Consider the following 115,343-nt stretch of genomic DNA (forward strand, 5'->3'; position numbering starts at 1 on the left):
GGCCTTCCATTCCCGGCTATTCCGGCAAGCCCTGGTTCCTGCCGATGGTCGGCCTCTACTACAAGGCGCTCGACCGGATCCAGTGACCGTCGATCCGGCCCGGTCGGGCTTCAGCCAAACTGCCTCAGCTGAGCCCGCCCATGTGGAAGCTCTTCATCTCGAGATACTCCTCGATGCCGGCCTGCGCGCCCTCACGTCCGAGGCCGGACTGCTTGACGCCGCCGAAGGGGGCCACTTCCATCGAGACTGAGCCGGTGTTGAGCCCCACCATGCCGAATTCCAGCGCCTCGCCGACGCGCCAGGCGCGTTTCAGGTTCTCGGTGTAGAAATAGGAGGCAAGCCCGTAGGGCGTGCCGTTGGCCAGCGCGATCGCTTCCTCCTCCGTCTCGAAGCGGAAAAGTGGCGCGACCGGGCCGAACGTTTCCTCGCCGGCGAGCTGCATCTCGTTTGTGGCGCCGGTCAGAACCAGCGGCGCGACATACTGAGGACCGTCAGGCAACGCCGGCCTCTGTGTGACGATGGCGGCGCCTTTGGCGAGCGCGTCTTCGACGTGGCGGTTGATTTTCTCGACCGCCGCCATGTTGATCATCGGCCCGATGGCGACGCCGGGCTGTGTGCCGGGCCCCACCGTCATGGCGTTGACGCGAGCGCTGAGCTTCGCGGCGAAGGCTTCATAGACCCCGGCCTGGACGAGGATGCGATTGGCGCAGACGCAGGTCTGGCCGCCATTGCGGAACTTCGAGACGAGCGCGCCCTCGATGGCTAGGTCGAGGTCGGCATCGTCAAAGACGATGAAGGGCGCGTTGCCGCCGAGTTCGAGGCTGAGCCGTTTCACGCTGTCGGCCGCCCCGCGCATCAGCAGCGAACCGACCCGCGTCGAGCCGGTGAAGGAGATTTTGCGAACGGTCTCGTTCGCCATGATCTCGTTGCCGATCTCGGCCGGCATGCCGGTGACGATGTTGATGACGCCGGCGGGGATGCCCGCGCGTTCGGCAAGCACGCCGAGCGCCAGCGCCGAATAGGGCGTGAACTCGGATGGCTTGATCACCACTGTGCACCCGGCCGCCAACGCCGGCGCGACCTTGCGGGTGATCATCGCGGTGGGAAAGTTCCACGGCGTGATGATGCCGCACACCCCGACTGGTTCCTTCAGCACGATGATGCGCCGGTCTGGCGTCGGCGAGGGGATTGTGTGGCCATTGATGCGACGCGCCTCCTCCGCAAACCATTTGACGAAGGAAGCGCCGTAACGGATCTCGCCTTTGGCCTCGTCCAGCGGCTTGCCCTGTTCCGTCGTCAGGATCAGCGCCAGATCGTCAAGATGGGCGAGCATCAGGCCATGCCAGGCCTCCAGGAGGCTAGCGCGTTCGGCATTGGTCTTTTTCTTCCAGTCGCCATAGGCGGACGCTGCGGCCTCTATGGCCGCACGCGTTTCCGGGCCGGCCATGTCGGGCACCGTGCCGATCGCGGCCTGGGTCGCCGGATCGACGACATCGACTGTCTTTCCGGAAGCGGCCGCGACCCATTTGCCGCCGATCAGGCCGGCCTCGCGGAAGAGACTTTTGTCTTTCAGGTTCTTCATCGAAAACGACCTTGCAATCAGATAAGCGCCGCAACGACCGCGGCCGTGATGGCTTCCGTCCGGTCCTTGCCGGGAATGGTGCCTATGCCGCTGCCGGTTGCGGCCTCGACCGCCTTCATGACTCGGCCGGCCGCAACCTTTTCGCCGAGATGATCGAGCATCATGGCGCCTGACCAGATGGCGGCGATCGGATTGGCGATGCCCAGATGCGCGATGTCGGGCGCCGAGCCGTGCACAGGCTCGAACATGGAAGGCGCCGAGCGGTCGGGATTGATGTTGGCGGAGGCGGCATAGCCGAGCCCGCCCTGGATCGCGGCGCCGATGTCGGTCAGGATGTCGCCGAACAGGTTGGAGGCGACGACCACGTCAAGGCTCTCCGGCGCCATGATCATGCGCGCGGCGAGCGCGTCGACGTGATAGCTGGTCACTTCGACCTCCGGATAATCCGAAGCCAACTTTCGTGTGATCTCGTCCCAGAACACCATCGAGTATTTCTGCGCGTTGGACTTCGTCACGGAGGCAAGCTTGCCCTGCCGCGACCGCGCCTGCTCGAAGCCGAAGCGCAGGATGCGCTCGACGCCGGCACGGGTGAAGATCGAGGTCTCCACCGCAACCTCGTCCAGCGTGCCTTGATGCACGCGCCCGCCGGCGCCCGAATATTCGCCCTCGGTGTTCTCGCGGATGCACAGGATGTCGAAGCTCTCGGCCCGCAGTGGGCCCGTCACGCCCGGCAGCAGGCGGTGCGGCCGGATGTTGGCATATTGCACGAACGCCTTGCGGATCGGCAGCAGCAGACCGTGAAGCGAGACGGAATCCGGCACCTCCGCCGGCCAGCCGACCGCGCCGAGAAGGATGGCGTCAAAGCCGCGTAAGGTCTCGATGCCGTCCTCCGGCATCATGTGGCCGGTATCCTTGTAGAATTTGCAGGACCATGGGAATTCGGTGCCCGCCAGGGCAAAGCCGGATTGTCCGGCCACCGTTTCCAGCACCGTCCAGGCGGCCGTGGTCACATCGCGGCCGATGCCGTCACCGGGGATCAGGGCAATCGAGTAGGATTTCATCGGCATCTCTCTTCAAAGGCTGATCAGGACGCTCTTGGTCCTGCGGTTGGCGAGATAGGCCTCGCGGCCGAGATCCTTGCCGATGCCGGAGCGCTTGTAGCCGCCGGTCGGCAGGATATGGTCGCGCGAGCGGCTGTAGCGGTTGACCCAGACGGTGCCTGCTTCGAGCCTGCGCGCGAAGCGGATGGTGCGGGAGAGGTCGGTGGTGAACAGGCCGGAGGCCAGCCCGTAAGTCGGATGGCTGGACAGCGTCAGCGCCTCTTCCTCGGTCTCAAAGGTCTGGACGGTCAGGACCGGGCCGAAGATTTCCTCGATGATTGCAGGATTGGCCTGATCGACGTTGGTGATCAGCGTCGGCTCGTAGAAATAGCCGGGACTGTCCATGGCGGTGCCGCCGGTCAGGCATTCGCCGCCGGCCGCGACGGCGGCCCGCACGATGCCGTCGACACGCGCCCGCTGCCGTTCCGAGATGATCGGCGAATAGTGCGTAGCCTCTTCCCAGGTCGGACCTGCCCGCACCACCTTCATCCGTTGCAGGATGGCGGCTGTAAGCCTGTCGGCCACGCTCTTCTCGACGATCAGCCGCGTGCCGGCCACGCAGGCCTGGCCGGCATTGAAGGTGACGCTGCCGGCGATCGCTGTCGCCGTCTTGTCCAGATCGGCATCGGCAAAGACGATCTGCGGGCTCTTGCCGCCGAGTTCGAGCGTCATCGGCTTGACGCCGGTGCGGGCGACGTTCTCCATGATCGCCGAGCCGGCGCGGGTCGAGCCGGTGAAGCTAACCTTGGCGATCTCGGAATGGCCGGTCAGCGCCGTACCGGTCGTCGGACCATCGCCGAGCACCACATTTATGAGCCCTGCCGGCAGGCCAGCCCTGATCGCGAGCTCTGCCATGCAGACAGCCGAGAAGGGCGTCATTTCCGACGGCTTCAGCACGACAGCGTTGCCCGCGGCCAGCGCCGGGCCGAGCTTCCATCCGGCCATGGAGACAGGGAAGTTCCAGGGTGTGATCGCGCCGACCACGCCATAGGGCTCGCTCATGATCATGCCGAGGGTGGTGTCGTCGGTAGGCACGAGCTCGCTGCCTTCCTTGTCGGCGAACTCGGCGAAGAAGCGAATCTGCTCGGCGGTGACGGCGATGTCGCCGGCGACGAGCTGGCCGACGGGCCGGGTCGAGCACAGCGCCTCGATTTTTGCCAGCGTCTCGGCTTCCGCCTCGATCAGGTCGGCCCAGGCCTGGAGTGCCCTGGTGCGCTCGCGCGGCCGAACGCCGCCCCAGTTACTGGCCTTCAGCGCCGCCTTGGCGCTTTCCACCGCACGGTCGACCATATCGACGTCGGCCATGGGGCTGGCGGCGTATGCCTTGCCATCCGACGGTCGGCGCATCTCGATCGCACCCTCGGCCGCGATTAGTTCTCCGCCAATGAAATGGCCAATGGGGAGGGGAACCGCGTCCGGATCGAAGCTCAGGTTCATGGGCGACCACCTTGCAGTATTCTGGAGGAGCCTAGCGCGAGCAGGAGCGCAGCGTGCACCGTTCGGCGATCAGTCGCGGATGATTGTTGCGTGTTGGCGATGAGGGACGGCAAAATCTGTTGCGGGGGCACCTCAGGCGGACCCCATTACCCTACCGTCACGTAGATCTTGCGCACCGTTTCGATGGTCTTCCAAACACCGGTGAAGCCAGGTTTCATCACGAAGCTGTCACCGGCGCGGTAGGTCACCGCGTCGCCGCCATCGGGCGTGATTTCAATCACGCCGGTGAGGATATGGCAGAACTCGAAAGTCTCTCCCTTTATCGAGCGCGTCTCGCCGGGCGTCGCTTCCCAGACGCCGGTGTGGACGAGATCGCCCTTGGCGACGTCCTGCGCCCAGGTCTTGAAGGCGGGGTTGCCGGCAGTCAGCCGTTCGGGCAACGCCTTCGATTCGCGCGGCGGCGAGGCAGGGCTGGTATCGACGGTCTTGAGCAGGGACAAAGGATGGCCTTTCTGGTTGGACTTCAATAGCCGCGCGACCGGTCGACGAGCCCGATGGGATCGAGCCCGGCGCGGTGGCGTCGGATGTTTTCGATAACGGCCCGCGCGGCGGTCGCGGGCTGGGTGACGCTGGCGATATGCGGGGTCAGAATGATCTTCGGATGCGACCAGAACGGATGGCCCGCGGGCAGCGGTTCGGGATCGGTGACGTCGATCATCGCCGCCGAGAGTTGACCGCGGTCGAGCGCGGCGACAAGCGCTTCGTGGTCGAGCTGCGGCCCCCGGCCCGTGTGGACGAGCGCCGCGCCTTTTGGCAGTTTCGCTAACAGGTCGGCATCGAGGAAGCCGCGCGTGTCCTCGGTCAGCGGCAGCAGGCAGGCCAGTATGTCGCTGGCCGCGAGCATCTCCTCCAGCCCAAGCTCGCCATGATGACAGGTCACGCCCTCGATCCGCCGCGGCGAGCGGCTCCAGCCGGCGAGCGGGAAACCGAAGGGCTTCAGCCGATCGAGGACGGCCTGGCCGAGTTGCCCGAGGCCAAGCACGCCGAGCCGGCGCGACCCGACCTGCGCCTGCGGGATATCGCGCCATTCGCCAGCGCGCTGCTGCGCCAGATAGGCAGGCAGGTTGCGGTGGAGCGCGAGCACGGCCAGCGTCACATATTCCTGCATCATGCGCACGATCCCTTCCTCGATCATGCGCACGATCTTCACGTTCGGAGGCACCGCATCGAGGTGAAGCTGGTCGACGCCAGCGCCGATGGAAAACAGGATTTCCAGGTTGCTGTAGCGGGCGAGGTTGTCCGGCACGGTCCAGCTGATCAGATAGTGCACGGCGTCGGGATCGACCGTTGCGGCATCGATCGTGAAGGGGACGTCCGGTAGTTCCCTCGCGAAGGCATCGGCGAAGATCGCCCCGCGGCGCGCATCCGAATTGAACAGGAATGTCATTCCGATTCCCCTTCAAGCAGCGCAACGGGCGCCCAGCGCCTCGATCAGTCGCTGGCACGCGGCGAGTTCGCTGGTGAGAATGTACTCATCCGGCTTGTGGGCGCGGTCGATGTCGCCGGGGCCGCAGATGATCGCATCGAACCCGGCGGCCTGGTAAAGTCCGGCCTCGGTGCCGTAGCTGACCGCGGCAAGCGGCACCTCGCCTGTCAGTTCGCGCAGCAGTCCCGCCAGTGCCGCGTCTTGTGGCAACGACAGCGCCGGATAGGCACTCATCGGCGTCCACTCGATCCGAAAGCCATCGACCGCAAGGGTCTCGGCCCGTGCCTTGACGGGCGCGAGCAGGCTGGCCGGGTCGATGCCGGGTATGGCACGCGCCTCCAGGTCCAGCGTGCACGTATCGGGGATGATGTTGACCGACTGTCCGCCCGCGACCACGCCCGCTTGCAGTGAGGAATAGGGCGGCTCGAAGGCAGGGTCGAGCGGACCGCGCGTCAGCCGCTCGGCTTCGCTCACGGTCGCGCTCAGTGCGCTGGCCATGGCATGGATGGCGTTGAGGCCGAGATCGGGCCTCGAGGAATGGCCGGAGCGCCCGTTGATGATCACGCGGGCGGCCGCCTTGCCCTTGTGGCCGCGCACGGCGCGCATGCCGCTCGGCTCGCCGACGATGACGCCGAGCGGCTTCGCGCAAAGTTCGGGAAGGCGGGCGATCAGGTGCGGCACGCCGCGGCAGCCCACCTCCTCGTCGTAGGAGAAGGCGAGGTGGATTGGCCTGGCAAGGCGAAGTCCCGCCAGCACAGGCACGGCCGCGAGTGCCGCGGCAAGAAACCCCTTCATGTCCGTGGTGCCGCGTCCGTAGAGCCGTTCACCTTCCCGGCGCAGCGCGAAAGGAGCCGAACTCCATTGCGGCTCGCCGGCGGGAACGACGTCCATGTGGCCGGACAGGATGTAGCCCGGGACATCGGCGGGGCCGATCGTCGCGAAAAGATTGAAACGGTCGCCTTCCGGCCCTGGTAGAACGGAGACCTTCGTCCCGTGTTCTGCGAGCTGGGTCTCGATCCAGCCGGCAATGTCACCGTTCGGCTTGCCGGCGACCGATGGAAAGGCGACGAGACGGTCGAGGATATCGAAGACGTCCATTCCAGCCCTCAAAGCATTTCAGGTTCGCCGGGATCGGTGCCGTCGACTGTATGCTGCTAGATTTCCGGAGAGGATGTGCGCGTTCTTTCGCGATTGCGTGCCGAAAGCGGAAGTGTTTCAGTTGAATCTTGCGTTGGTAGGCGGCTTTCGAGCAAATCGTACGGGCCTGGTTGTTTAGCGTTGGCCGGCAGGGAGCGGCCCAGGTGTGTCGCCCTCTAATACGGGAATCTTTCAGGGGCATGGAATTGAAGCCTTCCGAAAGCTTGAAAATCGATACCTTCTCGATGCGCGTCGACAGCATCGAAGGCGTCGAACTGGACAGGTTGCACGCGCTATCTCTGTCCGTGGGATGGCCGCATCGGGCCGAAGACTGGCAATTCCTGCGCGAGTCAGGACAGGGGTTCGTGGCGCTCGATGACATCGGCCGGGTTCTCGGTTCAGCCATGTGGTTCGCGCATGGCGCCGGTTTCGCGACCGTGGGCATGGTCATCACCTCGCCGCGACTGCAGACGCTGGGAGCCGGTCAGTGGCTGATGAAGCGGGTCTTCGACAATGTGGTCGGGCGCGACTTGCGCCTCAATGCGACCCGGGCGGCAAAGCGGCTCTATCTTTCGCTCGACTTCAAGCCTGAGAAGACTGTCTATCAGTGCCAGGGGATTGCCCGCGCCACCACGGCGGCTGGAATAGACAAGCCGCGTGGCGAGCTCCGTCGGCTGCGGGCCGAGCACTTGCCGGCGATCATCGCACTCGATGCGGCTGGTTTCGGGGTGCACAGATCGGCACTTGTTGAAAAGTTGTTCGACCAGTCCGTTGGCTACGGGCTCTTCGACGAGGGCGCGCTCAAGGCCTTCGCCCTCTGCCGGCGCTTCGGCCGCGGCCACGTCATCGGTCCGGTCGTGGCAGAGGCAGATACCGATGCCATTGCGGTGGTCCGGCCGCACGTGGCTGACCATTCGGGCAGCTTCCTGCGGGTGGATACTCATATGGAAAGCGGCGAGTTCGCCGCATGTCTGTCGTACAGCCGAATGCCGGTCTTTGACACAGTGCTGACCATGTCACTGGGCAAACGCCTCGCTGACTTTTCCGTCGGCGGCGCGGCTACACCGAGGGCCTATGCCCTTGCCAGTCAAACTCTCGGCTAGTTCAGCCCAGGACGCGCTCCGATAGTTAGTCGACAAGAGAGCCGGTCCGACGTTCAACCCGATTGCCAGACGTCCGGCCGCAATGTTGCGTGCAAAGCCTTCAACTCCGCTTGCATCTCGGCAATCATCCAAGCGCAGATCTCGGAGACGACAGGCCGCAGCAGCCTCGAGCGCGGCGCAACTAGGTGATGAGTCCGGCCGGTGTTGATCTGCCGGTCCGAAGCCGGAACAAGTGCTCCCTGAAGCAAAGCCCTCGAAACATTGCTGAGCCAGCCGAGCGCGACACCTTCCCCGTTCATCGCGGCCTGAAGCACAACCGCGTAGTCCGAGAATTCGAGCCACTTTGCCCTGCTGGTCTTGCGGTCGGCGACCTGGCCCCAAGCGTCCAACCACTGCAATTTGGGATCGGTGAGATGGAGCAGGACATGACCTCCGCCGTCCGCGTCGTGCTTCAACGGGCCACGAGCCGACAGGTAGGACGGACTGCATACCGGAACGATGATTTCCGGCGAGAACGCCCAACGGTGATAGCTGGTGTCGTCATCGGCCAGGATTCTTGTGGCAAGGTCGACGTTTTCAGCCGGCCCGCGCAGAACGCCCGCGATCAATTCGAATCTCAGGTCAACGTCTGGGAATCTGGTATTGAAGGCGCTCAGCCTCGGAACGAACCAATGCGTCACCAGCGAACTCGAAAGGGAGAGCGTCACGACCGGCTTTGCGGCATTCTTCTCCTTGATCCTGTGGATGACCTCCTCGATTCCGTCAAATCCTTCGCGCACCGCCGCATAGAGCGCCCGGCCACCTGCGGTCGGGGTCAATCCCGTCGTACTCCGGGTGAAAAGCGAGACGCTGGCGCCACCCGAGACGGTTCCCGGTATCGTTCGCGAACTCGGGGACAAGGGCACGCGGGCAGCAGTCGTCATCACCGCTGGGCTGACGCGCGAGAACGGATTGCGCCAGGCGATGCTCGACGCCGCCAAGCCCACCCTTTTCCGCATCATCGGGCCGAACACGCTGGGTCTGATGATCCCGCCAGTGAAACTCAATGCCGGGTTCGCGCATATGGCAGCCAGGCCAGGCAATATCGCGTTGCTGTCGCAATCCGGCGCCATCGCGACTTCGCTGATCGACTGGGCGGCGCAGAACAATGTCGGCTTCTCGCAGATCGTCTCTCTCGGCGACATGGCGGATGTCGATGTCGGAGACTGTCTCGACATGCTGGCGGGCGATGCGCACACGCGCGCCATTGTGATGTACCTCGAAACCATTCCCGATCCGCGCAAGTTCATCTCGGCCGCACGTGCTGCGGCGCGCCTCAAGCCGGTGATCGCGATCAAGTCCGGCAGGCACGAGCAATCGGCGAAGGCTGCTGCGACCCACACCGGCGCGCTATCGGGTGCCGATCGCGTGGTCGATGCGGCATGCTGCGTGCCGGCATCCTGCGCGTCAAAGACCTGGCAGAGCTCTTCGATGCTGCCGAAACGACTGCTCGCTTCGCGCCGCTCGAACGAGCCCGCGTCGGCATCATCACCAATGGCGGCGGGGCAGGCGTGTTGGCCGTCGATCAACTCATCGACTGCAAGGGCGAACTGGCCGAGTTTTCACCGGTGACCATAAATCGCCTGAACGCTGTGCTGCCGCCCACCTGGTCGCATGCCAATCCGGTAGACATCATTGGTGATGCTCCGCCAGCGCGATACAAGGCCGCCGTTGAAGCGGTCGCGGCCGATCCGGGAACAGATGTCGTCCTGGTGATGAATTGCCCAACGGGGCTTGGCTCGCCACTTGATGCAGCAAGCGCGGTGGTTGAGCTCACCAGGGAAGGCAAGATAGGCCAAAAACCGGTCCTGACCTGCTGGCTCGGGGAGCATACGGCGCGGGCCGGACGGCTGATCCTGCAGGATGCCGGCATTGCCAGTTTCGAGACGCCTGCGGATGCTGCAAAGGCAGTCTCCTACCTGAGCGAATGGTCGCGAGCCCAACGGGCGCTGATGCGCACGCCGTCGAGCAGCAGCGAGGACACCACCAGTGACCGCGAAGCCGTGCGTGCCATATTCAGGCAGGTCGCGAAGGAAGGCCGGCGAATGCTGACCGAGCCGGAAGCCAAGGCGGCGATTTCCGCCTACGGCATTCCGGTGCCCGAGACGATCGTCGCAAAATCTCCTGCCGAAGCGGAGATTGCGGCCGGCCGGCTCCTCAAGACGTCCGAGCACGTCGTGGTCAAGCTGCTGTCCAAGACGATCTCGCACAAGTCGGACATTGGCGGGGTGGTACTCAACATTGCCACCGCCGCGGCCGTCGGGGAGGCCGCACGCTCGATCGAGGCGCGGGTGCGCAAGCACGCACCGAAAGCCGACATTGAAGGCTACGCCGTTCAGCCGATGGTGGTGCGAAAACAGGCGCAGGAACTCATCCTCGGCATGAACCGGGATCCGATCTTCGGCCCAGTGGTGCTGTTCGGTGCCGGCGGCGTGGCGGTCGAGGTGATGGACGATACGGCGATCGCGCTGCCGCCGCTCGACGACGTTCTCGCCAGTGACCTGATCGGGCAAACGCGGATCGGCCGCCTGCTCGCCGGGTTCCGCGACCGCCAGCCGGCCGATCGTGGTGCAATCACTGCTGCGCTCAACGGACTGTCGCAGCTGATCGTCGACTTTCCCTGCCTCGTCTCCATGGACATCAATCCACTGCTCGCCAACACCGATGGCGTGATCGCGCTCGATGCCCGCATCGAGATCGAGCCGGAACGCGTGGACGAGCCGGGGCCGAACCCGGCGCTCGCCATCAGGCCCTACCCGTCGGGCTGGACCAGGGACTTTGTTGCGGGCGGCGCGCACTGTCACATCCGGCCGATCAGACCGGCCGACATCGCGCTCTACCCGGAATTCCTCGCCAGGATTTCTCCGGACGATCTGCGCCTGCGGTTTCTCTCGCCGCGTAAAAGCTTCTCCGACCAGATGCTGAAGCGGCTCACCCAACTCGACTACGACCGCAGCATGGCTTTCGTCGCGTTGGAGACAGCAACTGGCGCGCTGGCAGGCATCAGTCGGCTTTCCTGCGATCCGGATCGCTTCGCTGCCGAATACGCCTTGCTGGTGCGCACGGATCTGCAGGGTCATGGCCTCGGTTGGGAATTGCTCAGGCAGATCGTCGATTATGCAAAGGCCGATGGGATCGGTCGGATCGAAGGCATCGTGCTCAGCGAGAACAGCAAGATGCTGACCATGTGCCGCGAATTCGGCTTCAAGGTAGCGCATCATCCGAGCGAACCCGGCCTTCTCGAGGCAAGGCTCGACCTCCGTTGAGGTCGATCACCCTGCCGCCGTCACGAGGCTGAGCGAAGGGGTAGCCCCGGTTCGGAAGCATCTCCTTCGGAGAACCTTCGCAATTCCGCGACGATGTCGGCAAGCTTCCGATCGGCGTTGACCTTGCGCCAGCTGGACTGCGTGGCATTTCGCTGCAATTGCCGCGAGAGGATATCGATGTTGGCGTCGGAAGGACCACCGATGCGCTCGCTGACCCGTTGCCAAAGGACAAGCGGATCCGCTTGCAGCCAGAATCCAGAGAATGAGACGTTCCTGTCGCTTGCCGTCTTCTCGATCCGGCTTCGATCAGCTGGCCTGTCGAACACGGCATCGGCGACCACCGACCCGCCTTCGGAAAGGATCAAACCGGCCCGCCATGCCATTTGGCGATAGACGCGTTCGGATACTCCCGGTCGATAGGCCTTGTCCGGCAGCCTCGTTTCTGCAGGAACGCCATGCATCGCTTTGCGAATGCGGTCGCTTTCGACAATGCGCGCGCCGGGCGGCGCACCGACGCGGGCGGCGAGGGCCTCTGCAACGGTCGTCTTGCCGGAACCACTCAAGCCGCCGATCGCAACGAGTCGCGGCGAGGTCTCCTGGAGAAACGTTCGGGCAAGCTCGAAATAGGATCTGGCCTCGACAATCAACTTGTCGGTATAGGCACTACCCTCTTCGACCTGCGTTGCCGTGACATGCGCGCGCACAGCTGCCCGGACCGCCATGAAGAAGGGCAGAAGGGCAAAGCCATCCTCATCGTCGGCTTCGTCGAGATAGCGATTCATCACAAGATTGGAGAGCTCCGGAAAACCGCGATGCCACAGGTCCATCAACAGGAAGGCAAGGTCGTAGAGCACGTCCACAGTCGCGATCTGGTCGTTGAATTCGATGCAGTCGAAAAGCCGGGGCTCGCCGTCAAAGAGACAGACATTGCGCAGATGCAGATCGCCATGGCACCGGCGGATCTTGCCAGCTGCTTCGCGACGGTCGAGCAATCCGGAATGCCGGGCAAGCGCGGTACGGAAGGCCTCGGCAAAGGTCGCGACCTCGGCCTTGCCGAAGACATGGCTGGTGGCAAATCCGGCCTCGTTGATGTCGAGCACGCCAGCAAGGTTAGAGGCGCCACTGCCATTGCGGATTTCCGGTACGCCGCGATGATAGTGCACGATCATGCGCGCAGTCGCCGTCATCAGCGCAGGCGTCAGTTCGCCGGCGATTGCCATCCGATCGAGGAGCTTCGATTGGTCGAAGCGAACCATTTTGATCGCTGCATCGACCAGTTCTCCCGAGCCATCGAGGGCAAGCTTGCCTGCGGCCTCTCGCGTAATGCGCCGCACGCCCAGATAAAGGCCAGGTGCCGTTTTCGAGTTGAGTTCAACCTCCTTCTCACAAGCGGCGAGCCTGAGTGCCGGTGTCGAGAAATCGACATAGGGCAACTTGACCGCTCGCTTCATCTTGTAGGCGTGTTCGCCAACCAGGAAGATACGCGAAATATGGGTCTCGATCGCCTCAACCGGTCCACTCTCGCCATACGTGGCGGGATCGAGCAGTAGCGCGACCACGGCTTCCTGGTTTTCAGCGATCATGGTTCTGCCTCCTTGAGCCCGCGATGCGAAAACCTTGCCGCGCCCAATGCCTACCGCTGCAGTGTCTGGACATAACCGGCCAGGTTATGGATGCGTTCCGTGGTGACGATTTCTCCGGCGTTTGGGCCGTACTTCTTCACGTCATCCGGAAGGAATTGCCGGCCCCAGACCGGCATGTCGCGCTCGCCGTGCTCCGGCACCATGGTGCGGCCGTCGATCATGGCAAAGACGCGCCAATACGGAAATTCGCCACCATTCCTTTTCGATAGACGCGTCAGGTCGGCTGGGCGCTTCACCAGCTCGTCGCCCAGGGGGCCATCACCTTTGCCGTCGACACCATGGCAGACCGCGCAGGAGTTCAGGTATTCCGCCTGGCCGTAGCTCATTTCCTGCGCCGTTGACGCATTGACAGCCAAGCTTGTGAAAACTGCAGCGATCAAAAACTTCATTTTCGTGTCCACCGATTGATTGGCTGAACCTTACTACCTCGGTGTGCACCCCTGTTGATCCGGATCAAATGGGCGCCGAACGTGATCTTTGATTCAGCGCAATGAGCGCCGCGACCCGTCTCGTTACGGTTGCAGGCACGATTGAAGCCAAACTCAGAGTCAGGAGCACTGCGATGTCATTCAAGACGATACTCACGGTCACGGAACCAGGCATGAGCGACGGCGATCTGCACCTCGCTGCCGGCCTTTGCGAGGAGGTCGGTGCGCACCTCGCTGCTCTCGTGGTGGTGCTCGCCGCGCCACCGCCTGTTGGAGAGTTTGCCGCGATCGTTTCAGAAGACTGGCTGAAGGAGCGCCAGGCAGATGAGAAGGCCCTGAAGAAGACAACGGCGGCCGTGTCGGCGTTCCTGGCTGGTCGCGCACTTTCGGCTGACACTGTCAGCGCATATCCGGAAGCCAGCTGGGCCGACGAAACCATCGGTCGCCGCGCCCGCTATGCCGATATCACCATCGTGGGACCGGAAGTGCTTGCCGGCGAGACGCTGAAAAGCAAAGTGATCGAGGGCGCATTATTTTCCTCTGGAAAGCCTTTGCTGCTTGTCCCCCAAGGTTCGCGGCCGACGCTGAAGCCGAAATGCGTGATGGTCGCATGGGATTCCCGTCTGGAGTCATCGCGCGCCCTTCGCGAGTCGCTCGACATGCTGATCCGCGCCGAAGAAGTGCATCTTGTCCTGGTCGATCCTGTCGAGGGTGAAACCCACCACGGGGCCGAACCGGGGGCCGATGCTGCAGCCTATCTTGCCCGGCATGGGGTGAACGTCACGGTCGACCGGTTGCCGAGTGCGAACCGTTCCGTTGCCGACGTGCTTCGCCAGCACGCAATTGATGTCGCCGCCGACCTGCTGGTCATGGGCGCCTACGGGCATTCGCGGCTGCGCGAGCGGATCTTCGGCGGCGTCACCACGTCGATGCTCGAGGATCCATCGCTGCCTGTCCTGATGGCGCGGTAGCAATTGAAAGCCAGAAAAGGGAACATCACAAAAAAGGGCCGGCGAGTTTGCGCCGGCCCGTTTTGTTTCTTGGCAGCGAATGGGCTGTACGACCTACTCGCTCGCTTCCCGGCCCGACACCTGCTCGATGAGGATCCGGAAGAAAACGTGGGGTTCGCTATCGGGCTTGGGAGGAGTGACTGGCTTGAGGGCGCCAGGCTCCCACCAGTCGGGGTGCTTGCTCAGCACTGACCACGCGTGATCGCGCTGAAGCTTGTGGCCGACCCGGTCAGGCAGTTCTTCATAGCGGCCGTCGACAACCACGCTCCTCCAACCTCGGCCTTGGCCGTGCTCATCGACCTGGACCGATACTAGAGGGTTGGCTCGCATCCAGTCGACCTTCTTGCCGGGCATGGAAAACGCATAGAGATGATTGTCTGCGTGCGCATAGTACAACGGCACGACGTAGGGCTGCCCGTCCTTCGCGCACGCCAGGCGGCCCACGCGGTTGGCCGTCAGCAATTTGGTGCATTCCAAAGTAGACAGTGTGCGGATCAGCATCGTTGCGTTCTCCTAACTCTTGGCAACTGTCTTGTGCCGTTGTCTCCTTTTGGCGTCCATGGCGGGGCGTTTCGAATTGCCAAGTCGGCCAGCGCTATGCGCGCGAGCAGCCTCAGCCACGACTGCCAGCACTTCGCTATCGGAGAGCTGCGGGAAATTGAGGTAGTGTTGACTGAGAGCGCGAAAATGCGCCGGTTGACTGAGGCAAACGGTGCAGTCCGCTTCCTGGGCAAGTTCAGTCAACGTGTCAGCAGGTGCCACGGGAAGCGCGACAACGATTTCCCGAGGCGAACGCCTCTTCAAGGCTCGGATCGCGATCTTCATTGTCGTTCCGGTTGCGGCTCCGTCATCGACGATGATTGCTGTTTTTCCGGACACCGACAGGGCCGAGTGCTTGCCGCGATAGGCCAGGCGTCGTCGTTCCAGCTCAGGGCGCTCTTTGGCGATCAATACGCGAAGTTCGTCATCGTCGAGTGAATAGGCTTCGACGATGTCCCGGTTGAGTACGACATCTGGAGGATCGCCGTCGACGATCGCGGCAACAGCCAGTTCGGGATTCCCCGGCGCCCCCACCTTGCGCACGATAATCAGGTCAAGCGGGGCCTTCAGCGCCTTGGCCACCTCAGCAGCGACGGGAACGCCGCCCCGCGGCAAGGCGAGAACGATTGGCTGATGCAGCCGGAGTTTCTCCAGCTCGATGCCAAGCTTTTGTCCGGCGTCCTGACGGTCACGAAACATCGATCAACCCGCCGGCCACAGATGACGAAGCGATTTCTTCATCGAGTTTCTTACCTGCACGATCTCGCCATGCGAAATATGACGGTCGAGAAGTTTGAACACCGCGTTGATCGCCACATCAAAATCGACGGCCTCATCATAGCCGAAACTGTTTCTGACGCTGAGGACAAAATCTCGCTTCTTGTGCTCAGACTCAGGCGCCGATGGATTCCAGCCTTCGAAGTAGATGCCCCTGATGAGCGTCGGCAGCTGGGCGGAAAGATCGGCCATTTCCGCAGGTGACAGCCAGTCCCGCAGTGTGTGCAGGACGGATCTCAGGAGCCGGTAGGCGCTCTGCTCGCTCCAGCCCAGGTCCCTGGCCAACTCACTCACCCATTGCTGGGCCTGCTCGGCCGCGTGAGCAAAACCAATTGCCGAGGTGTGAGCCATGCGAGTACTCCTTCACGTCCGTCGCGCCATCTTGGCCAACGGGAAGATCCTTGCATTGAGCCGCATCAAATTATTTGGCGCCTGCCGGAGGCTGCCGCCATCGTGATGCGGAGCCTGCTGTTAATCGCTCCGGCAGCAGGCTTCTCCTTCCCGATGTGAACGACCGAACCTGCTTGGATCCGATCGTCAGGCCGTCCATGCAAAGAATGAAATTGCTCGCTACAGAGCCCGACGGGGCGGTCAGGATCTTGTAGGTTCGCATTTCCGAATTCGGTTCGTCGCGGGAGAATCTCAATTCATAATCTCCGGCAAGCACGGCATTGATGAATGGAGCGGCGAGCTTGGCGTTGTCCGTCGTCGCCATTATTGTACCGTCATCAAAGGTTTCGGAGCTCAGCTGCCCCGGCGAATTGAAAGTCGCGGAATTGAAGGCTGCGTTTGAAATCGGCACGATCTTGGACTTTTCGATTGCAGCGACATCGATTGCCGCCATGAGAAAGCCGGCCAGAACCGTACCGTCGGACCTGTCGTATCCACCAAATGTGATGAATTTGACGAGTTCGCGCGATGGCGGGTTGCTGATATCGACGATGATTTCGCAGAACCGGGTCTCTTCGGTCTCTTCAGTCCAATTGCTGTAGGTCACGCCTGTTGGAAAGATCGTCGAGCCGGCCGCATGAGTCATGCCGAGCACAGACAGTGTCCCCAGAAATCCCAGAAGCCGAAACAGAACGAACACGCGCTCAGCTCCTCCGCAGGCTATCTGCATCAGTCCATGTCTCCTCAAGCGAAGGGAGACTACCTGAACATCATTCCAGGCCCGAAGCCGCCCGATCGCCCCATGCCCATCCCCATCATAGGCAGTACGATCTCGTCGGCCGCCTTCTTCTGCTCGTCGCTGAGTGTTGCGTATAGGTTTTCGGCGGCCGTCCTGACAGCCTTTACCTGTTCCAGACGGGCTTCGAGATGAGTCTGTTGGTAGGCCAGCCGCTCGGGCAGGGGCTTTTTCAGGAAGTCGCCTTCCTGGAACTCCTTCATCATGGCCTGCATCAGCGCGTTGTGCGTTTCGGCTGTGCTGCGAATGACGGCGGCCAGCTGATCCCAGGACGGCGCCTGCTCGTCGGTGATCTTCAGTTCCGCCTTGAGGAAAGCGAGGCGTCCGTCAATTCGATCGAGCATCTCGCCTGAGTCATAGCCACCCATCGGGCCGCTCATACCCCATTGACCCATCATCATTCGGCCCATGCCCCACCGGGGCCACCAGCCAGCATCGTCGTTTTCAGCGCCCGCCAGAGCAGGCATTCCTGTCACGACCATCATAAATCCTGCGGCTAAGGCAGAACGCCAAGTGAACATGGGATGCTCCATTCAGACGGTTTGCGTCGTCTGCCACAAATCACGCGATTGCGGGGCGCGCATTGATCTGCGTCAAAACAGCTGGGACTGCCCACGATGTTGGGAGTAACGTATATTCAGTGTTTTCCGTCCGGGCGTTGAGGATGTCGTGGACCGATTTATTGCGCGTGCCAATATCGCCCACTTCGAGGATCTGCTCGCTCGCGCATCCGTTGCCTCAATTCGAGATCAGCCGATGGAACGATCCGGTCTGGAGCAGTGAGCGCGTCACGCCGCCAAAGGTCATTTCCCGGACCCGGCTATGACCGTAGCCGCCCAGAACGATGAGGTCGGCCGCGATTTCTTGCCCGATCCGCAGGAGAATTTCCGCTGGCTCGGAGCGGCTGGCATCCAACACCTCGGATCGAGCCTTCACCCCGTGGCGTGTCAGGAAAAGCTCGACGTCCGCCGCATTTTCCCGGGACGAGAATTCTCCATCATTCACGGTGGCGATCACCACATCGCTCGCGCGGGTCAGGAAGGGCAGGGCGTCGATGACGGCACGTCGCGCCTCCCGCGTGTCATTCCATGCGATCAAAATACTTTCGGCCTTGATCGGGGCGGGGCTTTCAGAAGCCACGAGCACCGGCCGGCCCGCCGCGAGAATAAGACTGCCTGGATCCACGGTGCGGTGGCGGTCGATTACGAAATCCGGCGCCGGGGATCCGATGACGATCAGATCGGCAGCACGTGCATTGAGCGCAAGCTGGCGCGTTGGATTTCCGATCTCGCCGCGCCACGAGGCACGGTTGTTGCCGTTGACTATGTTCAGGAACTCCTCTCTCAGGCAATCAAGGCGGCCTTCTATCTCTTCCACCTGAGACCATATCGCCCTCGTGGCGGCCCTGTCGTCGGTGCCGGTGGGCATGACAAAATGTGGCTCGGCCGCACAGAAGCCGATCAGCTCCGCATCATGCCTCCGAGCAAGATCCCACGCGACTGAAATGCGTGGCGCGGCGAGGGCGTCCACGTCCAGCTGTACCATGATCGTCTTGAAAGCCATCGTTGCCGCCCTCTTGTGGTCGAGGCAAGCCAGCCACGAAAACGGGGCAAGGACCTTGATGCGCGTCAAACGGTGCACCAGGGGCACACCGGTTGCTCGCAGTGCCGGCAAAGGTCTTGGACCTGTTGATCCTGATCAACGACCCCACGGCAATTGGCGATAGCGTTGCATGCAGACAATTGTCTGCACCGCTCAAAAAGGAGTACCGACATGCAAGCCCATCTCGAGCCATTCCAATTCGGCATACTATCTTTGCCGACGGCGCAGAATGCACAGAATGCACAGAAGCTTATCCTCGCCGCGGCATTCCTTCAGGCTCACACGTTCAAGGCAATGATGCGTTATCAGATCGAGACCCTTTCGTTCTTAAAACATCGGTGCGAGCAGGATGTTCGGCTGGCCGAGGATCTCATCGACGGCAGCGACTTCAAAGACGCTTTCGATGTTTTCGCGAACTTCCTCCAGAACGCGACATCGCAATACGCCACGGAAGCCGGTAAGGTCGCAGCGCTAACCTCGAAGCTCGTTTCGGAAACGGCCCGGCGTGTGCGCAAGGAAGCCGAGACTGCGATCGAGGACATGGCGGCCAAGACGGTCGCGTAGAATTGACCATTGCAGAGGCTTGCAAGCATGAATGCCTATATCGGCAATGAAAGTCGTCGATCGCGAGTTTCCATCCTTGCGGCGGCGTTGCTTGGTGTTATGTCGCCAGCCCTGGCCGACAGCGTGACGGAACACGGCAAGGCCTTGGTGCAAGTCAATTGCGCACGCTGCCATGCTGTTGGAAAAACCGACGTGAGCAGCCATCCGGACGCTCCCGCCTTTCGCACCCTGTCGAAGCGCTATCCGCTCACCGATCTCGAAGAGGCGCTCGCCGAGGGCATTTCAACCGGCCACGCTGACATGCCCGAGTGGGTTGCCAGCCCCGATCAGATCGAGGCGATCATCGCTTATATCGCCAGCTTGCAGAAGCCGTGATCGGTGACAGGAACAAGGCAAGCAATGGGCAAGAGCGCGACGCAGATCTGATCTTGGTCCATGCGCAATCGGCCTCGCAGCCGATTGCGGGCCAGCCAAACCCGCCGCAACTGGGGCTAAGGCAACATACAGTCGGCGGCGCGGAAGAACGATCGAGCGTGCGCAAAGATCAGCGCTTCCGTGGGATGATCCGCCGCTTCGACGGCGACAATGCAATCCCTGTATTGTGGATGGTGGTGCACCCCACGAGGGTCCCCTCTGGCAACCGATCAGTCGCTGTCATCAACCGGGAAGAAATGGGTCGCCTTCAACGTGATCGGAAGATCATAGCCATCGATCAGCACCGTAGCCCACTGGTCCCCTAGATCATCCTGCCAGGTGTTGGTGACGCGGCACCTCACCGCCACATCCATGCCAATCTCTATCTTGTCCGATCTCTTAACCATGCTGAACTCCCTTAGCTCTCCCTCGGCGCTCTCTCAAACCGTGACGCGCTAAACGCCATCAGCCGGGTCGCAACGAGTCGTCCAATGTTGCTAGGACTGAACCAGGTTCGATGACAGCGTTCACTGTCGCGACAATCGTCGCTCGCCCGTTTGCCGGCGCGACAATCTCGTGCAGCGCATCTTCAATTCTAACTTCTGCTATTCGCTCGCCAGCCCTGACGGTTTCACCGCTGGCGATGAACCAGCGCTCCAAAATGCCCTCGGGCAGCATGCTGGACGCCCACAGCGCTTCATCGACCTTGATATCCTGCATCGCAATTCTCCTTTGAGCTGGCAGGATATCCCGATCGCTGCATCGGTCCTTGATCACGATCAAGGGGAAGGCTGCGGACGAAGAACCAGGATAATGGAACGACCGGACCGCTTACGGCCTTGCGACCAATTGCCTGCCTGGGAACATCGCAAGAAGTATCGGCACTAACCTGCCCTGCGGCTTGCGGTCGTACCGGCAACTTTTGAAAATGATGCAAATCAAGGCGCGGCTTGCCGATGCGAGTCGGCTCATTTGCCAGAACGAGATCGTGCGCATTCGCCATCCAGCAAGTGTGGCGGCAAGCCGAGTCGCACCGAGTTATCAACCACGGTTGCCTCCTCTGGTGACGTGGGTGTCCCAACCGGCCGGCTGACTGAAAAGGAAATTCATCGGCTTCTTCGTCCGATCACAGTGCTTGTGGCTTGCTACTAGCGACATATTTCTCGCGATCGTGGTAAGGCACCTCGACCCCGGCCTTCATCTTCGCCGACAGCCGTCGCATGTAGTTGTCCATGTGGTGGTCCTTCAATTCGGCGATGCGCATCGAGCGGGCCAGTTCGCCGATCGAAATGCGAGTGGCGTCGTGGGTTTGGAGAAACGCAAAGCGCGGTCCCTCGAGCAGAATGAGCTCGGGTCCGACATGCTCATACGTCCCGTACTCCCTGTTGCCGAGTGTGGTGGGCGGGAGCATGGGAACGATATCGTTCTCGTCGACCACCCTGGTGATGGGCAGCATGGCGAGTTTCGCCACCCCCGCTGCGGTGGTGAACTTCGGCTGGCCGAACGTGATGACCTTGACGACCTTGTGGCCGTCCTCGATCAGATAGACTGCAAGCAGCGCGGCGACGGCGCCGCCGAGCGAATGGCCGGTGATGTAGGTTTTGTAGCCCGGTCTCAGGTACGGCTTGACGTCGGCGTAGATGGCCAGGGTGGTGAGGTCGAAGCCGGTATGGACGGGAATTGCTATCTGCCGGTCCTCGCGAATCTTGACCTCGATATCGTCGTGGATATCTATCTTGCTAGCCGTGCCGCGGATTGTGATTGTCTGCGTATGCTTCTTTTGGTCCACCTCAAGGAAGTAGCGCCCGTCCGTTGTCCCGGGGTCGGCCACTCTCGTGGTTGCCGGGAACTTGGAGCGGATGACATCCTCGGCTTCATACGCGGTTTGGGAGCGGTCGGCGAAAGCGTAGAGCACCTCAAAGTCTATCTTCTCGTGCGTCGAGGTGGTCCCGATCGTGCTGAGTTCAGTCGCAGAAATGCCGACGCAGGCTGTCAAGGCCAAGACGCAGAGGGCAAGCAGGCAAGCGAAGCGCAATGTCAATTCAGACATCCCCCGCACCCGACGGGCACCAAACTGTGCGACTGGCCCCGCCGCCGAGGCCAGCGTAGTCGCAAACATGGTTCGGTTCACGCCCTATCCTCCACCAGTGGATCGCTTCATGTTACTGGCTTTCCCGCGTTGCCTGCCGCAACCCTAGGGGTAGAGGGGGCGACACGCCCGTAGCATCTGGTATGTTCTAGCGCATCGGTCCGGCGGCATCCATAGCGGTCGCCTTTGTCGCCACGCTCGCTGCGGGACTGCCACGGGGGAGGAGTGTGGCTCGCGGGTTACCTTTGGCGTTGAAGCTCTCAAGCCCAGCTATTGGTATTCATCAGCCTCATTGACACTGATGCGAGCTTCTTGGGCGAAGCGAAACAGTGCAAAACCCAGGAAACACGTAGCAGTCACAAAAAGCAGACCAGCGCCATACGAGTACTCCAGGCCGATGAATTCAGTTATGAATAGGATCGCCAGTAGCAGAGTTGCACAAAGGCCGCCGCGCAATGCCGCTAGTATGCCACTGTTTAAGAGATGCGCCCGGCGTCTCAACCGTTCAACGTCGGACTTGAGGTGGGCGCGAGCGTGGTCATCGTCGGCTATTGCGTTCAGAGTCCGTACACGCTCCATGACGCCTGACAGCCTCGAAGCCATGAGCGAAACAAACCCCGCCACCGCGCCGAGAAAAAAAGTTGGGGCGGTGGCTTGTGAAAAGATTTGAACTAATCGTGCCGTGTCGGGGATGAAATCGAACATTTGTAGCCCACCCTTTGACTGAGTAAGCGCGGTTACGCCTCACCGCCTCATCGCATTCCGGGCTGTGTGCGCAGTCGAACTGGTAACGCGACCGTGCTTTTCCGGCGGGGCAATCACTGACGCCTGAATAGACGCGGCGTTCAAAAACCCTCCAACCGGCATCGGTCATGATCGGTAGGACATGGGAAGGCCAACGGCGAAACCCGCTGACCTTTCGATACTTCATTCGCGGAATTGATGGACGCACGGCCTTAAGTCAGGCGCCAGCCCGGCGTTCGAACAGCATCTTCCAGAGCCTGCCTTCACCGAGGACGACGTCAAGCTCTTTGGATGCCAGATATGGGATGAGTATCAGAAGCATGATCAGGCTTGCTGCGAGTGTCTCGGGCAGTTTGCCACCTACGTGTTCAGCAAGCGAAGCGGCGATTTTTTGGCCGTGAATGATCGCCACCACGGCTTCCTCAACAACGGAGAGAACGATCAGCAGAGCAAGGTAGAGCAACCCCTTGTAGGCTATGAGGTAGACGATCCTGTTTCTCTCGTGCCGATCGCCCAATCGGACTGCCTGTCCGAGTAGTACAAACTTCCCCAGGATCAATGCCTTGATGGCCACCAACCCGAACGGCAGATAACCGACACCTTCCCCATTGAGTATCGCCATTTTGTAGAGAATGAGTGCACCGAAACAAACGTAGAGATACGCTGAGAGCAGTGCAAATTCCCACAGCTCGTGCTTCGCCCTCTGGGCAACGGTCATGGGAGTCGACCTATTGATAGCCATTAGCAATCTCCAACATTGCTGCCTTAGCACGCGCCAATTACGACGGTTCGAGTTTCGGCGAGCCTCCTGTGATCTGTTGGGCGCCTGCCTGCGTGAAGGCTGCTGTGGTTAAGTCCAAGGTCGAGATCAGCAGAGCGGTAATCTTCATTGTCGAACATCCTCCGAAAGGCACTCTTCATCGTTAGGCCCGTTCGCCCACGGCGATGCAGTGGTGCTGCCGCTACGATCGAGCTCGCATTACTGAAAGGGAAAGTAGTCAGTGCGCGTAGCATCTGGTATGTTCTGCTCGGCAATCATAACCCGACACAGGGCAGGCAAAGCCGGTCGATCAAATAATCCATCTTATTTCTTGTCCGGTAGTCGTCGGCCAGCGAGGGGAATGACATTGTTTGTCGCTTCCTCTGCACTGATTGACGCGAAGGTTAGCGGACGTGGCGCGTGCACGCGCGTAGCATCTGGTAACCTACTCCCTGAACACCCACACCATGCACGATGGTGCCTTGAGACCTGCCGGTGATCAGACGAGTTCCATCGACATGCTGTAAGACTTGTCTGCCAAAGGCCGAATAACAGCCTTTGTAAGTGCTGGCGTCAGGAGGCGAACACGATGCGCGCTCTTTTTCTTGCTGTCTTCATGCTGCTTGGGGTCATGCTCCCGGCTCGAGCGGATACCGCGCCGTCGAAGGAACAGCTGCCGCCGAATATCGATGCAATCCTGTCCCTGCTGGCCGATCCTGGAGTTCAACAATGGCTTGAGGGGCACCGAGCCACACCGGCGACGACGCAGGTTCCGGGCGCACCGACCCCGGTGCCGCCTCCGTCTCACCCGCTGGCCGACTACGTCAGCGCCATTCGGGCGCACATCTATGGCCTCGCCCGGGCACTGCCGACGCTGCCCGATCAGTTTGCAGCAGCCTGGTCCATTCTTGTAGCGGATGTTGACGATATTGGTCCGGCTGGCCTCGTTGGCCTTGTCGGGGCGCTCGGGGCCGCCGGCTTCGGGGCCGCGTGGCTGTATCGGCGAGCCACATCGGGGTTTGAAGCCCACATCGCACGCCTGCCGGTGAACACAAGACGCCGTCAGCTGGTCGCACACGGCAGCCGATCCGCCAATGAGCTAGGGCGCGTCGCCATCATCGCTGCGGCTGGCGTCGGCACCTTCCTTGTCCTGGACTATTGGCCCGACACCGTCGAGAAGATCGTGCTTGCCTATCTGCTCGCCTTCATCATCGTGCTCGTTGCACGCGTTTTGTTCCGATTTCTTCTACCGCCGCCTGGAAGCGACGCGAACGATTTTCGGATCGTTCCCATGGACGGGGACTCGGCCAAGTTTTGGAGCCAGCGGCTCGGTTTGCTCGTCGTCATCCTCGCCGTCGGGTATGCAACAACACTGTCGTTGAACCTCCTCGGCTTCTCGATCGAAGCCCGTGAGATCGTGGCCTATTCGTTCGGCTTAGGGGTGCTCGCCGTCGGCATCGATACGGTCAGGCGGGCCCAGCAGCCAACGATTGAGGACGCTGGAACGGATGAAGGGACGGTGGTGCGCTCGAAGACGTCGGCGGGTCTCCTGTCGGCCTATCTCGTCCTGCTGTGGTGCCTGTGGGCGTTCGGCGCAGTGCAGCTATTCTGGCTCGCGACAATTGCGGCAGGTCTCGTTTGGGCCAATGCTGTCGCGCAACGCAGCGTCGTCCACATCCTACGACGGCCCGGTGCTTCCAGTGTCGACGTGGAGACGTCTAGCGCTGGCGCAACTCTTCTCGGCCGGAGCATCCGGTTCATCCTGATCGTTTCCGCTCTCCTGCTCCTCGCCTGGGCATGGGATATAGATCTCATCACGCTCAGCGCGGGTGACACGCCGTCGCGCCGGGCCGCTCATGGCGTCATCAGCGCGGTCATCATCCTGCTCGTGGCCGACCTTGTCTGGAGCGTTACGCGGACCCTGATTGACAATCAGATTGCCAAAGTGCGCGATACGGCGGTCGATCAAACGGAGCAGTCGCAGAGGCGCAGTCGGCTCGGCACGCTTTTACCGATACTGCGGAATTTTCTTTGGGCCACGCTCGCTGTCGTTGCCATATTGATGGCATTGTCGGCGATGGGGGTTGCGATCGGGCCTCTGATTGCCGGCGCGGGCATTGCCGGCGTTGCGATCGGCTTCGGTGCGCAAACACTGGTAAAAGACGTTCTCAGCGGCGTCTTCTATCTGCTGGATGATGCTTTCCGTGTCGGTGAATATATCGAGAGCGGCAGCTACAAGGGCACAGTCGAATCCTTCAGCCTGCGCTCGGTGAAGCTACGTCACAACCGGGGACCCATATTCACCGTGCCGTTCGGGGTGCTCGGAGCCGTCCAGAACATGAGCCGCGATTGGGTGATCGAGAAGCTGTCGCTCACCATTACCTATGATTCCGACTTGGAAAAGGCGCGCAAGCTCATCAAGAAGATCGGGCTTGAATTGGCCGAAGACCCCGAGCTCAAGGCGATAACCATCGAGCCGCTCAAGATGCAGGGAGTCGAAGATTTCGCAGACCTTGGGATCAAGCTGACGCTGAGGTTCAAGACCAAGCCCGGACAGCAAACGACCGTCCGCCGTCGCGCCCTCCTCATGATCAAGACAGCGTTTGATGAAAACGGCATCAAACTCGCGAAATCCGTACTGGCTCAGAGCTCTGCCGGACCGCAACAGGAAGCAGTGGTCAGTGCGGCTGCGCAACAGAAGGAGGCGGCGGCGTGATACTTTGGCTCGCCGCGCGTTGTAGCATCTGGTATGTTCTGTGCGGCCAAGGGCTGCTCCGCTTTGCGAGGCCTGCGCCAGCCATTGAGCAGCTTTCGCTCACTACTGACTTTTCGGCCGCCGGGCCGGGAGCGGGATAATGGTGGCTGTATCCAATATTGCTTCGATCTCCTTGGCCAGGTCGTTGACAAGCGCTAGGTATTCGGCGCGACGCTCATCACGCTTTGGTGCGTCGGAATTCTCCCAACGCAGGGCCGCACTTTCGGCGTCAGCAAGGTCGATACACAGCGAGCGGAAATCCTCATCGCGGACGGCGAGTTCCTCGATCGCGCGCTTTCGCAAGGGAAAGCGCCGTTGGGCCGCCTCGATTTTTTGATCCATATCAATGACGCCCATTCCGCCGCCGGCGATGCTCCTGAGCAGCAATGGAGCATAGGCGTGTCGCAGCAGTTGCGGGCGTAGGTTACTGTAGCCAACGCTGGAATGTATGGAATCGTACTTAGTCGTGGACGGAACGGAATGCCGGGAGTACGCTGCTTAACCAGTTCCTACTTCAACTCCTAAGCCAATGCCCGACGGCAGGTCGGGACAGCCCTCAAGGTGGGGTACGAGGGGTTATGGAATGAACGCCTTTGATCCTGGGGTTGCAGCGCTAGCACTGACTTCGGGAGTCCGACTGCCACCCTCTCCGGAGGAGGTCCGCGCCGAGCTTGAGCGCATTCTCTCAAGTCCCGAGTTTTCGGTGCCGGCGCGCGCTTGTGCTTTCCTACGCTACATCGTGGAGGAAACGCTTTCTGGGCGCGCTACGCGGATCAAGGGTTATTCGATCGCCATCGAGGTTTTCGACCGGGACGAAAACTTCACGCAGGACGATCCGGTGGTGCGGATCGAGGCGGGTCGGTTGCGCCGCGCGCTTGAGCGGTATTTCTTGCTGTCGGGATACACCGATCCGATCCGCATCGAAATCCCCAAGGGCGGGTACGTGCCCGTTTTCAGCTGGAGCGTCTCGAACGCAGTCGAACTCACGCCAGTCGAACCTGCAGCGGCTCCCGAGATTTCGAAAGCGGCTTCGATTTCATGGGAACGAGTGCATTGGCTCGCCACGGCAGCGCTCGCAGTCGTCGTCTGCCTCCTCACCCTTGCATATTGGGCCTCCAGCCAGCTAGGGTCGCAGACCTCCTTGCCCTCGGCGCGGGCGGCCGGTCCCGAGGGACCAACGCTGGTGATCGCGCCATTCGCCGATCTCGGCGGAGGACCGGAAGCCAAGCTTTATGCGATGGGGCTCACCGAGGAATTGCTGAGCATCCTGCCGCGCTTCAAGGAACTCACCGTGTTCGGCCGCGAGACCTCAGAGGCCTTGCCATCGCAAGTCGCCCCTTCGCACATCCAGCAACTCGGAGCCGGTTACCTTCTGACCGGCGGGGTGCAGATCTCCGGCGCGCGCATCCGTGTCACAGCCCGTCTGATCGAAACCGAAAACGGCACGATCCTGTGGTCTCAGACCTACAACGACGATTTCCGTTCCCGCGATATCTTCGCCATTCAGTCCGATGTCGCTGCCCAGGTTGCAACAGTAGTAGCGCAGCCCTACGGCGTCATCTATCAGGCCGACACCGCGAACGGTCCGCCCGATGATCTCGATGCCTACCGTTGCACGCTTCAGTTTTACGCCTATCGCACCGAGCTGAGTGTCGAACGGCATGCTGCGGTCCGCGACTGCCTCGAGAGCGCCGTCGCGCGCTTTCCATCCTACGCTACCGCCTGGTCGATGCTGTCAATTGCTTACGTCGACGAGGACCGGTTTGGCTTCAATGGGCGAAAAGGCGCGCCCACGTCGGTTCAACGTGCACTCGCTGCAGCGCGTCGGGCGGTCGAGCTGAACTCGGACAATATGCGCGCACTTCAGGCCTTGATGACGGCCTTGTTCTTCAATCAGCAATTGGCTGAGTCGATGGAAATCGGGGAACGGGCACTGGCCCTCAATCCCAACGACACCGAGTTCCTCGGCGAATTCGGCACACGACTGGCACTCGGAGGGCAATGGCAGCGTGGGGCGGAGCTCGTGCAGCTAGCTCTTGACCGGAATCCGGGGGCCGGCGGGTACTACCACACGGTGCTCGCGCTCGCGGCCTATATGCAACATGAGGACCAAAAAGCCGTGGCCGAGATCCGGCAGGCCAATCTCCAGAAACTCCCAATCTACCATGTGGTAGCGACCGCCATCTATGCAAAGGCGGGGATGATGGCGGAAGCAACCCGGGAGGGAGAAATGTTTATGAAGATGAGCCCAGCGTTCATCCCCAACATTGAGGCCGAACTCGTGAAGCGCAACATTCAGGTGGGGGATCGGGCGCGCATTATCGCGAGCCTTCGCAAGGCAGGCTTGCCCGTGCCGCCGGACGCGCCGTCAGGCTCCTCAGTGCCTGCCATAACATCTGATATGTAGTCGCGCGGGTAAGTGCGGCTCTGAGCGTCGGTCTGCGCTGTCGCGCTGGCAGGCCGCCGCGCCATAAAAGTAGCGACCATACCAGAACCTACCCGATGTTACGGGTGCTCCTCCGCTTCCCCGACTATAGTGCCGAAGCAACCTTGAAGGAGGCACTCAGATGAAAAAAATACCACGAAAATCAAGGAGACTCGCCGCCGCATCTACAGCGGCGATGATCTTGGCGATCGGCTGGGGAGCGCCTGCGACAGCGGATGACGCAGAGGCCAAGAGCATGCTCAAGGCGATGTCCGACTACATGGCGGCCGAGAGCTCCATTTCCTTTGGATACGACACCAACTTCGAGGTCGTCACCAAGGATCACCAGAAACTTCTGTTTGCCAGTTCGGGGACGGTCGTCCTCAACCGGCCCGACAAGATCCGTGCCACGCGCAGTGGCGGTTTCGCCAATGTCGAGATGATCTTCGACGGCAAGACCCTCACGCTGCTAGGCAAAGACGCCAACCTCTACACGCAGGCCGAGGTGCCCGGCACCCTGGACCATCTGGTCGACGAATTGCGGGATAAGTTCCATCGGCCCGTCCCCGGTGCTGACCTGCTTATGTCGAACGTCTACGAGGAACTGATGCGTGACGTGAGCGACGTGAAGGACCTCGGCAGCGGCGTGATCGGCGGCACCGAATGCGACCACCTGGCGTTTCGGGCCAAGGAGGTCGATTGGCAGATCTGGATCGCCCAGGGCGAGCACCCCTATCCCTGCCGTTATGTCATTACCAGCAAGGACGTCGATCAGGGGCCGCAATACAGCGTCCAAGTTAGGGACTGGAAGACCGGGAGCGACGTTGCGGCCGATGATTTCGGCTTCAAGAACGGGACCGACGCCAAGAAGGTAGAGGCAAAGGAACTGACCGACACCGATGAACTGCCCGCACAGTTTTCACCAGAAGGTGCACAATGACCACGACAAGGAAACTGAGAATTATTCTGCTCGCCGGAACCATCGGGTTTATCGGACTCGGAGCCTCGGAAAGGCCAACGGTTCCCGGCGCCTATGATCTGATCTCGACCGCTGAGGCCAGGGTCGGACGTCCGCTAACGCCTGTCAGCGTCGCCGGGGTGGCACGCCGCACGGTACGACGCTGCGCGGTTGGCGTATACTACTGCTAAAAGTGCGCTCTGCCGCCATGTCGGTTGCGCGGTTGCTTGCGGTGGCCGCCATCATAGAGGCTGCCACCGGCATCGCCCTGATTGTCGTTCCGAGCACGGTCGGCTGGTTGCTGCTCGACGAAAGCCTGTCCGGCGCGGGGTTAGCCGTCGGCCGCGTCGCCGGCGTCGCACTGCTTGCGCTGGGCGTGGGTGGCTGGGTCGGCCGAAAGCAACATGGCAAGAACTCGGCACTGGCGGCTATGCTGACCTACAACGTCCTGACGGCCATTTACCTTGCCTATCTCGGGATCGAAGGTGCCCAAGCGGGAAAACTGCTGTGGCCAGCGGTTGCGATCCATGCCGCGCTGGGCCTGCTGCTCGCCCGCGCCTGGTTTTCGCGACAGATCTAACGACCATTGGAATGGCAGCATGGCGTGCCGGAAGGGAACGCCGATACTTGCGCTCTGCTGTGTGCCCGGCACCCAACTGCGAACGTTACACAAGACGCTCCTACTACAGAACATACCCGATGCTACGGGCCCAACGACAGGGCAATCCCCTAATGTTTCGGAAGCTAGTGAGGCGATTGCAAATGGGCATAGGCTGCCGGCCCGTTTCGGGCAGCCGGGAGGAACGTTCATCGTGAGTATGATCAGGAATATCTCGCTTGGGCTGCCGCTCGCCCTTGCTTCCTTTACGGCCGCAAGCATGCCGGCAACCGCGCAGGACCAGAAACCCAACATCGTCGTCATCATGGGCGACGACATCGGCATCTGGAACATCGGCGCCTACAACCGCGGCATGATGGCCGGGCGCACGCCGAACCTCGACAAGATCGCAGCCGAAGGCATGCTGTTCACTGACTATTACGCCGAGGCAAGTTGCACGGCCGGCCGTGCAAACTTCGTCACTGGCGAACTGCCGATCCGCACCGGCATGACCACGGTTGGCCAAGCTGGCTCGCCGGTCGGTATCCCGGCTGAAGCGGTAACCATCGCAACGGCGCTCAAGTCGATGGGCTACGCGACCGGGCAGTTCGGCAAGAACCACCTCGGCGACCTCAATGAGTTCCTGCCGACCGTGCACGGCTTCGACGAGTTCTTCGGCTACCTCTATCACCTCGACGCAATGGAGGACCCTGCGCACCCCGCTTACCCGCAGGAGCTGCTCGACACGGTCGGCCCGCGCAACATGGTCCATTCCTGGGCCACGGACGTGGATGATCCGACGGTGATGCCGCGCTGGGGCAAGGTCGGCAAGCAAAAGATCGAGGATGCCGGCACGCTCTATCCCAAGCGGATGGAGACCGTGGACGACGAAATCCAGGATCTCGCCTTCAAGTTCGTGGACAAGGCCAAGGCGGACGGCAAGCCGTTCTTCCTCTGGCTCAACCCGACGCGCATGCACATCGTGACACACCTGTCGCCGAAGTATGAGGCGCTGCGCAATTCGGAGAATGGCTGGACCATTCACGAAGCCGGCATGGCTCAGCTCGACGACATCGTCGGCGCCACCATGCAGAAGCTCAAGGACATGGGCGTGGACGACAACACCATCGTCGTGTTCACCACCGACAACGGCACCGAAGTCTTCACCTGGCCCGATGGCGGTCAGACTCCGTTCGCGCAATCCAAAGGCACAGTCATGGAGGGTGGCTTCCGGGCGCCGGCGCTGCTTCGCTGGCCTGGTCATGTCCCCTCGGGCGCAGTGTCGAACGGCATCATTTCGGGGCTCGACTGGTTCCCGACTTTCGTCGCCGCGGCGGGCGATCCCAACATCGGCTCGGAGCTGCTGACGGGCAAGGAACTCGCCGGGCGGACCTACAAGATCCATCTCGACGGCTATAACCAGATGGACATGATCACCGGCAAAGGGCCTTCAGCCCGCCACGAAATCTACTACTTTGGCGAGAGCTCGCTTGGCGCAGTGCGTGTCGACGACTTCAAGTATCGCTTCATCGACCAACCCGGCGGCTGGCTGGGTGAGAAGACCCGCCCTGACGTGCCATACCTGATCAATCTTCGTCTCGATCCTTTCGAGCGCACGGGCTGGCCGGACAGCGGGACGAAAACCGGCTCGCAAAACTACTTCTCCTGGTTCCAGTATGAGTTCTGGCGCTTCGTGTTCGTTCAACAGGTGGTGTCGAAGCTGGCCATGACGGCCATTGAGTATCCGCCGATGCAGAAGGGCGCCAGCTTCAACCTCGATGCGGTGAAAGCGCAGATCGAGGCAGCTATCAAGCAGCACGCGGGGCAGTAAGCCTTGGCGCAATCCGGCGGCCGGTCGCGATTGCGGTCGGCCGCCGGACGAATATCGATGTACAAATCTGAAATATCGTGACCACGCCTATAGAACAATTAAACCTGCAAACACGGGGAATTAAAATGCGATCCTTCATGACACTCGTCGCGGCAACATCAGTAGCACTTTCGTCTGCGACGGCAGCCTACGCACAAGATCAAAATCCCCTTCCCAAAGCCAGCGATGTGCTTGTCCGGTACGGGGACGACATCGAGGGCTGGACGGTCTATGCAAATCAAACCCGCGGAGATTGCTTGATCGTGCGCCAAGATGGGCCAAGTTCGGTGCAAATGGGCGTTACCGCAAATCAGGAGGTCGGGTATCTCGGCGTGTTCACGAAGGTGGATATCGGCCTCCAGGATGGGAACAAGTCGGAAATCTTCGTCTCCATCGCCGGCCATCTCTATGAGGGTGTGGCCACTAGCTTGAGCGGCGAACTCAAGGGCGGATATTCTGGCGGCTACATCTTGACAGAGGACCCGAATTTCAAGCGCGACGTGGCGAAGCAATATGAAATGATCGTGTTTCCGGAAACCAAGGGGACCTTTGTCGTCGATCTGAAGGGCACTTTCAAGGCAATGGCAATGGGCCTCAAGTGCCTCAAGCAATGACCCGCCCCGCTCGGCAGCGGCGCCGAGGACAATTGTAACCGTCGTGCGGCATATTCAGCTGATCTGTAGTGCGAAGGTGCCAAAATGCCCCGTACGACGAGCCCTGTGCAAGCTGGGAGCAGATATCCCGGCGGCGGCGTAGGCTCTCTATGGCAGTGACAGCGGAGCGCGCCTTCACCTCGCGCTCGACCTTCTCGACGCGAGGGCCTGCGCGCCGATGCCTACGGCGAGCGCATCCGCCTTGTTGCGGAGGCATCGCACGTAGCGCGTGCATTCGATCAATACGCCTGTCCCCTACTCACTCCGAGCCGGAGACGGCACACCAACCCGGATCAACCTCGAAAAATCGGCCGAAATGCCTGACTTTCGCGCACGGTCGTCGATGTGGGCCAACTCCCTAAGAGTCGACAATGGCAAGCGGGTGTCGAGTGCACCCCGTGCATAGGCATAGTCGGGAAGATAGCCGTTGACGATGAGGCGCCAGTCGAGAGGGACCACGTCACCAACCGCTCTCATCATCTTGACGATTGTGGTCGTGCAGTTGGTGGTAATGGAATTGTAGAATTCTGGAGTCGCGGAAAGCGCATTTGCGTCAGAGAGATATTCCAGAAGGAGCGTCCGGGCTGCGTCCGGCGACGCCCTTAGTCGATAGATCTGGACGTCCTCTCCCCGAACATTCGACCTGACGCCGATCACGTCTCGCTCGTCAGCCGCGATAATGACCAGAGGATTGCTCTTGAACAGGTCCGCTATGGGCGAAAACTTGCCACCGTTACTTCGCCGCACCTCGATGGACCAAGCAAGATAGTCACCTCCTGCAAAGCCGAAGCTGATGATGACATGAGCGATTTTGGTTCCAGACCAATAAGACATGAAGAGGTCGACGGTCTGGACGCTGGAGAGATCGTAGGTCCTGGTTGTCCAGAGCTCGGTGAAATCAGTGTCGCTACGCCATTCGAAGGCGCGCACATCTTTTAGCGTCAACAGATTTCCGTCGTGGGTGCCGGTTACCTGACGGGCGACATCTGGCGCCCAGTCGGCGTCGCCCACAGGCTTGATCGTGCTCCACCAAACCAGAACCGCGGCAAACACAGCGAGGAACAGTGCAAACGCCTTGATGCGAAAATGGCTGAAGAGCGCGACGACGATGCCGCAGCCGAACAGGACGAAAAGGGCACAGGCTACAGCCCGACCAAGCTGTTCCACAGGCAGGCGGTACCACATGGCAAGTCCGGCCCAGGCAGTCAAGATTGCAACGGCTAGTGAAAGGATGATGGCAAGTGAGATTCGCGCGACGCGACGCATTCATTCCCCTTTCAGCCGGACGGCAGCGTTCCTGCGGATGCGCATGGTCTACCTTTCATCGGCTTTAGTACTGCCGCTTTGGTTTCGACGAATGGTTATTTCTTGCAATCTTTCCCCGTCGGAGAGGAGACAACGCAATTCTTGCCAGCCTTCGCTTTCTGGCTGTTCTGAGAACCCGCGAGAGCGTTGACGTGGTTGCCGTAGTTGTCGCGCGTATTCTGATCGACCACCGCTACGGGTGCCGAAATCACCAACCCTGCTGCGCTGCCCGCCGCAGCTGCTGCTCCGGTCGTTGCCTGAATGATCGTGTCGCCCAGGCCAACCCTGCTGTCGGTGAGATTCTGGCCGCTGGCCATCCGCGCCCCTATCAATTGCACGATCTGCGGTGACTCGGCGAACTTGCCATGGTTTAACTTGTCTCCGGATTTGACTTTGGTCAGGTCGATGACGGTTACATTGTTTGTCGCGAATTCCTCTTTGTAGGGGGTCTGCTCCGGGTTGATCGATCCGAGCCGCGGGATATCGCCCCAGACCCGTTTTGAAATCGCCAGCGCGCGGTCATCCTGCGAAACAAAAAGGGTGAACTGGGGGTGCTGCTTGCCCATGTCGGCAATCTGCGTGCGAAACACGTCGACATCGACGTCTGGCGCAGCCAGCATGACGTTCTTGAATTTCGCCGGCAGCCCGCCGTTGCGGATGGCCATCTGGCGCAAGGCTTCCAACGCAAGCCAGTTGCCCATCGAATGAGCGAGTATCGAAACCTCTTTTACTTCGGGATCATGCGCCAGATACTGGAACAGCTTCTCAACCGCATCCCGGGTGTAATTGGTGCTTTCCCGGTCATAGCCGTAGGCCAGCGTACTGCCTCGGGACGGCCACGTTACCAAGATCGGAGCGCTGTCGGTGCCCGTATCGTGGGCTATCTGCGCAAAGCGATATAGGGAGTCTTCGAAGCGGTTGTTGAAGCCATGGATGAAGACCAGGACGCTGTGGTCCGGGCTCTTTCTGACTGAGGCTTGTAACCACGCCTTCGCGCCCTCCACCGATAATTCTTGGGCTTTCAGAACCGCGAAATCCTTAGCCGGGTTTGATGGCAGCTTCTTGGGCCACGCGACCTCGCCGACCTTGCGCGCCGATGTCGGAGGGATCGACACCGTAATATCCGCAAACGACGGGGCTAGTCCTCGCTCACCCGTATACATCTCGGCCGGATTGGAGGAACGACTGCGGGTCGTCGCCACCAACATCTCCACCCTACTGGACGAAGGCGACGTATCGGCCACTGGCAGCAGCACGTTGGTTGGTCGGGACGCACATCCGCACACCAGGCCAAACAACGCAGACGCCAACAAAACGTTGCTGATACGCCTGACTTTGGACAGACTCACGAAACAATTTCCCAAGCTCTCCTCCCGTTTCGAAGTCGTCCAAGGCGAATGCCCGCTTGAAAGCAGTCCGGCGTTGATCCATGACGCAACAGCAGGTCGCGTGTAGCTGGCTTTGTGTGCGCGAAGATAACACGACGGGGGGCAGTGGCGGTCCCGGCCCGACGGCACCAACACGAGACCAAGCCGAGGCGCGTGTCACGCCGGCATCCGCGCGCGCCCGCATCAACCATACATCGACAAGCTGCCGATCCACAAGTGTCGCCGCCGTGAGCTGCCTGAGAGGCGTCCCAGCGACAATGCGACCCGCCTGCAGCTCTTCGCTGCCATGATCGCCTTTGGCTGCAGCGCATCACCAGCCGCGCCTGCCGCACCGCCATTCCGACCCTGCTTCACCGACCTGGTCGCCCGATGCCTGTTTGGGCAACGAAACTTCTTCGTATCAACCGGCTTTCGCCTATGAACAACTTTCCCCGGACAGCCCTACTTGCGACGGGGAACTCCGCTTGCTGTCTCGACCTTACTAGTGCCGAAACAGCTGGATACGCATGCACCAAAGTACCTCTGTTGGCAAAGACGAGGTCCAGGAGATCATCGCAACGTTGGATGTAGCCGCGATCATCCTCGCCGAGGCCGAATCTATGCACATCAATGGTTGGTTCAGGCCTTGTCAGGGCGGACCAACCCTTGCCGCACCGAAGATACCAGATGCTACGCGATGCTACGCGATGCTACGCGCGTATATGGGCTGGATCGTTTACATTATTTATTCAAATCGCACGCTTGGGAAAAGCAGTCGCCGGTCAAGTCGGTATCGATCGACGCGATGGTTACGCCACTGAAACCTTGAGGTGCGTTCCGCAGGGAAGTCACTCACCGACGCGCTACTAATTGGTATTGCCCAGGGCGGCTCCAATTCGGGCAGGTATGGGAGAACGTGGCAATGACGAGAATTGGCTATCTGCTTCTCTTCACCTTGAGTTTGACTACAGCTCCTTTCACTCAAGCAAGTGCCCAACAGGTGACCGGCGAACCTGGTTCGCCGGGCGCGACGACCACGATCGACGGGAAACAACTTCCGCCGCCCCCGCCCAAATTCGGTGGCGTGATCAAGGAAAAAGCCTCCGAGTCGACGCCGTGGTGGCCGCCGCGCATCGTGCCGCCGAAGGGCGCGCCAAATGTGCGACACCCGCCATGGATCGCATCGCCAAGGAGGGCTTGCGCTACACCAATTTCCATTCGACCTCGCTGTGCTCGCCGACGCGGGCTGCGCTGATCACCGGCCGCAACCATCATTCCGTCGGCTTTGGCGTGGTCGGCGAGATTGTGACCGGGTTCCCGGGCTACGACTCGATCATCCCGCTGGAAAAGGGCACCATCGGCAAGATTCTCAAGGATAACGGCTACGCCACGTCCTGGTTCGGCAAGGACCATAACACGCCCGGCTATCAGTCGAGCCAGGCCGGGCCGTTCGATCAATGGCCGACCGGAATGGGCTTCGAGTACTTCTACGGCTTCGTCGGTGGCGACGCCAGCCAGTGGCAGCCGAACCTCTACCGCAACACCACTGCCATCTATCCGTTCGAGGGGAACCCCAGCTGGAACCTCGAGACCGCGATGGCCGACGATGCCATCCAGCATATCAAACAGCTCAAGGAGATCGCGCCCGGCAAGCCTTGGTTCGTCTACTACGTACCGGGCGCCACCCATTCGCCGCACCATCCGACGCCGGAGTGGATCAAGAAGATCGGCGACATGCACCTTTTCGACGACGGGTGGAACAAGCTGCGCGAGACGATCTTCGCCAACCAGAAGCGGCTGGGCATCATGCCCGAGAACGCCACCCTGACTGAATGGCCGAAGGGACTGCCCCAATGGGATTCCCTTAGCTTTGAGGAGAAGAAGCTCTTCACAAAGCAAGCTGACGTGTACGGGGCCTACCTTGCCTATGCCGACAATGAGATCGGACGGATCATCCAGGCGGTCGATGACCTCGGCGAACTCGACAACACCTTGATCATCTACATCGGCGGCGACAATGGCGCGAGCGCCGAAGGCATGATCAACGGAACACCGAACGAGTTCACGACTTTCAATGGCGTATCGGTGCCGGTCAAGGATCAGTATCTTTGGCACCCGTTCTGGGGATCGGAACGGACGTTCCCACATTTCGCCGCTGGCTGGGCATGGGCGATGGACACACCGTTCAAGTGGGTGAAGCAGGTGCCGTCGCACTTCGGCGGAACGTCGCAGGGCGTGGTCATGTCCTGGCCAGGCCACATCACGGATGTGGGCGGCATACGCCGGCAATTCTCGCACGTCATCGACATGGTGCCGACCATCCTCGACGCGACCGGCATACCGGCGCCCGATGCGATCGACGGCATCAAACAGAGCCCGATTGAAGGCACGAGCATGGCCTATACCTGGGACAAGGCGAACGCCGATGCCCCGACCAGGCACACGACCCAGTACTTCGAGATGCTCGGCAATCGCGCGATCTACAACGACGGTTGGGTGGCCGCGACGACGCCAGCGACTCTTCCGTGGGAACTGAGCACGGCCACGCCTCCGGACGTGATCACCGGCTACAAGTGGGAGCTCTACAACGTCAACGACGATCCGACCCAGAACGACGATCTGGCGGCCAAGATGCCCGATAAGCTCAAGGAGCTGCAGGATCTCTTCTATTCCGAGGCAGAGAAGTACAACGTGCTACCGCTTGACAATTCGACGTTGGCCCGCTGGAACTCGCCGCGACCCAACCTCACGGCGGGCCGGACCGAGTTCACCTATTCGGGCGAGCTGATCGGCACCCCGGCCAGCGCCGCGCCGAGCATCCTGAACAAGTCCTTTACCATCACCGCCGAGGTCGAAATTCCTGACACCCTGTTGGGTGCCGAAGGCATGATCGTCACCGAAGGTGGGCGCTTCGGCGGCTACGGACTGTTCCTGAGCAAGGGCGACTTCGGCGTCGGGCGAGGCAAGGTCGTGTTCATGTACAACCTGCTCGACCTCAAGCGCACAATGTGGGAGGGGCCAGAACTGGAGCCCGGCAAGCACACCATCGTCTTCGACTACAAGCTGAACGGTGACACCATCGGCAGCGGCGGCACGGGCGTACTTTCCGTGGATGGAAAGGAGGCTGCCACGAACACGATGGAGAATGGCATCCCAGTCACCTTCCCGGAAGACGAGACCTTCGACATCGGGGCGGACACGCGAACCGGGGTCGCTTTGCTGGAGTATCGCTACGATGCCCCGTTCAAGTTCACCGGCACGATCGACAAGCTCACCTTCAAGCTTGGGGCGGAGGCTACCAAGCCGCCCAAGTAGCCCTGAGCGGTCCCGATGCCTGGCACGGCGCTGAAATGGGTGCTCCCTGCCGCCGCCATTGCCGAGGCGGCGACAGGCGTTGCGCTGGTGATCGTTCCTGCGCTGGTTGGGCAGTTGCTACTCGGTGCGGAGCTTGCCGGCGCCCCCTGGATGCCGCTCAACGACAAGGAGCCAAACTGCAGCCTGTTCCGAAGGTTCGTTCAACATTACCATCCGCAACTACTGGCCGGAGGAAGCGGCGCTCGACGGTACCTACAAGAACGCGCCAATAAAAAAGGTGTCGCAGCAGCCTGACGGCAGCGCCGTCTTGCTGGCGGACGCCCGCTCGGCGCTGCACACTGGAAGCGGTCAAACGGGCGCTGGAAACTGATCGATCTGGGAGGAATGGTCCACCGATGTTTGCTTCGAACAGCACTTTGCTCCTCCGAGTGTCAGGGGTCGGCGAGGCCGCAACAGGCATCGCGTGCATTGCGGTGCCTGCTGTTGTGTCAGATCTCCTGCTCGGCTCGGCGGAGCCATCACCAGTGGCGCTTGTCTTCGCGCGCCTGGCAGGGGTCGCGCTTCTTTGCATCGGCGTCGCAAGCTGGTTGTCGAAAGATGCCGGTCGCGGCGCTGCCCAACGGGCGCAACTCGTCGGCTTGACGATCTATTACGCTCTTGGCGCGATCGTCCTCGCCTATGCCGGCGTGACCCTGAAGCTGACCGGCGTCCTGCTCTGGCCGGCAATCCTGATACATCTGTTGTTTGCCGCATGGTGCGTTGTCGGTTTACGCGAGTCCAGTACGTCCCCTGGTCCGGTCCGATGAGCCGGGGTCCGCAATGTGACCTGCGCCTACAGAAACTACATGCGCTCTCACCACGCCGCGCTAAGCAGCTCCTTGACATGTCCCAACGTGAAGTAGGGAACGATCGAAGCGCTCGAAGTGCGTCGCAGTGACCATGGGGAATCGCAAACCAATCAAACGGGAGGACGAAAATGAATGGTTTTGAAGACAACAAATGTGTGGACCAAACCCGCCGGAACCTAATTCCCGCCTTGGCGGCTATCGCCGGCATGGGATTGCCGCTTGCTTTCGCAGCGGAGGCGAACGCCGAGGAAGCCAAGGTCCAGCTGATGTTCGTTCAGGTGTCGGAGGGGCTCAAGGTGGACGAATCCGCGAAAACCATGCGTCTTGTGAATGCCAGCCCGCACACGCTTTACTTCTCCGACCGGCCGGAAAGGATTGCCGGGCACATTAAGATGGCCGCCTATCTTGAGGAATGGACTTCCAAGGCGGGAAAGGACAATTTCGGTAAGGATCCACCCAATGCCACGCTGTCCGTTTATGAGCCGGGCCAACCCAACAACACGGTTGCTGTGATTGAGATTACAGACCCAAAGGTCGACGGTCACGACCTCGTCTACGGCTACAAGATCATCGAGGGCAAATTGCCGGCAAGCGGCGAGGAAACGGTTCTCTTCATCGACTGGATCGGGGCCGGCGGTGGCGTGGGTGTAGGCTTCCACGGTGTCGGCGTGGGCTTGCGCGGGCCCGGGCGCCTGTGATCCCAGAGCCTGCCATGCCTGTAGCACCGCGACTTGGGATGCCCGTTCGCGATTGAGCATGCGGGGGCTGTTCCTCACCGCATTCGCGACAACGCCTCGAGTTGCGACGGGAGTGCCAGATGTGGATGGAGCTCCGATATCTTCCGGACAGTTTCGCGCGCGCCAAGGACATCGCCTGAGAGGAACTGCCGCAGCGCCTGGAGAACCAGCACTTCGGCGCGGTCGGGCGATAATGAGCGCAACACGTCGATTTCCGTTCCGGCGGCCGCGAGATCCCCGGTACGGAGCAGCGCTCCGGCAAGTGCGATCCGCACGTTCTGATCCTCCGGGTGCGCGGTTACCGCCTCGCGCAGGACCGCAGCGCCATCCTGACCCTGGTTGGCAAGCAGAGCCGCCAGATCGGTCGCGATCCGGGTGTCGCCAGCATTCCTGCCATAGGCCGATCTGAGGATGGCTGTAGCTTCGGCGGGATCACCCAACGCATCCGCGATGCGCGCTCGCATCAGCCAGGCATCGACAAGCTGCGGATCCATCAGCGTCGCCTCCGCGAATGCTGCCTGGGCGGCGTCCCAGTTGCGCGTCGCCAGGGCCAGCCCGCCGATAGCGAGCTGGCCTTCCGGAAAATCGGCGTTGGCGGCCATCGAGGACTTCAGTTCGCCGAGTGCTGCCTCCAGGGCCGCGCGCCGCTCGGCTGGCAGGTCTTGAGGCGCGACATTGGCAAGTTCCAAGGCGGCGGCTATGCGAACCGAAGCGACAGGATCGCCGAGAAGCGGCTGAAGCCTTCCGACGCGGTCTGCGGCTGGTGCGCTGCGCCACAGTCGGATCGCCGCTTCTCGCACCAGTTCACTCTTGTCGGAAAGCAAGGCGGCGAGCGACGCCGCAGTTGCGCCGTCTGCCACGTCAGCCATCTCGTGAAGTGCGGTGGCACGGGCGATGGCAGGCTGAGCGGAGTCGCGTGCGAGAGCCACCAATTGTTCCATAGTGCCGCGGTCCACGCCTGCGCGGCGCGCGCTGGCGAATACCTCGCCGTAAGTTGAGGCAGGCGACACGCGGTCCGGCGCCCATTGCCTGATCTCGCCGGCAGCCCATTCTGCCGTCTGACCGGAATGGCAGGAAATACATGCATCCGGCGAGCCAGTCTTTTGTGACAGCAATGGATCGGGTACCCGGAAGAAATGATCGCGCCGCCCATCGATCATCATGTAGTTGCGCTCGGGCATGTGGCAGCTGACGCACTGTGCTCCTTCGCTTCCTGGGGTGTGATGATAATGGGACGGTGCATCGAACACGCGAAGCTTGAGGGTCGGAAACTCCGCGCGACCGGTCTCGTTGTGACATTGCGTGCAGACCGCATTTCCGGTCGCGACCAAGCCACCCGAATGCGGGTCGTGGCAATTGGTGCAGGTGACGCCCTTCTCATGCATTTTCGACTGAAGGAAGGAGCCGAGAATATAGACTTCGTCATGCTGCTGTCCGTCGGGGAAATAGAGTCTGTCTTCCAGCAGCGACAGCGCGTAGTGATCACCAAATGAAGCTTGAGGCGGCGCACTGTCAGGCCCCAGCGCCTGACGCCGCGAATGGCACGGGCCGCACATGTCTGCTTCGATGGCCTGTTTGCCGATCCCGCTTGGGTGCTGCCAGCCATGAGGGTCGACACCGGCGAATTGCGAGGTGGTGGCGGCGGGAGCCCGTAGCGCCCAGGCGACGTGAGCCTCGCCCGGCCCGTGACACGCTTCGCAACCGACCGTCAGCTCGCTCCATTCGCTATGGTAGCTACGCGCCTGGGGGTCATAGTTCTTGCGAAAGTCGGTCTGGTGGCAGATCGCGCAGCGCGCCTGCCAGTTCTTGTAGGATCCCGACCAGTGCAGTCCGTTGCCGGCGCCGACCTCCTCATTTGGGTACAGGTGGAACCAGCGTTTGCCGATCGTATCCCAGGCGATATCGAGCGCCTGCAGTCGGCCGCGGTCGAGTTCGACCAGATACTGCTGCAGAGGCGCGACGCCGACGACATACTTGATCTCAAAGGTCTCGAGCTTTCCCTCTGCTGCGTCGGTCTCGACGAAATAGTGCCCGTCCTTCTGGAAGAACCGCGACGTCAGCCCTTTGTGCTCGAATCGTGCGTCCTTGAAATCACCGAGGACGCTTTCCGCGGTGGGCACCCTCAAGGCCCAGCTGTGATCGGACGCCGACCACGCTTTTGTCTCGGCCGCATGGCAGCCGTCGCAAGTGGCAGAGCCCACAAAGCCAGGCGACTCGGCGGAAGAGGCTACCGTCACCGAAACTAGCAGCAATACCGACAGGCAGATGGATCTGGTGGCGCGGGCCGCAATCGCGAGGAGCATCGGTGCTTTGGCTCTTTGGCGCCGCGACAACAAACAAACATCGCCGGCACATAGGCTGAAATGAATCTTCATCGCGAGCGAGTTAGTGGTGAGCTGGTGCCCGCACAGGCAGGGAGCTTCTGGCCACCAGCGGAACTATGCATCCTCGGTACGAAGGCCGCCCGCGCTACCAGGGGCGAATTGATCAGCACGGAACTGCCCGAGCGAACTTCGCGATGATCCTACCTCCTTCTCTCAAAGACGAGGCCGTGATCTATCTTTGAATCCCCGGCGCAGATCCGATCAGAACCGAAATCTGGCACCGATGATTGGTCCCTGCATTGCTATGTCAAACACAAATCCGTCGTTGTCGTAGTCTACGGCAAGATAGCGATAGCCCGCTTCCAGCGTGACCGAATCACTATACCGGTATTGAAGGGTGCCCTGCACTTGCCAATCGATGTCGGCGCCAACACCGAAGCCACCGACATCGGCCTCGCCGTGGAGGCCGAATCCGTTGCCGAGAGCAACATTGCCGGCCACACCAATCAGGGGATCGACCCAAGTCTTGCTGCCGCTGGCCTCCCTTACGGCGAGAGGGCCAGTAACAGTCAAATCCGTATCTAGGTACCAGAGCCGTCCTCCAGCCAGAACGTCCAAGGTCGCGGTGCCAGTGTCGACGACCCGATAGGAGCCGCCGAAGGTCCACACCACCGTGTTCATGTCCGCGTTGGCCGAAAGACCCAACGGGCCGGCTGACGTGCCATCAGCCTCAAGTCCCAGGTAGATGAAATCTGTGAAAAGAGCGTAGCGGCCATTGCGCGCCTCACCGGCAAGCATGACCGGCGGGGGAGACCAGTCAATGTGGTTGAAAATCTGGCTGAAATCGACATCGATATCCGCCGGCTCCAGGCCCCTGACGCCGACCCTGCCGTTCATGCCTGCCATCCAGAAATAGGGCTCTACGGTGAAAGTCCAGACCGGTGCGGGCGCAGCTTCAGCAGGCGCGGGTGCGGCTTCAGGAAGTTGCGTCCCAGCGTCCGCCGCGATCGCCGGCGCCGCAACCAGCACTGCCGCTATCCCCGCCAAAGCCGGCACGAAAGCTCGGAAGATTCCCATTTCGAAGTCCCCTCTAATACCGCTTTTAACTTCTTATCCGATGCGATCGTCTTGCGCGGCAGTCACAACATATACGTATTCGCAGCTTAGCCAATATGGCAGCAGCTTCCAAATAGATCTTCGTGCGGACGTCGCATGACGGCGCCTTCAGGGCAGCGGCCTTGAAGGGCTCCTCCCGAATCCGAACTATTTGACCAGCCCGATATTGAGCAATTGGACCCGACGATTGTCCGCCGCCTTCGGGTTGGCGGAATCGACCGGCATCTCTGATCCCACTCCGACCGAGAACAGGCGAGTCGGCTCCACCGAAAAAGTCGTGCTCAGCGCTTCCGCAATGGCTTCAGCGCGCCGTGCGCTGAGGTCAAGATTGTGTTTGGCATCGCCTGTGGCATTGGTGTGCCCAACGACAAGAAATTTGTATTGACGCAGCAGCGGATGGTGGAGTGCGTCGGCGATCAAGCCGATCGTCCTATAGGACTCGGGTTCGATCGCTACCGAGTTGTTCTCGAAGTTGATTTCGACAAAGAACTGCGGGAGGGTCGCCAACTGGCTCCAGTGGGGCAGACCGGCAATCCCCTTGCCCGGATTGGCAGCTAATTCTTGCGTAAGCATAGCCACATCGACGGCTGGTGCAACTGAGGCGACTTGTCCCAGGGTGTCGACAAGTTGATGTTCACTCAACTGCTGAGCCCCGGCGTCGCTGGCAGCGGCCAGCAGAGCGGCCAGCGCCAAGGTATTGCGAAATCGACGAATAGACATTTTTCTTTCTCCAGGTCTCAACATGGGGTCACCGCCATCCGGCATCGGTGATAGCCTGACTGCATTTCGCGCCGACGATACGCGTCGCCTTCAAGAGGCATCCAAGTATGTGCGCTTTGCCCGGCACTACCCCTCTACACGCCCGGGCCGCGTCACGCGCACAGATCTTGGTGACGCTTTCCTGCGCTGCCAGTCGTAGCTGGATCGAGGCGATCACGCCGGCCATGGTCGAGGTGCAGGTGGGTGAGACCTTCGCCTGATGCTGCGCGAGGCAGTTCTGGATTTGCCCGTTGCCGAGATTGAGGCCTTTGCAGAATTTCTTGACATCGGCGCCACAATCATGGGTAAGCAAAGTCATCGCATCGGCGTAGCTGATGGTTTGCGCGCGGGTGATGCCCGTTTGGGCGAGAACGCTGATCAGGATCGCCCCACCAAAAACACCAAGTTTCTTTGTCATGTTTCGCTCCCATGCGAAGGTTGGGTTTTTGCTCATGTGATGTTGCCCCTCATCGCGGTCGGGCCGAGCGTTTCATAGGCTAATCGACAAGACGCGAGACGGCCCGTAGCATCTGGTATGTTCTGTATTCCCGAAGCACTGGCTATCAGCCCGCCGCTTGGGCCGCCCTTCGGCTTGCCACTCTTCTCGAAGCCCGGGCCTCGATCAGCGTGCCGTCGACCGAGAAGTGACCGTGGACAGGAGCTTATTGACTTTGGGCTGCCGCCAGCACGGCCACCAGGAACTTCGCCGGGGTATCGCCCTCCAGCGGCCGGTCACGGTTTTTTGGAGCACACCGAATGGTCCCAGGCTGCGTCGCCGACGCCGATGCCGACGAACCAGCGGAACAGGAGGTCGTATTCCAGCCGCTCCATCAAAAGCCGCTCCGAACGGATCGAATAGAACGCGTGCAAAAACATCGCCGGCAGCAGCTTCTCCGGCGGGATCGATGGTCGTCCGATCGGCGAACACAGCGCCGCGAGCTCACGCGCCAGCGTCGACAGGGCTTCTGTCACGATCGTCCGGATTGCCCGTAATAAATGATTGCGCCGAACCCGGACTCAAGGCCCACGTAGCTGAACAGTTCGCTAGTTCGATCGTCACCGCCGCGCACTCAGCTCCGAATCCCTTCAAAGCCAGTGAATTATCGCTGCGGTCCGGTGGCGAGGGCCTTTTTCAACAGCCTGCTAGACCACAAAGCCGACAACTCGTGTGATGAGCCAGCCTGCAGCCATTGTGCCTATCAAATAGGCTGCAGCAGTCCGTGCAGGTACAACCGGCATAGTGATCAGGCTGGTAACGATCCTAAAGGCGATCAGCACCGCCGCTACAAAAAGCATCTGGCCCGCTTCGACGCCCAGATTGAAGGTGAGAAGGGCGAGCGGCACATCCACCTGCGGAAGGCCGATCTCCTTGAGCGCACCAGCAAAGCCAAAGCCATGAAGAAGACCGAAAGCGAAGGCCACCATCCAAGGATAGCTTTCGGACAGCCGCCTTTCTCCCGGCTTGATTTTGGTGAGCTCACTGGCCACGAAGACAATGCTAAGCGCAATGGTGGCTTCTACCGGTTTCTGCGGTAGGCTGAAGTAGCCCAATGCCGCCCCTGCAAGCGTGATACTGTGGGCAAACGTAAAGGCAGTGATTGTTTTCATGAGCGTCCATCGATTGTGGATCAGCAGCATGAGAGCCAGCACGAATAGAAGGTGGTCGATGCCGGACAGGATGTGATCGACACCCAACCGGAAATAGGTTTGCGCCACCTCGAAGCTGGTCTGAGCGCCCTTTACGACAGCGGTCGGCATATCTGGTTTGAGGCGGGCAATCTCCGTCGTCCCATCGCGGTAGGCAATATGGATCAGGGCGTCGGTCAGGGTTGAGCGCAAACCGTCGATGGTGATCTCATGGCCCTTGAGGCCGCCGTCGCAAGCGGCGGTCCATACCTCAGAATAGACGCCGCCGTCGATAGATCTCGTCGGCCCGTTCTTTGCCCTGCACGTTTCCGGCAAACGCGCATAGAGGCTAAGCCGCCTGTCGCCCAGGGCCGGCACTTTCCATACCACTACAAACACATCGGGTTCCGTCTCCCGAATGTCGAGATAAGCGGGTCGCACCTCATGCGCTGTTGCAGGTGCGGATTGGAACAGCTGCAAAAGAACCGTCAATAGCGCTGCGAAGCGAATCATGGGGTGGCGCCCGATTTTGCGGGGTACTCGATCGTTACCGCATACCGCTTCAGCAATTCCTCAAGTCGGTGCTCTTCGAATTCCTTGCGTTTGTCATTCGCCCACTCGCGCGCCACGTCATCGCGCACCTCGTCAAGCGCGGGCAGACGGCCCGGCCTGCGCTCCGACAGCTTGATCACGTGAAGTCCGAAACTTGATGTAATGGGACCCGTCCACTGGCCCGGCGTTGCCTTGTCGAGCGCTTCAGCGAAGTCCGTGCCAAAAGTCTGGCCTATAGATGATTTGGTTGTCAGCGGCAGCTCTGCGGGAAGCAACGACACGTCACCCAACATCGTCGGATCGGTCGCGGGATTTTCCGTCAATGTATTCAATATGGAGGCCGCGTCCTGACCGGTCTTGTCGCCATGCTGGTCTGGGTTAACGAAAACCTGTTCGAAGGCCAGCATCGGTTCGATCTCGAATTTGGTAGGGTGAGCCTTCAGATAGGCATCAAGCTCCCCGCTGGCCGGCGACTGTGCATCGACGAAGGAGGCGTTCATAAACCCCATCTTCAGGCTTAGGCGGCGGCGGATGACGGCGTCATCTTTGTCGAGCCCCAATGCCAGTGCCTCGCGGACGTTGATCTCTTCCTTGACGTAGTCGTCGACCAGTCCCTTGAATTCTTCGACGGTCGGCGGTCGCTGCCAGGTCTTGCCGAAGACTTCAGTCAATTGTTCGATCTTGGGGGCCGTGACGATGATCCGGTCCGGCGCTTGCGCTCCCCCGCGGTTGAGCAGGCCATACACCGCGAAGATGGCCAGAGCCAAAATGATGAAGTGCGCCAATGGCTCTCTCAGCAGACGTTTCAGCAAGATGATTGGCTCCGCTGGCCAAGGACAAGCAAAGGTGTTGCGGCCGTCAACAAGGCCGCCGCACCGAACATTCAGGTCAACTCGTGCATGACGATCAAGGCGTGTACCAAATAGGCGACGTGTAGGCGCGCTCCGTCACCGTCATCGGTGTCCCCTCCAGCGGCTTCGTGCCAAAGCGCTTGGCGTCATAGGCGGTCCAACGCGGCGTCGGGATCTCGATGACGCGACCGTAGTAGAAAGCCTTCTGTTTTGGATCAAATGCTGGGTCCTTCCAGACCGCAATCAGTTCCGAAGCGCCTATGGTGTTCTTCCACGTAGCATTTTCGACATCCACCGTGCTGCCGACCGATGGGAGCTTGCCATCTGCGCCGAACTTGCGGTCGCCACCCCAAGCTACGTCATAGACCTGCTCATGAGTTTGATCCTTGTCATCAAGCCACCCCTTGACGATCTGGTAGCGATCGAGATTGGCGCCGATCGGATCTTTGAGTGCAGCCACGAGGAACGTCGGTACCTTGCCTTCCGGTGCTGCCGTCAAGTCGCCGCCCATGGGCACGCCTTTGGCATAGCCGATAGCGCCCGGATTGCGGGTCTCGGCATCTGCCTGCTCGAAGTCCCAACCGCCGAAGAAGCGCACGGCCATGCGCGGTCCCGTGGTGGCATAGGTTTCCTTGCGCTGCATGGCATCCCAGAGGGCTTCACGGGTGTTTTCCGTCGCCCACACCGCGGCATAACCCGAGGCGCTGACCTGCCAGTCCATGACCTTTATGTTCGTTTTTGGATTGCTGAAGAATGTGTTCAACATGCGCTCCGGGCTCGGCTCTTGCGGCGTGGTCTTGCCGAAGAAGTTTTCCTCTTCCAGTGCGGAGAGGCCAGTGTGAGCATCGGAACTGCCCACCATGCCGAACTTGTAGGGGTTGGTGCCAAGCTCGGCCTCAAGCTTGAGACCATTCCGCAGTGCTGAGCGCGCATATTCGAACTCCAGCATATCGGGTGTCTTTGCCACGCTGCCATCAAGGTTGCCAAAATCCCATCGTTCGAAATTGGCAAATTCGTCATTGGGTGACAGGGTGGGGTGGGTTTCGCCGTCGCCCTTGGTCTGGGTGGCCTCGTAGAGCCGCTCCCACTTTGCGCGCTGCTCCACATATTCCTTGTCCACCGGCTTGTTGGTGAAGGACTCGATCAGCGGGAACATGCGGCCATTGGAAAGGTTGCCATTGTGAGCGATGGCCAGCACGCTGCCGCCCGTCTTGTTCTCATACGTCTGCATCCATTTCCACAGATCGCGCGGATTGTCGCTGCCGAGGGGCTTCAAAGTCGTGTAGGGCACGATCTGGTCGGCCTTGTCGCCGTTGTCACGGAAGATCACGTTGCGATGCAGATTGTTGCCCGCCGTGTTGGAGGTCCATTCGTAGCCTATGACAGCTGTGAAACGGCCCGGATCATTGTATTCCTCCGCCGCTTTTATCGTATCCTGCCATGCGTTTTTGTAGGGACGGGTTTCAGGTCCATAGATCATGCTCTTTGGAAGCGTTCCCGAGCTGAAGGCCCTGATGATCTGGATCGCGGCATCGCCGCCTTGTCCTGACTTGATCATATCGTACCAGGTCTTGGCCTGAGGGTCGGCAATAACGTCCGGCTTGCCGGCAAACAGGTCCGGGAACATGCCCATGTTGTCTGAGTGGTCGGTAACGACCAGGAAGTCTAGCGGCCGCGACAGCTTGGCCGGTTGACCGCTCGACGCCGTGATTTCCTCGCCTCGCGCAAAGCGATACGCATCGCGCGGTGTCAGCCGCGCGCCGAATGCGCCTGCATCGAAAGAAGCCGCGGTGTGAAGATGCGTGTCCCCGAAGAACGGCCGGGTAGGAAAATTTCGACCGGCATAGGGCGAATAGACAGGCTTCGCGGCAAAGACCTTTGCCGCCTTCTCTGGTGAAAGTGTACCAATGTCGTCATCAGCAAAGGCTTGCGCCGACAGGCCGAGGATGGTCGCACTCAGAAGAATGGACCTAAAAGCAGAACTGCGCATAGTCTTGTTTCCATTCGTTGAAAGTTTTGATTTGATTCATTTGGCTGCGAAACTGCGGGGCGTCGAATTTTGCGCGACTGCTTCGATGATAACCGTCTCCCTAGTGATGTTACCTGGCAGGCCAATAGACTATCCGAACGGTCGCCTTTTTTGTTTCTGCTCTCGTTTTTGTCGGCGTTGATGCAGATCAGCTCAGCCTCGAGTCGAGTTCTTGCGCGAAAGCGTCAACCGGATATCCATCGCGCATCACGGCCCACATTTCGATCGCTCCCATACGAAGGTTTGGGTCTTGCTTATGTGACGTTGTCCCTCATCGCGGTCGGGCAAAAAGCATCAGCCGAGCGTTTCACAGGCTAATCGACAAGGCGCGAGACCGCCCGTAACATCGGGTATGCTCTGTGCTCTGAACGGTCGTTTGTTACGGTCCCGGTTCGCCTAGAGCCGCCCAACCCCAACCCATGCGTGAGCGAGAAGCAGGCCGAGCACGGCGTGAATCGCAACCGCCGGCCACGACAGTTCCCCACTTGCGCGCCTCGGAGCGTATCGCGAGTCAGTGGCGTGCCGTGACGTTCAATTGGGTGAGCTTAGGTCGGGAAAGGCAAGGCCCGCCGGCGGTCAGTCCGCCACGTTGAAGCCGGCTTTCCTCAGTGAACGTATGAAAATTTCGACGTCTTGCGAACGGGCTAGGCGCATCGTAACCACTTGGCGCATGTTCTTCGCCCAAGCCGGTTGATTTTGCTCCAGCCAGGCGCGCTCGCGATCAGCCTCGATCTTGTAACCTCCTTCGCTCAGAACGGCGGCCGCAACGATATGATAGATCGGATTCGATCGAACCGGCGATTTCTTCATCCACATAACCGCTTGCGGATAATCGCCGCTGAAATAAGAGCAAAGAGCCAGATCCACCTCATAGTAGCCTAACGACCGCGGATTTTTTTGGCGCGCCTCCGTTATCAACGCGCAGCCGTCACGCCAATTTCCGGAGACTGCCAGGCGCTGTCCGTATTCACCCATGAACTCGGTGTCGTTGGGGTTGATGGCCAAACCCCGTTTGCCCACTCCCAATGCCAGATTGATTTCCTTGCTGAAATAGAGCGCAAGCATTTCTCCCTGAAGCCCTCTTACATTGAGAGGGTCGACTTCCACCGCCTGCCTTGCGGCTGCCAAGGCGCGATCGAGCGCGGCAGCGGACAATGTGGGGTCGCTTGGAAATTCGAACCGATAGTCATCGATGTAGACAAGCGAAAGAAGACCCCAGGCGGTGGCGTAGTTCGGGAAGCGCCCCACGGCCTTCTCGAGGCACGTACGTACGGATGCACGGGTTTCTGGGCTGAGGTTCACACGATATGCGTAGAAAGACAGCGTACAAGAATATGCCACCCAATCGTCGGGCGGATTGTCGACATGGAGATTGGCATCCGCCTGGAAGATGACGCCATAGGCTTGAGCCAAGCTCGTCGATACATTCCGCGCGATGTCCGCCTGAGCTTCGACAAGTTCCGCGACTTTCATCCGGCCATCATAGCTGTTTGCCCACAGAACCGAACCGTTGGCTCGGTTGATCAACCTGACCCGAAGCAGAAAGGTATCGACCGACAGGTTGACGCTTCCGGCAAGGACGAATCGCGGTGGCGAGGTCAACGTATCGCCGTCCTTAGGCGCCGATTCCATGACTACAATATCCCGGAACTTCGAAAGCTGACTGACAATTTCCTGCTTCAATCCGCTCGCAATGGCTGCCGCCGCGGCGTTGCCGGTCAGATCGTCAAACGACTCAACAAGCACACGGGGCGTTTCTGGCACGCTTGACCTGACAGACGTCCACGACCACGCCAACACCGACGCTCCAGCCGCGAGAATGGCTGCAAGCATCGCCGGCAGCAGGAACGCAATCCATCGGGCCGGAGAGTGGGTGATTGTTTGAGAAACAACGCCCACTTGCGGCTCAGCCAACGAAGGCTGCGAACGAAGCACGAAAACAGGAGCATACCCTCCCTTTGGAATCGTGATCAGGATTGGGTCTGTGTGTCCGGCCGTCAGATAATAGCGCTCGAGCGCGCGCCTGAGGTGGCCAGCCTCGATGCGAACGATCGGATCCGTTTGCGGGTCGAACGACTTGCCGCGACCAAACACTTCGACTGCGATCGAATAGGCCTTGATGCGGTCGCCTCGTCCCGACAATGCCTCTTCCACCACATGGCTGAGGAAGCGGCGCTCGCGGCCGGTGGCATCGAAGTCCGTACTGTCGAGGATAAGGGCAAGTTGGGCGCGACAAGCCTCGATGGGGAGCTCACGCTCCCCCGGTGCGGGCGTTTCCGCCTGGATCGCCATGTCTTCACTTGATCCCTTGCAACCGCGTTCTTGTTGTTGTGCGGTTACATGCTTACCCACGTAACTTACCTTCTGCTGCCCTCTCTTTGCAATATGATTCCGTCAGGTTGATGAACTGGCGTCATGAACACAAAAGGCGGATCGTCTGACAGACACCGAGCGGTCTCGGCGGCAGTACGCCGATACCCCCAGTTTGAATTGACGATCCATCGGCTGATGGACCGAAGTGAGACCTTTCGCGACATCTGCGAGGAACTCGCGGATGCAGAGTTTGCGCTTTCGAAGGTCGACGAGGCCCCGCTGGAATTGCGCGAAGCCAGACGAGCCGAATGGCAGGAACTCGTGGATCGCTTGGTTGGAGAGGTAGGAGCAGCAGTGCTGAACACCGACGCCGCCCGCAAATCGGGTATCAACCCATGGCCGCCACGGTGAACAGCCATGAGTGCCGGGCCGACAGCGCGGGAAACATGCCAACACTCCCGTTTCCCAGAGCAATAAAATCAAGCATATGGTGGTGGAACACAGGAGGGGACCCTGACATGATGACTTTCTATCGGACACAAGCCCTGCGTTGTGTCGTTCTTTCCCTCCTTTGGCTTACCCAGCCGCGGATGCGGTCTCACCAGTGACGCCGGACCTGAAGCCGGTGGTCACCGAACAAGGGTGGACGTTCTCCGTCGCGCCGTATTTCTGGGCGGCTGGAATGTCGGGGGAAGTGGCGCAGTTCGGTCTGCCCCCCATCGACGCTGATGCGAATTTCAGCGACATCCTGAAGGATCTCGACTTCGCCGCGATGGCCGTCGCCGAGGCCCGCTACGACCGCTACAGCATTTTCGGCGACCTCCAGTATGTGAAAATATCTGGAGAAAGCGGCACGCCGAGAGGCGTCGTCGCAACCAGTGTCGATCTCACCTCCGAAACATTTTCAGGGCTGGTCGGAGCTGGCTATTCAATCCTCCAGAGTGATGCCGGACGTCTCGATTTCGTCGGCGCGATGAGGGTCTGGTCCGTAAACACGGACCTCGACTTCCACGGTGGCATCCTCGACGGTGCCTCCGGCAGCGACGGAGCGACCTGGGTGGATGGCCTGGTTGGCGTTCGCGCGAATTACTCGCTTACGCCCGAAGTCTATCTGACGGGCTGGGGCATGGTTGGCGCAGGCGGTGCCAATGTCGACTGGGATGTCGCAGCCGCGCTGGGCTACCGCTTCAACGAACGGTTTTCGGCGGTCGCCGGCTACCGCGCGCTCGGCGTCAACTACCGCAATGACGGCTTCGTCTTCGATGTCGTCCAGCAAGGACCGATCATGGGACTGGTCCTTCCGGAAGGCTAGGCAGGAACATTTAGCGGAGGATTGACCCCTCGCTGGCGCCGGCGAAAACGTCGGAGTGGCGATGCCTGCCTGGAGGATAGCGCAGCATGACCAGCAACAACATCCGGTACGTCATGTTGATGGTCGTTGAGACTGCTGCGGCGATGTTCCTGTATTTGACGATTTTCCCGATCTTCCGGCAAGTGATCACGCAGTTGGGAGAGCCACAGGACATCAGTCCCTATCACCAGGTCGCGGTGGCTTGCGGTGCGCTCGTTCTGCAGGCCTGCTACTGGGTCAGGTTTCGTTGGGTTGCGGTCCCCGCACCATTCCGCAATGCCTTGGTGAGGCACCTGTTCCTGTTTGCCAGCCGGGTCAGCTTTTTCTTTGGCGGCGCTTTGTTTTCGGTCTTCTTTTTCCGCCATGTACCGGAACTCGATCAATTCCCTTCCTTCATACAGGGAGCAGTCAGGCTGTTGGAAGTCCTGCTGGTTCTGTTCAGTCTGTTTTGCTATTCGCTCGAAATAGAACGGTTGGGCAGGGCAAGGGAGGACCATTCCGCCGCATCCGGCCGCACCAGATAATTCAAGCTGGCCAAATCCAGTCCGTTACAAGCGTGCACGATGGTCGGCGGCCTTGCCTGCCTGTCAAACGTATGGAGCGGCTTCAGGCATTGGCAGGTCTCTGGAACAATTTCGGATCGACGACGTTTCCTTTAGTTAATGACGACGTTTCGCATACGGCAAATTGCCACCAGCGAGGACTCGATCATGAGGTTCCTGTCAGGCATAGCGACCTCCCTGGTCGCAACTTTTGCACTTACGAGCACTGTTCCAGTTGATGCCGCGCCGATCTTCGTGCCCAGGGCACCAGGCGCGCAGTCCGATGTCATCCAGGTTCGGGATGGCTGGTACAGGGGCTATCGCGGCCACCGCAACTACCACCGGCACAACGACTTCTGGGTCCCCGGCGGTGCATTTGTCGCCGGGGCGCTGCTCGGCAGCGTGATCGCCAACAACAACGGCTACTACGGCGGGTACTACGGAAGCGGCTTCTACGACGATCCGTATTATGGCGGACCCTACTACGGCGATCCCTATTACCGCGACCGGTACTATGTCGATCCGTATTACCGCGACCGGTATTATGGCGACCGCTATTACGGCAATAGGTATAGGTATCACTCAAACAGGTCCTATCGCCCATGCTCGCCCAGGGAAGCGGATTCCGGCAATTGCTATTAGCGATCGTCGTCGCGGGCAGCGGCGCCTTTTGGACCGATTTTGGTCGACACAGCTCGATATTGAGCCGCCGATGGCGTCCAGCCTTGCATGGCCATCCGCGACGAGATTCCACCCGCCGTCGAACGGCCTTGCAGTCAGAAAGTTACCCTGCCCTCCACGTAACTTACGTTCCGCTGCCGGTTCGGTCCGGTAGTCTCGGGGACAACAAGAACCAACCAACGGGACGGAACGCCGTCGGCTGGTACACAAAAGCGGCCTTGGCGGCGGTGCGCCAGTTCTGCAGTTTGTCGTCTTTGACGACGATTGGTTTTACAGGCTGGTGCTTGCCGCGGCAGATCGGGAGTTTTTCTCGTTGCCGCCGCGGTTGATTTCAGTCCCGACGCAAGGGGGAGAAAATGGACAGTCGATTTCGGCAGCATATGCTGAAAGTGTCGCTAGCGGCATTGACGATGCTCGCGGTACATGCCCCGGTCTTAGCGGCGGATCTCCTCATTGCCATGCCGAACTGGCCTTCGGGCCAAGCGGCGGCCAACATCATCAAATACGGCATCGAGCAGAAACTCCAACTCGACGCCGACGTGCGCGAGATGGGCTCCATGACCGCATTCGCCGGAATGGATACCGGTGAGGTCGACGTCTATCCGGAAGTCTGGCTTCCCAATCTCGATTCACTGGTCAAGAAATACGTCGACGGGCGCAAGTCCGTGGACCTCAGCCCCAAGGGTGTGTCGGCCACGCAGGGCATCTGCGTCACGCGCGAGACGGCGGACAAATACGGCATCAGGGACATCTCAGACCTGGCCGATCCGAAAAAGGCGACCGTGTTCGATACCGACGGCGATGGCATGGGGGAAATGTGGATCGGTGCACTAGGCTGGTCGTCGACGAGCATCGAGAAGATCCGGGCAAAAAGCTACGGCTACGAAAAAACGATGACGCTCCTTCAAATGCCGGAAGACATGGCAATGGCCGCTGTCGATGCGGCCGCGGCAACCGGGCAACCGATCGCATTCTACTGCTACAGTCCGCATCACATTTTCGAGCTCCATGATATCGTCCAGTTGACCGAGCCGAAATACGATCCCGCCAAGTGGCACATCGTGATGCCGAGCGACGACCCTGACTGGCTGTCGAAATCGGAGGCACCGGTCGCGTGGGACGCATCGCATTTCTACATCGGGTTCGCGTCATCGACGGCGAAGCGCCTGCCGAAAGTGGCGGCCTTCCTCTCCCATGTCGACTTCACACCAGAGGAGGTCACCGAGATGAGCTACGCATTGCAGGTTGATCGGCAGGATCCCGCCAAGTACGCGCAGGCCTGGGTTGCAAACCATCAAGACCGGCTGAACGCCTGGTCGAAATAGGGATAGGGACGAACATGACCCTTTCGCTCGCAAACCGGTCCATCACTCCGAAAAGCAATAATCGCAGAATGGCTGGTCGCCGCCTGGTTCTTGGCGCAGCGATCATCCTGACCGCGATCGGCGTGACACTGGCGTATGCCGCTCAAACGCAGGTATTCGATCCGCAGACCCACAAGTGGGTCGATTACGACAAGAAGAAAGCGCGAAAATACTACGCCGCCCACAAGGAGGTGCCCGAGGCATTTCGTCCGCAGATGGTCAAGTTCCGCACCGCGGAGGTCCCCGGCACGATCATCATCGATGGCAACAAGCATTTTCTCTACCTTGTGCAGTCAGGTCAGCAGGCCATGCGCTACGGCATCGGCGTCGGTCGGGAAGGGTTTGGATGGGCCGGTATCGTGCGCGTCGGCCGCATGGCGGAATGGCCGACCTGGACACCGCCTGCCGAAATGGTCGCCCGTGATCCGAACGCGGTCAAATATGCGGCGGGCATGCCGGGAGGCCCCGACAATCCGCTCGGCGCCAGGGCGCTCTACCTCTACGAGGGCGATCAGGACACGATCTACCGGATACACGGCACGCCGGAGCCCTGGACGATCGGACTCGACGTGTCATCAGGGTGTATCCGGATGCGGAACGACGACATCACCGACTTCGCTGCCCGCGTCAAGGTCGGCGCCAAGGTCATCGTTCTCATGCAGGGGGCGGCCCTCTACAAGGGCGTGTGAGGCGGCATTCGGAGAGGGACAAGCAATGTCGGCAAAACGTGCAGTGAGAAGATCGGTCCTGGTTGTAGCTCTTGGATTCATGGCACAGAGCTTGAGCGCTTGCGTCAGCACGCCGCCGCCTGCTCCGGAGCAGATGTCGAGGACGCAGGTTGAGACGGCTCCGGCGGATCTGCAGCTTCTTTGCGCCAGCGCGGTCGCCAAGGCGAGCGGCGTCGACAGCGCCAAGATCCTTCCGGTCTCCTCGAGCAAGATCGATTCCAAGACCTATCAGGTCGAGCTCGATGCCGGCGGCAAGAAGACAAGTTGCCTCGTGGATACGGACGGCGCTGTCAAATCGGTTGAGCCCATCTGATAGGCTCGGGTCGGATTCTCGTGTGATCGCTCCAGCGACGGGAATTGGTGACAATATACGACTAGGCAAGGAGGCATAGATAATGAACCCTAACTCCGATCACGCGCATCCGCGTTCGACCATGCTCGATGCTGCACTTCAAATCGGACTGTTGGCCTTGCTGGTTTACGCCTGCAGCCGGATCATATTGCCGTTTGCCGGCATCCTGTTGTGGTCGGTGATCCTGGCGGTAATGCTGAATCCGCTGCATCTCCGCCTGACCGTCCGGCTGGGCAATCGATGGTCGGCGCTGTTGATCGGACTGGTCAGCGTTGTGGTGATGCTGGTGCCGTTGGTCACGGTGGTGACGTCGCTTGGGTCTTCCATATTCTCGCTCGTCTCGGGCTTGCAGAACCACAGCCTGACGGTGCCGCCGCCGCCGCCATGGCTCGCCGATCTCCCGCTGGTCGGCCAGAAACTGACGGAGACGTGGGCGCTCGTCGCCACCAACATGCCGGCGGCGCTTGCCAAATACGGCCAGATGTTGAGCGGGCCTGCGGCATCGCTGATGTCGTTCGCCAGCGGACTGGCTGCCGGTGAGCTATCGTTTATTCTTTCGTTCGCGATCGCCGCGGTGCTCATAGCCTACGGCAAGGGTGCCGCCGAATTCGCCAGGCGCCTGTTGGAACGTGTCACCGGCAGCACGGCGCGCGGGGCCCACCTGGTTACGCTGACCGCCGCCACGATCCGCGGCGTGGCACTCGGCGTGGTCGGCGTGGCGGTGATCCAGGCGCTGCTCGTCGGCATCGGCTTCTTCGCCATTGGCATTCCGGGAGCCGGACTTTTGACGCTCGCAACGCTTCTGCTGGCCATTGTGCAGGTGCCGGCGGTGCTGCTGACCCTGCCTGTCATAGTTTATGTCTTCTCGACGGAAGCAACCACGCCTGCGATCATCTTTGCGGTCTGGAGCCTTTTCGCCGGGCTCAGCGACAATATCCTCAAGCCATTGATGCTCGGCCGCGGACTGGAAGCGCCGATGCCGGTAATTCTGATTGGTGTCATCGGCGGCATGCTCGTCGACGGCCTGCTCGGCCTGTTTGTGGGCCCGGTGCTGTTGGCCGTTGGCTATGTGCTGCTCAATGAATGGCTGAGCCAGCCCCCGGTCGAAGGCGAGCCACAGATTGAGGGTCCGGCGCCGTGATTACGGTTCTTGTGGTCGGCTTGCTGGCGATGTCGGTATGCCTTGCACTGCAGGCTCTGGCATCGATGCTCGCCGCACGCTACTTCGCCAGGGCCACCAAACAACCGCTGGGTCCCAAGCCGTGGCGGTCGATCTTCGTGCAATTCTCGATACTGATGATCGTGCTCATGATCGGCAACATCGTCCAGGTCGCGTTCTGGGCGCTGCTCTACAGGTCGCTTGGTGCCTTTGAGGATTTTGAAACGGCGGTGTACTTTTCGGGCGTCACCTTCACCTCGCTTGGTTATGGCGACGTGGTTCTCACCGGCCGCATGCGACTACTTGCGCCGCTTCAGGCCGCCAATGGGCTGATGATGTTCGGGGTTACCACGGCCCTGTTCATCGCCGCGGTCCAGCATGCCACGACCGAATGGTCCGCGACGCATTCGGCCGGCGCGCAGGATGCAGGTTGAAGCTCTTCATGCCGAGGGCGCGCTTCCGCGGCATTGCGAGATCGAGCAAGCCGCCAACCTATGGTGTACCCGCGAGGACGTTTGAAGGCGCCAACTCAGTGTGCGGCGCTCGCGGTGATGATCCCAAGATTGACCAATCCGCTAACGACCAGTTGGACGGCAACCGCGGTCAGCAGAATGCCGAAGACAACCTCCGAGACGATAAGACTGGCCGGCTTCATTCGCTTCGCCAGCGCGTCGATATTGGTGAACACTAGATAGTCAAATGCGGCGACGAGCAGGATGAGCCCCGCAACCAGCGCAGCACTGGCAACCGAGACGACTTCGCCAGAGGCAATGAGAATGACCGTGATGCCGACGGGATTCAGCAAATAGGGGACAGCAAGGGGAAAGACGGCTATCTTTGCCACGTCTACCGGCAATCCGAGATCATGCTTTTCGGTCGGTCCAGACGCCATCTTGATCGCAAGGAGCGCCAGGATGATGCCGCCGCCGACCGCCACCGCACCGCCCGTGATGTGCAGCAGCCGCATCAGCAGTGCGCCCGTGGCAAGAAGGATCAGAGCCGTGACAAGAGCCGTCAAAACCATCTGGCGGCCTATCGAGACCTTCGTCTCGGCATCTAACTTCTGGGTCATTTCCAGAAATGGCACCAGCGCGATCTTCGGTCCAATGCCAATCGCCAGGAGCAGGAGAAGTTTTGTCACGAGAGCGGCATCAATGACTGTGAAATCCATCGGAAATTCTCCCCAACGCTGCCTTGAATAACTGTCGACTATCCGAAACGGATTGTCTAGCGAATCGGGAAAATTCTGCCGCCGCCAAGACCTATCAAACCGCCCTACATTGCACGGCGCCAGCGCCCGCTCAGCTTGTCATGAGAATTTGGCCGGCGCTACCACGTAAATAACACCCCAGTTGGCTGGAACCGTCAAAAGAGGTGTATAGTGTAGGCACGGTGCGGGGTCACTTACGCCAATGAAAACCAGGCCGCGTGGTAAGGGTCATGATTGCTCGTGCCTGTGCGCCGGGTTCCCCCCTGGGCCGAAGACTGACTAGGAAGCAAGTTCCGTCGGCGGCGCGATGCCCGCTTAGTCTGACAGAGAGAAGATGCCATGGCGTCCGACGCAACCGGGACCTCTCAAGGCAACGCTGCCGACGGCACTGACACGCAGGCGACGAAGGGCAACCCGCTGCGCAGGGTTGCCCTTACCGTGCTGCTGCTGGCTTGCCTGCTGTTCGTGGTAGCGGTCTTCATGGAAAGGCGCACGCCTATTTCATCGCAGGCGACCGTCAGCGCCTATGTCGTCGGCATCGCGCCGGAGGTCACCGGAAGGGTCATTGAAGTGGGCGTGGCCGACAACAGCGGCGTGATGCCCGGCCAGATGCTGTTTCGCATCGATCCGCAGCAATACCAACTGGCCGTCGCCGAGGCTGAAGCTCGGCTTGCCCGGGTAGGCCAGACGATCGGCGCTTCGACAGCCTCCGTCGATGCCGTCCAGGCACGCCTTGTGGAAGCAAGGGCAGTTCGCGACAACGTCCAGGAGCAGGCCAGCCGGGCCATGGAGTTGGTCAAGCGCGGCGTCTATGCCATGGCGAAGTATGACGAGGCGAAGGCGGCGGTGGACCAGGCAAATGCCTCGGTCGTCGCCGCGGAAGCGGACCTCAAGCAGGCGCAGGAAGAGCTTGGGCCCGCCGGCGCCGACAATCCGCAGCTGAAGGAGTCGCTAGCCGCGCTTGAACGCGCGCAGCTTGATCTCTTGCGCACCACGGTTCTGGCGCCGGCCGAGGGCGTCGTCACCAACCTGCAGCTTTCCGTCGGAGGCGTGGTCGGCGCCGGCCAGAGTGCTATGACCTTCATCGACGTCGGCACGGTGTGGATCACCGCGGCGTTCAAGGAGAACAGCCTCGAGAACGTCGCAGCCGGGAACCACGCGGACGTGTTGTTCGACCTCTTGCCCGGCCAGGTTTTCGGCGCGACGGTCGAGAGCGTCGGGATGGGCGTGGCCCAGGGAAGTGTCGACCCCAAGACCGGGCTGCCGAAGATTACCACCGAAAGCGGATGGGTGAGAACGCCACAGAGCTTTCCGGTCCGCCTGGTCCTCGACGAAGGCAGGCCGAAGGGCGTGCGCTACGGCTCGCAGGCGAACGTGGTGATCTATACCGGCGACAATCCGGTGACGAACGCGATCGGCCGCATCTGGATGCGCGTGTTGTCGGTCCTGACCTATGTCAGCTGATGGCGAGCTTGCGCACGCCAATGCCAAGCGCAAGGGCCTGCGCATCGCGCTGGCCGTAGCCGTCGGCTTCACGTGGTCGGTTTTGTCGGGGGCGATCATCCCCTTTCTGGGACCATTGTTCGCGGCTCAGTTCCTGATCTCCAGTTCCCGCCCGCTGCCGCTGAAACAGGCCTTGGGAATGGCGATCCTCATTGTTGTCGCCGGCGCGCTTCTGCAGGCCGTCGCGGTACTGACAGGTGATCGGCCACCAGTCCTTTTGCTTCTGCTCGGGCTCGTCTATTTCGTCTGTTTCTACCTGCAGGCGAACGGCAAGGGCGGCGGGGCGATCTTTCTTGTCCTGGTGGTCGGCGTGATGGTGCCGCTGCTGACCGTGCTCAACCGCGATCTCGGCGATTCCATCCTGTCGATCTTTGTACAGGGTGTGGTCACGGGCGCGATCCTGATGTGGATCGCCCATGCGATCATACCCGACCGAGGCAGCGCCGATATTCAGGCCCCGGCTCCAGCCGCAAACCCTCGCGCTACGCGCTTCGCTGTCGCCAACACCGCCATCCTGCTGATCGCCATGCTCGCTTGCCTGACGCGGGACGGCCTCGCCACGGCAATCGTCATTCCGATCACCGTTGCATCGTTGTTGTCGCAGCTCGATGTCATCGCAAGCGCAAGGGCGGCGTTCGGCCTCGTTGTGGTCAATCTCCTCGGTGGCGTGGTTGCATCCTTTGCGTTCGCATTGCTGCAGGTTCGTCCCACCACCCCCTCGCTGTTTGTGCTGGTGCTGCTCGCCGGCTTGGTGTTTGGCGGCCGCGCCGCGCTGAGCAACCCTGCCGCCAAGCTCTACGCGGGCGCGCTTACAATCTTCCTCATCCTGTTCGGAACGGGCGTCTCGCCGCTTCCGGGATCGGCAGCGGAGTCTTTTGCCACGCGGGTCAACTACATACTGGTGGCCATCGCCTATACGATCTTCATGGCGGCGTTGCTTTGGCCAGGACCGAGGCGAAGCGCTGAAGACAGGATACTGTCATGAAGGCCTGTGACCGCTCGGGCTTCGCCGAAGCAGCCGAGCACAAGCCTAGCCGATCGCCGTCGAAATCGCCGGTCGGATGCTTTGCTTCGACGCCCAAGGAAATCTCACGGTTCGGGTCCAGCCGGTGTTCTGCGCCGCGCCCTCGAACACTGCTGTTTGACGGGAACATTCGATCCGAAAGATGGCCTCGACGTCGACTGATCTGCTGGCAGGGTCTCTCAGTTCTGGGCGTAGCATACAGTTACTTACCTTCCGCATCGGCAGGCAATGCGCCAACGTAGCACCAAGGCAAGAACATCGCCCTGGACTTGGCGACAAGACGTCGCTGACAACCGGGTTGATGCAACCTGGGAGGATGACAATGGAGATCAAGTTTCCGCGCTGGCATGCTGGCGCCGTGGCGATGATCGCGATCTTGATGTGCTCCGGTCAGACCTCTTTCGCGGTTGCTCAGGATCAGGCCGCTGCTACCGATGGCGCGGCGGCAACCCAAGCTCCCGAACCGCTTGACGAGGATGAACTCGAAGTCCTGGTAGCGCGTATCGCACTCTACCCCGACGAGCTTGTCGCAGTAATTTCCGAAGCGTCGCTGTATCCACTGCAGATCGTGGAGGCGAGCCGGTTCTTGGATCAGGTCGCCAAGAACGCAAGCTTGAAGCCGAAGGAAAGTTGGGACGGCAGCGTCGTCTCACTGCTCAACTATCCCGAAATCGTCAAGATGATGAGCGACGATCTGGAGTGGACCCAGGCGCTTGGCGACGCACTGACATATCAGCAAAAAGACGTGCTGGTCGCCATCCAGCAGTTGCGCGACACGGCTGTCGCCAAGGGCGTGATCAAGTCCGACGACAAGATCAAGGTTGTCGAGGAGAACGACAATGTCGTCATCCGGTCCGCCAGCGCCGACACGATCTATGTTCCACGGTATGAGCCGGAAATGCTCTATGCTACCGATTATCCGGTTGCTCCGATCTCCTATTATCCCGACCCCTACCCGAGCTACTACTATCCCAACGCGCCCTATTTTGCGGGCGTCGTCACTGGCGCAATCTGGGCCGCGGCAGTGGATTGGGACGACTGGGGTGTTTGGGGCGGCCGCTGGGACGGCAACGATATCGATATCGACTGCAACAATTGCTTCAACAACAACATAAATGGCAAAATCAATCTCAACGACGTCGATTGGAAGAACGTCGACCGTTCGAAACTAAACTTCGACAGGAACCAGTTCGCCAACTTCGACAAAACGAGCATGCGCGACCGGGTCAAAACGAACGATCGCAACAGTATGCGCAACAAGGCGTCCGATCTCAAAAAGGACCGGATGAGCACACTGGCCGGAAAGTCCGGCAAGGTGAAGGACGTTCGCCAACGCGAAATCAGAGAGGGTTTGAAAAACCGGCCGCCGGGGTCAAGGCCGGATTTCAAAAAGCCAACCAACACCAAGCCAATTGCTTCGGCACGAAAGAATGACCGCCCTGCCGCCAAGGCGTCAGGGAAAATCAATCGCGCGGTTGGCAAGCCGAAGCCGGCAATGAGAGCGGACAACAGGCCGAGGAAGCCTTCGGGCCTTGGCAACGTCAGCTCCGGAAAACGCCAGCAGATTGCCTCCAACCGCGGTGCGAGGAGCATGGGAGGCGGAATTCGCAGCGGCGGCGGCGGCGGCGGCCACAAGATGATCAGGCAGGGTGGTGGCAGGCAGGGCGGTGGCGGGCGCGGCGGTGGCGGGCGCGGCGGTGGCGGGCGCGGCGGTGGCAGGCGTTAAAACTTTGGCGAGAGGAAACCGACCATGAAAACGTGCGTCCGGAGTCTTGTTCTGCGTTCGCTGCTCGGTGCCGGAATGATCTTGAGCATTGGCGCAGGTTCTACAAATTTTGTCAGCGCGCAGGAGGTGCAAAGCCTGTCGGACTATGTGGCCGAAAAAGATCCACCGGTTTTCGATGATGCCTCAGCGGCGGCGGAAGCGTTCAAAGCGGTCCTGGCGAAGGACGATTTCGATGGACTGGCGGCATTGCTTGGGCTGGATGCCGCGAAGCTGCGGACAAGCGAAGGCGTGATGGATACCTACGCGCAGATCAAGCAGGGCGCTGCCAAGACGGTCATCGTGCGCGATCTCGGCGACCGCAAGGAACTCAATATTGGTGACAAGCTATGGACGCTGCCATTCCCTATCACCAAGGGCAAAGACGGCAAATGGGCGTTCGATACCTACGCTGGCATCGAAGAGATCATCAACCGGCGTGTCGGCGAAAATGAGATCGCGGCGATCGAAACGGTCCGCGCCTACGTCGATGCTCAGCGTGATTACGCCGCGGAAGACCGCGACGGCGATGGCGTCCTGGAGTACGCACAGAAGCTGTCCAGCAGCGAGGGCCAGGCCGACGGACTATACTGGCCGTCCGACGAAGCCCATGGCGTCAGTCCGGCAGGCGACTTCATCAACCAGGCAGCTCTCGACAAGGCGAAGAAAGGCGATGGCTATTTTGGCTATCGCTTCCGCATCCTGACCGGCCAGGGCAAGAATATCGCCGGCGGCGCCTATAACTATGTCATCAACGGCAACATGATCGCCGGTTTCGCGCTTATGGCCTGGCCTGTGAAATATGCTGAGACGGGCGTCAAAACCTTCGCGGTCAATCACCAAGGCATTGTCTATGAGGCCGACCTGGGCCCGAAAACGGAAGCTGTGGCTGGCGCCATAAAGCAATTCAATCCTGGTGACAAATGGCAGCTGACAGGCGACTAGCCTCAATACCTGGAAGGCCGCCTGCTCGAGGGTATCGCGCGGCTTTTCGGCTCCAACGTACGTGTACTGGCCTATCCATGCCCTCGCGAGGAGTTGCTTCCCCTGCTCGAAACTGAGCTGGGACGCGGATGGGAGGTTGACGGTAGCCGGCAATGGATAACTGCCGATCAGTTGCGCCCCGCACCCCCTCTACGGCATCTTTATGAATATCTGCTGGCCAGTGGCTTCCTGGTTGCGATACCTCCCAGCTAGCGATGGTATGTCGTGCAAACTTCTCATCACTCCCACTTTGCTACGATGAAACCACTACCGTCGAATGGGCCATTGTCGTTTGGCAGCGTACTTGCTTACGGAGAGGTGTTCAAATAGAGAGCTGAATGAGATGTTGGCTTTCCGAAAGTCGAGCAGAAGAAAGCCACAGAAAACGCCTGATAGGCAGCGGAAATCAGACCTACGACATCGACGCGGTCGTTGCGCTCTGGGCCGACAAGTTCAGTGCGCTCGGACCCGCGCGGGGCAAAGGGCCGGGCAAAAAAGCTTGAATTGTTCTACGGTCGGGCGCTGGATAGCGAGACAGCGGCCGACGAGCGACCGCCGGAACTGGCTTCCGAGGCGCTGAAGGGGGAAATCGTGGACAATACGGCGGAAACGGACGTTACTTCGTTGATTTGGGGCTTCGAACAGCTAGCCGAGCGTTTCGTCTCCGGACTGTTCGCGCGGTTTGCCGCTTTGACCAACGTCCCCGTCGAGCTTCAAAACCTGAAGGCCTCGCTTGCGGCCGGGGGAACATCTCTCCTTGTGCTCCTGTTCGAGATTGTGTTGGTTGTTGCGCTCGTCGCAGGCGTGTTCATCCTGCTCGCCCGGCGGTTCAAGAAGGCGAGTGCCACAACTAGTGCATGGCGCAGATTCTTCGCGGGCGTGGCGGCTACTGTGGTGGCGCTGGTGATCGGTTTCATCGCTGCGCGGCTGCTGGCCGGTTCTGGCGTGCCTTTGCAAACCCTTCGCCTTTGGACGGTAGCGACCGTGCTCGGCCTCATCATCCTCGCCGCCGTCAGATCACTCTTGATGGCATCGCGGCGAACCGAGTTCGCGGAGCGCTCCGTCCATCTGGCGGCGCTCGTGCGCGACCTCTCGCTTGCTATTGGATTGGCGATCATCGGCGTTGCGCTGTTCGCGACGTTGCGGCTCTGGAGCGTCGGGCCGGCCTTGGGGGATCTGCTGCGAACAGGCTTGGGAATTCCGATCTACCTTCTGTTTGCATGGGCGGTATGGCGGCACAGACGCACAATGGCAGCCGCCGTCGCCGGTCCGCGCCCCAGAAGCCGCTGGCGCACCCGTCTCGCCAAAATGTGGCCGGCAATCGTGATCGCGTTCCTGATAATCACCTTTCTCAGCACTCAGGCCGCGCTGACCCTGGGAGCATCGCTTCGTGGGTCGGCCGTTCTGCTGACCGCGTTGATGTTTCTCGCCGCGCCGCATCTCGACGCAATGATCGGGAACTGGGCGCAGCGCGGATTGGAGTCTCCTGATATCTCGATCTTGGCAGCGGCAGGGCGACAGACCGCCCGCTTCACCGTCGTGGCGATCATGATTGCCATGCTGGGAACGCTATGGGCGACACCGCTGGCTGCCGGGTTCGGCATAGATCTGCGAGAGGTCGCCAAGGGCGCATCCGGTTTGGCGCTGATCATGTTGGGGGCGGCGTTTCTGTGGAACGTGGTCGGCACGGGGACGACTCGCGCCTTGCGCGCCGAGTTACCCGCCGTAGGTGGTGACGAGGAGGCGCTCGGTGCGCCGCGTTCACGGCTGGGCACGCTTGTGCCGCTGATCAGCGCGGTCGGCAAATCGAGCATTGTGGCCTTGGCGCTGCTCTCGATCCTGGTGTCGATCGGGGTCAATGTCTGGCCGCTGATCGCCGGCTTGAGTGTGTTCGGGCTGGCCATCGGCTTCGGCTCGCAGACGCTGGTGAAGGACCTAGTCTCCGGGCTGTTTTTCCTGATCGACGATGCATTCCGCTTCGGCGAATATATCGAAACGTCAGGCGCCAAGGGGACCGTAGAAAAAATCTCGGTCCGCTCGGTTTCCCTGCGCCATCAGCGCGGTGCCTTGGCGACAATTCCCTATGGCGAGATTGGCAAGATCCAGAATTTCAGCCGCGACTGGATGATCGAGAAACTGACCTTTCGCGTTGCATTCAACACCGATGTCGAAAAAGTCCGCAAGATTTTCAAGAAGATCGGCCAGGATATTTCGGCCGACCCGGAACTTGCTGGAGATCTGCTCGCCCCGTTCAAGAGCCAGGGAATTGCCGAGGTTGAGGACGGCACGCTGGTTATCCGGGCCAAATTCATGGCGAAAGCGGGCAAACACTTCATGATCCGCCGCGCCGTTTTGCTCGCCGTGCACCAGGCATTTCAGGAAAACGGCATCAAGGCCGTCCCAAAGCCACTGACATCTAATCCAGGAGCAGCCTGAGCATTCCGGATAGTCACGGCTACGACGTGCTGATGTATGCTGATCACGTCGGGCGTGTCTGGACCTTCAATGCTGCCAGTCTGCTCGCGGCCCCCAACTCGCCCTGAAATCGTTTTTCGCTTTCAGCGCGCCACCAGTCGTGCAGTAACGTCGCTGATTGGTGGTTAGCGGACGCGACCTGCCAGCGCCGTTGCATTGGTGCCGCCTCAGGTCGAAAATGCTCCCAATGGAAGCAGTCCGATTTCCCAAGCTCACAACACCAAGGCTCGTGCTTCGGGCGCCGAGCGAACGGGATATCCCAGCATGGTTTGCGCGCGCGACGGATGTCGAATCCGCCTCCCTTGCCGGCGATCCCGTTCCCGACGACATAAGCGCAGGCGAGCGATGGTTCGCGCGTTCGCGTCAACGGTTCGCTGACGGTAAGGCGATCCAGTGGTCCATAGACCAAGCAGGAGTATTGGACGCGATCGGGACGATAACCCTGTCCTTCGGCGCAACCGACGCCAAGGCAGCCGCATTGGGATTTGTGCTGGCGCGTGCGGATTGGGGGCGCGGACTGGGCAGCGAGGCGGCGCGCGAAGTCCTCCACTACGCCTTTGAAACTCTGGCGCTTGAACAGGTGACGGCCGAGGCGGCGGTGCGCAATTTCGCGTCGCTGCGGATATTGGCGAAGCTCGGCTTCAAACATATCGAGAGTTTCATCGATGAGTCCGACGGCGAGCGCTGCGAGCGTTTTGCGCTCGACGGAGACACCGGATCGTCACTGTTGGCGAGCAACGCGATGCCAGACTGCTAGGCTTTGAGCCATCCGCCAACAGAGAATGTTTGTGCTGTTCAGGTCCGCAACGAGGTCGCCAGCGGAACGTCCGCTTGCTGATGACTTCAGCCTAGAAGCTGACCGTCAGCTCGCGGCCCCACTACGGTCATTCAAGGGACCGCGTCCGAAACAGCCGCTCCTGGCGCGATCCGGACATTTGGCTTACGATAGCGCCTGTGCCCTTGATTGATGGGAAGGCGTGGCTGAGGGTGCAAAGCGACTGGGCCAGGACAGTAGATTTGCCCACGAGAAGCTGCTTTTAGGGCGCGCTTCTTCAAGCTGCCGGCTGCATGGCCGCCCTCAGCAGCATGCCGAACAGGTCGCGTGGCTCGTCGGGATCGGCGAGTAAGTCGAGTTCCTCATACAGGCCGGTGGCTTGCAGCTGGTCGCGCACATATCGTAGCGCCGAAAAATCCTCGATCGCGAAGCCGACTGAATCGAACAGCGTGATCTGCTTGGCGTCCCGGCGGCCTTGGGTCTTGGCGGCGATCACTTGCCAGAGCTCGGTCACTGGATGGTTGGGGTCCAGCTGCTGGATCTCGCCTTCAATGCGTGTCTGTGGCGGAAACTCGACAAAAATGTCGGAGCGCAGCAGGATGTCCTTGTGCAGTTCGGTCTTGCCGGGGCAATCGCCGCCGACGGCGTTGATGTGGACGCCGGAGCCGACCATGTTGTCGGTGAGAATGGTGGCGCACTGCTTGTCGGCGGTGACGGTCGTGATGATCCCGGCACCTTCAACCGCTTCCTGCCCGGTTTCGCAGATGGTGATGTCGAACCCCATGCCGGCCAGGTTCTTCGCGCATTTCCGTGAGGCTGACCGGTCGATGTCGTAGAGCCTGAGCCGATCGACGCCGGTCAGCGCCTTGAAAGCGATCGCCTGGAATTCCGATTGGGCACCATTGCCGATGATGGCCATGGTGCGCGCGCCGCTCGGCGCAAGATATTTGGCCGCAACAGCGGATGTGGCGGCGGTGCGCAGCGCCGTCAGGATGGTCATCTCCGTGAGCAGCATCGGGTAGCCGCTGCCTACATCGGCGAGCACGCCGAAGGCCGTTACCGTCTGCAAACCCTGGCGCATGTTCTTTGGGTGGCCGTTGACATATTTGAAGCCATAGAGGCGCCCGTCGCTTGTCGGCATCAGCTCGATGACACCGTCATGGCTATGCGAGGCGATGCGCGGCGTCTTGTCGAACAGGTCCCAGCGACGGAAGTCATCCTCGATGTAGCCGGCGAGCTCGGTCAGGAAGCGCTCGACACCGATGACATTCACCAGCTTCATCATGCGATCGACGCTGACGAAGGGGACGATGTTCAGCTTTGCGGCGGTCATGATCAAAAGCTCCTTGTGGGCCGGTCCATGATGCGGCGGCCCATCAGGCTCGCCGTCAGGTCGACCATCAGCGTCGCGGTTCGGCCACGCTCGTCCAGGAAGGGGTTCAACTCGACCAGGTCGAGGCTGGAGACGAGGCCGCTGTCGGACAGCATCTCCATCACCAGATGCGCCTCGCGGAACGTCGCACCACCGGGAACCGTGGTGCCGACTGCCGGCGCAATGGAAGGGTCAAGGAAGTCGACGTCGAGACTGATATGAAGCAGCCCGTCTTCCGCCGACACACGCGCCAGGAAGGCGCGCAGCAGCGGCGCTATGCCATGCTCATCGATGGCGCGCATGTCGTGCACGGTCACGCCTGCCTGGTTGAGCGCGCTGCGCTCCGCCGGGTCCACACTGCGCAGCCCCATGGTGCAGATACGCTTGGGATCGACCGCTGCCGGCAGATCCGGGAAATAGCCGCCAAAACCCGGCTGGCCGCTGGCGTAAGCGAGCGGAACGCCGTGCAGATTGCCGCTGGCGGTGGTGTCGAGCGTGTGGAAGTCCGGATGCGCGTCGAGCCACAACACGAACAGCGGACGTTTGGTTTCCGCGGCGCGGCGGGCGATACCGGACACGGTCCCGGCCGATATCGAATGGTCGCCGCCGAGAAAGATCGGCATAGCGTCCTCGCTCGCCGCGTAGGCGGCCGCGGCAATGGCGGATGTCCAGGCCGACACCTCAGGCAGTGCCTTCAGCGCCAGGTTGCCATGCACGACGCGCCTCGCTGGAATTGCCTGGACGGCGCCCAGGTCCTCAACAGCGTGGCCGAGGCCGGACAGCACCTCAACAAGCCCAGCGGTCCTCAGCGCACTCGGGCCCATTTCACATCCCATTCGACCGGCACCGTCTTGCACCGGCGCCCCTACGATCTTGCAACGCATTGTTTCCTGATGCCCCAAGTTTGAATTGCGGGTAGGGGACCATGGCGAGCCGGCGATATGAACAGGTAAAATTGGCAATCCGGAAAGCATGGCTTATCGTAATGGCAGCTAAATTAATCAAAATGGTAACCCTCGATGGATGCACTGGACGAACGGCTCGTGACCTTGCTGCGGCATGATGCGCGTCGCAGCGTGTCGGACCTCGCCGTCGATCTCGGCGTCTCGCGCGCCACGGTCCGAGCACGTATGGAGCGGCTGGAACGGTCCGGCGACATCATCGGCTACACGGTGGTGCTGCGCGCCGACGCCGTCGATCAGCGCATCCGCGGTATCATGCTAATTGAGATTGAGGGCCATGCCGCCGACCGCGTGGTTCGGGCACTGGGCGGCTTCCCGGAAGTCTCGACCATCCATACGACCAATGGACGCTGGGATCTGGTGGTCGAACTCGGCACTGCCTCACTGACTGACTTCGATGCTGTGCTGCGCCGCATCCGACTCATAGCCGGCATAACGGGCAGCGAAACGAGCCTGCTCCTGGCCACGCCGCGCACGACCCGAGCACGACTGACCTAAGTCTAGCTAGCCTAGCCGCTGCTGCCGGCCAGAAACTGACGGAAGCGGTCCGATCGGCTGGCGGTAAAGAGTTCGTCTGGCGGTCCTTCATCCTCGACCAGCCCCTTGTGCAGGAATACGACCTTGCTGGAGACATCCCTGGCGAAACCCATCTCGTGGGTTACCACCAGCATCGTCCTGCCTTCCTCGGCAAGCGCGCGCATGACGCGCAGGACTTCACCGACAAGTTCGGGATCGAGTGCCGAGGTCGGCTCATCGAACAGCATGACTTTTGGCCGTTGGGTAAGCGCGCGTGCGATTGCCGCACGTTGCTGCTGGCCGCCGGACAAATGCGCCGGATAGTGATTGCGCTTGTCGGCAATACCCACCTTGGCCAGCATCGCCTCCGCCTCTTCCACGCATTCCGCGCGAGGACGTTTCTGGACGTGGACAGGCGCTTCGATCAGGTTCTCGAGGATCGTCATGTGAGACCAAAGATTGAAGGACTGAAACACCATGCCGACGCGTGCGCGGATCCCTCGGAGCTGCCGCATATCGGCCGGCCGCGTCTTCCCGCTCTTTTTGTGAAGCAGGATAGGTTCGCCCCCGACCTCTATCCGCCCTTCATCCGGGATTTCCAGCATGTTGATGCAGCGCAACATTGTGGACTTTCCCGATCCGGAAGAACCAAGGATCGAGACCACGTCACCCTCTTTGGCGTCCAGCGAGATGCCCTTCAGAACCTCCAGATTACCGAAACGTTTGCGAAGCCCAGCCACGCTCACGGCCGGTTGATGCGGGGTTGTCATCGTGCACCTCTTTGTTGGGCGTCGGCGGACAGCGGCGGCAGTCTCAAATGGCCAGTCAGACCATAATCGGCCCACTGGAGGAGCCGCGTGACGAGGAAGTTGATCAGGAGGTAGATGGCCCCCGCGACAACAAGAATTTCGATGGCGCGGAAAGACTGGGAGATAAGTTTGGCGGCAAGGCCCGTCACCTCCATCAATGTGATGATAGATGCCAGCGACGTCGCCTTGACCATGAGAATGAACTCATTGCCGTACGCCGGCAGTGCCTGACGCAGGGCCAGAGGAAAGACGATCCGCCGGTACAGCACGGTCGTGCCCATGCCGCAGGCTCTTGCCGCTTCAATCTGTCCTGACGGCACCGACAGCAGAGCCCCGCGAATAACCTCGCTCGAATAGGCGGCCGTGTTCAGGGTCAGGGCAATGAGGGCGCACCAGTATGGTTCGCGCAGGATCGGCCACAGAATGCTCGTCCTGATCGCCGGAAACTGGCCGAGACCATGGTAGATCAGAAAAATCTGCACCAGGAGCGGGGTGGAACGGAACACGAAGACGTAAAACCGGGCTGGCCAGGCCAGCAAGGGCAGCCCGGACAAACGCGCCAGAGCCAGCAGGATGGCGAGGACAGTTCCGAGTGCCACCGACGATACGGCCAGTTGCAGCGTCAGTGGGACGCCGGTCAAAAGTGTCAGCAGCGTGCTGTACATGAAGGCAAAATCCATCAGACCGGCCTCGATGCACGCGTTAGGCGCCATTCGGTGCGCTGAAGCAGCCATCCCGAGATCGACGAAATCACCAGGTACAAGACAGCGGCGGCAAGGAAGAACGTAAACGGCTGGCCAGTCGAACCGGCCCCGATTTGCGCCGTCCGTAGAATTTCTGCGAGACCCGTGACAGAGACGAGCGCGGACTCCTTCAGCACCAGCTGCCAGACATTGCCGAGACCCGGCAGGGCGTGCCTGAGCACCAGCGGAGCCACGATCCTGCGAAACAGTGTCAGTTGCGACATGCCACTTGCAATCGCCGCCTCGATCTCGCCTGAAGAGACCGCCCGATACGCCCCGCGCATGACTTCCGTCTGATAGGCGCCCGATACCAGGCCGATGGCAAGCGAACCAGCCAGGAAGCCGGGTATGCTTATGAAGCCCGACGCTCCGAAGAAGGCGCCCAGCGGCGTAAGCACCGCGCTTGACCCGAAATAGAAGAGATAGATCACCAGCAGATCGGGTATGCCGCGAAGGATCGTCGTATAGGCGTCGGCAAGGCTCCTGCGAAAATATCCGCCCTTGAGTTTTGCCCAGGCGCCAATCGTACCGATCAGCAGTCCTATCCCGAACCCGGTCAGGGCCACGGCAAGGGTCATTGCGCTCGCGTGAAGCAGCGAGGGCCCCCAGCCATTCTCGCCGAACCCAAGTACGAAGCCGGAGCCCATCACCTTGTGGCTCCCTGCTGCTCGTGCTGCGCGGCATGAATTGGCCGACAGGCGATTGCACGGTTCGAAAATCGGTCGGGGCTGAAAGCTGCAATTGAAAGCGCGCTTTTGCCGTTGGCGATCATATCCGAGACGACCGAGCCAACGATCGGCCCAAGCTGAAATCCATGGCCGGAAAAGCCGAATACATGCCAGAAGTTTTTGGCGACCGAGCTTGGACCAATGATCGGAAGGATGTCGGGCGTAACCGCCTCCAGTCCCGCCCAGGTTCGAACGATGGTCGCCTGACGCAGAACCGGGAAAAAATCCCAAACCGTTTGCGCGCTTTCAACCATGCGGTCAGCCACGGTGAGCGTCGTCCCGGCATCGAGATTCGGCTCGCCAAGGACTCCGCCGCCTATCACCACCGTGCCGACTTCCGTCTGCTTCAGGGACAGCTTGCGGTCGATGCCGATGACGACTGGATCGAGAAAGCGCTGTATGCGCGAGGTGACCATAAGGGTCAGTGCGAGATGCGTGCTTGGCAATTGTTCGCCGATCTTCTCAGCGATCTGCCACGCCCAAGCGCCACCGCAATTGACGACAACGTCCGCACGCATCTGGCCCCGTGTTGTATCGAGCTGCCATGTCGAACCAGCTTCGGCTACCCCAGTGACGCAGGTCTGCTCGTAGAAACGGGCGCCAAGTTGCTCTGCTCTCGCACGGAAAGCTTGTGTCGTGCGAAACGGATTTACGTGGCCGTCGCGTCGGGAAACGATGCCGCCAGTGCAGATGTCCGATAGCGTCGGGACAAGTTGCCTGACGTCTTTGCGATCGAGCATTTCCTCGAAATCGTAGCCCAGCTTTTTCATCTCGGCGGTCCGCTGCTCGCACCAGGCGAACTCTGAGGCGCTTGCTGCCACCCCCACCTGTCCGACGCGGCTGAAATATTCGCAGGTTTCAGCCAATTGCGGTCCGAGCAGCGTGTCCAGGTTTTCCCAAATATCCATCGCTGCAATCGACAGCGGGATTTCAGCGACATCCCGCATCAATTGCCTGACACCACCGGCATTCACGCCCGACGCATGGCGGCCCACGACGTTCTTTTCCAGCACGATCGGCTTGAAACCCCGCTGCGCCAGATGAAGCGCGGTAGAACAACCGTGCAGGCCCCCGCCGATGATGATGACGTCCGTTTCCATGGTCTCTAGACCCTCTGGCTGGGATCGCCAGAACTGGCGGACTGCTCGGGGTCGTATTCGGCATTCTGCAGATGAGCCAGTTGATCGAGCGGCAATGGCTTCACCGGGATGCGGAGCCGGAAATAGCCGACATCCTTCATGGGGACGCCGCTGTATTCCGCCAAGATAAGCGCGATGGTTTGGCCACACATGCGGCCCTGGCATTGCCCCATTCCGCATCGGCTTTGAGATTTGAGCTGATCCAGTTCTACAAACCTCTGGCCGTCGACCAGTTGTCTGATCTCCCCGGCCGAGACCTCCTCGCAGCGACAGACGATGTCTGCGTCAGCCGGGGTCCTGATCGCTTCGGAAGGGGAATAGAGGTGGTCGAGAAGGGTTCGCAGGCCGACCTGACGGGCGAGCGCCTGCATGTCTCCGGCTGCCATCAGGTCTCTTTCCTTCATCGACAGCCGCCCGAGTCGAAACGCCGTCTCCAGCGCTGCAAGTCGACCGGAATGCGGCGCGGCCTTTGCACCTCGGGTGCCCGCTCCATCGCCGGCTATCGCGATACCCTCATGGCTGGTGGTTCCCCATTGATCGAGAACCGGTGCCCAGGCCACTTGCGCCTCGTCCCACCGATGTGCGCAGCGCAGGCTCGCGGTCAACTGGATGTTCGGGATCACGCCTTCGTGCAGAAGAAGGGCGGAGGCGTCCATTCGATGGCGCCGCCCTCGGCTTTGAAACGTGACAGCTTCCAGTCTGTCCCGGCCTTCCGCTCGGATGTCACTCGCATGGTATATCGGAACGCCGGATGATCTGATCGCACGGATCCACTTCAGTCCATCAAGCAGATCGCCGGCGCCAGCACGCACCCGCGAGAGAAGACGGATTGTCGAAAACCACGACGTAGGTTTCTGCGTCTGAAGGATCACACGCAAAGGCGCGCCGGCAGAAAGCAATTGCAACGCGACAAGGTAGATAAGCGGTCCAGAGCCGGCGAGAACCGTGTCTTCATCGGGCACGATGCCAGCGGCTTTCATCAATGTCTGGACCGCACCTGCCGTCATGACCCCCGGAAGTGTCCATCCCGGCACCGCCACCGGCCGCTCGACAGCTCCGGTTGCAATCAGCACGCGATCGGCTTTGAGAAGGTAGGCCTGTCCGGATTGCGAGACACCGATCTTGCCATTGGGCGTGACCTGCCAGACCGAGCTCGAAGGCTCGTAACGAACTCCACTTTGGCGGAAGGCCTCTACAAGCGCGTTTCCGTGTCCATAATGCTTTCCCAGATTTTTCAACAAGCGGCCGGAAGAGCGGCTGACGGCTTCGATGTTGCGATAGGCCTGGCCACCTGGAGTGGGTTGCTCGTCAAGAAGCACGGTATCGACACCAAGCCGCGCGGCAAGTGTGGCGGCTGCCAGGCCCGCCGGACCGCCGCCAATGACGGCGAACTGGCATGTTCTTGGCGTTGTCATTTGTCCGCCAATCTGCCTGTCCCGGACTGACTCCGAACGATCATTCCGTCGGCAACAATCGACAGGCACGCTTGACGGTCCGACCTTCCGTCGATTTCCACCAGGCAGTCGAAGCAGTTTCCAATCATGCAGAAGGGCAGGCGCGGGGCTCCCGAAACGGGTGTCGTGCGGAAGTGATCGACACCAGCAGCAAGCAACGCCGCGGCAACGCTTTCTCCGGCCTGGCATGAAATCGCCTGACCATCGAAGACGATCGTCGCCGTCGACGGCGCTTCATTGAGGCGTCGAAATTTCATCGCGTATTCCAGAGTGTGGTTGTCGCTGGAGCCGGGGCCTGCGAATGAGACAAAGCCTCGCCAAGCCGGCGCAGAGCCCTTGTTGTGCCGCGCGGTGCGAGCGACGCTGGGTCGCTCGCACCGTGTCTTGTCAGTCCTTGACCGAGATATCGGCACCGAACCATTTTTCCGTCAGCGCCTTGTTGAACCCGTCGGAATCCACCGCATGAATCGCCGCGTTGAATTTCTCCTTGAGCGCAGTGTCGCTTTTGCGAAGTGCGACATTCGTCGTGCCGCTGCCGAGCACGCCTTCGACGAACGTTGGCCCGACCAGTGCGGCACCACTCAGGTCGGGCTTGGTCAGAGCCGCGTTGAGGACCGTGACGTTTGCCATGACGAGATCAACCCTGCCTGCCACCAGGTCGAGGTTCATCTCATCGATCGTCTTGTAGGAACGGATGGTCACCGCATCGTTCAGGTAGGCATCGGCGAAGAGCCCTGCCGTTGTCGATCCCTGAACGCCGAGAGTCTTTCCTTTGAGCGAGGCCGCGAGGGCTTCGACTGCCTTCGTAGAGGCATCGGGATTGGTGCGCAGGTTGAAATCTTCTCGCGCCGGAACAACCTTGTCGAGGCCGGTCTCCTTCATAGCCATGAACGCGTTCGGTGCCCTGGAATATGGGTCAGAGAAAGCAGCGACTTTCTGGCGGTCCGGCGTCACCCCCATGGACGCAATGATGGCGTCAAACTTTCCTGCGTTCAGCGCCGGCAGCATTCCATCCCAATCCTGCGCCACGATCTCGCATTCGGCCTTCATGCGACGACACAATTCCTTGGCCAGATCGATCTCGTAGCCGGCCAGGCTTCCGTCGGGGAGAGTATAGTTCCAAGGCGCATACGCGCCCTCGGTGGCAATACGGATGTGCGTGACGTCCTCAGCCCAGGCTGAGCTGGCCGACGGCATGACAGCAAGAGACAGGACGGCCGACAACAGAATATTCTTGATCATGTGAACCCCTTTCTTGTTGCCGAACAGCTACCGACACGTCCACAATCAATCGGAAAATTGAATAGGGTCAGCGCGGCCGACAATTGGCCCTCGCCTGCTTCAAGCTGGTGAAACTGTTCGATTTAGTCTGCTTTGTGCAAACCCTGCCGGAGTTAATTACAAATCGCCGTCTCATTCCAATACGAAAAGTTGCGCCGCGCATAGGATTTTCCTATGGATGCGACGTTGTGAGGTTCGAGGAGCCCGTGATCTATGAACTACAAGCAGCTTGAGGCGTTTCGCGCTGTCATGGAGGCGGGAACCGTTACCGGTGCAAGCGAGCTTTTGCATATAGCCCAACCATCGGTCAGCACACACATCTCCAACCTTGAACACGCTTTGAAGATCGAGCTGTTCATACGACGTGCAGGTCGCCTGGTTCCAACTGCGGAAGCGATGCTGCTCAACGAGGAGGTCGGCCAGATCGTCAAGGGCATGACCCGGATTCGCCGCCTGGCAGACGACATCACCCAACTTGAGGCTGGCCGCCTTAACATCGGCGTTTATCCAGCACTTGCAAGCATCGTCCTGCCGCGTTTTCTCAAGGATTTTGCCGGACGCCATCCGAAGGTTCGGATGAGCATTTTTCCCAGTGCCTCACCGAGGATCGCCGAATTGACCGCTGGTCGGCAGATCGACGTTGGCCTTATCCAGGCGCCGGTGGTTGACACTGCGATCACCTGCGATCTGATCTTCGAAGCCGAGTGTGTCTGCGTGGCGCCTCTCGGCCATGCCTTTGCCACCGAAGACGTCATAGGCCCGCTTCAATTTGCAGAGCAGGCATTCATCGCCTTGGGACGAGACGATCGTACCAGGCAAGATGTTGACCGCGCGCTCGTCGACGCGGGCGTTTCCATTGACTGCCGTTTTGAAACCCCCTTCGCCGACACAGCCTGCGCGCTCGTCGCACAAGGCCTGGGAGTTTCAATCGTCGATCCCTTTTCTGCAGCCCGGTGGGAAGGCCAACTCACCATCCGACCTTTCGCTCCCCGCCTTCCCTGCCATATCTACATGACACGCAACCGCACCCAGGTGTCGTCGATGCTGCAGCAGGTATTCGAGCGGGAATTCCGCACAGCACTGGAGGATAACCGCAGCGGTAATGTGAGGCTGTTTTAGCTGAGACTTGATCGATTTCTTCGAGGCCAACTCGGCTCTGGTAATGGCCAATCCTATCGCATTGTCGCCGATCGGCGGCCGGACTATCGAGAACCGGAACCGCGCGATCTCGGCCGGTCGGCTTCCATCCTGACGCAAACATGCGGACCGCCGCGGACGGGGAAAGTCGTTCCCGCGTCCCGTCCTGGCCGCTCTTTGCCATAGCGACGACAGCGTCGCCGAGCGTTGTGGCCAAGCGAGCCTTCCGTTCGCATAGGAATATCCGCGGCCGGCACGAAGCCGGTCGCGGGTTTGATCTCGAGCGGATGCGATCAGAGCCGTTCAGCCCGGATCTTCAGGATCTGGTACAGCATGTTTCGAATGCGCTGCCAAACGGTCAGACGCTTGATCATGCCTTAGCCTCCTGTTTCATCTCCGATGCGTCGGCTGGCGCTCAGATGACCTGTGCCGCCAATGCCACGCCGACCAACGACGTGCCGACGCCTGCCGTGCGGATGGCTCTCGGCCAGCGCCGAAGCGTCAGGGCGGCGAGCGCGCCGGTCGCATGCAGTGCCGAAGTGGCGACCACGAAGCCGATCGCGTAGGCGATGCCGCTCGCCGTCTCGGGAATTTCGAGGCCGTGGGCATTGCCGTGGAAGAGCCCGAAGAGAGCAGTCAGCAAAGCTGCGACAGCAAGCGGCAAAGGTCTGGCGAGCGCCATCATGGCGCCGAAGACCACCAGCGACAAAGCGATGCCGGACTCCAGCGACGGCAAGCCGATCCCGGCGATGCCGAGCAGGGCGCCGGCGATCATCGCCGCGACAAAACACGATGGCACGACGACGATGGCTCTGCCGCCTGTCCGGGCGGCGATCGTGCCGACGGCCATCATGGCAAGCAGATGGTCGATATCGGCGAGCGGGTGTTCAACGCCACTCAGAAAGCCGTGGACATGAAGGCCGCCGCTATGGGCGAAAGCCAAGGACGGCGCGAGGACTGCGGTAGCTGTCAGGGAAAGGCCACCGAAAAGCGAAAACGTTCTGTTCATCGTTCTGGACCTGCTTAAACGGAGTGTGATGGGTTCACTGGTGGCGCTCATTGTCCGGAGCCAGGCATGGCGATTTGCGCGGCCCCGGATCTGTCGGCCAAAAGGCGCGCCGCGCCGAAGTCGAGGGGCCTTTGTCCCTTGCCGTCATGATAGACGAAGGCCAGGCGGCGCCGGTGCGATGTCAGTTTCGCGGGCAGCGGGTGATAGGTCACACCGGCACCGCCGATCAGCGGCATGACAGCGCCGACATCGACCATGTTCTGCGTCTCGACACGCAGCAGATGCAGCCGCAAGCCTTCGGCGGTTTCGCCGACGAACGGAATTCCTGCCAGTCGCAGGAAACTGGAGGGATCTGGCGCCCGCGCAAAGCCTTCGAGAAAGGCGACTTCCACTAGATCGAGATCTGTCGTCCTCGGGTCGGTGGGTTCGGGAGCATGGTCGTGCGGCAGATGCGGCGTCTGCCATTGCAACGGCTTGCCGGCCGGCCCGTTGTGGCCGACAGGGTGCGGATGGTGGTGGTGACCATTCGGCCCGTGATGGTGATGGCTGTCGCCATGGTCATGGCCGTGGTGATGATGATCGTCGTGCATGGTCAAAAGCTCGTCGGCTTGTCGATGATGGATTTGTGCTTGCCGAGATTGCCGTGGGCGACCATCGAGCCGAGCGCCTCGACGACAACGCGTACGCCGAACAGCGCGGTGATGTCCGAAGTGTCGTAGGGCGGCGAAACCTCGACCACCTCCAGACCGCAGATGCCGGGCGCCGAGACAAGCCCGAGCAGCTTCAGCGCTTCGCGCGGCAGGAAGCCGCCAGGCTCCGGCCAGCCCGTGCCGGGCACGAAACCGCAATCGATGCTGTCGACATCGAAGGAGATGTAGACCGCGTCGGTGTCCTTCCATGCGAGCTCGAGCGCGATCTCCGCCGCCTTCTCCAGCCCCATCTGTTCGATGTCGGAAATCGTCAGCACGTTCGTTCCGCGCTTCCTTGCCTCGGCAACGCCGTAGCGGGGCACCTGCCAGCCGCCGATGCCGAGCTGCACCAGATTGGTGGCCGACACGTTCGGCAGGTTGGTCGCCCAATACCAGGGCGTCGTGTGCATGCGCTCGTCGAGATCCTTCTCCTGGATGTCGATGTGGCGATCGAAATGGATGATGCCGATGCGCTTGGAGGTGACGTCGGCGATGCCGCGCACGCAGGGGAATCCGATCGAATGGTCGCCGCCCAGCATGATCGGCAGCGCGCCGGAAGAGGCGACGTGGCTGACGCCCTTGGTGATCTGGTCGAAGCTCTTTTCGAGATTGGCCGGAATCGTGAAAACGTCGCCGGCGTCGCACAGCGTCATCTGCTCGCGCAGGTCGACACCGAGCTCGTAATTGTAGGGCGTGTAGAGCGCCGAGATGCGACGGATACCTTGCGGGCCGAAGCGGGTTCCCGGCCGGTAGGTGGTGCCGCTGTCGAAAGGAATGCCCATGACGGCCGCGTCATACCTGCCGACGTCGCGGACGTTCTCGACATAGGGCGCCTTGAGGAAGGTGTTGATGCCGGCGAAATGCGGCAGCTCGCCGCGCGCGAATGTCGGGATCGACTTGTCGATGATCGAATCCGATCCCGGCAGGCCCATATCCAGCGCCCATTTCTGTTCCTTGCGCCAGCCATCCTCGGGCAGCTTTCCTTCCGCCTCGATCGATTTCCAGCCCTGCATGTCGCGGATCTCGAAGTTCGGATGGTGGAAGCGCTGGCGGGGCTGGTGGTCGGTGAGCCCGGCGCGGCGATGCCGGCGTTCTGGACTGTCTGTGTGCATGAAAACCTCCTTCACGACGCCGTCGTCGCCATTGCGCTATCCAGTCGGGTCGTCCCGACCATCGCGGCCACTTTGGCCACGTCTCGTGCGGAAGCCCGGTTCTTGCGGTCGAGCTTCAGATCGTAGGTGATCGTCGCGCCATAGGCGGACGGGAACTGCGGGTCGTGGCGGACCTTGTCGAAGACCAGCACGCGGGTGCCGAGCTTGAAGGCCTCGCCGATATCGTGGGTGACCATGACGACGGTCATGCCGTGCTCGTTCCAGAGCTCGGTGAGCAGCTCATGCATCTCGACGCGAATGCCGGGATCGAGCGCGCCGAATGGCTCATCGAGAAGCAGGATCTGCGGCCGGCCGAGCAAGGTCTGCGCGATCGCCAGCCGCTGCTGCATGCCGCCAGAGAGCGATGCCGGATAGAGGTCGCGCGCATGGGCGAGGCCGACGCGTTCCAGCATGGTTTCGGCCTCTTGCCTGGCGCTCCTGCGCCTGGCGCCGAAGACGCGGCCGAACGGCCCGCCAGAGCGAAAATCCTCGACCAGCACCAGGTTCTGCAGGGCGGTCAGATGCGGAAATACCGAATAGCGCTGAAAGACGATGCCGCGCTGCGGCGTCGGCTCCGGCACGATCGGCTGGTCGCCGACAACGACCTTGCCGCCGCTCTGCTTTTCCTGGCCGAGCAGGATGCGCAGGAAGGTCGATTTTCCGCAGCCGCTGGCGCCGACCAGCGACAGGAATTCGCCCGGCTCGGCGGTGACGTTGACCCGCTCCAGCACGCGGACGTCGCCGTAGCTTTTCTCCAGTCCGTGGACGACTATGCGGCTCATCTGCCCTGCACCGGATGAGCCCAGGGCGAGATGATGTGCGAGAGCCGCACGAGCAGCCAGTCAGTGGTCACGGCAAGCAGCGTGATCCAGGCGACATAGGGCAGAATGACGTCCATCGACAGATAGCGGCGGACGAGGAAGATGCGGTAGCCCAGCCCCTCGGTCGAGGCGATGGCTTCCGCCGCGATCAGGAACAGCCAGGCCGGTCCAAGCGCCAGCCGCACGCAGGTGATGAGGCGCGGCGTGACCTGCGGCAGCACCAGCCTGAGCACCATGGTCCAGCTGTTGCCGCCGAGCGTCTGCGCCTTGGCGACGAGTTCGGGCGGCAGCTCCATCACCCGGTTGGCGATGTCGCGCACCATGACCGGGGCGACACCGAGAGCGATCAAGGTAATCTTGGCCGTTTCGCCGAGGCCGAGTGCGATGAACAGGATCGGCAGCAGCGCCAGTGGCGGGATGACGCAGACCACGGTGACGAAGGGCAGCAGAAAAGCCCTGACGCGTGGGATGAAGCCGATGGCGACGCCAAGGCAGAGCGCGGCAAGCGTGGCCACGCCGACGCCGGCGAACAGCCTGACCAGGCTGGCAAAAGTGTCGGTCCACAGGATCAGGTCGCCGGACCGCTTGTCCGGCACCGTCGCCAGATCGAAGAAGGCCGACCACATCTGTGCCGGGGAGGGCAGCAGCTTGTCGCTGGGATTGACGGCCAGTCTCTGCGCCGACGCCAAGAGATAGGCGATCGCCACGGCGGCAAACGGCAAGGCACCAAGGAAAAGGGCTCCGCCTCGCGAGACCGTCGCGTTGATCAGGCGAAGCCGCGCTTTCCGCCTGCGCGGGGGCGGGCGCGCGACTTCGGCCCCCGCCTCGGGCACAGCATTCATGGTGCCGGTTCCTCTGGCCAGCATGTCGCGCCCCTAGAGCGTTCCAGCCGCCGCCAGGGCCATGTAGGCCGGATCGAAACGCAATTTGACGTTGTTGGCATCGCCCAGCGTGGAGCCGTCGGGGAAGCTCATGCCGATCATGTCGACACTCGGCGCATTGGTGCCGAGGATGCCGTGGCTGAACAGGAAGTTGCGGACCAGATCCATGGTCTTGGGCAGTTCGGCGCCGTTGGTGAATTCAACCGCCTTGGCCGGCTCGAAGAACATCGCCGTCGATGCAAGCTGCGCATCGAAGCCGGCAAGATCCGTACCCGATGCCTTGGCCATCTCTTCCTTGGCCGCCTTGCCTTCGGGCGTGCCCGATGTCATCAGCGCCATGGCGTCATACCATGCACCGGCAAGCGCCTTGCCCAGGGCCGGATTGTCCTTCAGCGTTGCGGTGTTGACGACCATCAGGTCGATGATCTCGCCGGGGATCTGCATAGAATCGAACACCTTGTGGGCGCCAGGCATGGCAACAATTTCCGAGACCAGCGGATTCCAGGTGACGACGGAGGTGACGTCGCTGGTGCCGTAGGCGGCGACCATGTCGGCATCGGAGGTGTTGACCACCGTGATGTCCTTCTCGGCGAGGCCGACCGTGTCCAGCGCGCGTGCCAGCAGATAGTGCGAGACCGAAAGCTCGACGAGATTGACCTTCTGGCCGGCAATGTCCTTGAGTGCTGACTTGTCCTTGAGGATGACCGCGTCGTTGCCGTTGGAGAAGTCGCCGACGATCAAGGCGGTCGTGTCGACACCGCCGCCGGCCGGGATCGAAAGCGCATCCATGTTGGTCATCGAGCAGCCGTCAAAGCCGCCGGCCGTGTACTGGTTGATGCTCTCGACATAGTCGTTGATGCGGGTGATCTCGACATTGATGCCGTATTTATCGGCCCATTTCTTCATGATGCCGCTGTCGGAGAGATAGCCCCACGGCATCCAGCCGACATAGATCGACCAGCAGATCTTGAAGTCTTTCTTGGGCGCCGCCTGCGCGGCCGGAATGAAGGGAAGGCTGAGTGACGCGGCGAGGATGACTGCGGCCAGCTTGCGAAGCATTGCGTACCCCTGTTTGCGATCCGGATTGCGGCCGGACGTTTGTTGGGGGGTTCACGGAGCGCGCATCCGGGAGAGGTTCGCGCCAGCAAACCCGTGCAGGGTTCTCCCGGGATTTTGGCCCGCCGTGTTCCGCCGGATGCCTCAATGCACCCAAGCGGTCGCGTCTCTTGGACCAGCGCCGTGATCGACACGGCCGGAACCCTAGACGCTCTGCACGCCAGTAACGAAGCAAGGGCCGTGCCAGTCCAGCGATACCGCCCCGAGGCGGGTTTCTCCCGGATATGAAGGCAATCGCGCGATGCTGGTGCCGCAAAAATCATCGCAACGCTGACGGATTAAGCAGTATTTGGCGACGCTCTATTCGGAGAACAATGGGAAAATGTATGCGCAACTGATCGGGCAAGGAGGTGTGATCGGCGGGGTCCCGACGATCTGAGGCCCAGGAGATCAAGGACATCGAACTGCGCCATCGGGGCACTTTCCGGCAACCGAGGTTCGCTGTTCGGGCATCCGCCTTTACCGGCTAAGCCGGCAAGCCTGCCAATCGCATGGCGTCGGTGACGTCGTCGATGATGTCAGGCGCAAGTCCGACGGCGGCGGACCAGCGGCCGATGGTGAACTGCGGGTCGAGTGACAAGAGCCGCGTGGCCGCCGCTTTTGCCTCGTCGAGGCGACCGAGCCTGGCAAGCGGTGCCGCCAACCATCCGTGCAGGATGCTGAACCCAGGATTCAGTTCCACCGCCCGCCGGCCCGCTGTGATGGCCTGCTCGTGCCGGCCGGACAGGAAATTGCCGAAGCCGATGATGCCTTGCGGCACGCAGCTCATGGCGTCGAGCGGGCTCAGCCGCATCGCTTGCTCGCACCAATCGATCGCCCGCGCCGCGTCGCCGCCATAGGCCACCGGCACGCAGCCGAAGACATAGACGAAGGCGCAGGACGCGCTGAGTGTCAAAGCCTCTGCAAACGCCTCGTCGGCCAGCCCGCGGTCATGCTCCACCAGGCCGATGGTGAATCCGGCCAGAGCAAGCGCCATCGCATCGCCCGAGCCGTGCTCGATCGCCGCATGGGCATGGCGGATCGACTTCTCGCGGTTCTCCGCGCCCATGCCGCCGCGCACAAACAGGGTTTGGTGCGCCCAGGCGGCAAAGCCGTGCGCAAGGGCATAAGTCGGCTCGATGGCCAAAGCCTGGTCGAGCAGTGGCAGCCCCTTGGCGGCGCCTTGCGGCATGAAGGTGTAGACATCGGGCAGCGCGCGCAGCAGCAGGTCATAGGCGTCAAGGCTGTCGGGGCGCTTACGCCGGACGCGTTCGATCTCGGCCCTGCGCAAATTGGGCTCTATTGCGGCGACCACGCTGATGGTGATCTCGTCCTGTAGCGCGAACACGTCTGTGAGGTCGCGGTCGTAGCGTTCGGCCCACAAATGGCTGCCGTCCTCGGCGTCGATGAGCTGGTTGGTGATGCGGACGCGGCTGCCTACCTTGCGCACGCTGCCCTCAAGCACATAGCGCACACCGAGTTCGTGCCCGACCTGCTTCACGTCCACCGCACGGCCCTTGTAGGTGAAGCTTGAATTTCGCGCGATGACGAACAGCCACCTTATGCGCGACAGGCCGGTGATGATGTCTTCGACCATGCCGTCGGCAAAATAATCCTGCTCGGGATCGCCGCTCAGGTTCACGAAGGGTAGCACGGCGATGGAGGGACGGGCGGGAATGCCCAGGCCGGGCTTCGGTTGCTCCAACGAGGCGATCGCCCCTGTTTCCGTCGTCTGGGCCTCCTCGCGCACGGTACCGACGAAGCGAAGACCTCTGCGCGGGATGGTGCGGATGAGGCGCTGCTCCTCGCCACTGTCGTGGAGCGCATTGCGGGCGGCGTTGATGCGGCTGGCGAGTGTGGCGTCCGAGACGATGCGCCCCTGCCAGATCGCATCGATCAGATCGTCCTTGCTGACCACCCGCTCGCGATGGCGGATGAGATATTGCAGCAGGTCGAACACCTGCGGCTCGACGGCGATCAGGTCGTTGCCGCGACGCAGTTCGCGGCGATCGCCGTCCAGGGCAAAATCCTCAAAATGATATGGCAAATTGCTTGCTCCGGATTACGGCGAAGAGGGTCCAACACTTGTAGCCGCGTCGTGGACCCAAAATCAAAGCGATCTCAAGGTAAAATCAAGAGGTCCTGAAGGCCGCCTCAAAGCGCGCCCCTCAGCCCTGCCGCATAGTCCTCCTGCAACAAACGCTTCAATCAACGATCTGAAAAGGAGAACTCAAATGTCCAACACTGCAGCAAACTCGGTCGTGCTCGTGCATGGCGGCTTCGTCGATGGCTCCGGCTGGGACGGGGTCTACCAGATCCTCAAGAAGGACGGCTATGACGTCACCATCGTCCAGAACCCGACGACCTCGCTCGCCGACGATGTCGCCGTCACCAAGCGCGCCATCGCCGCCGCTCCTGGCAATGTCATCCTGGTCGGCCATTCCTATGGCGGCGTCGTGGTGTCGGAGGCCGGCACCGATGCGAAGGTGGCAGCAGTCGTCTATATCGCGGCCTTCGCGCCGGATGCCGGCGAGTCGGTTTCGAGCCTGATCGCCAACCCGCCACCCGGAGCGCCGGTGCCGCCGATCCTGCCGCCCGTCGATGGCTTCCTGATGCTCGACAAGGAGAAGTTCGCCGCCTCGTTCGCCGCCGATGTCCGTCCTTCGCTCGCCTCCTTCATGGCGGACTCGCAGGTTCCGTGGGGTGTGGCGGCGCTCGAAGGCAAGGTCACCGCTCCGGCCTGGAAGGTGAAGCCCAGTTGGTATCTCGTCGCCACCGACGACAAGATGATCCCGCCGCCGGCACAGCGCCAGATGGCAAGCCGCGCTCAGGCGACGACCGTCGAAGTGCCCGGCAGCCACGCTGTCTACGTCTCCGATCCTGCAGCTGTCGCCAGCCTCATCAAGCAGGCGGCTGCCGGCAAGAACTGAACCCGCATTACCCGAGAAGGATTGCCCGGGCGCCTGGCGGCGCCCGGGATTCTTTTGGCTTTCCAGGCCCGCTTTGATGGGTTCCACTGCATTCCGGCTTAGGTGCCGAAGAGGTGCACGTTTCGCTCGACGACAACAAATACTCGGTGCTGTCGAGCGCAGGCCGGTCGATATACATGCTCTCGAAGCTTTAGGAGCGCACCTCGATGATCACTCCACCAATCTCGCCTTCAGCGAATGGCCGAGCTCATTCTTCAGATTTCTTGCCTGCCGTTACGGAAACCGCGTACTGAAATTCCAAGGCCATGCCCGCCTATATTTCAACAGGCACGTTCCATTTTTTTCAATAGCAGATTAAATTATGCAAAAAAAAGTTAGATACAAGATATACATTAGTTGATTGAGCATAATACGTGCGATACCAAACATATATCCATAGACAAGCATATATGAGATCGACATATACATAAATCTTCTATATTGTCACAAATTTTACACAAATATAGACATATCGCGGTGTATGCGTCGCCTTGCGTTCAAGAATTTTCGGATGTACGTTAGCTTTCGATCATATATTTTGCGGTCATATTTCGGGGGGGGCAAAATGAACATTTTGTCGAGACCAGCATTTTTTGAATCATTCCAGAAGAGATTCATATTAGCCAGCAAAGAAGGGACGCCAGTCCCTGGCGTATTTGGTCGTTGGTTGGCGAGTTCGCTCCTGAGGCGCTCACCGGGGCGAGCCCGACGGCCCACCAAGACATCAGATCTGCCGAACCTGGCGCTTGAGGCGCTTGAGGCGCGTTATCTGCTGTCGGCCGACGTCTTGCCTTTCGCAGTCGACATGAACGATCTGGCCGGGGCCGACTATTCGCTGCGCTATGACAATCTGATCCAGGCGATCCAAATCTATGACAACAAGTCGGATACGCTGATCGACCAGCGCAACGTGCAGCAGGTCGACTATATCGTGGTGCGCGGCACCGCTGCCGACGACAAGCTCACCATCGACTTCGGCGAAAACTTCCTGGCGGCACTCGATGTGCGCTTCGACGGTGGTGCCGGCAACGACACGCTGGCTATGACCGGCGGCAGCTTCGACGCCGTGCGGCTCGCGACCGACAGCGGCCAGTCGGGGAGCATTACCGCGCAGGCTGGAGCGTTGACCCATAGCATTGGCCTGGAGAGCGTTGGCGCGGTCGAGGATGATACAGCGGCCAGCCAGCGCATTTATGCCGACAGTTCCGGGCAGACACGGGTGATCCGCATCGGAAGTTCAGATGGTTCCAATGACGATCTGGCGGTGCTTGACGCTGGAACATTTAACAATCTGATCGCCTACAGGTTTGCAGTTCCGGCGGTCTCGTTGACCGTTGACGCGGGCGCGGGCGACGACAGCTTTGTGCTGCGCGAGATCGACCCCGCTCTGGCTGGCAGGGTTGTGTTGAGTGGCGGCGCCGGCAGCGACGCTGTGGTTGGGCCACCGCAGGACACCGACTGGCATCTTACTGGCGACGGTTCGGGTCATGTTGCTGGGGTGTCCTTCGTTACGGTCGAGAACCTGATCGGTTCCGCTGGCAACGAGGACACCTTTTTTGTTGGTGCGGCCGGAAAGTTGAGTGGCGTCATGGCTGGCGGCGATGCCGGCTTCGACAGCATGGTTCTCGACGGTGGCACCTTCGCCTCGGTGAAGTACGTAGCCACCGGGCAGACGTCGGGCACAATCACGCGTGACGGTGTCGTGCTCCGCTATGACGGGCTCGAACCGATCATCGACAATAGTGTCGTTGCGGACCGGGTCATCACAACCAGCAATGCCGACGATGAAGCGACTCTGACCGATAATGGCGCGACGCTGACGCTGTCGTCGGATTCCCTCATTCCGACATTCGAATCGATCACTTTCAACAAACCCAGCACCAGCCTGACCATCAATCTCGGCGATGATCTGGGCATTCCGATTTTTTCAAAGGATACCTTGACCATCAATGCGGTGAACCTCGGTTCGACCGCGCTCTTCGTCAACGGCCAGGACGGCAAGGACGAGGTGACGATCTCCGGGACGCTGACTGCCGGCGCAGTTACCGTCAATGCCGAGAAGATCAGCGTTTCCAGCACCATGAATGCCAGTTCGGTGACCCTGACAGCAGCGGCGTCGGACGATGGAAAAATCACGGGTGGCGCGTATTTCGCGACCCCGGAGGCGATTATCGACCTGACCGGCGCCACGATCATCGTGACGGGGGCGGCTCAATTCACTGCAACCGCGACCGCCAATGTCGAAGCTGAGACTGCCGAGGTTGGGCCGCTCGCGGGTGTCATCGCGACGATCTTGCCCGAAGCACGGGTCAAGTTCAGCAGCACCGATGTGACCGCAGCCAGCCTGTCGGCGTCGAGCACCGTAACCGTCACGCTGACCGCTAAGGACGAGTCCGATGCCGGTTCCGACAACGATGAAAAGAAGGATGCAGCGGTTTCCGTCACCGTTCTGGTCAGCGACGCGATCACCGAAGTGCTCGCCGGCAGCGTGCTCAGTGTCTCGGGCGCGGTGTCGCTGACTGCGACCAGCAATCTGACGATGACCACCGAGGCCGATGGCGGTAGCGGCGGGAAGGGCGCCAGCGTTGCGGTTTCAGAAGTCAATGCGACGACCCGCGCCAATGTCTCGGGCGGCTCGACGATTGGCGCAAATGCCGGCAATACGCCGAATTCGATCGTGCTCGGCGCGACGCTGACGAGCAACGTTACGACGATTGCCAGGTCGACGGCAGGCGGATCGGACCAAAGTGCAGGCGGTGACAACGAATCCGAGGAGCGTCTGAAGGACGCCAATAAGGACGGCAATACGTCCGACAAGGCGACGACCAGCGGTGGCGATATCACCTTTGCCGGCGCGGTGACGGTGTCTGATTATCGGCCGACGACCGAAGCCTTCGTTCAGGCCTCGACCCTCACATCCTCTGGCGCGATCACGCTGACCGCGCAATCGACGGACCACGTGACGGCGACGGCAGACGGCACCAACACGAACTCTTCCGCCGAGGGTGCAACCGGCATCGGCGTTGCAGTAGCGCTGAGCATCGCCGACGTCACGACGCGCAGCTATCTCGGCGGCACCTCGTCGCTGTCGGCGAGTGCGGTGTCATTGAGCGCCACGATTGCGGCCGGCGACAGCTTCATCGCCCAGGCGACCTCTGGTGCCGGCGAAGGCTCCAAGACGCAGGTCGCCGGCTCGCTAGCCATTAATATCGTCACCACCGAGGCTTCCGCCGACGTTGCGGCAAGCGCCTCGATCAATCTGAATGGCGCGGATCTGTCGCTCACCGCCAACTCCACCACCAACGTCGAGACCGATGCGGTTCCTGACGACGCGAGCGGCGCCGCCGGCGAACTCGGCATCGGTGGTTCGGTCGCCCTGACCATCGTCGACAATTCCACCTCGGCGTCGATCCGCAATAACGCCACCATCGTTGCCGGCGACGCTATCACCATGACTGCGACCGGCAACCATACCGCTTCGACCACGGCGGAAGCGGGTGCGGAAGGCGGCGATGTCGGTATCGGCGGTGCGGTGGCGATTGACGTCATCGACAACAACACGGAGTCGTCCATCGGCTCCGGCAGCGAGCTTGACATCACCGGCAATTTGTCGGCCAGCGCCAGCAATCACGGCGTGAGCACGACGCTGGCCGACGGGGATGCCATCGGCTCGACGGCGATCGGCGCGGCGATTGCGCTTGCCTTCGTAGACAACCGTGCGTTCTCGACATCGAACCGCAATCTTCGTTCGAACGGATCGATCAATCTGTCGGCCGCCAATGACGGTTCCAGCAAAGCGGAGTCGATTGCGAGCGCCGCTGGCGCCGAGGAAAACGAAGATGGCAACAGCAAGGCCGACGATCAACGGGACAAGGAAGTCAATCTGGCCAACAGCAAGTCGAATGATGGCGACGGCGTCAGCAAATCGGCCAACAGTTCAGGTGGAAGTGGCGGCGGCGATGTCAGCGTAGCAGCAGCGCTTGCTCTCAACGTCTCATCGTCATTGGCGGTGGCGTCGATCAATGACGGGCGCACGGTTATTGCCGGTGAGGGCGCTGGCGTCGGTGAACTCAATTTGCAGTCGTCCAACAACATGGACGCGACGGCGGAAGCCGATGGCACCGCAAAGACGAGCGACAGCGGCACAGCTGTCGGTGTCGCTGTGGCGATCAATATCGCGACGATGCGCAACGAGGCGTCGATCGGGGCGGGCAGCATCATTACGGCCGACGGGGCGAAGGCCGAAGCGAAGATGAAGAACGTCGGCGGTGACGTGACGCATCGTTTTGGCGCCGAGTCGACCTCCGGTGCCAGCGGCGGCGACATCGGCGTGGCCGGCTCGTTCGCGCTGAGCTTTGCCGATACCGACACGCTTGGCGTGATTGGTCTCGACCATGCCGATCAGCCGGCAGGTGGCGCCGCAACGGTTACGTTGACCGGCGGCAATGTTCTGCTCACGGCGATCAATACGACCGTAACCACAACGACGGCGACCTCCTCCGGGGCCGGAAGCGGCTCGGGCAGCGTCGGCGTCGGCGCATCGATCGCGCTCGGCATCGGCTTGAACAGCACTTTTGCTGGCGTCGAGAACGGTGAGACGGTTAGCGGGACGACCGGCAATTTCACGGTCACCGCGACATCCAATGACACGCTGACGACGACGGCCAAGGCCGGCGCGCAGGGCGCTACCGGCATCGGCGGCGCGATCGCTGTCGCCTATGTCGACAACGATACGGATGCGCACATCGGCACTGGCGGCGGCGCAACGATCACGCTGACGGGCAATTTGGCCGCGCAAGCGTCACACACCGGTACGGTTCACACGCTTGCCGATGGCGAAGCTGCCGGCAGCAGCGTTGGTGTTGGCGCGTCGATTGCGCTGAACATCGGCGAAGTCACCAACGACGCTTTCCTCGGCCGTGATTTCCAGAATGTCGGCACGGTGACGATCACCGCGACCTCGACACTCGACACCAAGGCAGAGTCCAAGGCAAGCTCGAAGGGCCAATCCACGAAGAAGTCTGATGGCACAACGGATAGTGCCAGCTCCGATCAGGAGACGACCAACCAGACCGAGATGGCCAAGAACCAGAGCGGCGGCACCAAGACGCCGACGCAGAGCGGCGGCAGCAGCCTTGGCCAGGCCGATGGCAACAGCAATACGCAGACCGGCAAGGGTACGCAGGGCGGCAACGGCTCCGGTGGCACCAATGTGGCTGCGACGATCGCCGTCAACTTCCTCGACGCGGACAACCAGGCGCAGATCGCCAGCAATGTGACGATCTCCGGCACTGGCGCGATGAAGGTTGAGGCGATCAGCACCACCGACGCGCGGGCATTGGCCACAGCAACTTCCACGAACACCAGTTCCAATACCGGCGTTGCCGCGGCGGTCGGCCTCAACATCGTGCTCCTGGACAACAACGCGATGATCGGTGCAGGCGCCGATCTGACCGCCGGATCGATCGAGGTCCGCGCCGCGACCGGCAATGGACAGAAGAACACGTTCCAAGCGCGCGCCCTCTCCGGCGCGGTGTCCAAGAACACTGCGATCGGCGGCTCGGTTGGCGTCAACTATCTCGATGTCAATACGCTGGCATCGGTCGGCGACAATGTCGATCTCGACGCTAACACCGGCAACATCGAGATCGGCGCCGTCAGTCTCAATGAAATGCAGAACCTGGCCGGCGGTGCGGCTTTGAGCACCGGCAGCGGCGGTGGCGGCGTGGGCATCGCGGTTACGGTCAACATCGTCAACGAACTCAATACCAAGGCGCAGACCGGCATCAATCTCGACGCCGAAGCGCAGGGCGCGATCAACATCACCTCGCATGCCGAACTGCTGCCGATCTCGGAAAACCTGCCGGTCATCGGCTCGCTGGCCGTCACCAGCTTCGCCGCCGGCATCGCCGGCGCGTCCGGCGGCTTTGCCGTCGGCGGTTCGTCCAGCGTCAACGTGATCTTCATGGAGACGCACGCCTCGGTGAACGACAACTCCGACCTCGAGGCCGGAACCGGCATCAAGATCGAGGCGACGGACCTGCTGACCGTGGTCAGCGGGGCGGGCGGAATCGGCCTGACGCTGAACGGCAATGCCGGCGTCGGCATCGGCCTCGACGTGCAGGTGATCACGCGCAACACCAGTGCCTGGATGGGCGATGGCGCGGATCTGGATACGTCCGCCGGCAACATCGTCATCAACGCCGACTCCTTCGACGACATCACATCGATCGCGGCGACGTTCGGCGGCAGCGCCGGCGGCTCGGCCGGCGTCGCGGCGTCGGTCGGCGTGCTTTATCTCGACACATCCACGCAGGCCTTCGTCGAGGCCGGCAGCGCATTGAACAAATCGCATCTGGGCGCCGGCGGAGATGTCTCTGTGACGGCGACCGGCGATGCGGACGTGTTCCTGCTGGCCGGTGCGGCGGCGTTCGGCCAAAGCGCCGGCATCGGCGTTTCCGGAACCGTGTTTGTCCATCTCGACGACGTGAAGGCGGAGCTCTATGGCCACGCCGATGTGGTCACCGGTGGCGCAAACGGCCTCTCCGTATCGGCGATTTCCACCGATGAGGTGCTGATCATCGCCGCGGCCGGCGCGGCTTCCGCGCAGGCGGCGGTCGCCGGTTCGGTCGCCGTGACGGTGCTGACCGAGACAACGACGGCTCGCATCGGCGCAAACAGCAAGGTTTCCGGCCAGACGCTCGCCAACGATCCCGGCGTCTCGGTCTTTGCAAGCGACGAATCTGATATCCTGACAGTCGCGGGCTCGCTCGCGGTTTCCGCCGGCAATGCCGGCGTTGGCGCCGGCGTCAATGTGTCGACGCTGACAAAGACAACGACTGCATCGATCGAGGCGGGCGCCGACATCGACGTCGACGGCAATGTGACGGTCGAAGCAACCGGCAACGAGGACATTGGTTCGTTCTCTGTGGCCGCGGGCGCGTCGAGCGGCGCGGGCGTCACGCTGACGGCCGACGTCTTCGTGCTGAACCTGAAGACCCGCGCCTTCATCGGATCGGACCCGCTGGCGCCGATCGGCGGCCTGACGGATGTGCGGGCACGCGGCAGCGTGCTCGTCCAGGCGCTCGACGAAACCGAGATGGACCTGATCGTTGGCGGCGTGGCGATTGGCGGCAGCGCCGGCGTCGGCGTCGCGGCCGGCGTTGCGGTTGTCGACAAGGTGACTGATGCCTTCATCGGCGCAGGCGCACGCGTCACCGGCGAGGGCCACGGCACGGTCGCGGCGAGAACCGGCCGCTACGAAGTCGCCTATGCGGGCAGCCAGGCGATGTCGAGCTTCGAGTCGCAGGGCGGCAACCAGCCGACCGCGAGCAGCCTGGAGGCTGGAACGCCGTCTGGCCTCACCCAGTTCAAGGACCTCGACCAGGAGGGTGGCGACGACGTTCAGCAGGATCCGGGGCTGACCCAGAACCGGGTCGCGACCGCGGCGGTCGACACCGGCTTCCGTGGCGTGGCTGTCTCGGCCTCGGCGAAGGATGATGTCGAGACTTTTGCAATTTCCGTCGGCGGCGGTGGCTCGGTCGGCGTGGCTGTCGGTGCGGCGGTCAACGTCGTCGATACCAAGACCAAAGCGTTCATCGGAGCCGATGCGCAGATCAACCAGGACATGGCCGGCCCCGGAAATGCAGGACAGTCCGTCCTGGTTGCTGCGGCGAGCGACTTCAGCCATGTCGGTGTCGGGGCCGGTGCGGCCTTCGGCGGTTCGGGCGCGGGCGCGCCCGGCGTCGACGTGTCGGTGATCAAGGTCGACGCTTTTGCGACGATCAATGACGGCGCGGATGTGAAGGCGAACAACGACGTCGCGGTGATCGCCACGTCCAAGGAAAAGGTCATCGTCGTCTCGGCCGGCCTTGCCTTCAGTGGCACGGTCAGCCTGGCGGGCGGCGTCTCGGTGCTGTCGTTCGACACCGAGACCTATGCCCGCGTCGGCGCCAACGCGACGATTGTCGCCGGCGGCGACGTCGCCGTCATGGCCAAGGACGATTCCGAGGTGGTGGTTGTCGCGGGTGCGGTCGCCATCGGACTGTCTGGTGGCGGCGCCGCCGGATCGGTCGCGGTCGTCACAGTCGACAAGCTCACCGAAGCGACGATCGGCGACAATGCCAGCATCGACGCGTCCGGCAACGGCGCCGGCATCGGCGGCGTGCTTACCGGCACGATCGTCGGCGGTGGCGATCCGAGCGGCTTCGGCGCGGCCGAGGCGCATGGCGTCATTGTGCAGGCCGAATCGTCGGAAGAAGTCACCAACGTCACGGTCGCCGGTGCGGGCGGCCTTTATGTCGGCCTGGCTGGCTCCGTCACCGTGACGCTGCTCAATTCGGACACCAAGGCGCTGATCGGGGTCGGCGCCGACATCAATCAGGGCGCTGCAAATTACGTCGCTCATCCAGGCACGGTGTCAGGCGCGCAGGGCGTCTATGTCAACGCGGCGAACGAGGTCCGGGTCACGTCCTTTGCGGGCGCTCTCGGCGCCGGTTTCATCGGTCTGGCCGGCGGCATCGACTTCGGCAGCATCAAGAACGACACGGTTGCCGCGATCAACGCCAACGCCATGGTGCGGGCGCGCGGCGACGTCTCGGTCAACGCGGTTGCAATCAAGGTTCTGCGTGGGTTCGCCTTCAGCGGCGGCATCGGCGTCGGCGGGCTCGGCGCGTCCGTGTCAGTCTGGTCGATCGGCGAGGCGTTCAGCGACTCCTACCAGGACAACCAGGGTGGCAGCGGCAACGCGACGAAGGACGACGGAAGTCCCAAGACCGCCAATGACGAGGCCGGCGAACAGGCCGACGACGGCGTCGAAGGCGTCACCGGGGAATTGAGCCGCTTCGGCAGCGGCGCCAACAACAATTCGGCCGACACACGGGTCAAGGCTGGTGTTGAAGGCGCCCGCGACAAGGTCGGCGCCAACGCGCTGACCTCCGGCGCGCTGACCAACAAGCTGACCGCCGCCGTCACCGACGAGCGCGGCACCACCGCCTCTGTCGAAGGCGGTGCGACGGTCGAGGCTGGTCACGACATCGTCGTGAACGCGCGTGAGCAGATGGAAGTCGACATGCTGGTCGGCAGCCTGGGCGCCGGTCTTGTTGGCCTGGGCGCATCGATTTCCGTCGTCAATGTGTCGGGGCAGGTGAGAGCGAAGGCCGGCGGAAGCCTCAAGGCTGGCAATGCCATCCGCGTTGAAAGCCATTTCGGCCAGGATGTCGATGTCACGACCGTCGCCTTGCAGGCCGGCTTCGTCGGCCTCGGTGCATCGGTCGCGGTGGTCAACGATACCAGCCGCATACAGGCCGGCCTGCTCGACAACACAGTGGTCAACGACGCGGCCAGCCTCACGGTCTCGGCGACCAGCAACCAGACGTTTGACGTGCTGACGACCGGCATACAAGCCGGCGCGGTGGCCGTCGGCGCGTCCTACAGCGACGTCACCATCGGCGATGACGACGACAACACCAAGGAAGTCCTGGCCACGATCGGCGCGGGCAGTCAGATCGGGCAGACCGACGCCGTCGGGGCCATCACGGTCCATGCGGACTCGACGATCAACGCGGATTCCGACACCTTCGCGCTTGCCGCGGGGCTCGGCGCGCTGACCTTCAATTTCGCTTTCGTCGATGTTCAGCCGAACGTAGAGGCATCGGTCGGCGGCGGCGCCAATATCAACGCGACCGGCCTCCTCACGGTCGAGGCGTGGACGCTGCACGATGCGACCGGCGACATATTCGCGCTTTCGGTCGGCGCACTGGCGGCCGGCACCAGCCTGACGACAGTCAATGTCGTCCCGACGGTGGCCGCATTGATCGGGGGCAATTCGACGATCAACGCCGGCGGCATCGTCATGCTGTCGTCGCACAATTACGACGGCGAGACGGCGACCGACCGCGGGGCGAAGGCCTATGCGGAAGCCTCCGGCGGCGGCTTGTTCAGCGGCCAGGGCTCGGTGCCGACCGCGAGGTCCAATGCGGTTGCCAACACCTCGATCGGCGCCGGCGGCGCATTCACCATCGTCGGTGATATCGACATCAAGTCGCGCATTCGCAACTATGCCGTCGCCAATTCCGAAGCGAATTCGTTCGGCGCGGCGGCGGTCGGTGCTTCGTTGGCTGAAGCCGAGGCCAATGGCCAGAGCAACGCCGCGATGAACGCCAACATCGTCTCGGTCACCGACATCAAGGTCGAAGCCCTCGCTGTCAATGGCGCGCTCGCCGTGGCTGAAGCCGCCGGTGGCGGCGTTCTCGGCGCACTGACGATCAACAGCGCAGTTGCAAAAGCCAGCCCATCATCGGTCAGCGCTTCGATCGGCAACAACACCTCGATCCAGTCGGCGCGCAATGTGCGGCTGAAAGCACAGGCGCAAACCGAGGGCGACGCCAAGGTTGTCGGCGTTTCGATAGGCGGCATTTTCGGGGCCGGCGCTTCGGATGCGACAACCCATGTCAGCCCGACGGTTGCGAGCTCGATCGGCGCGGGCGTGGTGATCAATGCGACCGGCGATATCCTGGTCGAAGCCTCCGCGTCGCCGATCCCCGGCACGCAGCCGACCTACGAGATCGTCGATGTCGACGGCACCGCCAACACGATCACCGTGAACGGGCATGGATTGGTGACCGGCGATACGGTCGAATATGATGCCGGAAGCGGTGGCGCTATCATTCCGGGCCTCAACTGGCCGGATCCGGACGATGCGGCTGTGAACCGTCAGTACAGTGTGATCAATGTCGTCAATGCAGGCGTGACAGATCCGAACACGCTCTATTTCGGCTCCGTCTTCAACGCCGCCGACATCGATCCAGACACCGAGATCATCGAGTTCGCGGGTGGCCATAATTTCCTGAGCGGCGATGCCGTCCGCTACTATCCGGGACCGGACGAAACAGTCGACAGCTTTGGGCTGACCGAGGGCAACCTCTACTATGTGCTGGTCATCGACGGGTCGCACATCAAGCTGGTGAGCACCTTCGACAAGGCGGTCAACCCACAGAACTACCTCAAGAATTTCCAGCCGGACGATGTCGCGGGCAGCAGCATCACCATCGCCGGGCATGGCTTCGTCAACGGGACGGCGGTGACCTACGAGGCGCCGGACGCGCGCACCTTCGTCAGTCGCCAGGTGGATGTCAATTCGAACAGCCTCAATCCCGACGGCTCGCCAATCGCCGATAGCAACGCAGACAACATCCGCTTCTTCGACGATGACGGAAACGCGCTGGCGCACGGCTTCGGCGAGGGCGAGCACGTTGTCTACGACGTCAAGAATGCGAGCGGAGGAACCGGTCTGGCGATCGGCGGCCTGGTCGACGGCCAGACCTATCGTGTGCATGTCGTCAACTCCTCGACGATCCAGCTCAAGCGCAACGACGCGATTACCGAGGAGGTGCAGTTCGTTCGCAATGCCGCTGGCGACCGTATCATCCGCACTGACGGCCTCAACTGGGCCGACAACGGCTTTGCCGCCGGCACGCTGTTCATCGGCGGCGGTGGCGCCAATTCTGGCACGTTCACGATCACCAGCGTATCCGGCAGTACGCTGTTCCTTCTTGAGGCGAACACCGTCACCGCAAGCACGCAGACCAAGACCTTCGATCAGCCGATCATCGCGCTCAACCCGAACAAGGGCCTCAGCGCCGATCCGGCGCTCAATGTCGGCGCCAGTGATACGCATTCGCTGGTCAATGCCAAGAATCTGCCGATCGGCGGGCTCGAAGACGGCAAGACCTATTATGTGCGCGGCGTCAGCGGCGCTGGCGACAACACGTTCGAACTTTGGGATGCGCCGAGCGGCGGCAGCCAGATCATCCTGGCACCGACGGGCCTGGCCGGGCCCTACGGCAATCACAGCCTTGCGGCACTCGCGATCGACATCTCCGACGATGTCGACAGCGAGCAGCAGTTACGCATCGACATCGGCGACGGCGCGACGTCGGCGGCGCCGGGCCAGTTCCTGTTCGGTCCGGGCGAAGTTCCGCTCAGCGAAATCGCACCGCAATCGGGCGACGGGGTATCCTCCGCGTACGCCAAGGGGTCCGGCGGCGGCTTCGTCGGCGTGCAGATCAACGACGCCGACATCATCAGCAATCCGAACGTCTCGGCGACGATTTCCGCGACCCTGATCACGACCGTGGGCGACGTAACTGTCAGCACATCGGCGACGACCAATACCTCCTCCTACGCGGTCAATGGCACCGGCGGCTTCGTCGCCATCGGCGACGCCGACGCACGCAGCTATCAGGACATCACGAGCGCGGCGACGATCAGTGATGGCACGCGCATTGTAGCGGGCAAGAACTTCACGCTTGCCTCGGCAAGCAATGCCATTACCAGTGCCTCCTCGCAGTCGAGCGCCGGCGGTGCGGTCGGCCTGGCCGACCCTGTCACCGACGTGCGCATCGAATACAATACGGTTTCGACAATCGGCTCCAACGCCATCGTTCTGGCCGGTCAGTTAGCCAAGGCGACGGCGAATGCATCCGTCGATGTGACGGCGAAATCGACCGCCTCCGGCATCGGCTTCGGCGGCGATGGCGACGCCATCACGCATGTCAATATTGGCTCCCCGGACGCCGATCCCGACGCCGACCAGGCCGACGCGATCGTCTCGCTGGCGGCCAACGCCGTGCTCAGTGCACGGCGCACCTCGCTTGCGGCGCGGGTCGACAAGTTCCATGTCTTCTCCGGCAGCGACGGGCGCGGCGCCGGATTCTATGGCGAAGGCGAGGCGGAAAGCACGATCACGGCACGGCCGGATGCCCAGGTGCGAATCAATGCAGGCGCCGACCTGACGGGTTGGGAAGGCGTCGACCTCATCACCCGCTACGACAACGTCGACACGCATGCGAAATCCTATGCCCGGTCGACGGGCCTGTTCGGCTTCGTCGATTCCGACGCGCACAACGACACCGACGTCTCGTCCGAGATTTTCGGTGCGGCAGGCGCATTGGTGACAGCCGGTCCGCGCGACAACAACGATGCCGTGCTCGGACATCCGGATTATCCGCAGGAACCTGGAAGCTCGGCCGAGCACCTGGCCTTGTTTGCCTCGACCGTGAACGGCTCGATCTCGCAGACAGATCACGCCGATGACAGCAAGCGCTCGCTCGCCGCCGGCGGATCGAGCGGCAGCAGTCCGGACGACAGGCCGCAATCGATCAATTTCAATTCCGACGTGCTGATCCTTTCCGGCCGCTCACCCGAACTGGTCATCAAGCAACTGGTCATCGGCGCCGACGGCGAGATCGATGTCGCGGTCGAAGTGTCGGTCAACGACACCGCAGGCGGCGGCAGTGCGACCGAAGGCGAAGGCAGCACGATCCAAAGCAACGACATTGTCGTCAACGACATCGTCAATCCGGGTCCCGGCGACGTGGTGTTCGACTCGAACTCGATGACCGGCGCAGGCGGCACCTGGACGTTCCGCGATACGTTGCAGCGCGTGTCGATCCGCAACGAGTCCGACAAGGACATCATTATCAACAACATCGATGTCGTCACCGACGAGCAGCCGCTGGCATGGCTCAATCCGTCGCAGGGTGTGACACTGACCTTTAACGTGGTGCGCGAAGTCGCGCCGACGCTGATCGAGATCACCGACACCGGTGGCCGTTCCGATATCTACATCAATGGCACGATCGAGAACCCGATCGGCACGACGTCGATCGTCAACACGGACGGATCGGTGTTCGCCACCAACGATCGCGGCGTCACGGGCAGTGATGGCCGCCAGTCGATGATTCGGACGCACATCCTGAACATTCGCGCCGACGAAAACATCGGCGCGACCGGCGCGCGAGTGAACATCGACATCGTCGACAGCGCCGGCCTGCCGCTCGGTATAGGCTTCGACACCGGCCGTGTCGCTGGCTTGACAAACCAGGTATTCCTCGGAGTCGAGAACCGTTTCTATACCGGTCAGTTGGTGCGCTACGATGCAGTGACTGCGACCATCGGCGGGCTCACCGACGGCGGCTACTACTACATCATCGCTTCGCCCGATGGGCAGAGCGTCAAGTTGGCAACTACGTTGGCAAACGCTTTGGCCGGCACGGCCATCGATCTGGCGCCGGCGGGCGCGCTGACCGATCTGCACAGCCTGATTTCGGCTGAAACCTTCACCGCTGACGCACTCGGCAACATCAACCTCGACCTCAAGGCGCTGCTGCGCGAGGCGCCTGCCGGCGGCTTCTACGTCGTCGAGATCGACCGGATCAAGGCCGGCAATACGGCGGACGTGCTGCTGCAAGCCAGCATTGAACAGTTCGGCGACGGTCAGTCCGGCGGCCTGCTGGTCAAGGCGCCAGCGTTGCCTGCAGGCGGGCAGACCTACTACAATTTCTTCCGGCCGGATGCGGGAGCTATCCCGTCGCTGAGCCGTGGCGTCTTCGCCACCGGCAACACGGAAGTCGCGTCGACCTATGATTTCCGGGGCCTCGACCCAGCAACCGGCCTGCGCACGCTGCCCGGGCTGCAAGCAGGCTCGGTCGTTACCGGCGGCGACATCATCGTCGCGGCAGCCAATCCCGCGCCGACGGCGACCACCGTCAACGTACTTGGCATCACCGAGATCGCCGGCGATGGCGACATCGACGTGCTGACCAATGGGTACATCGCGCTGACGGAAAAGACCGGTGACATGCGCGTCGAGCGCATTCGCTCCAACGCCTCCGATGTGCTGCTGTATTCACCGCGGCGCATCCTTGATGCACGCGATGACAACGGCGACCCGACCTTGGTCGAGGCCGATGTCTCCGGCCGCAACATCACCATGGCCGCTGGCGTGGGCCTGTTTAATCCGACCCATTTCCAGGTGGCCGCTCAGGTGCTCAACCCGACATTGCTTGACATCAATTCGCCCTTGGGCGGCATTGGTGAACCGAGCAATTTCCTCGAGATCAACGTTGACAACCGCAATGGCGTCGGCGGGCTTGGTGTGCTGCGCGCCTTCGACATCAGCGCGGATTCGACGTTCGGCATCTTCCTCGACGAAGTCGTCGGCGATATGCATGTTCATACCGTCCACACGATCCGTGATGTGTCGTTAAGGACCGTTGCAGGCTCGATCCTGGATTCACGCAACAACGGCGCGGGCGACGACTTAGCCGACGTGATGGGTCAGACCATCGACCTCGACGCCAACGGCAACGGCTCCATCGGCGCCTTTACCAATGACCTCGAGATCGATTCATCACGCGGTTCGAGCGATGATGACGTCGCACTTGAAGCCGGCAACAACATCTACCTGGCCGAAGCGCCGGAGGTTCCCGGCGGCACCGCCGGCAATCTGCGACTGGTGCTGGCGCACGCCTATGATGGCGATATCCGCATCACGGTGCGCGAGACCTCGGTTCAGGGCGAGAACCTCGACCTGCTGCATAGCGGCAGCGCCCGCTTCGGCGAAGACGGCGCGACCTTCCCGACCTTCCAGCCCGATGCGTTGCGTGCGATCACACATGGCCAGATCTTCGCCGAAAAGGGTTCCGTGCTGCTGCGCGTCGGCGACAACGTGACGCTCGATTCCAACAGCGAAACGCTGGCGGCCGAGAGCATCGACATCTATGGCGACGTGTCGGCGACCGACGAGGTCATCCATGCGCTCGTCAATCTGGATGTCGCCTTCGGCACTGTGATGGTGCTGCGTGGCCGCATCATCGCCAACGCAACCGTGGCGCCAGGCAACAAGACGACCGGCGCGCCGGTCGGCTCGGCAACGCCGACATTGACAGCGGACCCGGTCAGCGGACCGACCGTGCTGACCCGAATCTTCGGCAACACGGATGTCGACACGATCCACTTCGGCGACACGTCGGGTGCCGGCGGCACCAACACGCAGGGCAGCGCCGGCTACATCTTCCTCGGCTCGAAGACGCGCGCCTATGGCAGCCAGAACCTCGATGTGAACAACGTCGATGGCGAAGACCGCTTCCGCGTCTACTACCTTCAGGATACCGCGACGCAAACCTCTCCGAACATGCAGACGGCGGCCGAGCACACGCTCACGCTCGACGGCGTGTCGGGCACTGATCTCTATGAGATTTACACCCTTGGCTCCAACAATCCGGGGCAGGGCACTGCAGGCACCGACTTCCAGCGCAATTACGTCATCAACATCCTGGACAGCGGGCGCTCCATCGACGGTGTCGATGAACTGACGATCTTCGGGTACGATTCGTCGCAGAATGGTCTGGTCGGCGGCAACAAGCCGATCGACGATATCTTCCTGCTGCGCGGCGCCAACTATGTGCCGCACGAATCCGCCGACCGTCCTGGCTACGTCGCCATGGTCTACGGCCAGCCGAAGACCTATGCCGACACGATCGAGGACAATGAGCCCTCGAACGAAGTCGCGCGCATCAATTACGACACCGCGCTGAATGGCCGGATCACCATCGAGGGGCAGGGCGGCAACGACAATTTCTACTCCGACGACACCTCGGCGATCGTTTCGCTGCAAGGCGGCGCCGGCGACGACTCCTTCAACATCGGCCAGATATTCGGCACCAAGCGCACCGGCGATCCGGAAAACGGCGTCACGCCGTTCTTCGGGGGCGCCCTGCTAGACCAGGACGTGTTCCCCGACATGGTGGCCACGACCCGCGGCTGGCTGAGCCCCGGCATCAGGGCGCCGATGGTCGCGCAGGGCGGCACCGGCAACGACGAATTCCGGGTCTATGCCAACCAGGCCGAATTGCGGCTCGAAGGCGACGACAACAACGACCTGTTCATCGTCCGCGCGTTCGCCATTGCGGCGGTCGCCAACCAAGACTGGAACGGTGACGGCACGATCGATCAGGACGACCTGCCGGCGGTCACGCTCGACACCAATGGCGATGGCGTCATCAATTTCGCCGACGCCGACTCGACGCCGGACGACTACACCGACGACGTCATCGTGCTCGACGACTTCGGCGTCGCCAAGCCGATCATCGGGCTCGGCTTCTCGGTCGCGCGCGCCCCGGACATCCGCGCCGGCGGCGGCGAGGACGAAGTGCAATACAACGTCAACGCGCCGGTCTCGGTCGACGGCGGCACCGGCTTTGACAAGCTGGTCATCCTCGGGACGGAATTCGCCGACGATTTCGCCATCACCGACAAGGGTATCTTCGGCGCCGGCCTCAATGTCCGCTACACCACGATCGAAGTGGTCGAGGTTGACGGACTTGAAGGCGACGACGAGTTCTTCGTTCAATCGACGGCTTTCGGCGTAGCCTATCGCGTTGTCGGCGGTTTGGGTTCCGACACGATCAATGTCGCCGGCGATGTCACGGAAGACATCATCACGCGCGAACTCGAAGGTGCCTCCGGCGCCGTCGACCACCTCGTCACCTCGGGCGATCCGCTCTACGATGGCGTCCTGGTCGATGGCTTCGACTATCACGTGGCGGGCCCCGAAGAGGGGATCATCCGCATCGACGAAACCGACGGCTTCACCGCTGTTCGGGAAGGCGGACCGCGCAATGTCGACAGTTACACCGTCAGGCTGGCGGTCGCGCCGCTGGCCGGCCAGATCGTCTATGTGACGATCTCGGCGGCACGTTCGCCACAGCAGGAAGAAGACGGCACCCTGATCAATCCGGTACCGCTGCCGAATGGCATCGGCGACACGATCTGGCTTTCGACGCTGGATCCCGGCGCCGTCGGAACCGACGGCGAATTCCAGCATGTCATCACGATCAATGGTGTTCCGACGATCATCAACGACCGCTCGATCGTGCTGGCCTTCGACAGCACCAACTGGGACACGGCGCAGAACGTGTACGTCTACGCGCCCGACGATCTGCGCGCCGAGGGCGATCGGGTGGTCGTCGTTCAGCACAGCGTCATCTCCGACACCAGCGGTGTCGCACCCGCAGTGCTGGCAGCTGCCTATCCGGACGGCGATCCCTTCGACGCGGCTGATGTGCGCAACGTCGAAGTCGACCTGCGTGACAACGACACGCCCGGAATCTATGTCACCGAAGTGGCGCCCGGCACGGACACCGAAGATGGCCGCTCGCTGGTCATCGAAGGCAATGCCACGACCAAACTGAATGATGAACTCCTGGTACAGCTCGCCAAGGCGCCCGAAGCGGGCGACACGATCGTCGTCAAGTTGTTCGTCAACGAATTCAGCGACGAGAACATCATGATCTACGACGTCGACGATCCGAGCGATCTCGACGGTCGCATGTTTAAGGGTGCCGACGGTTACTGGCGCATCACTTTCGACAGCGGGAACTGGGACGATGCGGTGCGCGTCGGCATCGAAGCGCGCGACGACATCCCGCGCGAGGACCCGCACACGGCGGCGATCTTCTTCCAGCTCGACCAGGCGCTGACAGTCGACGCCGACCACGACTACGTGTTCCCGAACCTGCGCTCAGGTCCAGGCTATGTCGACATCGACGTGATCGACAATGACAGCGCCGGCGCGGTTGTGCTGGAGAGTGAAGGGAATACGCTGCTCAACGGCGATGGATCGGACACCGACGACTATACGATCCGCTTGACCAAGGCGCCGTCGACCAGCGTGCGCGTCGCGGTACTCACCGACGGTCTGGCGGATGTCATCAGTGTCAATGGCATCGCGGTCACGCCCGGCTCCGGGTACGACATCATTGGCGGCCTCAGACCAACGCAGATATTAGTCGGCAATCTTGTCTTCTCCAACGATGGTGGCTTGGGCAAGGTCATCCGTGGCACTGGTGCCGATCTCGGCAGCTTCGTCGATGAAGGCTTCTTCGTCGGCCAACAGATACGCATCGGCAATGCCGGCGCCGACAGCGGCGATTATTTCATTACCTCGATCGATGCGGACGGAAAGTTCTTCAAGGTCGACAAGCTGTTCGCCGCGACAGGCGCGCAGAACGACGTCATCCTGTCCGATCTGGCGCGGGACGGTGAGTACACCGGCGATATCCGCTTCGAACAGGTCATGGAAGAAGGTGTTCCGACCTACCGGATCACCATCGATGGACTTGCCGACGAGGACGATGGCTGGCTGGCATTTGGTTTCCTCGAGGGGCAATGGATCCGCCTGTTCGACTCGACCGACAGTCTGATCGGCGACTTCAAGATCGCGATCATCCGCGGCGACAACGATACCAAGGACACCACGATCCAGATCACCGGCACCAATGTCGCGCAGATTCTGCCGCATCTCGGCGACACGCTGAACGACGTGCGCGTGGTTCGGACCGCGGCCGTGGCTGTGTTCACGCCGGCCAACTACTACCAGCAGCAGACGGTCGAGCTGCGCGCCGACACCGAATACGAAGTGCCGATCACCCGCGAAGGCGTCAAGGTCTTCCCGGTTTCCGGCCATTATCTGTCCAAGCTGCGCGGACCGCTGGCTGTCGAGGGCGGCGTCACCGGCGCCGACCGTTCGCTCGAGAACGGCCTCAAGCTGCCCGGCGAAGCCGACGACTTCCTGATCGCGATCGGCCAGCAGCCGCCGGAATCGCAGCAGATCGACGTGCTGAACATCTTCAACGACACCAGCAAGGAAGATGTCGACGGCGTGTTGACTGAGACGACGCTCACCGGTTTCAACATGGCTGACGATCTGAGCCTGGGGCTTGGCGTGACCGGCGATCCGACCTTCGGTGAATCCGGCTTCTTCCCAGGCGGCATCAGCTTCGGACGCATCAGCGTCGACTCGAACGGCGATTTCGGCACCGACGACACCAAGAGCACCATTGAGGTGGTCAATCTGATGCTCGGTGAAGGCAACGACAAGCTCGTCATCGAGGGCACGCTCAATCCTGCGCCGCCGGTGCAGGTGACGAACACGTTCGACGTAACGCCATCTGGCGTCAATGGCGGCACCATCGTACGCGCCGGGTTCGACTGGAAAGCGATGGGCTTCCTCGTCGGCCAAACGGTGAAGATCGATAACCTTCCGGGCATCTGGACAATCGTCGCCATCAATGATGCGCTGATCAATCCGGCCAATCCGGCCGAAGGCGCGGATCCGAATGACAACTCGATCCTGGTTCTGGGCGGACCGGCGCTCACCGGTGTGGCAGATGGGTCGCACACGATCACCGCTTTCGACAAGGACGTGATCACGCCGAACAAGTCGGTAGATGTGGCCAGCACGACGGCGGGCGGTATCATTACGCGCACCGACGGCGGCAACTGGGCCGGCTTTGCGGTCGGAGACTTCATCTCGATCGACGAGGACTTTGCGAAGGGCGAGTATCAGATCGTGGCGATCGTCGGCGCGGTCATGCACGTCATCGGCGGACAACTCGCGCCGGTCTCGGAAGCGCCGCGCACTATCAATCGCATCAACCCGGTGACCAATGCCGTGCTGCAGACCGTGGTGGCCGAAGTCGATATCGACCCGACTTATACCGGCGGCATCGTCACGCGCCAGGACGGCGTCAAATGGGCCGATGAAGGCTATCTCGCCGGACATCTGGTGACGATGGTCGATGCCAACGGCAAGCGTGACTTCCGCATCATCGAGATCTCGGAAGACGGCTTCTCGCTGACGCTCGAAGGCGCGTCGCTCGCGACGCAAAACGACGCGGTGAAAAGCTTCTACGTTCAAGGCCAGCACGGCGGGCTGACGTTCGTTCATGGTGGCGGCAACATGCATGTGGAAAGCGCCGGCCCGATGAACATCGCCGCCGGAACCGGTGGACAGATCATCGTCACCCGTCAGGACGGCCGCGACTGGTCGGAGGACCGCTATCAGGTTGGCCAGGTGATCCAGCTTGCGGGCGAAACCTATACGCGCACCATTCTGGCGATCGCCGACGCGACGCTGCCGGCGCCGGGCAACTCCGCGCTGACATGGGGTGACGGCAGTGTGCTGGTGCTCAGCGCACCGAACACACGCGCCGGCCAGCCAGCCGGCACAGTGCTCGCGCCCGATGCGTTCAACAGCTATGCCGAGCGTTCACTACACGTCGCAGAGCCGCGCATCATCACCGGGACGGCGACCGTCAACATCGCCACCAACAGCCTGACACGCAGCGGCGGCAGCTGGCTGACGGATGGCTTCCATGTGGGCCAGAAGGTGCAGCTGAGCGGATTTGCCGGCACGTTCACCATCCAGGCGCTCGATGCGACTTTGATGACGCTGCAGAGCGTTGCGCTGACGCCGAAAGCCGGTGTTGCGATGACCGTTTCCGGTATCGACGTGACGCTGGACGGCGGCGCGCGCATCGGCGGCGACCATATTGTCGTCACCGGCGGCGCCGGGCCGAACTCGCCACTGGTCATCTATGGCGACACCGGCCAGGACGGCATCTGGTATTCCGGCCAGGCGCACAATGTCTTGGGTATGGAATTCGGCGAGAAGCCGTTCGATCCGTTCCCGGAACTGCAGGACGGCGAGAATGAGGATGACGAGTGGGTGTTCCCGCTCGCCAATCCCTACAAGTTCGCCGGCAACGACATCATCGACGCCAGCGCCTTGTTCGCCGGCACGCCGTCGGCAAACCTGCCGAGCGTCGGCCTGACGATCTATGGCGGCGCGGGCAACGACACGATCTACGGCAGCCAGGCTGGCGATCATCTTGCTGGCGGTTCCGGCGACGACCTGATCATCGGCAACCGCGGCGCCGATCACATCTATGGCGATAGCGGCGTCAACGTGAACATCTTCACGCGCCAGTTGTTCATTGATACGGTCGACAACAGTCCGTTGCCTTCGGCCAATCCGGACGCCGACACCAACGGCACGACGATCAAGCCGGTCAAGTCGTCGGTTCGTGACCTGATGAATGCGGGCGACGACCTGATCTTCGGCGATGGCGCTTCGCATCTTGGCTATGGGCCGAGTTCGGTCGCGGCTACCGGCGTGCTGGGCGACTTCGACGACATCATCTTCGCCGATCACGGCGTGATCGAAATGTTCGTCGACGATCCGAACTTGCCGTCAGTTTTGAAGCAGCGCATCCAGACGACCGAGCTGGTGTTGGTCACCGGCATCAAATCGGCCGAATTGCAGAATGGCGGCGACGACGTGGTGTTCGGCGGCCTCGACCGCGACGTCATCGTCGGCGGCGCCGGGCATGATCTGCTCGATGGTGACCAGCAGGACGATCGCGTCTTTGGCGACAACGTCTACATGTCGCGCCAGGGCGGCGCTGACGGCAATCTGTTGGATGATACGTTCAGCCTGCGCTTCCAGACGCTGGCCGGAACGTTGATGTACAGCCGTACCGACCGACCGATGCCGGCCGGCCTCGGCACGGTCAATGCCGACAACAGCGGCCTGCTGCTGGTCGACAGTATCGCTCGGCGGTATCGCGATCCGGACGGCGCTCCGTGGTGGAGCGAGTACTCGGTCGATTACGCGGCGCTGCACACCTTCGCCTTCGACGAGGGCACGGTCGGCGTCGGCAGCTTCGGCAACGACTACATCGCTGGTAGCGAAGGCCATGACGAACTGTTCGGTCAGCTCGGCCATGACGTGGTGCAGGGCGACGGCGGCATCGAGCTTGCCTTTGCCGGTGCCTCGCATGTCGGCGCATCGCGCACATCCGGCGGCGTCACCGATCCGATCGGTCCGCTCACGGTGATTGCCTCCTTCACGGCGGCGACTGACGGCCAGGACTACATCGAAGGCGGTGGCGGCGACGACCAGATATTCGGCGGCCTCGGCCAGGACGATCTGATCGGTGGTTCCTCGTCCTTCTTCAGCCTCACTGATCCGAATGCGCGGCCTGACGGAGACGATTACATTTTCGGCGGCGCCGGCATCGAGATCGACCGCAATGACGATAATTTGCCGAATGACGGCACGCCGGCTAATTCGCGCTTTGCTCGCGATGCCGACTCCATGATCGGCGACAACGGCAACATCGTGCGGGTCGTCGGTGTCAATCACACCGACATCAATCCGAACGGCACGGCCGGGCAACAACTCTATGTCCAGTTCAACTACGACGTGAACGACCCGGCGCGCGCCGGTGGCGAACGCCTCGTCGTGCGCGGCATCCATCTGCTCGACTACACGCCGGGCGGCCCGGACTTCCGTCCGGACCTGTTCTCCAGAACCAACCCGAACGATCCTGCCTATCGCAGCGAGTTCGGCATTTGGGCCAAACAGGACATCGGTGGCCATGACGAACTCCACGGCGAGACCGGCGACGACACCGCCTATGGCGGCGGCGGCCATGACCGGATGTTCGGCGATGCCGAGAACGACGATCTGATCGGCGGCTGGGGCAATGACTGGATCTCCGGTGGTACCGGCGAGGACGGCATCCTGGGTGACGACGGCCGCATCTTCACCAGCCGCAACAGCGCGACCTACGGCGAAAGCCTGTTCGGCGTGCTGCCACTGCTGGCGACTGATCCGGATACGCGCACCAGCCAGGGCGATGTGCTCAACGAGTTCATCTACACGCCCGGACAGGTGCAGACCGAGACGATCAATGTCGGCGGCAAGATGAAGAAGGCGGTCGACCTGACACCTTACAATCTGACGCCGAATGCGCAGGGTGGAGACGATCCGCTGTTCGACGCCAATGTCGTCGACGATATCATTTTCGGCGGCCTGGGTGACGACTTCATCCATGGCGGTTCCGGCGACGATGCGGTCGGCGGCGGCGAAGCTCTGCCAGATTCCTACACGCAGCGCTTCGATGCGGCGGGCAATGTCGTGGGCATCGTGCGCACCGACTTCTCGCGGCCGTGGAATCCTGGCGACGTGCTGAAGTTTGGTCCTGATAGCGATCCGTGGAACGCACCGAAGCCGGTGCAGAGCCGGCTCGGCGAGTTCTTCCTTTATGACGAGTACGATCCGCGCCGGACAATCATGTTCAACGCCGATGGTTCGGTATGGAAGACCGGCGCACCGCCCATCACGCGCCAGTATTTCCTCAACCTCGTCGACAATGAAGGACCGCTGGTCAACGGTGCGATCGCTTTTGCGCCGAACGGCACGCCGACGGCGTTTGCGCAGCGCAACACCGACGGCAACGATGCGGTCTTTGGTGACCTGGGCAATGACTGGATCGTCGGCGGTACCGGCCGCGACCACATCTATGGCGGCTGGGGCAACGACCTCATGAACGCCGACGATGTACTCTCGACCAACACCTGGCTGAATGACCAGCCAGAGACGCATCCAATGTATGAGGACCGCGTTTTCGGCGGGGCCGGGCTCGACATCCTGATCGGCAACACCGGTGGCGACCGCTTGATCGATTGGGTCGGGGAGTTCAACAGCTACCTGGTGCCGTTCGCACCGTTCGGTATCGCAACGGTAAGCCGCCAGGTGCCGCCGCAACTGTTCGACTTCCTCTATGCGCAGGCATTCAGCGACGGCGTCGATATCACCCGCACCGCTGACACTGGCAGCATCAACGGGGACGACAACTACAGCAACGTCCATATGTTCATGGGCGGCGTGGAAGGTGAAATCGGCCTGATCACCCAGAAGGATCATGGCTTCTGGCAGGATCAGACCGGCGGTCCGACGGATCCCCAGGCGGGCAACATCCCAGGCGGCAAGCGAGACGTGTTGCGCACGGCTGACTTCAACGATGGCAACGCCAAGGTCGTGGCGGTTGACGAGGGCAATTTCGCCGTCGCCAGCGGCAAGCTCACTGTTCAGTCGGCAAGCACCTGGGACCAGGCAGCCGCGGTTCTCTATCTCGACGTCTATACGCCGATCTACTACGAGATCGCGGCGACCTTGACGACCGATAAGCCGACGGGCGGCTGGAAAGCCAACTCCTACGTCATCTTCGACTATCATTCGCCGACAGATTTCAAATATGCCGGCATCAATATCTCGAACGACCAGATCGAGATGGGCTACCGCGACGCCAGCGGCTGGCATCAGTTGGTCAAGTCCAACAAGCCGGTGCAGCTCAAAGCGAACCAGGCTTACGATGTTCTGCTCGCAGTCAATGGCACGACCGTGACTTTGACCGTGGCCGGCGTGAATTGGTTCAGTTACACCTTCGCGCCGCGCATCATCGATGGCCAACCGGTGGCGCTGAACAAGGGCCTCGTCGGTGTCGGTAACAGCGGCTCGAAGGGTACGGTGGACAACTTCCGTGTCCAGGTCTTGCCGCCGCAGATCACGCTCGACTACGCAGCCGAGTTCGACGCGCTGCCGACCTATCCGATGTCGAAGACCGCGGCTCAAGGCTGGACGCTCTCGGGCGGCAGGCTGAACGCAGCGGCCGGCGCCGGCACCAACCTGCTGGATGTCGGCCCGGCGATCGGGGCGGACGCCTATCTGGAACTGACGGCGAAGTTGAAGACCGCCGGGACCGGTGGCATCGTCTTCGACTACTACGGCGCCAACGACTACAAGTTCGTCACGCTGGACGTGGCCACCCAGAAGGTTTTGGTTGGACACGTGTCGTCGAAAGGCGGCACGGCGATCGATCAGAGCTTCGCGCGCACGCTCAGTTCAACGACGGACTATGAAGTCCAGTTGACCATACGAGGCGCTGCCCTCTCGATCACCATCAACGGTGCATTCGTCGGCAGTTATGGCTTCAATGCAGCCATTGCCGATGGCGAGTTCGGCCTGGTGACAGGCAATGCAGGGGCGTCCTTCGACCGGCTGCAGATCCGCACCAACGCCTCGGCGTTCAGCACCAGCTCCAATCAGCTGGCACTCGCTTCGCTTGGCCAGACAGGAGACACGGCAACGGTCGGCATCGATCAGACCAGGGCGATGCTGGCGCAGGCGATAGCGATCTGGTCGGCCAGCGGCCAACTCGACGCGGCACAGCTTGCAAAGCTGTCGAGCCTGGACGTGCAGATCGCCGACTTGCCTGGCTCGGCGCTGGCACAGTCGGTATTCGGCGCGGTGCTGGTCGATCGCAACGCGGCCGGGTATGGCTGGTTCGTTGACCTGTCACCTCTCGACAGCAGCGAGTTCCAGCTCGATGCCTCCGGCCGTCTGACGGCGTTGCCGGGCGGCGCGGCCGATGGACGGATGGACCTGCTGTCGGTGCTGATCCACGAAATCGGCCATCAGGCGGGCTTCGATCACGATGAGGACGAAGCAGGCGTGATGTCGGCTGAGTTGGCCGTCGGCGAGCGCCGGCTGCCGGAGGCCGGATCTATTGGTCAGGTGGCTGAAACGCAGCTCTTCCATGATGGCCTGGGCGTCTTTGTCGGCGCGCAGGAGCATGGATTGCTTCGGAGCGCTGGGATTGCCCTGGCTGAAGCGGTCGGCGACGTCACGACGATATCGACCGCAAGAGCTTCCGGCGATGCGGCGGCGGTGGCGAATTCCGACTCAGAGGCTGATGCCAGCGCGAAAACTGGCGATATCGTGCTGACGGGGGCTACTTCCGGCTTGCAGCCAAGTGGCCAGCTCAACTGGGTGTTTGACGAAGCCAGCGGAACCTTTGTTGCCGCACAGGGTCGGCAGCAGGACGGTGCACAGGATGCAGCGCCTGATGCGGATCAGGACGATGGCGTCGCAGCTTCCGACGACCTCAATGGTCTCGCTGAATGGAGCAACCGCAAGGGTCTGCTGTCGCGCCTGTCCAGTCTGTTCGGAGTACGATGAGACAATGACGGCGGCGCAGTTCACACATTTCGCGAACTGCGTCCCCCGCCTCGAAACGGGTGTCCATGGCCGATAGCATCCTTGACGGTGACACTCGTAGGATGCTGGATGATACCGGCATCGTCAGTTACAGCGTTCTGGACCAGGCGCTGTGGACACGCTTCCGCACTGCCGGGACGTCTGATGAGTTCATCGGCGCATGGCTGGGCCTCCTGTGCCGCCAGATACCCGATGCCTCCGCAGCAGCCCTGGTGCTCGGGGAAGCCGATGCCGGGCCTTATGTGCTAGCCGCCGCATGGCCGAACTCACAGTCGCCGGCCGGCGGACTTCTCGCCGCCACCGAAATGGCGACAGGAAAGCGTCAGGGCGTCAGTGTATCGGGCCCGGCGGACGACACACAGATCATCGCGTCCCCCATCCTCATCGACGGGCATCTGTTCGGAGCCTGTGCCGTTGCGGTGAAGCGAAACGACGCTGCCTTCACCGACATCATGCGCAAGATCCAGTGGGCTTGCGGCTGGGTCGAAGTGCATGTGCGCCGCGGCATGAGCGATCAGAGTGAACAGGCAGCGCAGCGCAGCCGCTTTGCGTTCGATATGTTGGCGACAGTGATCGAGAAGAAGCGGTACAAGAGCGCCTGCACTGCGCTCGTCACCGAACTCGCGATGCGGCTGAATTGCGACCCGGTCGCCATTGGCGTGATGCGCCGGCGCTGGACGCGCGTCGCGGCGGTGTCCCACTCGGCAGCATTCGACAGCAAGGTCAGCTTCATGCGCGACGTCGCGGCGGCGATGGACGAGTCGATCGACCAGCGGGCCGTGGTCGTCGCGCCACCGCGCGAGGGTCAGGAATATCGGGTTAGCATCGCGCACGAAGCCTTGACACGCCAGCACAAGAACGGCGCTGCCCTGACCGTGCCGCTGCAGAGCAACGGCCGGATGACGGGCGCGCTCACTTTCCTGCGGCCCGCCGACGCGAGCTTTGACCAGCAGACAATCTACCTTTGCGATGCAGTTGCGGCCGTGGTCGGACCGGTACTCGAGGAAAAACGCCGCAACGACCGAACAATCTTCACCAAGGCGATCGAGGCGGGCTGGATCCAGATCAAGCGGCTGCTTGGCCCACGCTTCATCGGGCGCAAGATTGCGACGCTGGCCGCGGTGGCGATAGCCGCCTATCTGAGCGTCGCCATCTCGCCCTATGCGGTAACGGCGCCTGCGGTCATTCGCGGTTCGGTGCAGCGAACCATCGTTGCCCCATTCAGTGGCTATGTTCTGTCGGAATTCGCCAAGGCAGGCGAAACGGTGCACAAGGATCAGGTGCTGGCGCAGCTCGACGATCAGGATCTGACTTTCGAGCGGCTGCGGCTGGTCACCACCAAGGCTCAGAAGGAAACGGAATTTGACCGCGCGCTGGCGCGAGGCGAGCGCGCCGAAAGCCAGATCATTGAGGCCCAGATCAAGCAGGCGGACGCGCAGCTGTCGCTGATCGACGAACAGCTGCGGCGCACCCGCCTGGTGGCGCCGTTTGACGGATTTATTGTCGCCGGCGATCTGTCACAATCGGTCGGCGCGGCGGTCGAGCGTGGCCAGGAATTGTTTCACATCGCGCCACTCGATGCTTACCGCGTGGTGCTGGAAGTCGACGAAAGCGACATCGAAGACATCAAGATCGGCCAGACCGGCCAGTTGCGGGTCAGCGCGTTGCCGAGGGAGCCGCTGTCGTACAAGATCGAACAGATCACCTCTGTCTCGCGACAAGGCAACGGCCGCAACTCGTTCATGGTCGAGGCTTCGCTCACCGGGTCCCCCGAGCGGCTACGTCCCGGCATGGAGGGCGTCAGCAAGACCCATGTGGACGAACGGCTGCTGTTCTTCGTCTACACCCAGAAGATGATCGACTGGCTGCGCCTGACCCTCTGGCGCTGGGCGGGCTGACCATGGACAGGAGCTATTTCAGTTCGTCCTGGTATCGTGTCGCGCAATTGAAGCCGCGGCTGCGAAGCCAAGTGAGCATCCACCGCACGATCTTCCGCGGCCAGGTCTGGCATGTGATGCAGGACCGGACCTCAGGCCGCTTCCATCGTTTCACGCCGGAGGCCTATTTTATCATCAGCCTGATGACCGGCCGGCGTACCATGCAAGAAGTGTGGGACAGCGCCTGCGAACGCCTCGACGAAAAGGTCATTACACAAGACGCGGTGATCCGTCTTTTGGGACAGCTTCACGCTTCAGATGTGCTGTTCGGCGACATTCCGCCCGATATTGAGGAAATCGCCGACCGCGCCAGCAAGCAGCACAACCGCAAACTTCTGTCGAAATTCGCCAATCCGCTGGCGATTCGCGTCGGGCTGTTCGATCCGGACGAATTCCTGAACGCGACCTATCCGCTTGTGCGGCCGTTCCTATCCTGGTTCGGCGGCGTCGCCTTCCTCGCGCTGGTTGCCTATTCGATTTTCCTTGCTGCGATGAACTGGCAGGCGCTGACCGGCGACGTAACCGACCGGGTTCTCTCGGCCGAGAATATCGTGCTGATCCTGATCGCTTATCCCTTCATCAAGGCTTTGCATGAACTAGGGCATGCCTACGCCGTCAAACGCTGGGGCGGCGAAGTGCACGAGATCGGCGTGATGCTGCTCGTATTCATGCCGGTGCCCTATGTCGACGCGTCGGAGAGCCTTGCATTCCGGGATAAGTGGCAGCGCGCCTTGGTGGGTGCGGCAGGCATTATCGTCGAGGGGCTGTTGGCCTGTCTGGCGCTGATGGTCTGGCTGAACGCCGAGCCCGGACTGGTGCGCGCCTTCGCATTCAACGTGATGCTCGTCGGCGGCATTTCGACCTTGCTGTTCAACGGCAATCCACTGCTGCGCTTCGACGGT

General features: G+C 61.5%; 84 protein-coding genes, 4 pseudogenes and 1 riboswitch (2 of these 89 only partly in view). Of the genes and pseudogenes, 39 read left to right on the forward strand and 49 right to left on the reverse strand.

Annotation, left to right across the window (positions count from 1 at the left end):
* A protein-coding gene (locus tag ACSQ3Z_RS10090) for an NAD(P)/FAD-dependent oxidoreductase (RefSeq protein WP_436171128.1) crosses the window boundary here: on the forward strand, nt 1-86 show its final stretch. Its footprint begins 1,189 nt before the window's first position; 86 of the gene's 1,275 nt are visible here — the last part of the coding sequence; its start codon lies beyond the left edge, outside the window; it ends in the stop codon at nt 84-86.
* 38 nt (nt 87-124) lie between these two features.
* On the opposite strand, the gene ACSQ3Z_RS10095 is transcribed toward ACSQ3Z_RS10090, so the two are convergent.
* The 6 genes from ACSQ3Z_RS10095 to argE form a co-directional block, all read right to left on the reverse strand.
* Nucleotides 125-1,582 carry an NAD-dependent succinate-semialdehyde dehydrogenase gene (locus ACSQ3Z_RS10095; RefSeq protein ID WP_436171129.1) on the reverse strand — a complete coding sequence of 486 codons (1,458 nt, stop codon included), beginning with the start codon at nt 1,580-1,582 and terminating at the stop codon, nt 125-127.
* Nucleotides 1,583-1,599: 17 nt separating this feature from the next.
* Nucleotides 1,600-2,643, reverse strand: a complete 1,044-nt coding sequence (locus ACSQ3Z_RS10100) for a tartrate dehydrogenase (RefSeq protein WP_436171130.1) — start codon at nt 2,641-2,643, stop codon at nt 1,600-1,602.
* Nucleotides 2,644-2,655: 12 nt separating this feature from the next.
* Nucleotides 2,656-4,119 carry an aldehyde dehydrogenase family protein gene (locus ACSQ3Z_RS10105; RefSeq protein ID WP_436171131.1) on the reverse strand — a complete coding sequence of 488 codons (1,464 nt, stop codon included), beginning with the start codon at nt 4,117-4,119 and terminating at the stop codon, nt 2,656-2,658.
* A 146-nt stretch (nt 4,120-4,265) separates the two neighbouring features.
* Nucleotides 4,266-4,619, reverse strand: a complete 354-nt coding sequence (locus ACSQ3Z_RS10110) for a cupin domain-containing protein (protein WP_436171132.1) — start codon at nt 4,617-4,619, stop codon at nt 4,266-4,268.
* Nucleotides 4,620-4,642: 23 nt separating this feature from the next.
* Nucleotides 4,643-5,566: a 2-hydroxyacid dehydrogenase gene (locus tag ACSQ3Z_RS10115; RefSeq protein WP_436171133.1), complete on the reverse strand. Its 924-nt coding sequence runs from the start codon at nt 5,564-5,566 to the stop codon at nt 4,643-4,645.
* 12 nt (nt 5,567-5,578) lie between these two features.
* Nucleotides 5,579-6,703, reverse strand: coding sequence for an acetylornithine deacetylase (argE, locus tag ACSQ3Z_RS10120; RefSeq protein WP_436171134.1), 1,125 nt, complete (start codon nt 6,701-6,703; stop codon nt 5,579-5,581).
* Between the two features lie 239 nt (nt 6,704-6,942).
* Here argE and ACSQ3Z_RS10125 point away from each other — a divergent pair, with 239 nt between their 5' ends.
* Nucleotides 6,943-7,845, forward strand: a complete 903-nt coding sequence (locus tag ACSQ3Z_RS10125; RefSeq protein WP_436171135.1) for a GNAT family N-acetyltransferase — start codon at nt 6,943-6,945, stop codon at nt 7,843-7,845.
* A 53-nt stretch (nt 7,846-7,898) separates the two neighbouring features.
* Here the strand turns inward: ACSQ3Z_RS10125 and ACSQ3Z_RS10130 are convergent, their stop codons facing one another.
* Entirely contained in the window at nt 7,899-8,663 is a 765-nt protein-coding gene (locus ACSQ3Z_RS10130) for a LysR substrate-binding domain-containing protein (RefSeq protein ID WP_436171136.1), read from the reverse strand.
* 31 nt (nt 8,664-8,694) lie between these two features.
* Between ACSQ3Z_RS10130 and ACSQ3Z_RS10135 the strand changes: the two are divergent.
* Nucleotides 8,695-11,150 (forward strand): annotated as a pseudogene (locus tag ACSQ3Z_RS10135) (bifunctional acetate--CoA ligase family protein/GNAT family N-acetyltransferase); the annotation flags it as partial.
* A 20-nt stretch (nt 11,151-11,170) separates the two neighbouring features.
* Here the strand turns inward: ACSQ3Z_RS10135 and ACSQ3Z_RS10140 are convergent.
* Together ACSQ3Z_RS10140 and ACSQ3Z_RS10145 are read right to left on the reverse strand one after the other, a co-directional pair.
* The gene (locus ACSQ3Z_RS10140; RefSeq protein WP_436171137.1) at nt 11,171-12,733 is read right to left on the reverse strand and encodes an AAA family ATPase; all 1,563 of its coding nucleotides are present in this window, start codon (nt 12,731-12,733) and stop codon (nt 11,171-11,173) included.
* 50 nt (nt 12,734-12,783) lie between these two features.
* Nucleotides 12,784-13,182, reverse strand: a complete 399-nt coding sequence (locus ACSQ3Z_RS10145) for a c-type cytochrome (RefSeq protein WP_436171138.1) — start codon at nt 13,180-13,182, stop codon at nt 12,784-12,786.
* A gap of 173 nt (nt 13,183-13,355) precedes the next feature.
* Here ACSQ3Z_RS10145 and ACSQ3Z_RS10150 point away from each other — a divergent pair, with 173 nt between their 5' ends.
* On the forward strand, nt 13,356-14,192 hold the full coding sequence (locus ACSQ3Z_RS10150) for a universal stress protein (protein WP_436171891.1): 837 nt from the start codon (nt 13,356-13,358) through the stop codon (nt 14,190-14,192).
* 93 nt (nt 14,193-14,285) lie between these two features.
* Here the strand turns inward: ACSQ3Z_RS10150 and ACSQ3Z_RS10155 are convergent, their stop codons facing one another.
* The 6 genes from ACSQ3Z_RS10155 to ACSQ3Z_RS10180 form a co-directional block, all read right to left on the reverse strand.
* The gene (locus ACSQ3Z_RS10155; RefSeq protein WP_436171139.1) at nt 14,286-14,732 is read right to left on the reverse strand and encodes a pyridoxamine 5'-phosphate oxidase family protein; all 447 of its coding nucleotides are present in this window, start codon (nt 14,730-14,732) and stop codon (nt 14,286-14,288) included.
* Between the two features lie 12 nt (nt 14,733-14,744).
* On the reverse strand, nt 14,745-15,470 hold the full coding sequence (locus tag ACSQ3Z_RS10160; RefSeq protein WP_436171140.1) for a phosphoribosyltransferase: 726 nt from the start codon (nt 15,468-15,470) through the stop codon (nt 14,745-14,747).
* Nucleotides 15,471-15,473: 3 nt separating this feature from the next.
* Nucleotides 15,474-15,899 carry a DUF2267 domain-containing protein gene (locus ACSQ3Z_RS10165; protein ID WP_436171141.1) on the reverse strand — a complete coding sequence of 142 codons (426 nt, stop codon included), beginning with the start codon at nt 15,897-15,899 and terminating at the stop codon, nt 15,474-15,476.
* 70 nt (nt 15,900-15,969) lie between these two features.
* Complete coding sequence (locus ACSQ3Z_RS10170; RefSeq protein WP_436171142.1) at nt 15,970-16,638, reverse strand: hypothetical protein; 669 nt, start codon at nt 16,636-16,638, stop codon at nt 15,970-15,972.
* Between the two features lie 59 nt (nt 16,639-16,697).
* Nucleotides 16,698-17,255: a Spy/CpxP family protein refolding chaperone gene (locus ACSQ3Z_RS10175; protein WP_436171143.1), complete on the reverse strand. Its 558-nt coding sequence runs from the start codon at nt 17,253-17,255 to the stop codon at nt 16,698-16,700.
* Nucleotides 17,256-17,472: 217 nt separating this feature from the next.
* Nucleotides 17,473-18,297 carry a universal stress protein gene (locus tag ACSQ3Z_RS10180; RefSeq protein ID WP_436171144.1) on the reverse strand — a complete coding sequence of 275 codons (825 nt, stop codon included), beginning with the start codon at nt 18,295-18,297 and terminating at the stop codon, nt 17,473-17,475.
* Between the two features lie 210 nt (nt 18,298-18,507).
* On the opposite strand from ACSQ3Z_RS10180, the gene ACSQ3Z_RS10185 reads away from it, so the two are divergent.
* Complete coding sequence (locus tag ACSQ3Z_RS10185) at nt 18,508-18,900, forward strand: phasin family protein (protein ID WP_436171145.1); 393 nt, start codon at nt 18,508-18,510, stop codon at nt 18,898-18,900.
* Between the two features lie 27 nt (nt 18,901-18,927).
* Nucleotides 18,928-19,275: a c-type cytochrome gene (locus ACSQ3Z_RS10190; protein WP_436171146.1), complete on the forward strand. Its 348-nt coding sequence runs from the start codon at nt 18,928-18,930 to the stop codon at nt 19,273-19,275.
* Nucleotides 19,276-19,544: 269 nt separating this feature from the next.
* On the opposite strand, the gene ACSQ3Z_RS10195 is transcribed toward ACSQ3Z_RS10190, so the two are convergent.
* The 5 genes from ACSQ3Z_RS10195 to ACSQ3Z_RS10215 all read right to left on the reverse strand — a co-directional run bounded on the left by ACSQ3Z_RS10195 (nt 19,545) and on the right by ACSQ3Z_RS10215 (nt 22,889).
* Nucleotides 19,545-19,721 (reverse strand): hypothetical protein, encoded by a 177-nt coding sequence (locus ACSQ3Z_RS10195; protein ID WP_436171147.1) that lies wholly within the window; start codon nt 19,719-19,721, stop codon nt 19,545-19,547.
* A gap of 58 nt (nt 19,722-19,779) precedes the next feature.
* A complete protein-coding gene (locus ACSQ3Z_RS10200; protein ID WP_436171148.1) occupies nt 19,780-20,034 on the reverse strand; it encodes a lipoyl domain-containing protein in 255 nt (84 codons plus the stop codon).
* Nucleotides 20,035-20,440: 406 nt separating this feature from the next.
* Entirely contained in the window at nt 20,441-21,445 is a 1,005-nt protein-coding gene (locus ACSQ3Z_RS10205) for a lipase family protein (protein WP_436171149.1), read from the reverse strand.
* A gap of 228 nt (nt 21,446-21,673) precedes the next feature.
* Nucleotides 21,674-22,108 (reverse strand): DUF2721 domain-containing protein, encoded by a 435-nt coding sequence (locus tag ACSQ3Z_RS10210; RefSeq protein ID WP_436171150.1) that lies wholly within the window; start codon nt 22,106-22,108, stop codon nt 21,674-21,676.
* 256 nt (nt 22,109-22,364) lie between these two features.
* Nucleotides 22,365-22,889 carry a hypothetical protein gene (locus ACSQ3Z_RS10215; RefSeq protein WP_436171151.1) on the reverse strand — a complete coding sequence of 175 codons (525 nt, stop codon included), beginning with the start codon at nt 22,887-22,889 and terminating at the stop codon, nt 22,365-22,367.
* Nucleotides 22,890-23,496: 607 nt separating this feature from the next.
* Between ACSQ3Z_RS10215 and ACSQ3Z_RS10220 the strand changes: the two genes are divergently transcribed.
* Nucleotides 23,497-25,623: a mechanosensitive ion channel family protein gene (locus tag ACSQ3Z_RS10220; RefSeq protein ID WP_436171152.1), complete on the forward strand. Its 2,127-nt coding sequence runs from the start codon at nt 23,497-23,499 to the stop codon at nt 25,621-25,623.
* A gap of 102 nt (nt 25,624-25,725) precedes the next feature.
* Here ACSQ3Z_RS10220 and ACSQ3Z_RS10225 read toward each other — a convergent pair whose 3' ends face one another.
* Nucleotides 25,726-26,019 carry a hypothetical protein gene (locus tag ACSQ3Z_RS10225; RefSeq protein WP_436171153.1) on the reverse strand — a complete coding sequence of 98 codons (294 nt, stop codon included), beginning with the start codon at nt 26,017-26,019 and terminating at the stop codon, nt 25,726-25,728.
* Between the two features lie 226 nt (nt 26,020-26,245).
* Here ACSQ3Z_RS10225 and ACSQ3Z_RS10230 point away from each other — a divergent pair, with 226 nt between their 5' ends.
* From ACSQ3Z_RS10230 to ACSQ3Z_RS10255, 6 genes are all read left to right on the forward strand, one after another.
* Nucleotides 26,246-28,069 carry an adenylate cyclase gene (locus ACSQ3Z_RS10230; RefSeq protein WP_436171154.1) on the forward strand — a complete coding sequence of 608 codons (1,824 nt, stop codon included), beginning with the start codon at nt 26,246-26,248 and terminating at the stop codon, nt 28,067-28,069.
* A 160-nt stretch (nt 28,070-28,229) separates the two neighbouring features.
* The gene (locus tag ACSQ3Z_RS10235; RefSeq protein ID WP_436171155.1) at nt 28,230-29,027 is read left to right on the forward strand and encodes a DUF2092 domain-containing protein; all 798 of its coding nucleotides are present in this window, start codon (nt 28,230-28,232) and stop codon (nt 29,025-29,027) included.
* Nucleotides 29,024-29,236 (forward strand): hypothetical protein, encoded by a 213-nt coding sequence (locus tag ACSQ3Z_RS10240; RefSeq protein WP_436171156.1) that lies wholly within the window; start codon nt 29,024-29,026, stop codon nt 29,234-29,236. Before ACSQ3Z_RS10235 ends, ACSQ3Z_RS10240 begins: the two co-directional genes overlap by 4 nt.
* A gap of 41 nt (nt 29,237-29,277) precedes the next feature.
* A complete protein-coding gene (locus ACSQ3Z_RS10245; RefSeq protein WP_436171157.1) occupies nt 29,278-29,625 on the forward strand; it encodes a hypothetical protein in 348 nt (115 codons plus the stop codon).
* A 298-nt stretch (nt 29,626-29,923) separates the two neighbouring features.
* Complete coding sequence (locus tag ACSQ3Z_RS10250; RefSeq protein WP_436171892.1) at nt 29,924-31,474, forward strand: arylsulfatase; 1,551 nt, start codon at nt 29,924-29,926, stop codon at nt 31,472-31,474.
* A gap of 125 nt (nt 31,475-31,599) precedes the next feature.
* Nucleotides 31,600-32,127, forward strand: coding sequence for a hypothetical protein (locus ACSQ3Z_RS10255; RefSeq protein ID WP_436171893.1), 528 nt, complete (start codon nt 31,600-31,602; stop codon nt 32,125-32,127).
* 294 nt (nt 32,128-32,421) lie between these two features.
* Here the strand turns inward: ACSQ3Z_RS10255 and ACSQ3Z_RS10260 are convergent, their stop codons facing one another.
* Together ACSQ3Z_RS10260 and ACSQ3Z_RS10265 are read right to left on the reverse strand one after the other, a co-directional pair.
* Nucleotides 32,422-33,432, reverse strand: coding sequence for an Lnb N-terminal periplasmic domain-containing protein (locus ACSQ3Z_RS10260; RefSeq protein WP_436171158.1), 1,011 nt, complete (start codon nt 33,430-33,432; stop codon nt 32,422-32,424).
* A 95-nt stretch (nt 33,433-33,527) separates the two neighbouring features.
* Nucleotides 33,528-34,796, reverse strand: coding sequence for an alpha/beta hydrolase (locus ACSQ3Z_RS10265; RefSeq protein ID WP_436171894.1), 1,269 nt, complete (start codon nt 34,794-34,796; stop codon nt 33,528-33,530).
* Nucleotides 34,797-35,760: 964 nt separating this feature from the next.
* Here ACSQ3Z_RS10265 and ACSQ3Z_RS10270 point away from each other — a divergent pair.
* The 4 genes and pseudogenes from ACSQ3Z_RS10270 (at nt 35,761) to ACSQ3Z_RS10285 (ending at nt 39,699) form a co-directional block, all read left to right on the forward strand.
* A pseudogene (locus tag ACSQ3Z_RS10270) lies at nt 35,761-38,153 on the forward strand (arylsulfatase).
* Between the two features lie 15 nt (nt 38,154-38,168).
* Complete coding sequence (locus tag ACSQ3Z_RS10275) at nt 38,169-38,447, forward strand: hypothetical protein (protein ID WP_436171159.1); 279 nt, start codon at nt 38,169-38,171, stop codon at nt 38,445-38,447.
* Between the two features lie 101 nt (nt 38,448-38,548).
* A complete protein-coding gene (locus tag ACSQ3Z_RS10280; RefSeq protein ID WP_436171160.1) occupies nt 38,549-38,959 on the forward strand; it encodes a hypothetical protein in 411 nt (136 codons plus the stop codon).
* A 170-nt stretch (nt 38,960-39,129) separates the two neighbouring features.
* Complete coding sequence (locus ACSQ3Z_RS10285; RefSeq protein WP_436171161.1) at nt 39,130-39,699, forward strand: hypothetical protein; 570 nt, start codon at nt 39,130-39,132, stop codon at nt 39,697-39,699.
* A gap of 74 nt (nt 39,700-39,773) precedes the next feature.
* Here the strand turns inward: ACSQ3Z_RS10285 and ACSQ3Z_RS10290 are convergent, their stop codons facing one another.
* The 9 genes and pseudogenes from ACSQ3Z_RS10290 to ACSQ3Z_RS10330 form a co-directional block, all read right to left on the reverse strand.
* On the reverse strand, nt 39,774-42,113 hold the full coding sequence (locus ACSQ3Z_RS10290; RefSeq protein WP_436171162.1) for a cytochrome c3 family protein: 2,340 nt from the start codon (nt 42,111-42,113) through the stop codon (nt 39,774-39,776).
* 210 nt (nt 42,114-42,323) lie between these two features.
* Entirely contained in the window at nt 42,324-43,139 is an 816-nt protein-coding gene (locus ACSQ3Z_RS10295; protein WP_436171163.1) for a hypothetical protein, read from the reverse strand.
* A gap of 186 nt (nt 43,140-43,325) precedes the next feature.
* Entirely contained in the window at nt 43,326-43,898 is a 573-nt protein-coding gene (locus tag ACSQ3Z_RS10300) for an OmpA family protein (RefSeq protein ID WP_436171164.1), read from the reverse strand.
* Between the two features lie 28 nt (nt 43,899-43,926).
* Nucleotides 43,927-44,355, reverse strand: a complete 429-nt coding sequence (locus ACSQ3Z_RS10305) for a hypothetical protein (protein WP_436171165.1) — start codon at nt 44,353-44,355, stop codon at nt 43,927-43,929.
* Nucleotides 44,356-44,504: 149 nt separating this feature from the next.
* A pseudogene (locus ACSQ3Z_RS10310) lies at nt 44,505-45,007 on the reverse strand (transposase); the annotation flags it as partial.
* Between the two features lie 73 nt (nt 45,008-45,080).
* Nucleotides 45,081-46,076, reverse strand: coding sequence for a HupE/UreJ family protein (locus tag ACSQ3Z_RS10315; RefSeq protein ID WP_436171166.1), 996 nt, complete (start codon nt 46,074-46,076; stop codon nt 45,081-45,083).
* Nucleotides 46,073-46,927: a peptidylprolyl isomerase gene (locus tag ACSQ3Z_RS10320; RefSeq protein WP_436171167.1), complete on the reverse strand. Its 855-nt coding sequence runs from the start codon at nt 46,925-46,927 to the stop codon at nt 46,073-46,075. The genes ACSQ3Z_RS10315 and ACSQ3Z_RS10320 overlap by 4 nt, the downstream gene beginning before the upstream one ends.
* 94 nt (nt 46,928-47,021) lie before the next feature.
* Nucleotides 47,022-48,956 carry a DUF3604 domain-containing protein gene (locus tag ACSQ3Z_RS10325; protein WP_436171168.1) on the reverse strand — a complete coding sequence of 645 codons (1,935 nt, stop codon included), beginning with the start codon at nt 48,954-48,956 and terminating at the stop codon, nt 47,022-47,024.
* 615 nt (nt 48,957-49,571) lie between these two features.
* Nucleotides 49,572-51,287, reverse strand: coding sequence for a hypothetical protein (locus ACSQ3Z_RS10330; protein WP_436171169.1), 1,716 nt, complete (start codon nt 51,285-51,287; stop codon nt 49,572-49,574).
* A 123-nt stretch (nt 51,288-51,410) separates the two neighbouring features.
* Between ACSQ3Z_RS10330 and ACSQ3Z_RS10335 the strand changes: the two genes are divergently transcribed.
* The 9 genes from ACSQ3Z_RS10335 (at nt 51,411) to ACSQ3Z_RS10375 (ending at nt 57,919) form a co-directional block, all read left to right on the forward strand.
* Nucleotides 51,411-51,719, forward strand: a complete 309-nt coding sequence (locus ACSQ3Z_RS10335; protein WP_436171170.1) for a hypothetical protein — start codon at nt 51,411-51,413, stop codon at nt 51,717-51,719.
* A gap of 139 nt (nt 51,720-51,858) precedes the next feature.
* A complete protein-coding gene (locus tag ACSQ3Z_RS10340) occupies nt 51,859-52,620 on the forward strand; it encodes a hypothetical protein (protein WP_436171171.1) in 762 nt (253 codons plus the stop codon).
* An 86-nt stretch (nt 52,621-52,706) separates the two neighbouring features.
* On the forward strand, nt 52,707-53,183 hold the full coding sequence (locus ACSQ3Z_RS10345) for a hypothetical protein (RefSeq protein WP_436171172.1): 477 nt from the start codon (nt 52,707-52,709) through the stop codon (nt 53,181-53,183).
* A gap of 186 nt (nt 53,184-53,369) precedes the next feature.
* On the forward strand, nt 53,370-53,843 hold the full coding sequence (locus tag ACSQ3Z_RS10350) for a BA14K family protein (RefSeq protein WP_436171173.1): 474 nt from the start codon (nt 53,370-53,372) through the stop codon (nt 53,841-53,843).
* 419 nt (nt 53,844-54,262) lie between these two features.
* Complete coding sequence (locus ACSQ3Z_RS10355; protein WP_436171174.1) at nt 54,263-55,207, forward strand: ABC transporter substrate-binding protein; 945 nt, start codon at nt 54,263-54,265, stop codon at nt 55,205-55,207.
* A 68-nt stretch (nt 55,208-55,275) separates the two neighbouring features.
* Complete coding sequence (locus tag ACSQ3Z_RS10360; protein ID WP_436171175.1) at nt 55,276-55,935, forward strand: L,D-transpeptidase; 660 nt, start codon at nt 55,276-55,278, stop codon at nt 55,933-55,935.
* Nucleotides 55,936-56,014: 79 nt separating this feature from the next.
* Nucleotides 56,015-56,287 carry a hypothetical protein gene (locus ACSQ3Z_RS10365; protein ID WP_436171176.1) on the forward strand — a complete coding sequence of 91 codons (273 nt, stop codon included), beginning with the start codon at nt 56,015-56,017 and terminating at the stop codon, nt 56,285-56,287.
* 82 nt (nt 56,288-56,369) lie between these two features.
* Nucleotides 56,370-57,467, forward strand: coding sequence for an AI-2E family transporter (locus ACSQ3Z_RS10370; RefSeq protein WP_436171177.1), 1,098 nt, complete (start codon nt 56,370-56,372; stop codon nt 57,465-57,467).
* A 29-nt stretch (nt 57,468-57,496) separates the two neighbouring features.
* A complete protein-coding gene (locus ACSQ3Z_RS10375) occupies nt 57,497-57,919 on the forward strand; it encodes a potassium channel family protein (RefSeq protein ID WP_436171895.1) in 423 nt (140 codons plus the stop codon).
* Between the two features lie 95 nt (nt 57,920-58,014).
* On the opposite strand, the gene ACSQ3Z_RS10380 is transcribed toward ACSQ3Z_RS10375, so the two are convergent.
* Nucleotides 58,015-58,656: a MarC family protein gene (locus ACSQ3Z_RS10380; protein WP_436171178.1), complete on the reverse strand. Its 642-nt coding sequence runs from the start codon at nt 58,654-58,656 to the stop codon at nt 58,015-58,017.
* A gap of 378 nt (nt 58,657-59,034) precedes the next feature.
* Between ACSQ3Z_RS10380 and ACSQ3Z_RS10385 the strand changes: the two genes are divergently transcribed.
* The 6 genes from ACSQ3Z_RS10385 to ACSQ3Z_RS10410 all read left to right on the forward strand — a co-directional run bounded on the left by ACSQ3Z_RS10385 (nt 59,035) and on the right by ACSQ3Z_RS10410 (nt 67,200).
* On the forward strand, nt 59,035-60,159 hold the full coding sequence (locus ACSQ3Z_RS10385; protein ID WP_436171179.1) for an HlyD family secretion protein: 1,125 nt from the start codon (nt 59,035-59,037) through the stop codon (nt 60,157-60,159).
* Nucleotides 60,149-61,183, forward strand: coding sequence for a DUF2955 domain-containing protein (locus tag ACSQ3Z_RS10390; RefSeq protein WP_436171180.1), 1,035 nt, complete (start codon nt 60,149-60,151; stop codon nt 61,181-61,183). The genes ACSQ3Z_RS10385 and ACSQ3Z_RS10390 overlap by 11 nt, the downstream gene beginning before the upstream one ends.
* A gap of 361 nt (nt 61,184-61,544) precedes the next feature.
* Nucleotides 61,545-62,948, forward strand: a complete 1,404-nt coding sequence (locus ACSQ3Z_RS10395; protein WP_436171181.1) for a DUF3300 domain-containing protein — start codon at nt 61,545-61,547, stop codon at nt 62,946-62,948.
* A 24-nt stretch (nt 62,949-62,972) separates the two neighbouring features.
* Nucleotides 62,973-63,929 (forward strand): DUF2950 family protein, encoded by a 957-nt coding sequence (locus ACSQ3Z_RS10400; RefSeq protein ID WP_436171182.1) that lies wholly within the window; start codon nt 62,973-62,975, stop codon nt 63,927-63,929.
* 495 nt (nt 63,930-64,424) lie between these two features.
* Complete coding sequence (locus ACSQ3Z_RS10405) at nt 64,425-66,404, forward strand: mechanosensitive ion channel domain-containing protein (RefSeq protein ID WP_436171183.1); 1,980 nt, start codon at nt 64,425-64,427, stop codon at nt 66,402-66,404.
* A 226-nt stretch (nt 66,405-66,630) separates the two neighbouring features.
* Complete coding sequence (locus ACSQ3Z_RS10410; protein WP_436171184.1) at nt 66,631-67,200, forward strand: GNAT family N-acetyltransferase; 570 nt, start codon at nt 66,631-66,633, stop codon at nt 67,198-67,200.
* A gap of 295 nt (nt 67,201-67,495) precedes the next feature.
* Here the strand turns inward: ACSQ3Z_RS10410 and ACSQ3Z_RS10415 are convergent, their stop codons facing one another.
* On the reverse strand, nt 67,496-68,551 hold the full coding sequence (locus tag ACSQ3Z_RS10415) for an ornithine cyclodeaminase (protein ID WP_436171185.1): 1,056 nt from the start codon (nt 68,549-68,551) through the stop codon (nt 67,496-67,498).
* Nucleotides 68,552-68,553: 2 nt separating this feature from the next.
* Complete coding sequence (gene rocF, locus ACSQ3Z_RS10420; RefSeq protein ID WP_436171186.1) at nt 68,554-69,474, reverse strand: arginase; 921 nt, start codon at nt 69,472-69,474, stop codon at nt 68,554-68,556.
* Nucleotides 69,475-69,609: 135 nt separating this feature from the next.
* Between rocF and ACSQ3Z_RS10425 the strand changes: the two genes are divergently transcribed.
* Nucleotides 69,610-70,050, forward strand: coding sequence for an Lrp/AsnC family transcriptional regulator (locus tag ACSQ3Z_RS10425; protein WP_031261243.1), 441 nt, complete (start codon nt 69,610-69,612; stop codon nt 70,048-70,050).
* Between the two features lie 11 nt (nt 70,051-70,061).
* On the opposite strand, the gene ACSQ3Z_RS10430 is transcribed toward ACSQ3Z_RS10425, so the two are convergent.
* The 7 genes from ACSQ3Z_RS10430 to ACSQ3Z_RS10460 form a co-directional block, all read right to left on the reverse strand.
* On the reverse strand, nt 70,062-70,838 hold the full coding sequence (locus ACSQ3Z_RS10430) for an ABC transporter ATP-binding protein (protein WP_436171187.1): 777 nt from the start codon (nt 70,836-70,838) through the stop codon (nt 70,062-70,064).
* Nucleotides 70,835-71,557 (reverse strand): ABC transporter permease, encoded by a 723-nt coding sequence (locus tag ACSQ3Z_RS10435; RefSeq protein ID WP_436171188.1) that lies wholly within the window; start codon nt 71,555-71,557, stop codon nt 70,835-70,837. The genes ACSQ3Z_RS10430 and ACSQ3Z_RS10435 overlap by 4 nt, the downstream gene beginning before the upstream one ends.
* The gene (locus tag ACSQ3Z_RS10440) at nt 71,557-72,267 is read right to left on the reverse strand and encodes an ABC transporter permease (protein ID WP_436171189.1); all 711 of its coding nucleotides are present in this window, start codon (nt 72,265-72,267) and stop codon (nt 71,557-71,559) included. The genes ACSQ3Z_RS10435 and ACSQ3Z_RS10440 overlap by 1 nt, the downstream gene beginning before the upstream one ends.
* The gene (locus ACSQ3Z_RS10445; RefSeq protein ID WP_436171190.1) at nt 72,267-73,448 is read right to left on the reverse strand and encodes an NAD(P)/FAD-dependent oxidoreductase; all 1,182 of its coding nucleotides are present in this window, start codon (nt 73,446-73,448) and stop codon (nt 72,267-72,269) included. The genes ACSQ3Z_RS10440 and ACSQ3Z_RS10445 overlap by 1 nt, the downstream gene beginning before the upstream one ends.
* A gap of 5 nt (nt 73,449-73,453) precedes the next feature.
* On the reverse strand, nt 73,454-74,902 hold the full coding sequence (locus ACSQ3Z_RS10450) for an NAD(P)/FAD-dependent oxidoreductase (RefSeq protein ID WP_436171191.1): 1,449 nt from the start codon (nt 74,900-74,902) through the stop codon (nt 73,454-73,456).
* Nucleotides 74,899-75,198 (reverse strand): (2Fe-2S)-binding protein, encoded by a 300-nt coding sequence (locus tag ACSQ3Z_RS10455; RefSeq protein WP_436171192.1) that lies wholly within the window; start codon nt 75,196-75,198, stop codon nt 74,899-74,901. The genes ACSQ3Z_RS10450 and ACSQ3Z_RS10455 overlap by 4 nt, the downstream gene beginning before the upstream one ends.
* Nucleotides 75,199-75,328: 130 nt before the next feature.
* Nucleotides 75,329-76,183: a transporter substrate-binding domain-containing protein gene (locus tag ACSQ3Z_RS10460; protein ID WP_436171193.1), complete on the reverse strand. Its 855-nt coding sequence runs from the start codon at nt 76,181-76,183 to the stop codon at nt 75,329-75,331.
* Between the two features lie 252 nt (nt 76,184-76,435).
* On the opposite strand from ACSQ3Z_RS10460, the gene ACSQ3Z_RS10465 reads away from it, so the two are divergent.
* Nucleotides 76,436-77,341: a LysR substrate-binding domain-containing protein gene (locus ACSQ3Z_RS10465; RefSeq protein WP_436171194.1), complete on the forward strand. Its 906-nt coding sequence runs from the start codon at nt 76,436-76,438 to the stop codon at nt 77,339-77,341.
* Between the two features lie 433 nt (nt 77,342-77,774).
* Here ACSQ3Z_RS10465 and ACSQ3Z_RS10470 read toward each other — a convergent pair whose 3' ends face one another.
* The 7 genes from ACSQ3Z_RS10470 to ACSQ3Z_RS10500 all read right to left on the reverse strand — a co-directional run bounded on the left by ACSQ3Z_RS10470 (nt 77,775) and on the right by ACSQ3Z_RS10500 (nt 85,052).
* On the reverse strand, nt 77,775-78,368 hold the full coding sequence (locus ACSQ3Z_RS10470) for a HupE/UreJ family protein (protein WP_436171195.1): 594 nt from the start codon (nt 78,366-78,368) through the stop codon (nt 77,775-77,777).
* A gap of 47 nt (nt 78,369-78,415) precedes the next feature.
* Nucleotides 78,416-78,958 (reverse strand): hypothetical protein, encoded by a 543-nt coding sequence (locus ACSQ3Z_RS10475; RefSeq protein ID WP_436171196.1) that lies wholly within the window; start codon nt 78,956-78,958, stop codon nt 78,416-78,418.
* Nucleotides 78,959-78,960: 2 nt separating this feature from the next.
* Nucleotides 78,961-80,169 carry an agmatinase family protein gene (locus tag ACSQ3Z_RS10480; RefSeq protein WP_436171197.1) on the reverse strand — a complete coding sequence of 403 codons (1,209 nt, stop codon included), beginning with the start codon at nt 80,167-80,169 and terminating at the stop codon, nt 78,961-78,963.
* A gap of 11 nt (nt 80,170-80,180) precedes the next feature.
* Entirely contained in the window at nt 80,181-80,990 is an 810-nt protein-coding gene (locus tag ACSQ3Z_RS10485; protein ID WP_436171198.1) for an ATP-binding cassette domain-containing protein, read from the reverse strand.
* Nucleotides 80,987-81,895, reverse strand: a complete 909-nt coding sequence (locus ACSQ3Z_RS10490; RefSeq protein WP_436171199.1) for an ABC transporter permease — start codon at nt 81,893-81,895, stop codon at nt 80,987-80,989. The genes ACSQ3Z_RS10485 and ACSQ3Z_RS10490 overlap by 4 nt, the downstream gene beginning before the upstream one ends.
* A gap of 9 nt (nt 81,896-81,904) precedes the next feature.
* Complete coding sequence (locus ACSQ3Z_RS10495; RefSeq protein WP_436171200.1) at nt 81,905-82,969, reverse strand: putative urea ABC transporter substrate-binding protein; 1,065 nt, start codon at nt 82,967-82,969, stop codon at nt 81,905-81,907.
* A 101-nt stretch (nt 82,970-83,070) separates the two neighbouring features.
* A riboswitch (guanidine-I (ykkC/yxkD leader) is annotated at nt 83,071-83,185 on the reverse strand.
* Nucleotides 83,186-83,492: 307 nt separating this feature from the next.
* Complete coding sequence (locus ACSQ3Z_RS10500; RefSeq protein WP_436171201.1) at nt 83,493-85,052, reverse strand: winged helix-turn-helix domain-containing protein; 1,560 nt, start codon at nt 85,050-85,052, stop codon at nt 83,493-83,495.
* 187 nt (nt 85,053-85,239) lie between these two features.
* Between ACSQ3Z_RS10500 and ACSQ3Z_RS10505 the strand changes: the two genes are divergently transcribed.
* From ACSQ3Z_RS10505 to ACSQ3Z_RS10525, 5 genes and pseudogenes are all read left to right on the forward strand, one after another.
* Entirely contained in the window at nt 85,240-85,935 is a 696-nt protein-coding gene (locus ACSQ3Z_RS10505; RefSeq protein WP_436171202.1) for an alpha/beta fold hydrolase, read from the forward strand.
* Nucleotides 85,936-86,539: 604 nt separating this feature from the next.
* Nucleotides 86,540-86,773: pseudogene (locus ACSQ3Z_RS10510) on the forward strand (LEPR-XLL domain-containing protein); the annotation flags it as partial.
* Between the two features lie 6 nt (nt 86,774-86,779).
* Entirely contained in the window at nt 86,780-112,465 is a 25,686-nt protein-coding gene (locus tag ACSQ3Z_RS10515) for a hypothetical protein (RefSeq protein WP_436171896.1), read from the forward strand.
* Between the two features lie 101 nt (nt 112,466-112,566).
* On the forward strand, nt 112,567-114,402 hold the full coding sequence (locus tag ACSQ3Z_RS10520; protein ID WP_436171203.1) for an HlyD family efflux transporter periplasmic adaptor subunit: 1,836 nt from the start codon (nt 112,567-112,569) through the stop codon (nt 114,400-114,402).
* A 2-nt stretch (nt 114,403-114,404) separates the two neighbouring features.
* On the forward strand, nt 114,405-115,343 hold the start of the coding sequence (locus ACSQ3Z_RS10525; protein ID WP_436171204.1) for a peptidase M50. The gene runs 1,209 nt beyond the window's last position; the window shows 939 of its 2,148 coding nt (coding positions 1-939); its start codon is at nt 114,405-114,407; its stop codon lies off the right edge, out of view.

This window comes from Mesorhizobium sp. LjNodule214, assembly GCF_964252735.1.
In the GTDB taxonomy this organism is placed as follows: Bacteria; Pseudomonadota; Alphaproteobacteria; order Rhizobiales; family Rhizobiaceae; genus Mesorhizobium.

What these genes read in the sequence shown, in the direction of transcription:
- ACSQ3Z_RS10355 (WP_436171174.1), top strand. Translation starts at nt 54,263, where the DNA reads ATGCTGAAAGTGTCGCTAGCGGCATTGACGATGCTCGCGGTACATGCC.
- ACSQ3Z_RS10515 (WP_436171896.1), top strand. Translation starts at nt 86,780, where the DNA reads ATGAACGATCTGGCCGGGGCCGACTATTCGCTGCGCTATGACAATCTG.
- ACSQ3Z_RS10490 (WP_436171199.1), bottom strand. Translation starts at nt 81,895, where the DNA reads ATGCTGGCCAGAGGAACCGGCACCATGAATGCTGTGCCCGAGGCGGGG.
- ACSQ3Z_RS10280 (WP_436171160.1), top strand. Translation starts at nt 38,549, where the DNA reads ATGTTTGCTTCGAACAGCACTTTGCTCCTCCGAGTGTCAGGGGTCGGC.
- ACSQ3Z_RS10160 (WP_436171140.1), bottom strand. Translation starts at nt 15,470, where the DNA reads ATGTTTCGTGACCGTCAGGACGCCGGACAAAAGCTTGGCATCGAGCTG.
- ACSQ3Z_RS10240 (WP_436171156.1), top strand. Translation starts at nt 29,024, where the DNA reads ATGACCACGACAAGGAAACTGAGAATTATTCTGCTCGCCGGAACCATC.
- ACSQ3Z_RS10380 (WP_436171178.1), bottom strand. Translation starts at nt 58,656, where the DNA reads ATGGATTTCACAGTCATTGATGCCGCTCTCGTGACAAAACTTCTCCTG.
- ACSQ3Z_RS10370 (WP_436171177.1), top strand. Translation starts at nt 56,370, where the DNA reads ATGAACCCTAACTCCGATCACGCGCATCCGCGTTCGACCATGCTCGAT.
- ACSQ3Z_RS10195 (WP_436171147.1), bottom strand. Translation starts at nt 19,721, where the DNA reads ATGGTTAAGAGATCGGACAAGATAGAGATTGGCATGGATGTGGCGGTG.
- ACSQ3Z_RS10345 (WP_436171172.1), top strand. Translation starts at nt 52,707, where the DNA reads ATGACCAGCAACAACATCCGGTACGTCATGTTGATGGTCGTTGAGACT.
- ACSQ3Z_RS10325 (WP_436171168.1), bottom strand. Translation starts at nt 48,956, where the DNA reads ATGCGCAGTTCTGCTTTTAGGTCCATTCTTCTGAGTGCGACCATCCTC.
- ACSQ3Z_RS10475 (WP_436171196.1), bottom strand. Translation starts at nt 78,958, where the DNA reads ATGCACGACGATCATCATCACCACGGCCATGACCATGGCGACAGCCAT.
- ACSQ3Z_RS10215 (WP_436171151.1), bottom strand. Translation starts at nt 22,889, where the DNA reads ATGGCTATCAATAGGTCGACTCCCATGACCGTTGCCCAGAGGGCGAAG.
- ACSQ3Z_RS10425 (WP_031261243.1), top strand. Translation starts at nt 69,610, where the DNA reads ATGGATGCACTGGACGAACGGCTCGTGACCTTGCTGCGGCATGATGCG.
- ACSQ3Z_RS10450 (WP_436171191.1), bottom strand. Translation starts at nt 74,902, where the DNA reads ATGACAACGCCAAGAACATGCCAGTTCGCCGTCATTGGCGGCGGTCCG.
- ACSQ3Z_RS10470 (WP_436171195.1), bottom strand. Translation starts at nt 78,368, where the DNA reads ATGAACAGAACGTTTTCGCTTTTCGGTGGCCTTTCCCTGACAGCTACC.
- argE (WP_436171134.1), bottom strand. Translation starts at nt 6,703, where the DNA reads ATGGACGTCTTCGATATCCTCGACCGTCTCGTCGCCTTTCCATCGGTC.
- ACSQ3Z_RS10330 (WP_436171169.1), bottom strand. Translation starts at nt 51,287, where the DNA reads ATGGCGATCCAGGCGGAAACGCCCGCACCGGGGGAGCGTGAGCTCCCC.
- ACSQ3Z_RS10155 (WP_436171139.1), bottom strand. Translation starts at nt 14,732, where the DNA reads ATGCTGATCCGCACACTGTCTACTTTGGAATGCACCAAATTGCTGACG.
- ACSQ3Z_RS10115 (WP_436171133.1), bottom strand. Translation starts at nt 5,566, where the DNA reads ATGACATTCCTGTTCAATTCGGATGCGCGCCGCGGGGCGATCTTCGCC.
- ACSQ3Z_RS10315 (WP_436171166.1), bottom strand. Translation starts at nt 46,076, where the DNA reads ATGATTCGCTTCGCAGCGCTATTGACGGTTCTTTTGCAGCTGTTCCAA.
- ACSQ3Z_RS10210 (WP_436171150.1), bottom strand. Translation starts at nt 22,108, where the DNA reads ATGTTCGATTTCATCCCCGACACGGCACGATTAGTTCAAATCTTTTCA.
- ACSQ3Z_RS10150 (WP_436171891.1), top strand. Translation starts at nt 13,356, where the DNA reads ATGTCATTCAAGACGATACTCACGGTCACGGAACCAGGCATGAGCGAC.
- ACSQ3Z_RS10455 (WP_436171192.1), bottom strand. Translation starts at nt 75,198, where the DNA reads ATGAAATTTCGACGCCTCAATGAAGCGCCGTCGACGGCGACGATCGTC.
- ACSQ3Z_RS10175 (WP_436171143.1), bottom strand. Translation starts at nt 17,255, where the DNA reads ATGTTCACTTGGCGTTCTGCCTTAGCCGCAGGATTTATGATGGTCGTG.
- ACSQ3Z_RS10100 (WP_436171130.1), bottom strand. Translation starts at nt 2,643, where the DNA reads ATGAAATCCTACTCGATTGCCCTGATCCCCGGTGACGGCATCGGCCGC.
- ACSQ3Z_RS10250 (WP_436171892.1), top strand. Translation starts at nt 29,924, where the DNA reads ATGCCGGCAACCGCGCAGGACCAGAAACCCAACATCGTCGTCATCATG.
- ACSQ3Z_RS10460 (WP_436171193.1), bottom strand. Translation starts at nt 76,183, where the DNA reads ATGATCAAGAATATTCTGTTGTCGGCCGTCCTGTCTCTTGCTGTCATG.
- ACSQ3Z_RS10350 (WP_436171173.1), top strand. Translation starts at nt 53,370, where the DNA reads ATGAGGTTCCTGTCAGGCATAGCGACCTCCCTGGTCGCAACTTTTGCA.
- ACSQ3Z_RS10305 (WP_436171165.1), bottom strand. Translation starts at nt 44,355, where the DNA reads ATGACAAAGAAACTTGGTGTTTTTGGTGGGGCGATCCTGATCAGCGTT.
- ACSQ3Z_RS10465 (WP_436171194.1), top strand. Translation starts at nt 76,436, where the DNA reads ATGAACTACAAGCAGCTTGAGGCGTTTCGCGCTGTCATGGAGGCGGGA.
- ACSQ3Z_RS10410 (WP_436171184.1), top strand. Translation starts at nt 66,631, where the DNA reads ATGGAAGCAGTCCGATTTCCCAAGCTCACAACACCAAGGCTCGTGCTT.
- ACSQ3Z_RS10360 (WP_436171175.1), top strand. Translation starts at nt 55,276, where the DNA reads ATGGCTGGTCGCCGCCTGGTTCTTGGCGCAGCGATCATCCTGACCGCG.
- ACSQ3Z_RS10385 (WP_436171179.1), top strand. Translation starts at nt 59,035, where the DNA reads ATGGCGTCCGACGCAACCGGGACCTCTCAAGGCAACGCTGCCGACGGC.
- ACSQ3Z_RS10260 (WP_436171158.1), bottom strand. Translation starts at nt 33,432, where the DNA reads ATGCGTCGCGTCGCGCGAATCTCACTTGCCATCATCCTTTCACTAGCC.
- ACSQ3Z_RS10485 (WP_436171198.1), bottom strand. Translation starts at nt 80,990, where the DNA reads ATGAGCCGCATAGTCGTCCACGGACTGGAGAAAAGCTACGGCGACGTC.
- rocF (WP_436171186.1), bottom strand. Translation starts at nt 69,474, where the DNA reads ATGCGTTGCAAGATCGTAGGGGCGCCGGTGCAAGACGGTGCCGGTCGA.
- ACSQ3Z_RS10140 (WP_436171137.1), bottom strand. Translation starts at nt 12,733, where the DNA reads ATGATCGCTGAAAACCAGGAAGCCGTGGTCGCGCTACTGCTCGATCCC.
- ACSQ3Z_RS10440 (WP_436171189.1), bottom strand. Translation starts at nt 72,267, where the DNA reads ATGGGCTCCGGCTTCGTACTTGGGTTCGGCGAGAATGGCTGGGGGCCC.
- ACSQ3Z_RS10480 (WP_436171197.1), bottom strand. Translation starts at nt 80,169, where the DNA reads ATGCACACAGACAGTCCAGAACGCCGGCATCGCCGCGCCGGGCTCACC.
- ACSQ3Z_RS10255 (WP_436171893.1), top strand. Translation starts at nt 31,600, where the DNA reads ATGCGATCCTTCATGACACTCGTCGCGGCAACATCAGTAGCACTTTCG.
- ACSQ3Z_RS10495 (WP_436171200.1), bottom strand. Translation starts at nt 82,969, where the DNA reads ATGCTTCGCAAGCTGGCCGCAGTCATCCTCGCCGCGTCACTCAGCCTT.
- ACSQ3Z_RS10430 (WP_436171187.1), bottom strand. Translation starts at nt 70,838, where the DNA reads ATGACAACCCCGCATCAACCGGCCGTGAGCGTGGCTGGGCTTCGCAAA.
- ACSQ3Z_RS10185 (WP_436171145.1), top strand. Translation starts at nt 18,508, where the DNA reads ATGCAAGCCCATCTCGAGCCATTCCAATTCGGCATACTATCTTTGCCG.
- ACSQ3Z_RS10445 (WP_436171190.1), bottom strand. Translation starts at nt 73,448, where the DNA reads ATGGAAACGGACGTCATCATCATCGGCGGGGGCCTGCACGGTTGTTCT.
- ACSQ3Z_RS10230 (WP_436171154.1), top strand. Translation starts at nt 26,246, where the DNA reads ATGAACGCCTTTGATCCTGGGGTTGCAGCGCTAGCACTGACTTCGGGA.
- ACSQ3Z_RS10335 (WP_436171170.1), top strand. Translation starts at nt 51,411, where the DNA reads ATGAACACAAAAGGCGGATCGTCTGACAGACACCGAGCGGTCTCGGCG.
- ACSQ3Z_RS10145 (WP_436171138.1), bottom strand. Translation starts at nt 13,182, where the DNA reads ATGAAGTTTTTGATCGCTGCAGTTTTCACAAGCTTGGCTGTCAATGCG.
- ACSQ3Z_RS10505 (WP_436171202.1), top strand. Translation starts at nt 85,240, where the DNA reads ATGTCCAACACTGCAGCAAACTCGGTCGTGCTCGTGCATGGCGGCTTC.
- ACSQ3Z_RS10520 (WP_436171203.1), top strand. Translation starts at nt 112,567, where the DNA reads ATGCTGGATGATACCGGCATCGTCAGTTACAGCGTTCTGGACCAGGCG.
- ACSQ3Z_RS10395 (WP_436171181.1), top strand. Translation starts at nt 61,545, where the DNA reads ATGGAGATCAAGTTTCCGCGCTGGCATGCTGGCGCCGTGGCGATGATC.
- ACSQ3Z_RS10275 (WP_436171159.1), top strand. Translation starts at nt 38,169, where the DNA reads ATGCCTGGCACGGCGCTGAAATGGGTGCTCCCTGCCGCCGCCATTGCC.
- ACSQ3Z_RS10235 (WP_436171155.1), top strand. Translation starts at nt 28,230, where the DNA reads ATGAAAAAAATACCACGAAAATCAAGGAGACTCGCCGCCGCATCTACA.
- ACSQ3Z_RS10375 (WP_436171895.1), top strand. Translation starts at nt 57,497, where the DNA reads ATGTCGGTATGCCTTGCACTGCAGGCTCTGGCATCGATGCTCGCCGCA.
- ACSQ3Z_RS10415 (WP_436171185.1), bottom strand. Translation starts at nt 68,551, where the DNA reads ATGACCGCCGCAAAGCTGAACATCGTCCCCTTCGTCAGCGTCGATCGC.
- ACSQ3Z_RS10300 (WP_436171164.1), bottom strand. Translation starts at nt 43,898, where the DNA reads ATGTCTATTCGTCGATTTCGCAATACCTTGGCGCTGGCCGCTCTGCTG.
- ACSQ3Z_RS10200 (WP_436171148.1), bottom strand. Translation starts at nt 20,034, where the DNA reads ATGCAGGATATCAAGGTCGATGAAGCGCTGTGGGCGTCCAGCATGCTG.
- ACSQ3Z_RS10295 (WP_436171163.1), bottom strand. Translation starts at nt 43,139, where the DNA reads ATGGGAATCTTCCGAGCTTTCGTGCCGGCTTTGGCGGGGATAGCGGCA.
- ACSQ3Z_RS10365 (WP_436171176.1), top strand. Translation starts at nt 56,015, where the DNA reads ATGGCACAGAGCTTGAGCGCTTGCGTCAGCACGCCGCCGCCTGCTCCG.
- ACSQ3Z_RS10435 (WP_436171188.1), bottom strand. Translation starts at nt 71,557, where the DNA reads ATGGATTTTGCCTTCATGTACAGCACGCTGCTGACACTTTTGACCGGC.
- ACSQ3Z_RS10290 (WP_436171162.1), bottom strand. Translation starts at nt 42,113, where the DNA reads ATGAAGATTCATTTCAGCCTATGTGCCGGCGATGTTTGTTTGTTGTCG.
- ACSQ3Z_RS10095 (WP_436171129.1), bottom strand. Translation starts at nt 1,582, where the DNA reads ATGAAGAACCTGAAAGACAAAAGTCTCTTCCGCGAGGCCGGCCTGATC.
- ACSQ3Z_RS10390 (WP_436171180.1), top strand. Translation starts at nt 60,149, where the DNA reads ATGTCAGCTGATGGCGAGCTTGCGCACGCCAATGCCAAGCGCAAGGGC.
- ACSQ3Z_RS10180 (WP_436171144.1), bottom strand. Translation starts at nt 18,297, where the DNA reads ATGGCTTTCAAGACGATCATGGTACAGCTGGACGTGGACGCCCTCGCC.
- ACSQ3Z_RS10220 (WP_436171152.1), top strand. Translation starts at nt 23,497, where the DNA reads ATGCGCGCTCTTTTTCTTGCTGTCTTCATGCTGCTTGGGGTCATGCTC.
- ACSQ3Z_RS10165 (WP_436171141.1), bottom strand. Translation starts at nt 15,899, where the DNA reads ATGGCTCACACCTCGGCAATTGGTTTTGCTCACGCGGCCGAGCAGGCC.
- ACSQ3Z_RS10400 (WP_436171182.1), top strand. Translation starts at nt 62,973, where the DNA reads ATGAAAACGTGCGTCCGGAGTCTTGTTCTGCGTTCGCTGCTCGGTGCC.
- ACSQ3Z_RS10225 (WP_436171153.1), bottom strand. Translation starts at nt 26,019, where the DNA reads ATGGGCGTCATTGATATGGATCAAAAAATCGAGGCGGCCCAACGGCGC.
- ACSQ3Z_RS10105 (WP_436171131.1), bottom strand. Translation starts at nt 4,119, where the DNA reads ATGAACCTGAGCTTCGATCCGGACGCGGTTCCCCTCCCCATTGGCCAT.
- ACSQ3Z_RS10125 (WP_436171135.1), top strand. Translation starts at nt 6,943, where the DNA reads ATGGAATTGAAGCCTTCCGAAAGCTTGAAAATCGATACCTTCTCGATG.
- ACSQ3Z_RS10190 (WP_436171146.1), top strand. Translation starts at nt 18,928, where the DNA reads ATGAATGCCTATATCGGCAATGAAAGTCGTCGATCGCGAGTTTCCATC.
- ACSQ3Z_RS10285 (WP_436171161.1), top strand. Translation starts at nt 39,130, where the DNA reads ATGAATGGTTTTGAAGACAACAAATGTGTGGACCAAACCCGCCGGAAC.